Origin of the sequence: Rheinheimera pacifica, assembly GCF_024809855.1 — a bacterium.
Lineage (GTDB): Bacteria > Pseudomonadota > Gammaproteobacteria > Enterobacterales > Alteromonadaceae > Alishewanella > Alishewanella pacifica_A.
In genome coordinates, this window is the sequence record NZ_JANUEM010000013.1 from 1 (window position 1) to 115,343 (window position 115,343).

A 115,343-nucleotide genomic window follows, 5' to 3' on the forward strand; every position below is an offset into this window, starting at 1 on the left:
ACACAGTCATTTAGGGCAGTTATCACCGGCAGATTATGAGGAAAAAGCTAATCTCAACGAGGTTAATGAGTGTCTATGAAATTAGGGGAAGTCCATACAATTTTTGGATATGGTTGATGGCCCAGTCGGCTTTACCGGTTTTGCCTTTGCCCTGCGCCTTTTGCGCTTCGACGAACTTGCGCCTTGCATGCGCCCAGCAACCGGCCAAGGTCGCATCCGTTTGCTCATAACCGGCATAGCCATCCACCTGCAGATACCCGGTGTAACCGTTAAGATAGGCTTTGGGATGTTTACCACCACGCCCATCCTGATAGTCAAACAGTACCAACCTGGGGCCTGCTGAGGACTCCATGTCACAGCCATACACCCACATGTAGCAGTTACTTTTTTCCACATCCAGCACGTTGACGGTCGTTTCATCGGCCCATAGCACCGGTTGTTGCAACAGTGTGTTTTTCATTAGAGTCAGTAGCGGCTGCAGTTTATCGGCACAGGTAATGAGCCAGCGGCTCATGGTCTGGCGGCTCAACTCAATACCGGCCTGATTAAACAGCTTCTCCTGCCGGTACAGCGGCAAGCCATAGTGCATTTTACTGCTGATGATTTGCGCCAACAGGCTCGGTGTCGCCATGCTTTTAGGCATGATAGCCGGCGGTACATCGGCAATCTGTATCACTACTTGCGTACCTTGGTTTTCGCATGCCCGGCAGCTGTATTTGGGCCGGATGTTTTTAATCACCTTGATTTGGGCCGGCACAAACTCAATTTGCTCGCTGACTTCCTCGCCCATCCGGTGCAGCGCATGGCCGCAGCAGGTGCAGGTTTTAACCGTAATGTCATGGATAACGTCTACCCGTGGCAGCTCGGCGGCAATGCGTGGGCGGCGCGGTTTGGATGGTTTTTCCGCTTCGGTCTGAGCCGATTCTGGCAGGGTTTGTTCTTCCTCAGCAAGCTGCTCTGCTTCGTTCAGCACCTCGCCATCACCCTGATAGCTTTCGCTGCTGGGGCTGTATTTTTTATACTGCGCAAGGTTGTACTGCTCCAGCAGTTGCTGCAGCTTATCTTCGAGCTTTTGGTTTACCCGCTCTAATTTAGCGATACGTTTGTCTTTTTGTGCCAGTTGGCGCTCAAGTTTTTGCGTCTGCTCAAGCAGCATTTTCTTGAGCAGTTCTACATCGTCTGGCAAGGATTTCAGGGGCTTTTTCATGACTGCTATTATAACGGCCAATACGGCTAAGTACCTGTGATTATTTAGATTGTTTAAACTGAGTTCTAAAACATTTATAGCCGATCAGCATATCAGCCGACACTTTGGTACTGCAGCGGCTGATGCGGTGTCAGTTTTTGGATATCAATACCCTGTAACAACCAGTGCCACTGCTGCTCACTGATGGCGAGCACTTTACCGGGCATCAGGCGCGGCCAGCGGAATTTATCTTTTTCCAGCCGTTTGTACCACAGGCAAAAGCCTGTGCTGTCCCAGTACAGCACTTTTAAGCGGGTGCGCTGGCGGTTACAGAACACAAACAACGCACCGCTAAACGGCGACTGCTGCATCTCCTGTTCAACCAACAGCGACAAGCCATTGATGGATTTTCTAAAATCCACCGGCTGTTTATGCAGGTAAATTTGGGGTGGGTCGATAAACATCTTCATGGTTAAAGCGCCCGGAGCAACGCAGCTAACCACAAGGCATCCGTGCCGGGTGGTAAGTGCAACTCGACATCGCGCTTTTTCAGCAGCATTGGCTGGCTTAGCAGCGTGCCTTGGGTGGTCAGCTCAACAAAGCCGGTATCGTCTTCCTGTTGCCAGGCGAGAAGTTGCCGCTTACGATAGCTGAAATAGGTCGGGTCAATGCCTTGTTGTTTTGCAAATTCGGTTTGAGTTAGCCCACTAACTTTATGCTGGTCAATCAGCGCCAGCCACTGCTCTGTTGTTCGGCGGTTCATATGAAACCTCTGTCTGGTCAAAGATTCAGACAGAGTAAGAAGATTTAGCTAAAGCTGGAATGTGCGGTTGGTGTTACGCTTACATAACGAAGAATATAAATTTACTTTTAGCTACGGAACAGGTTGCGGTATTTCAATTGAAGTACCAGTTGAGTTTAAAGAACAAACATAACAAGCGACTGTGGTCGCGCCTTAGCGCTGTGCGGCTACAAGTCTGTTCCAAAACCGGGTGTTATAGCTATGGAGTTACGAATTGAGTCCAACTGATTTCTTAGGACTAATGTTTGAAATTGCCCCAGCTTTTAGAGCTGAATGGGAAAGTGATAATAATTTATTTGTGCAAGAAGATGGTAGCTACAATTTTCAAAGTGTCTGCTGCGTGTTCTCTCACTATTTTATTGATCAAGAAAAACATAAATATGTCTCAAGAAATGAAAAAAAGTGGAATCCGACAATTGCGGACTCTGAGTTGGTTTTCTTGTTTGACTTGTTCGAATCAAACATAGATGATATCGAAACAACGGACTCATTGAAAACGCCAGAAGGCCTGCTATCAAATGCTATATGCACATGTTTTTTAGAAAATATCTCTCAAACAAATGCAGGTGAATATGCAAAGGACTTTATGGGCAATAAAAGCAGAACTTATTTTGATCATTGGCATATTTACAGTAAAAGGCTATAACAAGTTGCTTAATTTCGTTCCGACAACAAACAGCATGATCTCCACTGGACTGCCTGCGCTGCGGCCCATTAGCAATGGCGTTAAGTGCAAGGGGTAGCATTGAAACCTGAGATTTCTATCGAAAAAGTATGGTTTGATGATGATTTGACTGAATTGAAAATCTCGGTCTGTAACGGGAAATCTCTATTCACTAATAAAGTTTATGTTGGTAGACATCAAATTTTAGAGCTGGTTAACTCACTTAATATCTTTAAAAACCATTATTACGGTGGTCTAAAAGACATATTACTGGGGCAGTTTGGTCGTGAATACGCCAACGGTGCTTTTTCTGCAAAGCTTCACTTTCCAAAGCCTGGAGCTTTGTACCTAGCAACTCACCAGCAATCTGAATACTTTGAATTTAAGGGGCAGGAAGAGGCTAGCGAAGCCAAAATGTACTTAAAAACGGAGCCTGCGCTTTTAGATAACTTTATTCAGGAGTTAACGGGGCTAAGCAATGGTATTAATGATATTGCCAAGCTCGTTTGTACCTAACAATCCTGTCATTCGGAGCGTTAAGCCCGCTTCACGCTCATAACTGCCGTTTTAATATACCGCGGCGATACCAAACAAATATCGCCGCTGGTATACCAAAGATTTATCGCCTGCGACGGCTAAAAATCACGTTGCGCATTGCCGTGTGTGTATCTGAGCGTATAATCGTCACAGAGCTGGAAATCGGCAGGTATTTAGCTTGTTGCATCTGCGAGGTGATGTATTTTTCAGTTGGCATAGAAAGCCCAAAACTTTGTATCGCGCTATTTAGCGCCGCAAACACTGCAAAGTGGATCTTTGTCTAAGTTAAACTGCCGCCACCCGGCTGTTAGTGCATCAAACAACTGCAATTTACCGTACAACGGCGTACCCACACCGGTTATTATTTTTACCGCTTCCAGCGCTTGCATTGCTCCGATAACCCCCACCACCGGGCTTAACACACCGGCCTCCATGCAGCTAAGCTGTTGCTCGCCAAATAGCTGGCTTAAACAGTGGTAACAGGCACTTTCACCCTGCATGCTAAAACTTGCCACCTGGCCTTCGAAGCGGATGGCAGCCCCCGATACCAACGGCACTTTAGCGGTAACACAGGCAGCGTTAATAGCGTTGCGGGTAGCTAAATTATCGCTGCAATCCAGCACCAGTGAATGCTGTGGCACCAATTGGGCTAAATGTTCAGCGGTTAAGCGCTGCAGTAAAGTGCTGATGGTGACGTCTGAGTTTAACTGGCGCAAACTTGCCGCGGCTTGTTGTACTTTGCTGTGGCCTATATCAGCCTCGCGGTACAGTATTTGCCGCTGCAGGTTGCTGCTGTCGATAGTGTCGTGATCTGCCAATGTTAACCCGCCAACACCACTGGCGACTAAATAAGGCGCGGCGGCGCAACCCAGCCCGCCCATGCCTACCACCAGCACCGAAGCGTTAAGCAGCGCTTCCTGGCCGTCAATATCCAGTTGCGGCAGCATTAAATGCCTGCTGTAGCGCATAGCTTGTACAGTAGTCAGCTCTTTAGCCAAGGCTTGCTCCTGATATTAATTTAGCAACTGCAGCTCGGCCAGTTGCTTATATAATGGGCTTGATAACAGCAACTGCTGGTGGGTGCCGCTGGCAATCAGCCGGCCGTGTTCCAGCAACAAAATGCGGTCGGCATTTAGTACTGTAGCCAGCCGGTGGGCAATAATCAGTGTGGTTTTACCCTGCATTAAATTATCCAGCGCCTGTTGCACCTGTTGCTCGCTCAGGGCATCCAGTGAGCTGGTAGCTTCATCCAGCAACAACACGGGCCTGTCGGCCAAAATAGCCCTGGCAATAGCAATACGCTGTTTTTGACCGCCGGACAACCGTACACCGCGTTCACCTAACTGGGTGGCATAACCGTCTGTAAATTGGCTAATAAAACTATCTGCGCGCGCGGCAATACAGGCGTTTATTACCTCTTGCTCTGTGGCATCTGGCCTGCCGTAACGCACATTTTCCAGCACTGAACTGGCAAAAATAACCGACTCTTGTGGCACCAAAGCAAACTGAGCCCGCAGCTGGGCTAAATCCAGTTGGCTGATATCAGTGCCATCCAGTAGTATCTGCCCGGCTGTTGGCTGGTAAAACCGCTGTAACAGCTGAAACAACGTTGTTTTACCCGCCCCACTTGGCCCTACCAGCGCAATGCGTTCGCCAGGCTGTATGTCAATATCAAGCTGCTGCAGTACGGTTTTATCTGCTACCTGCGGGTAGGCAAAACTAAGCTGGCGCAGGCTAAGCGCACCCGCAACCGGTGCCTGAAGGGCTTGCGACACTGCCGGTGAAGCTATTTCAACCGGTGCCGTTGCCAGTTCAATTAAGCGTTCTGTGGCACCTGCTGCGCGCTGAATATCACCGGTTACTTCACTGATGGTTGCCGCGCTGCCTGCCACCATTACGGCATAAAACATAAAGGCTGTCAGTTCACCGGCACTGACAAGCCCGGCCATTACGTCACGCGCGCCCACCCAACTGATCAGTACCATAGCGGTAATGCTCAGCAGCATTACCGCTGCAATCAGTAAAGCGCGGTAGAAAATACGCTGCCTGGCTGACTGCATTACCAGCTCAATTCTGTCGGCAAACAACTGTTTATCGCGTGGCTCATGGCCATAAGACTGCACGGTATGAATTTCATGCAGGCTTTCATCTACATAAGCACCCACGTCGGCCAGGCGGTCCTGGCTGGCACGCGATAACTTACGCACTTTGCGGCCAAGTACAATAATTGGCAGTAATACCAGCGGTACTGCCAGCAATACTAATGCGGTCATTTTAAAGCTGGTTAGCGCCATCATTAGCAAACCACCAATGGCTGTTACTGCTGACCGCAGCGCCATTGACAAACTGGAGCCCACCACACTTTGCAATAAGGTGGTATCGGCAGTAAAACGGGAAATAACCTCACCGGTGCGCATTTCACTGTAGAATGACGGCGACAACTTCAGCATATGCTGGTACACACGGTTGCGGATATCAGCACTTACCCGCTCACCAAGCCAGGTCATCAAATAAAAACGGCAAAACACCGCCACCGAAGACAACATGCACAGTAGCAAAATGCCCAGCGTGATTTGATTTAGCCGGGAATTGTTATTGGCAACAAAGCCGTCGTCTACTAACAGGCGCACACCCTGTCCCAGCGCCAGCCAGCTAAGTGAGCCAATCAGTAAAAACAATATCGCCAGCAATACCCGGTTACGGTAAGGCTTTAAAAAGCTGCCTACCCAAGGCAGCACTGCTACCACTGGCGCAGTCAATTAGCTGTCTGCCAAATACTATATATAATGCCGGCGGGTGCCATTTGTTGCATGTTAACTCCTGTTTTATTAATCATGTTGCGGCATTAAACACATTATCAATACGTTTAATTTCAAAATTTGCAACCCTTGTACCATAATTAGCGCACGCATATTAGCAAGGAGCACACAATGAGCCACTGGATACAGCAACTGCGCGAGAACGATAATGCAGCTTACCTGATTTACTTGCTGTTATTACTTATTTTTGCTGCTGACAGCCAGACTCAGCTTGGTTTTGCCCACGGCTTTTTGTATGCCCCTCTACTTTTGCTGGCCAGCCTTACCAACAAACTGCGCTTGCTCCATATTATTTTCTTTGCTGCCATCATACTTATTTGGCTGGGCGTATTAGTGTCGCCTGCTGCGCCTCAGGGGTTTTCGTTTATTTTTGTGCTGGCAAACCGCGTTGGTGCCTGTATTTGCCTGCTGCTTATTTTTTTGCAAATGCGTGCGGTTATTTATCTTCAGCGCCAGCAAAACAAGCAGCGTGCCGATATGGAAATGCAAAAACAACAGCTTCAGCTGGCTAACAAGCTAACCAAATTTGCCCGCTGGACGCTTGATACCCATACCAACACGATACGCCTGTCAGAAGAAGCAAAAGCTTTACTGCCGAATGCCAGTAAGTCACGCTTCACCCTAAGCCAGTTCAGCGGTTTATTCCAGCAGCCTTATCAGGCCGCAATACAGCAGCTACTGAGCGACTATCTGGAACAACAACAGCCGTTTGATATTGAATGCCCCTGCCTGTTAGAAGGTAAAGCCGAGTGCTGGGTCAGAATTATCGCTTATGCTTCTGCCCCCACTGAAACCACAATGCAGGGTATAGTGCAGGATATTAACTCTGCCCATCAAATAAGCATACGCCTTACTCAGGAGCAACAGCGTTTTAAACAGTGGGCCGACAGCCTGCCGATTGTTGTCTGGACGGCGGATCGCAATGGTAATATCAACTTTGTAAATCAAACATTAGCGGCTTTTACCGGTATAGCTACCAGCCAACTGGTAGAAAACTGGCTGGATTCGGTACACCCTGATGATCAGCAGCAACTGATGCTGCACTGGCAGCACTGTGTGCAAACCGGTGACCCTTACAACATAGAGTTTCGTATACGCCGCCATGATGGCAGCTATATCTGGCATTTAACCAAAGCCGTAGCAGAATACGATAGTGATGGCGCAATAGAAAAATGGCTTGGCTCATCAATGGCATTAACAGCAGCAAGTAAAAAACACGACACCGCCTGGCTAAATTAACTAACCGGCTCTGCAGGCTGATACCAGCTTGTCCAACTGCGGGTGAGTACAAAAACAGCATAACTGACAAACTCTGCAGTTAACTTACTGTAAAAGTCAAAGTTAGTCAGGTTTACAGTTAGCAGACAGTTCACACCACAATTTACCCGGCGAAACGTCTGGCTGGAGGTAGCTACAACCTGGCTGCTAAAACCGTGATGTATGGTTAACTGCTTTACCCGCCAGGCGTGAAAATCGCTGGTTACAATATAATCCGGCTTTAACTGTCTAAGCGCTAAGCTATTAAATTCTTTATAGGTATTATCCCCGCCATAAAAGCAGTCAACGGCCAGGTTATTGGCCACGCTCAGCAGGTAATCAACGTACGGTTTGCAGTACTGAGTGGTTATAATAACACTGCCTGTATCCGGCATCAGTTGTACCAATTGCTGCAGGCGCGATTTAGCACAGGCCGGTAAGGCAGTTTCAGAGCCACCACAACCCAGCACCACCACACTACTGTTGGCCGGTATGGTGTAACTACTGGTATGGCTGGCATACCAGTGCCTTACCTGATTTGCCACAAAACTGTTACCGGCCAGATAATAAAACGCCAGCAGCAACCACAGGCCTTTTTTGCGGTACACAATACAGGCCAGCAGCAGGCCAAACAGCATAAGGTTATGCGGAAACATAAAGGGTTCAAGAATATCTTTCATCTTTATTCCTTAGCTGATGCCGGTGCACCAGTAGCGCATTGCACAGTGCCCACGGCAGCCACAGCATACCAGACGTTAAAATATGCCCGGCAACTGACGATACCAGCAATAACAGCAGGTTTAATAACAACAGGCTGCGCCCGGCACCATGGGCCCGCAGCTGCCAGCTACGGCGGAAAAACACAGCAAAGCACAATACAAACGCCAGCAAACCCGCAACACCGTGAAATACCAGCAGATCAAACCAGTCCAGCTCGGCAAAGTATTTTTTCAGATACAGTGCTACCCCACCCTGGCCAACACCCAGCATACGTTGCCAGTCGCTGTAGTGCTCGGCACTGGTTTGCCAGATACGCCCGGCATAGTAATCGCGTGATGAAAGCAAAATGCCGCTGATACCACGCTGCTGATAAACAAAACTCAGTTTGTCGTAAATACCCAGCAGCTTTAACAGGCTTTCGCCGTTAAACAGCACAGCCAGCAGTAACAGCCCTATTGTCAGCACCAGCCAGTACAGCACTTTGCGCTGGCGCTGCCAAAAGCCAGGCGGCTGCATTAGCAACGGAATAAACAGCACCAGCAGCAGCACACCAAATAAACCGGTTTTAGTCAGCAGTAGCACGGCAATAACCAAAGCAGTAGCACTGATACCCAGGTACGCCGGTTTGTGTCTGGGCCAGCAAAGCACCAGCAAAGCACAACTTAACACCAGCAGTACAGCCGACAATTCATTGGTGGAATAAAAAAAGCCTTTAATGCCTAAAAAAGACTGGGCTACGCCGTCAAGCGGCTGATAGGCAGTAAAACCAAACCCGGCTAAACCGGCCACAGCATTTAGCAGTAGCACCAAAGCACTGATGATCAGAGTATGTTTAAACAACACTTGCGCGGTTGCGGGTAAACGTTGTTGCAAAGACACCAGGTAGGCAAAAGCCAGCAGCGGGCTTAAAGCTTTAATGGCCAGTTGGATATCTGCCAGCCACCAGCGCTGCGCTAAAACCGGCCACTGCAGTGCCGGCCCCAGCAGCATTAACAGCAGCAACAGCAACAGGCCAAGCACAAGCTTAGGTTGCTGCACCAGCAAAACCAGAGCCATTAACAGCAGCAATAACAGCTTATAAAACACCGATAAGCCATAGCTAAAGCCATGCAGTTGCAGTAAAGCGCCGTTAATGCAATCTATCAGCAAAAACAGCGGGATCAGCCAGCACAGCAATTTATCGCTGCGCTGCTGCAACGGTAACGTTAGCGTAGCAAGCGACATTATTTTTTAAATAACCCGGCCAGGCCTTTGCTAAACACCTTAATACGCCAGCGGCTAAGTGCACCTAATTTATGTTTCAGGTAATAGCGCCATTTCAGCTTTACCAGGCCATGACGGCAACTGCTGATAAGCCCAAGCAATGTTAACGGTATTTGCTCCATGCTCTGGCGGTAAAACATCTGGTTTTGCAGGTTACGCTCACTCATATGCACCCGGTGCTTGGCAACGAACTGTTTATGCGCATCCAGCCGCTTGGGTGAGTTGGTAATACGGCCCAGTTCATGGCCCACATTAACTTTGTAACTGGCATCGGCAATACGTAGTGCCGGGCCATAAGCCTGCACCACCCGCACCCACATATCATAATCCTGAAATGCTGCCAGGCCGATATCAAAGCCACCCAGTTCCAGCATGCGCTCGCGCCGCACCAGTGCCTGGTTAGACAAAGTGTGTAAATCCAGCAACTCTGGTAAAGCCACTACGTTGCGGCTGGCAAACAGCTTTTTCTGCACTGTGCCGTAATCCCAGATATACCCCGAGCAAACACAGCTGTATTGATCATCATAAGCGTTATACAGGCTGCTTAAGCGATGTGGCAAAAACTCATCGTCATCGTCAATACCGGTAACAAAATCGCCCTTCGCTTCAGATATTGCCCGGTTACGGGCCGCACAGGCGCCCTGGCCACGGCTTTGGCGAAAAAACCTTACCCGTTCATCATTAATATATTTATTAGTTAACACATGCCAGGTGTCATCGGTTGAGGCATCGTCTACCACCAGCAACTCTATATTGCTGTAGTCCTGCGCTAACACCGACTCAATGGCACGTATAGCCATATTTACCCGGTTAAAAGTGGGCATATAAACACTGATTAGCGGTAACTGCTGTTGTTTTTCCATCTTAACTCCATCCAGGACGTTAAATTTTACCTGTCCAATACCACCAGACATACCGCAGCAGCCCCAACTGGCGGCCGATACGGCTGGGCTGAGATAACAAACGGTAAGCCCATTCTAAGTTCAGCTTACACCAAAGCTCCGGTGCACGTTTTACATTACCGGTGAACACATCGTAAGTGCCACCAACGCCCATATAAAAACAGTCAGGGTGCTGCGCCCGAATACGCTGGATCAACAGTTCCTGCTTGGGCGAGCCCATAGCAATACTGACAATACGGGCACCACTTTGTTTAATTTGCTCAATAAGCACGGCTTCATCTTTAAAATAACCGTCTACGGCCCCTACCAGATTAACCTGTTGCGCGCGTAGCTTATCCGCTGTTTGCTGGTTTACCTCCGGCCTGGCGCCAACAATAAATACCGGCACTTTGTACTGTGCGGCGCGCAGCATCAGGTTTTGCCACAACTCGCAGCCGGGAATACGCTGCACGTTTTTTTTCAGCCGTTTACGCATTACCTTAACAACGCCAATGCCGTCAGCATAGCGGATATCCGCACCGCTGATCACCGCTTCAATTTGCGGGTTGCGCATGGCTGTAAGCACTTTTTCCGGGTTAATGGCTATAGCCGAACCGGCATAGACACTGCCGTCTTCACGCACGATAAACTCTAGTAACTGCTGCATATCAGCAAATGAAGACACTTGCACCGGCCCTACCTTTACCTGGGGGATCTGCTGGCCTAATACTGCTGCACTGGCTTGAGTCATAATAAAATTTCCTGATAAAGCTGTTGTAATTCATTTACCACCTGGCCCAGCAAATACTGCTCGGCAGTGGCCCGTGCTTGTTGCTGCATATGCTGATATTCTGCCGGGCTATACTGCCACATACGTTCAATCGCGTGGGTAAATGCCACCACCAACTGTTGCTCGGTTTCTTGCTGGCTGAGCAGAATACCATTGCTGCCCGGTTTTATCTGCTCGCTGGCGCCATCTGTTTGAGTGGCAATTACCGGCGTATAACATGCCATGGCTTCAGCCATCACTAAACCAAAGGCTTCATGGCGCGACAAACTGACAAAACAGCGGGCCTGGCTGTATAACTGTTTTAATGCCAGGCTGTCTTTGGGCCCTACTACAAGCACGTTCGGAAACTGTCTGGCCGCCGCTTGCAGCTTATCCAGCCAGGGGCCGGAGCCTGCTATCACCACTTTTTTGTCACTTATGGCCGGCAACAACGCCAGCAGGCGATCCATACCTTTGTTTTGATCCAGGCTGCCAACATACAATATATCTATGGTTTTTTGCTGCCAGCTTAATGGTTCAACCTGGTGGAATAACTCACTGATACCCGCCGGTAACACGGTAGCGCGCTTAGTTGGCAGTGTAAAATGCTGTGCCAGTGCCTTGCTGGCAAAAATCCACTGGTCTACCTTGCGCGCGCACCAGCGATAGGCTTTTCCGGGTGGCTGATACTTGTATATATCACTGCCATGGCAGGTTACTACAATTTTCACTTTGCGGTTTCGTACCGCTTTATACAATAACGCCAGCCAAATAGTAGGATAAAAGAAATGCACATGCACTATATCAAAACTGCGGCGGGTAAGAATAAAACGCCAGATAAAATCCAGCATAAAAACGGGATATTTCAATAATTTGTTCAGCAACGAGTCACTGTGCCAGCGCATATAATGATAAGCAGGATGACACGCAGCCAGTGCCCACACCTGATTATGCACAAACTTGCCCTGAAACGGTGATGACGGCTTAGGCCCCATGTTACTGATAATTAAAATGTTGCTGTTAGCTGCTTGCACGCTTAAATTTCATCCTGACAGTCACACTGACTGTGTACAATACTTGTTGTCTGGCCAGAAAACACTTAGTTTATAAAGCATTGCTGGCCACGCCGAAAACGGCATAGTAATAACGGATTTTAGCTGACGCCTGGCTGAATAACTATAACCCTGAGCGCAAACCGGAAAGTTAAATGCCTGAACATATTAGCCTTTATCTCACTGCCTTTATCACCTCCTGTGTGGCTATTGCCTTTTTATATCCTTTATCTGTCCGCGTTGGCCTGGTAGATATTCCGCGAGGCCGCAAACAACATCAGGGCGCGGTACCTTTAATCGGCGGCATTGCCACCTATTGTGGCTTATGTCTGGCGCTGCTGTTATTTGCCGACAGCAGTATAGAACCCATTTACTACCTGCTGTGCAGTGGCGCTATCGTGATACTGGGGGTATTTGATGATTACCTCGACTTAAGCGTAAAACTGCGTTTGGCCGTGCAAACTCTGCTGGGGCTGGCCATGACATACAGCCTGAATTTACACCTGGCCAGTTTAGGCGATTTGTTTGGTATGGGGGTAGTAGAGCTTGGTGTGCTGGGTATTCCGGTTACGCTGATTGCCGTAATCGCTGCCATTAATGCGTTTAATATGACCGACGGCATCGATGGCTTGGCCGGTATGCTTAGCATGGTGAGCTTTGTTACTATCGCTATTTTTATGTCTTTGTGGGGCCAGCAACTGCATGCCGCTATGGCACTGGTGGTAGTGCTGGCGATGCTGCCATACCTGGCATGTAACCTTAATCTGGTGCCCGGGCGGCGTATTTTTATGGGCGATGCCGGCAGTATGTTAATTGGCCTGAGCGTAATTTGGCTGTTAATTATTGGCACCCAAAGTGAGAGTGCCAGCTTTCGCCCCGTTACCGCCCTGTGGATTATTGCCATACCGCTGATGGATATGATTGCCATTATGGTGCGCCGTATTCGTAAAGGGCAGTCGCCGTTTCAGGCCGACCGTGAACACCTGCACCATATCTCGTTGCGTTTAGGCTTAAGCTCACGCGAGTCACTGGCGTTAATTACCTCGCTGGCCTGTATTTTTGCCTGTATTGGTATTATCGGCGAATACCTGCTGGTGCCGGATCTGGTTATGTTGTTGTTATTTTTAGCCGTGTTTGCAGCTTATTTGTATAGCCTGCAAAATATTTGGCGTATTATTTCGCACTTTCGCCAAAAACGGCTTCAGAGCCGCCAGCCCAGAGTCATTAAGTAGTCAATACTGAAGTTAAGAGCTGAAGTTAAGGATAGTTAAGTAGTGAACGTTATTAAAAAAATCCTGATGGCACGCGCTACCGCAATGCTGGGTGACAAGCTGGTAAAACTGGCCGCAGGCGCCATATTAACGGTGTTTGTTGCACGTATGCTGGGCGCCAGTGAACTGGGTATTTATTCTATTGTAATGGCCTGGAGTGCCTTTTTAGTGCCGTTAACCAGCATGGGGCTGAATAATATTGTTGTGCGCCAGATGGTAAAACACGACAACAGCCACGACGCCATGACCATGCTATACAGCGCCATCAGCATACGGTTAGCGCTGGGTTTACTGGGCGGCAGCCTGATGCTGCTGGCATTTTATCTGCTGTACCCCGACATGTTTGCAGGCAACACTGCTATTGCCATTCCTACTCTGTTTATGTTGCAGGCTTTTTTCGGCTTTTTACTGTTTGAGTTTTACCTGAACTATCAGGGCACTTTTCGTAGTGTCGCCTATATAAAATCGGCTATTTCACTGCTTAGTTTTGGTGCCAAACTGGCGCTGCTTTATAGCGGCTTTGGCATTGCAAGCCTGTTATTGCTTACCGGCATTGAGTTTTTTGTTGTTGGTATGGCGCAATACCTGATTTACCGGCGTAAACACCAGCCATTTAAAGAAAACGAAGCTCGCTGGCCGGGTTACCACCCGCGCTGGTTTAATATGCAACAGGCTAAACAGCTGCTAAAACGCTCGTCCTGGTTGTGGTTGTCAGGCATTGTGTCGGTGATTTATCTGAAAATTGATATCGTTATGATAGGTTCAATGGCCGGTACCGAGCAGGCCGGTATTTATGCCGCCGCCAGCCGCTTATCTGAGCTGTGGTACGTATTTCCGGCCACTTTGGCCGCACGGTATTATCCCGATATGCTAAAAGCTCATCAGCAGGGTTGGCCACAGTATTTTATTAAGCTGCGCCGTTTTGCCATTATGTTTTTTGCCGCAGCTTTTAGCATCGCGGTGGTTATGTCGCTATCGGCACCGTGGATTATCAGCCTGCTATTTGGTGAAAACTTTTCTGCTGCGATAGAAGTGCTGCGTATTCATATCTGGGCCGGCTGCTTTATTTTTGTCCGTTATCTTATCAGCCAGCATCTGGTGATTACCGAGCAAGAGCCCCTGTCGCTGTTAAGCCATGGTATTGGCGCTGTGCTGAATGTGGGCCTGAATTTATGGTTAATTCCTAAAATGGGCATAGTTGGTGCTGCCTGGGCAACACTGATTTCTTATGCCTATGCATCGTTCTTTTTCCTGTTTTTATCTTCCAGCACCCGTAAGCAACTGTGGCAATTAATTACCACACGTCGCGCTGACATTAATTAGAAGGTTTTTCTATGAGCAAACCACTTTTCGTTGAAATTAAAGGTGTGCAGTTTCGCAACAAAGGCGCTTATTTAATGTTGCTTGCCAGCCTTGAAGGCTTAAAAGGCATTGCCCGGCCGGTAGAGCTGGTATTGTCACCCGGCCCTAACCTGCCCTACCCCGAGCGCGCCCGTTTAGGTGCCTGGCAAAAACTGTCATTTCGCCGCGGCGGCCTGGATTTAACACCAATGATCGGCAAATTACCCGGTGCGGTGCAACGGCTGTTTAACCGCTACGGCATGGTAAGCGAAAAACAAATTGATTTAGTGCTCGAAGCCAGTGGCTTTGCCTATGGTGATCAGTGGCCGCTGCGCTTTTTGCAAAACACCGCCAAAGAAGTTGTGCGTTTTGCCAAAGCCGGTAAGCCCTTTGTGTTTATGCCACAAGCCTTTGGCCCGTTTAAAACCGAAGACAGCAAAGCTGCCATGCGCGATATTATTAACCATGCCCGGCTGATTTTTGTCCGCGATCCGGTATCCTTGCAACATTTACAAAGCTGCGTGCCTAACCTGCCGGACTCCGTAGTATTAACACCGGATTTCACCGTCGGTTTAACAGCACGGCCTAATGATGAAATCCCGCTGATTAATGGCCCTTATGCCGCACTAATCCCCAACAATAAGGTGGTATCTAAATTTAACCATGCCGGAGCCGAGCAACTACGCAACGACTACATTGCTGCATTTGCCGCGGCGGCCAACACGCTGGCCAGCGCCGGTATGCAATGTGTGCTGGTAAACCATGAGGGCAAGGAAGATGCCGAGCTGTGTGCAGAAATAGCCGCCAAAGCGCCATGCCAGATAGTGCAGATTGAAGATCCGCTGGCAGTAAAAGCCTTTATCGGCAAAGCCGAACTGGCAATAAGCTCGCGTTTTCACGGCGCGGTAAATGCGTTAAGCCAGGGCGTACCCTGTATTGCCACCAGTTGGAGCCACAAATACCACGCCATGATGACTGATTTTGGCATGGGTGATTACTGCGTAGCCGAACTTAGCGAGCAAAACCTGCTTGACGCACTGGAGCAACTACTGGACAACAAAACCGCTTTAGCTGCAGAGGTAAAACAAAAAGCCGCTGCGTTAAAACAGCAAAATGCCGCTATGTGGCAACGGCTGTATCAGGCAATTAGTTAATTTTTATCCCCCTTCAACAACCGGCGGCTTAACCGTCGCCGGTTGTACTACAACTCAAACTCCACAGCTACCGCCCCACTGCACGGCTGCTTTTCAGTCACTTTAGCTACGCACTATTAAACGCAAATGATAATTGATCTTATTTGTGTTCGTGGTATTATTTGCATAAATTAGTACAACATAAAAAAGAGATTCAAATAAATTATGCGTATAAATCCAGTAAATTCCCGCAGGTTTTTGTTATCAGCTTTGGCGATAGCTGCACTTTTCGGATGCGGCGGCAGTGAAAAAAACTCAGCGCCGGTATTCAGTAATGAGTCTTATAACTTTACCGGCAATGAAGATACCGTGATTAGGGGCCAGGTACAGGCAACCGACAGCGACGGTGATACACTGAACTACTCAGTAGCATCAGCAGCAAGCCATGGTAATTTTGTCATAGCTGCTAACGGTAACTTTAGCTACACACCAAACCTGAACTACTTCGGTAGCGATCAGGTTAAAATAACCGCTAGCGATGGCCAGGCGAGTGCTACCACTACTATTATTTTTAATATTATTAATGTTAATGATGTGCCAGTACTAGTTCGTACTGATGTAACATCTGGTGCAAACGGTGTGACGATTGGCCAGATTATCGTTACCGATGCAGACAATGATCCTATAACGTTCAGCATTATTACCGGCACTCAGTACGGTACTCTGGATTTGGATGCTCAGACAGGCGCATTTACCTATACGCCATACGACCTTGAATTACTAGATGACAGCTTTGTCGTCGGTTTTACTGATGGCATTATTGATGAGCCTGTACAGGCAACCATTCCGTTGATCCCACAGTTCACCACCAATGCCGACAAGCTGAATTACTACTACAGCTCTGAGTATTCTCATCTGAAAAAAGCAGAGTCTATTGTTGGCATCATTAATGATGGCGTTGCAATTAACGAGTTGAATACTGAACTGGCTAAAGGTTATCTATTGTCTGGTTTTCTGGACCGGGCAGATACCATATTGGCTGAGGGAATCGATAATCTAGATACACAATCCCGGGCATACCTGAGCGCAGCAAAACTGGCTATAACACAGAATATGCCCGAACTAGCTAATGCTTATAATAAAAAAGCTCAGCAAACATATAATCAGTTTGTTCAGGAAAGAGGTAGCGAGAATCTAACCCAGGCTGATGCCAGATATTATACAAGCATCTTACGAGTTTATATTACCCTTAATGACTCTCAATCAGCCCAAGCACTTACCGAATATCTTCTGGCAGGCGCTAATAAGATTGCAACTGATGCTGGAGGTATCTACAACAATGCTTATGGCTATTTTTTAACATCCTTTCATGAGTACACAAGCGAACTTGTTGAAACATATGTGTCTGAAAAAAATGAGGAAAATAAAAATAACGCATTAAAGGCCCTGCAAGACTATTCTGTGTTGGCTGAAAATACAGGACTTCAAGGTACAGCTGCTGCCCGCAGCTATACATTAAAGTCTCTCCGTTTTACTAATATTGCTCAGCTATATGAAAGTATGAATGAAATGGACAAAGCAAAAGAATATATTGCTAAAACCCTTTCTATTTATACAGATGTTTCATACGACAATAATTTCACATATCCGGCAGACCCATATGCTGCAAACTCATTGGCAGCCTATATAGTGCCATTGGCAACGTTGGCAGGGCTATTTGAGGTCTTATATCCGGAATTAGAAAACATACCTGAAAAAGTGTTACTAAGTTCAACCGCGTCTAGTGTTGCAGCACAAAGTTTGGTTGCTAAAAGAGAAATAGCACGGTACTCAATATTCAACAAAATAATTAACAATGAAAGCATTGAAGAAACTATATCCAGCACAAAAGAAAATTTCAATGGCACGATAACTCAGTTCTATAGCGCATTAGCTATTGATAGCGGTTCATCACAAAGCATAGCAACACGTCTGCATATTAACGGTTATGTTGAAGAAGCCAGAAGGGTACTTGATGAAGCCTTTCCGATATTGAACTCCTCTGAATATTATGCAGCTAACCGCTCAACAATGCTGGGAGGAGCAGGTTGTTATGCGCACATAAAACTTTATAACCAGTATGGTGGAGTTCTAAATACAGCTGCAGCTGTTTGCCAGGATATTGTAGATACCTACTTTCATGCAGATAGTATTCCTGCACCAACAACAATCAATATTACAACTGCCTACCGTGATCTGATTTCTGTTTATGGATTATTTAACGATAATTCTGCTGAATCCGCGCTGATAAAGGCAGTTGAGGAACTTGATACTCATATTCAGAAATTCGATGAAATCGATGACCGTATTAACCGTTATATGATTAATACGCCTGATCTTGCTTCGATCGGTACTTTTGATCTGGCACAGCAATTTATGAATAAAGGACTGGCTCTGATTGATGAACGTCTTACTGATGAAACCCTGACTGCAGCCCAGTTAAAAACCATTATGGATGCACTCAGAGTCAATATTGGCAATTTATATAGTTCAGCAGACACTACCCCTTCCCGTAATTATGTTAACTATATAAAAGCATTACGCCGTGCTCCGCTTACTGATAATTACCCTGCCCGCCTGGCAAGTGTTTATGACGAACTGAAAAAACGGGTGGTAGTGATTAATACCAAAGCCAAAACCTACGCAATTAATGACCAGCAAAGTTTTGCCGCCAGCCTGGTTAATTTAAATCTGTCTGCCGATATGATCGCCGAAGCACATGCTATTGTGGATGATCCTATTACTGCTGCCGCTGAAAAAATTACCTTCCTGAAGGCTATCGGTATCCACCACAGCTTATTGGATCATTTCCCCGGAACGGATGTCGCCAACGTTGACAGCGATAACGATGGTAAACCTAACTTCTTCTTCCTGTACAAAACTGAGGAAGAAATTGCTGCCAGTGGTTTAATCGCCGATGACGACTCTGATGGTGACGGCGTGCCGGACACTGATGATCTGTTCCCGCTTGACCCAACCAAATCTTAAAACACCGTAATTATAAAATGCCTGCATCACTATGATGCAGGCTCTCTTCGGAGACATTCATGCGTTTAACTGCTTTCCCCGTTTACCTGCTGGCGTCTTTTAACTTATTTGCCTTGCAGGCTGAAGAAACCCAATCAGAGCCATCAGCAAAATTAAATAATATTACCCAGTGCATCAGAGGTAAAACGGCTGAAGGAAAGCCCTGCACAGATGAAAATGTAGAGTATATCCATGTCAGAGGCCGCTATATCGGTCCGGAAGTACCGGAAATACAAGGTCGTTACCATTTAAACCGGGAGTTTATTGACCGGGTACCGAAAACCTCCGGTGATATTAATGAAATAATCGCCCTGATGCCTGGCGTACAGTTATCTGAAAGTGCTCTTTCTGCAGCAGAATCTCAGGAAATAAGAGCAAAAGAACTGTCAATATCTGGCGGTCAGCCATGGCAGACCGGTTTCTTTCTGGATGGTGTTAACTTTAATAACCGGATTGATCCGGGCAGTTATTCAGGTGGTTTAACTTCAGCTAACGATGTTCGTGGCGGCCCTCAGGCATTTACCATCAACAGCCAGATTGTAGAATCTATTGACGTATATGACAGCAATGTTCCTGCTGAATACGGCGATTTCTCAGGTGGAGTGGTTGCCGTTAAATCGCGCTCAGCTACTGATTTTATCGACAATACTTTTGGGTTCTCTTATCGCACAACCCGCAGTGACTGGGGTAATTACCATATTATCAACGGCGATCTGGACACTAATATAGCAAGTCGCGTACCTCTGTTTGAAAAAAACAGCTATAGCGCACAAGGTGTTTACAAAATAAATAGCCAGCATGCGATTATGGTGAATGCCAACTATCTGGAAAGCCTGATCAGCGATGTCTCTTTATCACAGCTGGTTGAAACCAAAAGAACCAGCACCAATCTGCTGGTAAAATATTCCATGCGTGACGTTCTGCTGGACCAACTGGACTTTACCGTTACCTATGCACCTTATGAAGATCATAATCTGCTTAAAAACGTTAAAGACAGCAATATGATTGTTGATGGCGGCGGTTTAAGTTCCAGTATTAACTTCCGTGAGGGGCTGTCATTTGCAGAACTCAGCGGTAAATTGGGATTTACCCGCAGCGAAAACAGCAGACAAGCTCCGGAACATTATTACATCTGGCTGCAATCTAAAGGCAAAGACTGGGGAAGTCTGGATCCATCCAATACAGGCGCAACGACCCTTGTATCAAAAGAAGGTGGCCATGGCAACCTGGAAAAAACCCAGACCAACATCTCATTCGACAGTGATCTTAACTTCGATACCGTAAAATGGCTCGGTCTGGAGCATCAATTAAAAGCCGGGATGAATCTTAATCTGGAAAGAATGCAGCGTATTCGGGATAAAGACAGCTATAATTACAATGCCGTACGCCAGCACTCCAGCAATATCAACCCGTTAAACTGTAACGGTTACACCCTTGACTGTGTTGAATTAAGTTTCTTCCGCCCGCTTTCAGAACTGGAAGCTGAATTGGGTGAACCGCTGAACTTTCTGAACCCGGTACATGTAGCACTTTACGGTGCCAATGTCGCATCAACCCCGCAATATTTTGAATCCAGAATCGTGTACCCGGAGGAAAATATTGACGAACAATTGTTCAAAGGCGCATTGTATCTGACCGACCAACTGGCTATCGGCAAACTGACGCTTAATCTGGGGCTACGGTACAATACTGATAACTTCTTTAAAAACCATAATATCGCTCCCCGTATCAGCGGTGGTTATGATGTATTTGGTGACTCAGATACTTTACTGACATTCGGCGCTAACCGTTACTATGATGCGGGTTTACTCACTTACAAAATACGTGAGGTGCAAACACCATACCGCACGGAATACCGTCCTATCCGCAGCGGTGCGCTGCAAGGGTGGCTGGAATCGTCAGCAGACAGCGATGTACGCTACCGCTATGTTAATGTTAAAACACCTTACAATGACGAAATTACACTGGGCGTAAAACAGGCAACTGACTTGTTTGGAACGTTCTCAGTCAAATGGGTAAAACGCTGGAAAAAGGATCAGCTGGCCGCAGCAGCAGATCCAATCCTTGAAGACGGCTACCGTTACTCTTATCAGGATAACTCAGGCTCAGGCTACAGCAAGCGTCTGTCTTTATCCTGGAGTATTAAGCTTGGCCAACACAGCCTGTGGGCTAATACCAGTTTTAGCAAAAACTACAGTAACAACAACGACTACGAAGATAACCCGGATAATGTTCCTGTTGATGAGCTGGTTATCTATGAAGGCATGCTGACAACCAAAGCATCCTTAAATAGAGTAAATACCAACTTTGGCCGCCCGACTATCGTTAACTTTGGCTGGACAGCCGACTGGCTGGATAATCTGGATACCAGTCTGAGCGGTACTTTTACCGAAAGTTATGAAACCGCACTGCACACAGGCAATTATGCGTCATCAGGTGAAATCTCTCGCTTATGTCCGGAATGTGAATCTTCTTCAGTGTTAGTTCCGGTATACAGAAGAGTCTCGCTGGCATCCAGAACAATGTATAACCTCGCTGTTCGTTACCATGTACAAAGTGAACTGCTGGGCAATTTTAAAATTACAGCAGATATCAGCAACCTGTTTGACAGCAGAACTTACTTAATTTCATCGGGTAGCAGTGGTATAGAAACCGGCCGGCAGTTCTGGTTAGGGATTTCTTATGACCTTAACTAAAATAGCCTGTGCGATATTACTACTCTGGCCTTTTACACCAAGTGCCACAGTACCCATTGATATGCTGCGGCAACAATACAACCAGCACCCGGCAAAATGGCCGCAGGCCTCACTGCAGCCGGGTATTACACCGGCTGAACTGCAACCATTGCCAGTGCGGCCTGAAGTAACCGAAGACAATAAACAGCTGCTTGCACTGGGTGAGCAATTGTTTAATGAACCCAAACTCTCACGTGACAACACCCTTAGCTGTGCCGGTTGCCATCAACCACAATTGATGTTCAGTGATGGTAAGCGCTCTGCTGTTGGTATTGATCAGCAACAAGGAAAACGCAATACACCGGCAATTTTCGCCCTGGAGTTGTGGCAAAGTTTCTTTTGGGATGGGCGTACCACCACAGCACTTGAACAAGCCTTGCAGCCAATTGAAAACCCGATAGAAATGGATTTGTCGTTGGCAACAGCACTGGAGCGCCTGAATGCCGATACACAATACCGGCAGCAATTTGCTGCAGTATTTGGCAAAAGCCCAATCACCAGCACACAGTTGGCACAAGCGCTGGTAGCTTTCCAATTACAGCTAACCGTGCCAGAAACAGCTTTTGACCGCTTTTTACACGCCAGTTATCAATTAGATAAACAACAAAGCACGCAAAACGTGACTGAAGAACTAAACAACCAACAACTGCTGGGCTTACATTTGTTTCGTACCAAAGCAGGTTGCCTGAACTGTCACAACGGCCCCCTGTTAAGTGATAACCAGTTTCACGTAACCGGCTTACACTATATGGGCCGGGCGTTTGAAGATCTTGGCCGTTATGATGTCACTGGTAACCCGGTCGATGTAGGGAAATTTCGTACACCGTCATTGCGGGCGGTTACCAAAACAGGTCCCTGGATGCACAACGGTTTATTTACTCAGTTTGACGGCATTATTGCTTTTTATAACGCTGGTGGTGCCAGGCCTAAGCCCCGATCAGATCTGAAACATCCGGAATTGTTCCCGCAAACTTCTGTTTTACTAAAACCACTGGGGCTGAGCAAAGAAGAACAGCAGGCCCTAATTACATTCTTACAAATACTATAACGAAAAACTCATTGTTACCTGCTGGCAATGAGTATGTGCCCGGCGTCAAAATATCTCAATAAAGATCAGGCTCACAACATGCTTTACCTGAGCCCTGTCTTTACTCTAGTATCAGCAAATGTTGTTTTAGTGATCTTGCCTGATATGGACGCCAGCTTTTTCCGTTGTAAACAAATCCTGATTATTGATGACTGCGCGCCCGTCAGAGCATCTATCAAAGCAATGGCGCAGCAAATTGGCTTTGAGTCTATTCATCTGGCACGCGATGCCAACGAAGCTATAGCCAAATGCCATGAGCTCCCGTTTGATTTTATCCTGTGCGATTTTAACCTGGGAGAAGGTAAAGACGGTTATCAGGTATTCGAAACCCTGAAAGCACAGCAGTTACTGGCACCACTAAATTGTTTTTTAATGGTCAGTGCTGAAAATCAACGGCAAATTGTGCATGGCATGATTGAACTGCAACCCGACGATTATTTGCTTAAACCGTTTTCTTACCAGCAACTGGAAGAGCGGATTATCCGGGCCATTACCAACCGTATTGCGCTGCGCAAAGTGTATGTTCACCTGTTTGAGGATGATTATAAAAACGCTATTACCGAATGCGACAACGCCACTGCCAGCAAGCCCGAGTTTGCTATTGCGGCGATGCGGATCAAAGGCGAGCTGTTGATAAAGCTGCGGCTATTTGCTCAGGCAGAGCAATTTTATCTGCAGATAATGCAACAATATAAAAAAGCCGCCTGGGCCAGGCTTGGCTATGCGCTGTCCTGCTTTTATCAGGAGCGCTGGGATGACACCGAGCTGCAACTGGCCGACCTTACCCAGTTTGATGAAACCAAGGTAGAAGCGCTCGACTGGTTGTCGCGGCTGTACGTAAAGTACCGGCGCTTTCAGATTGCACATGACACCCTGTACGAAGCCGTGTTGTTATCGCCGAAAAATATCACCCGGCAAAAAACCCTGGCTAATCTGGCTTCTATCATTGGCGATAAGCTGGCCGCCGCACGTATTAACGCCAAAATTGTCATAGCGGCGCGTCACTCGGTAAACGATATTGCCGATAACTACCTTAACCAGGCCAGAGCACTGGTAGACGCAGCATACTGCGGTAACGTTCTGGAGCGCGCTGTAACGGTAAATAACGCCGCCAGAATAGTTGATCATCTGGCAAAACGCTTTGATATTGCCAAACTTAAAGCTGAAATTACCGTACTACGTTGCCGTTTTCTGGCAGCCAAAGGTGAACTGGCCGATGCCAAGCAGTTAATTGCCGAAGTACCCGTTTCGCACAAAACCAATATGAGTATCGACAGTTGCCTGGATGCCGCCAAAGCCTACTTCGAACTGGGCGACCTCTACGCCAGCCAGAGCTATATCGACAAGTTGCAGCATATTCTGGATCGGGACGACTTTCTGACAGAGACCCAGCGTATTATGCTGGAAATGGAGCAGGCCCGGCATGAAGAGCTCAAAGCCAAACTAAAAATCATCAACGCTGAAGCCGCTGAAGCCTACCAGCGGGGAAATTTTGACGAGGCGTTCGAGCGCTTTGCCGAAACCTTCGACTACATGCCAACCAACCCCACTATAGCGTTAAACCTGATGCAAACCATGACCAAAGGCGCCAGATTAATGCCCATAACCCAGCGTTATATGCGCGCAGCAGTAAAACTGCTGGCCAAAAGCGAGCTGGACGAAGAAATGACAGCCCGCTTTAAACGCCATCTGAACCAGCTAAAAGAAATGCACCCGGAGCTTATCCCACGCCGCCGGCCAAAAGAGCGGGAAGCGCTGTAATAGCTAATAAACCACCAACTGAGCCGGCAGCAGATTTTGGTTGTGTAGCCATAGTACTGCGCTGATATTTGCCAGTGCTGCCAGATAAAATACAGTGCGAAACGCGCGTTTTTGTGACTTATGCCGTAAATAGCTTTGCGCCAGTAATGCCCCCGGCCAACCGCCAAGCAGCGCCATAAGTTGCAGCGTAGACTCTTGTATACGCCATTGCCCGGCCAGAGCTTTGCGCTTATCCCACCAATAGGTCAGGTAGCTAACTATACTCATAGCACCATAAATTATGGGTATATATAACGGCAGCTCAGCCGTTACTACTGCACCAACCAAAAGGGCTGCAAACAGCAATACCAGTATTAATGGCCAGCGAGACGCCGTTTTCGCTGCTTTAAGCTTACGTTTTTCACCGGCATAGGTTACCTGTTGTGCCTGCAGCCTGCCCTGCGCGTCTTTAGCTACCGAATATGTTACAACCTCACCGACAAGAGGCCTGCGGCTGCGGTTTTGTAACCCCGTCATATGCAAAAACACCCGCTCGCCTTTTAGCAGTGGCTGTATAAAACCAAAACCTTTAGCGTCATCCCACTGGGTAATTTTTCCCTTTACCAGCATAACTGCTCCTTATTCTCCGGACTATTGCCTATCCGTATAGTTGTAGCAAAATTGGCTACGATTGAAGCCTGTTAAGCCGCAACGATATCGATGCTGGCCAGGGTTTAACCTGCCAGCTTTTTACCAGGCAAAAAGTGCATACGGCCTACTCAGCTTTAATCGTGGCTTGCCAGTTTACAGCCTGCCATTGGCCGTTCTTGCGGATAAAAGTCCCGCTGTTTAAATAACGTTTGGTTTCGCTGGCTGATTTACCCACCAGCACAAAGGCCACTACAGCGGTATCACCGTACTGCATAATGCGCAGATCTTCGCTGCTGTATACGGTATCAATTTCATCGGGTTTTAACATACCCCGGCTACTTACGCCTTGCATCAGCTCGGCTTTGCCAAAGCGCGTGCCGCTTGAACTGGTATAAATAAGCTCATCAGCCCAGTATTTGTTATGAATAGCTGCATCATTACGGGTAGCGCCGTCTAAAAATTCGCTTAAAAGCGCAGTAAGTTCGGCTTTGTCATCAGCCAGAGCCGGCATAGAACAAAACAGCAGTGACATAACGATTAGAATTTTTTTCATCAGAAGTTCCAAGATGTTGTTTTTGCATGCTTCAGAGTAGCAATTTCAGCCACTAACGCAATATATAACGCACTTTCACCAATCAACTATTGACCTTAAGTTAAGTTGAGATTTTATAGTGTCCGCGTTTTGCAACAAACACTTAGCTTAGTCCTTCTTAATCTGCTTATTTCAGGAGTTGTTCAATGCCTTCAGCCGTGCCGCAAGCCCGCTGGTTTGATATTTGTTTAACTGCAACAGCGCCATTAATTTGGGGCAGTACTTATATGGTTACCACTGAATTTCTGCCGCCCGATGTACCACTGTTGTCTGCCACACTACGCACTCTGCCGGTTGGTTTACTCATGCTGTTGTGCCTGCGCCAGATCCCAGCCAAAGGCTGGTGGGGCAAAATTTTTCTGCTGGGCATGCTGAATATCGGCATCTTTCAAGCGTTGCTGTTTGTGGCAGCCTATCGTTTACCTGGTGGCGTAGCAGCAACGGTTGGTGCTATTCAACCGCTGGTGGTGGTGCTACTGGGCTGGGCAGTGCTGAATGCCAAAACCAGCATGCTAAGCTGGATTGCTGCCTTGTGTGGTTTAGCCGGTGTGGCCATGTTGGTGTTGGGGCCGACAGCGAAACTGGATTTTATCGGCGTAGCCGCTGCGGCTGCAGGTGCCTTTGCTATGGCCTGTGGTACTTTGCTAACCAAAAAATGGCTGCCGCCTGCCAGCGCTATGGTATTAACCAGCTGGCAGCTTACTGCAGGCGGGCTGTTTTTATTGCCACTGGCATTGATATTCGAACCAATGCCAAACCATTTTAGCGTAATGAACATCGCCGGTTATCTGTGGCTAGGCGTAGTTGGTACCGGATTAACTTATGTGTTGTGGTTGCGTGGTGTGTTAAAGATGCAAGCAGCAGCGGTTACCACACTTAGCTTACTGAGCCCGCTAAGCGCTACTGTATTGGGGGTAATGGTACTAAAGCAAAACCTGACTGTTATTCAGGCTGTTGGCATGGCCGCAGTATTACTGGGCGTTTGGCTTGGGCAACAGCCTGTGAAAAAAGGCACAGCAATAACTGTTGAAACCCCAAAACTTATAGTAAAAAAGGCGCCGTAGCGCCAATATTGGTGCGGCTTAGCTTACATGCTAATGCCGCCATCAATTTCTACTACCCGGCCGGTAAAGAAATCGTTTTCAAAAATATACTTGGCGGTGTGGGCAATTTCGCTGGCTTCACCTAAGCGCCCTACAGGCTTCATTTTCTCTAAACGGTCGCGCGCTTCAGGTTTCATCGCATCGGTCATGGCAGTGCGGATAACGCCCGGCGCGATAGCTCCCACCCGAATACCAAAACGGCCCAGTTCACGCGCCCAGGTTACTGTCATGGCTACCACGCCGGCTTTAGAGGCGGCATAGTTGGTTTGCCCCATATTGCCGCCACGGGCAACACTGGACATATTAATAATAACGCCCTTGGTGCCGCGTTTTACCATGGCTGCTGCTGCTTCGCGGCCACAGAGAAATACGCCGGTGAGGTTTACATCAATAACCGACTGGAACTGAGAGAGCGACATCTTGCTTTGCAGCTCGCCATCTTTATATTTCAGCAGCAAGCCATCACGTAAAATACCGGCGTTGTTAATCAGGCCGTCAATGCCGTTAAAATCGCTGTCGATTTGGGCAAAGGTTTCTTCTACCTGCTGCTCATTGGCAACGTTGGCAATATAGGTATGCACTGTGGTTGTAGCACCCAGCTCAGCTTTGGCGGCCGCCAGTTGGTCGGCATTCATATCAATTAACGCCAGTTTGGCGCCCTCAGCCGCGCACATGCGAGCCATTTCCAGCCCTAAGCCTTGTGCCCCGCCTGTGATAACGATGGTTTTGTTTTGCAGGTTCATTTCTTTCTCCGTAATCGCCTGCGCTGCGAACATTTTTGCTGCGACACGCCACAAGCCTTCCCTGGGGCTCGATTCTGGCCATCCATGGCCGCCAACGGTCTTACGCAAAAAGTATCTTCGCGCAGGCTTATCATTATATTGAGACGAAGTTCGCAACTCCGCTCTGGTTAAATTAACTTAAGTGTATTAGCTGGCACAGAGGCTGACACGGATGTACTTTTTTGGCAGACCGTGTTTTTCATGAATGAAAAACAGACAAATTCGTCAGGAGCGAATTTGAACAGCGCCTTTGGCTGCCCTTGGGCAAACTTCAAGGATGAAGTTTGTAACCCTACAGGGAAGTTTTACGGCGTGTCTGACAAAAAATGTACGCAGTAGCCGCGTGACTTTACTACTTAACCAATTACTTCTTTTCAAACAGTTTAAAAATACTGGAAAAATCCAGTTTGCCATTGCCTGCCCGTTGGTGCGTTACATATAGGCTACGCGCCAGTGCGCCCATCGGCGTGCTGCTGTTACTTTGCAGCGCAGCTTCCAGTGCCAGGCCTAAATCTTTTGCCATTAAATCAACCATAAAGCCGCCCTGATAACCATTGCTGGATGGCACATTTGGCATCACATCCGGGCAGGGGTTATACAGCTCCAGCGTCCAGTTGCGGCCCGAGCTTTTTAGCATAATTTCCGATAACACTTTGGGATCCAAGCCGTTATCCACGCCCATTTGCAGCGCTTCTGAAGTGCCAACCATTAAAATACTTAACAACATATTGTTACAGATTTTCGCTACCTGACCTGCGCCCACGCTACCTGCGTGAAACAGGTTTTTGCCCATATTACCAAGCACGGTTTTCGCACGCTCAAAGTGCGCTGCTTCACCGCCGACAATAAAAGTTAAAGTACCAGCCTTCGCGCCGCCCACACCGCCGGATACCGGCGCATCAATAAAAGCAATGCCTTGTGCTGCAAGCCCAGCGCCTACTTTGCGGGCACTGTCGGCATCTATGGTAGAACAATCAATTACCAGCGCATCTTTATTAATATTACCGGCAATACCTTGTTCACCTAAGTACAACCCCAGTACATGCTTACCGGCCGGTAGCATTGAAATAACAAACTCAGCACCAGCAACAGCGTCTGCTGAGGTAGCCGCCACGGCTGCACCCTCGGCTTTTACCTGTGCCAATGCTGCGGCAGATAAATCAAAAGCTGTAACCGAATGGCCAGCTTTCACCAGATTGATGGCCATAGGGCCACCCATATTACCTAAACCTATAAATGCAACCTTAGCCATGTTTGCTCCTAATCAGTTATCTGTTTGGCCTAATTCGCGCAGCGGGTGCGCATTGGCACTCCATGGTGAGCGGAATAGCTCGTCGATCACACTCTGTGGCACATCGCTCACTGTTTTGTATTGCCACTTCGGTTGTAAATCTTTATCCATTAGCAAGGCGCGCACGCCCTCGGTAAACTCGCCCAACTTGCCACACTGCACGCTTAAACCCAGCTCCAGCCGGAAGCTGTCGGCCAGAATCTTACTTTGCCCCAGCTTTAATAGCTCAAATACAATATGCGCGGTAATAGGGCTGCCATAAGCCAGTGATTCTTTGGCTTTTTGCAGCCATTTGTCTTCGCCTGTCATGGTGTTAACTGCACTGATCACCTCAGGCAACGTAGTGAATGTCGCCAGGGCTTCAATGGCACTCTGATGTGGCCGGATATTGCTCAATGGCATTTGCGTGCGACACTGATCTTCTTCAGCTCGCAGCACATCACTGAGTTTTTGATGATTTAATGCAATGGTATCGCCCCATTTAACGGCCAGTAGCTTGTCCAACAGTGCAGTTTTACGTTCATGCAGTAAGAAGTTATCTGCTAAACCAATAAATTTGGCGTCAGCAGCATTAATAGAGGCACCGGTTAACCCTAAAAACAGGCCGCAACCGGTTGGCATACGGTTTAAAAACCAACTGGCGCCCACATCCGGGTACAAACCAATTGCCATTTCCGGCATCGCAATACGGCTGCTGGCCGTAACCACCCGGTGCGAGGCGCCAGCCATCAGGCCTAAACCGCCGCCCATTACTATGCCATTACCCCACACCAGCACAGGTTTACCAAAGGTGTGAATTAAATAATCCAGCGTATATTCTTTGGTAAAAAACTCCTCTACGTACGGGGCATACTCGCCGGGCTTATCCAGCATAGCTTTGTACAAATCACGGATATCACCACCGGCACAAAAGGCTTTATCACCCGCGCCCTGCAACAACACCATGCTAATGCTGCTATCCGACTGCCAAGCTTGTAACTGTGGCAGTAACGACTCCACCATCGGCAAACTAAGCGCATTCAATGATTTTTCTGAATTAAGCGTAGCCACGCCAATTTTTTTACCATTTTGTGCTGCCAGCTCCTGATACAGCACTACCTCGTTTGCGTCGCTCATCAGCCATTCACCCAGTTGGCTTTGCGTTTGTTTAAAAACGCCTGCACACCTTCAACCTGATCTTTAGTATCGAATAAGCCAACAAACAGCTCACGCTCCAGCGGCAGTGCACTTTGCATACTGCTGCTGCGGCCTTGCTGAATAAGCTTTTTACACGCCGTAACCGAGGACGGGCTTTGCTCAGCCACTTTTTCGGCAAGTAACAAAGCGCTTTCCAACGCCATACCGGTAGCAACCACTTCTTCCACCAGCCCAATTTGCAGCGCTTTTTCAGCGCCGATACGCTCGCCGCATAAGATCATGCGCTTGGCCCAACCCTCACCTACCAGCCAGGCCAGGTTTTGTGTACCACCGGCACAAGGCAGTAAGCCTACTTTTGCCTCCGGCAGTGCCATTTGCGCTTGCTGCTCAGCAATACGGATATCACAGGCCAGTGCGACCTCTAAACCACCGCCCATGGCGTAGCCGTTGATGGCGGCAATAGACACGCCGCTAAAGGCGCTTAAGGTTTCAAAGGCTTCGCCGAAAATACGCGCCATATCGCTGGCCACAGCTTTATCGCCATCAGCAAACAGCTTTAAATCGGCACCGGCCGAGAAGAACTTATCGCCCTCACCGGTGATCACCAGTGCGTAGATATTTTTGTCTTCATCCAGGCTTTTCACTGCGTTACGCAGCTGAGTTAAGGTGTCACGCGTCCAGGTATTGGCCGGCGGGTTAGACATAGTGATAAGCGCCGTGTGGCCACGCTTTTCCAGTTTTAGTTGAGCCATTGTTGTCTCCTTTTATTGCCCGAACGTACTCAGGCAAGAAGGAGGATTAGCCTTGTTCTAAAGCGACCGTTGGAGGCCATGGATGGCCGGAATCGAGCCCCATGGACGGTTTACGGCGTGTCGCTGTGGACAAGGCGGTTCCTCCTGATGATTTTACTCATCGTTAAACTAAGTGGTTACAGAATATCGCCTGCGGCTTCATCCAGTAAACGCCGGCCAATAATCAGCCGCATAATTTCATTGGTGCCTTCCAAAATCTGGTGCACACGCACATCACGGAAATGCCGCTCCAATGGGTATTCTTTAATGTAGCCATAACCACCGTGCAGCTGCAGCGCCTGGTCGCAAACCTGGAAACCGACATCGGTAGCAAAGCGCTTGGCCATTGCACAATAGGCAGTGGCTTCGCTGTCTTTTTGGTCCAGCTTAAAAGCCGCTAAGCGCACTAACTGGCGGGCAGCTACTAACTCGGTTGCCATATCTGCCAGTTTAAACTGCAGTGCCTGAAATGCCGCCAGTGGCTTACCAAACTGCTGACGCTCCAGCATATAGTTACGTGCGGTATTCAATGCCTGCTGTGCAGTACCGATTGAGCAGGTAGCAATATTAATCCGGCCACCGTCAAGGCCTTTCATGGCAAAACCAAAGCCTTCGCCTTCATTACCTAACAGGTAATGCGCCGGAATGCGCACATCTTCAAAGGTAATCAGCCGTGTTGGCTGGGCGTTCCAACCCATTTTCTCTTCGGCTTTGCCATAAATTACGCCTTTGGCATCGGCTGGTACAATAAAGGCTGAAATGCCTTTTGGCCCGGCTTCACCGGTACGTGCCATTACCACCAATACTTCAGTCTCACCGGCGCCGGAGATAAACATCTTTGAGCCGTTTAATACGTATTCGTTACCGTCTTTTTTCGCACTGGTGCGCAGGCTGGCGGCATCTGAGCCAGAGCCTGGCTCGGTTAAGCAGTAAGATGCCAGTTTTTGGCCGGTAACTAAGTGCTCCATCCATTCTGCCTTGGCATCACTGGTGCCCCAGTTGGCGATCATCCAGGTGGCCATATTGTGAATGGTCAGCATCGCCGTCGTCGCTGTACAGCCCATCGACAACTGTTCGAAAATAATTGAGGAATCCAGGCGTGATAAGCCCATGCCGCCGTCATCTTCGGGCGTATACAGTGAGCAAAAGCCCAGCTCACCGGCTTTTTGGATCACATTTTTAGGGAAGTGATGCTCACGATCCCACTGCGCTGCGTGTGGCGCCAGCTCTTGTTCGGCAAACTGTTTGGCCACATCGACAAAGGCTTGTTGGTCTTCTGTTAAATTGAAATTCATAGTTGGTCCTGCTTATCCAATCGGCTTCGTTGCTTTCGTACTTTGCTGTATTAATCTTTTTGAACCTGAGTCCATTGCGGATTGCAACGCGGAACCGGAACAACTAAGCAGACGATCAAAAGCGAGGATGGGAGATCCGAGCGGGTCTGCGTGTTGTTACGGTGGAAGCGATTGCCTACACCGAACAGCGAGGACCACACTTTACACACTGACACGCCATAAACCGTCCCTGGGGCTCGATTCCGGCCATCCATGGCCTCCAACGGTCAGTTTAGTAAAGTCTGGCCCTCACCCGTATTATTTACCGCAAGTTAATCGACATATTAGGGCCGGAGACCGGAATATCGTCGTCAAACCAGCGCGCGGTAATGGTTTTCGTCTCGGTATAGAAACGCACTGCCTGCTTACCGTAGGCATGCTGGTCGCCATAGAACGAACCTTTCCAGCCGGTGAACGAGAAAAACGGCAGTGGTACCGGAATAGGAATATTAATACCCACCTGGCCTACTTCCACCTCATGCTGATACTTACGTGCTGCGGCACCGCTAGCGGTGAAAATAGAAGTACCGTTACCGTATGGGCTGTCATTTACCACTTTCAGCGCTTCATCTAAAGAAGCAACGTGCATGGTAGACAACACCGGGCCAAAAATTTCCTGCTTATAAATTTCCATATCGGTAGTAACGTTGCTAAACACCGTTGGGCCTACCCAGTTACCGTTCGGGTAGCCTTCAACTTTGCAGTCAGAGCCATCCAGCACGCAGGTTGCGCCTTCTTTTTTACCCTGTTCAATTAACGATAACACCCGGGCACGCGCCTGCGGGCTTATTTGCGGGCCGTAAGCAGCGTTAGGGTCGGTGTATACACCGGGGCGAACTTTGCCAATGGCAGCAGCCACTTCCGGGATCCAGTCTGCGGCAGCGCCAACAAATACCGCTACAGAAATCGCCATACAGCGCTGACCGGCAGCACCAACAGAGGCACCAACCAGCGCATTCACCACCTGCTGCTTATTAGCATCGGGCATAATAACCATATGGTTTTTCGCACCGGCAAAGGCTTGTACGCGTTTTAAATTGTCAGTACCGGTTTTGTAGATGTACTGGCCAACGTTTACTGAGCCAACAAAAGAAATAGCTTTAATATCCGGGTGATGCAAAATAGCATCTACCTGCTCTTTTGCACCGTGCACTACTTGTAATACACCTTTTGGCGCACCGGCTTTAACAAACAACTCGGCAATTTTGTTTACCGTCATCGGATCTTGCTCAGACGGCTTTAAAATAAAGGTATTACCGCAGGCAATCGCCATCGGGAACATCCACAGCGGGATCATCGCCGGGAAGTTAAACGGTGTAATACCGGCACACACGCCCAGCGGCTGAATGTAACTGTAGGTGTCGATGCTGCGCGCGACGTTTTCTACCGTTTCGCCCATCATTAATGACGGAATATTTGCCGCTTGCTCAACAACTTCGATACCACGCCATACGTCGCCCTTGGCATCTTCAACTGTTTTACCCAGTTCGCGGCAGATAATGTCGGCAATTTCACCCTGGTGTTCTTTTAGCAAATGCGCAAAGCGCATCATTAAACGGGCACGCTCAGATACCGGTACTTCTTTCCACGTTAAAAAAGCCGCTTTGGCTGACTCAATAGCGCGTTCCATTTCGGCCGGTGTGGCACATGCCACCTGAGCAATTACATCTTGTGTTGCCGGGTTGGTAACGGGTATTAGTTTGTCACCTGTTGGTGCGACAAACTCGCCGTCGATAAAATGTTTAACCTGTTGTGTCATGTTGCTTCTCCCGATTGTTTGGGTATGCCGCCGGCCTGTTATGTGTGTAATTGCGCCGGCAGCTTTAATGTTTGTTACAGTACTTCTACGGCCAGTGCCACCGCTTCACCACCGCCGATACACAGTGAGGCTACGCCTTTAGTTAAACCGCGATTACGCAGCGCATGAATAAGCGTAACCAGAATCCGCGCGCCTGAGGCACCGATAGGATGGCCCAGCGCACAGGCACCGCCGTTTACGTTCACTTTGCCCTCATCTAGCCCCAGCTCGTTAATCGCCAACATGGTTACCATGGCAAAGGCTTCGTTAATTTCCCACAGGTCTACCTGCTGTTTATCCCAGCCGGCTTTTTGCAGTACTTTTTGCATCGCGCCAACCGGGGCTACGGTAAACAGTGCCGGTTCCATTGAATTAGTGGCATGCGCCACTACACGCGCCAGTGGCTTAGCGCCCTGCGCTTTAGCGTCAGATTCACGCATTAAAATAAGTGCTGCAGCGCCGTCAGAAATAGAACTGGAATTGGCGGCAGTAATAGTGCCGTCTTTGGCAAATGCAGGGCGTAACGAGGGAATTTTGTCGATTTTGGCATTGCCCGGCTGCTCATCAACGTTAAAGGTCACTTCACCTTTACGGGTTTGGAATGTTACCGGGGTAATTTCGTTTGCAAAAGCGCCGCTGGCAATCGCCTGCTGAGCACGGGTGGTAGATTGCACAGCAAAGGCATCCATCTGCTCACGGGTAATGCCTTTTTCATCAGCTGTGCCTTGGGCAAAACAGCCCATGGCTTTACCGTCATAGGCGTTTTCCAGGCCGTCTAACATCATATGATCTTTAATTTCGCCGTGGCCCATGCGGTAACCGCTGCGGGCTTTTGGCAAAAGGTATGGTGCGTTGCTCATTGACTCCATACCACCTGCCACCACCACATCTGCGCTACCGGCTTTTAATAAGTCACTGGCTAACATTACGGCTTTTAAACCTGAACCACATACTTTATTAATAGTAGTGGCACCCGCGCTTAGCGGTAAGCCGGCTTTTAACGTAGCCTGGCGTGCCGGAGCCTGGCCTAAACCGGCTGGCAACACGTTACCCATAATTACTTCACTGACGTGATCACCGCTTAAACCGGCTTGTTCTAACGCAGCTTTAATCGCGGTGGCACCCAGCACAGTTGCATCTACGTCAGATAAGCCGCCCATAAAGCCGCCCATAGCGGTACGTGTTGCAGCAACGATCACAATATTGTCGGTAGCCATAAAGTTCTCCAAAAAAGCTGTCGGCTAAAAGTTGCACCAGAGCCTACACCAAATTTACGTTTACGCCAACGTCAACTACCTAACACTATGGTAGTGTGCGCTGCTTTTGGTTCAGCAAAGTGTACAGTCTTACCAGTACAAACTGGCATTTTTGCTTTACAAAGGCCATAAAAATGCCGGTTTGGGCAATTTAACAGCCAGCAGCCAGCTTTACCTTTACGTAAACTTCACTTATATTGACAGCGTTTTCGGGGAAGGCGTTATGACAGAAAAAGAAGAAAAAACATATAGTATCAGCGAACTGGCCAAAGAGTTTGATATTACTACCCGTAGTATCCGCTTTTATGAAGATCAGGGGCTGATCACGCCTTTACGTAACGGCCAAACCCGCATTTACAGCAAACGCGATCGGGTGCGATTAAAGCTTATTCTGCGTGGCAAACGCCTGGGCTTTAGCCTGGCCGAAACCGGCCAGCTGTTTGAACTGTACGACGCGGATAAAAGTAGCGTCACCCAATTAAATACTATGCTGAAGCTGATAGAGCTGAAAAAGGCCGAGCTGCATCAGCAACTGGACGATATCAAAGTGGTACTGATGGAGCTGGTAACAGTAGAAAAACGTTGCCGTGACACTTTAGCCGACGCCAAACAACATAAAACCGCTTAAGCGGTCAGAAGACATAGCAAACGGGGATCAACATGATTAGTAGTTATAAAGGGCTTAATTTCGATTTAGGCGAAACGGTAGATATGATCCGCGAGCAGGTTAACGCCTTCGCCCGCGAAGAAATCGCGCCACGCGCAGCCCATATTGACGAGAAAAACGAGTTCCCGAATGAGCTATGGCGAAAATTCGGTGATTTAGGCCTGCTGGGCATTACCGTAGATGAAAAATACGGCGGCTCAGGCTTAGGTTATTTAGAGCACGTAGTCGCACTGGAAGAAATCAGCCGCGCTTCTGCCTCGGTAGGTTTGTCTTACGGTGCGCACTCAAACCTGTGTGTAAACCAGATATTCCGCAATGGTACAGAAGCGCAGAAGATAAAGTATCTGCCAAAACTGTGCTCAGGCGAGCATATCGGTGCACTGGCAATGAGTGAGCCAAACGCCGGTTCTGACGTAGTCAGCATGAGGCTACGCGCCGAGAAAAAAGGCGATAACTACATTTTGAACGGCAATAAAATGTGGATCACCAACGGTCCGGATGCGCACACTTATGTGATTTACGCCAAAACCGACATTAACGCTGGTAGCAAAGGCATCACTGCTTTTATTGTTGAGCGCGGCACCAAAGGTTTTAGCACAGCACAAAAGCTGGACAAGCTGGGTATGCGCGGCTCGAACACCTGTGAGCTGGTATTTGAAGACTGCGAAGTACCGGCAGAAAACGTACTGGGCCAGGTTGGCGGTGGCGTTAAAGTATTAATGAGCGGCCTGGACTACGAGCGCGTAGTACTATCAGCTGGTCCGCTGGGTATTATGCAAGCCTGTATGGATGTGGTAGTACCGTATATTCACGACCGTAAGCAGTTTGGCCAGGCTATTGGGGAATTCCAACTGGTACAGGGCAAACTGGCCGATATGTACACCCAGATGAATGCTGCGAAATCTTATGTTTACACCGTAGCTAAAGCTTGTGACCGTGGTGAAACCACGCGTAAAGATGCCGCTGCAGTTATTCTGTATTCAGCCGAGCTGGCTACCAAGATGGCACTGGATGCCATTCAGTTGTTAGGCGGTAACGGCTACATTAACGAATACCCTACCGGGCGCTTACTGCGTGATGCCAAGCTGTACGAAATTGGTGCCGGTACCTCGGAAATCCGCCGTATGCTGATTGGCCGGGAATTGTTTACTGAATCTAACTAAGGCTTTAAGGCGAAACCCGGGTGGAAGCGGCTGCTTCCACCGCCAAAAATAGCCGTAACCAAATAGAAAGTTGAACGAGGCGAAGCGCGTAACAGATTTAACTAAACGAGCGATCAAAAGTGAGCCGGATGGTCCGACACATCGGGAGCGGCGAACGGGCGAGTGTGTTAAATGTGTGAAAGCAGCGAAGCCGTGAATCTAAGTCCGGTGCAGGCCAAAGCTTCCACCGTAACAACACGCAGACCCGCTCGGATCTCCCATCCTCGCTCTTGATCGTCTGCTTAGTTGTTCCGGTTCCGCTTTGTCTAACCAGCTCTGGTATAAGGTGACTTAAGTGACCAGAATTACCTCCAAAATAAACCCTCGCTCTGAGGACTTCCAGAAAAACGCCGCCGCCATGCAGGCCGTGGTCGATGATCTGCAAAGCAAAGTACAGCAAATTAAACTCGGTGGCGGCGAAGCGTTAATTGCCCGCCATACCGCCCGTGGCAAACTCTTTGTGCGTGACCGTATTCAAAAACTGCTTGACCCCGGCTCACCGTTTTTAGAAGTCGGCCAGTTTGCCGGTTGGGAATGCTACGACGATTACGTACCCAGCGCCGGTGTCGTCGCCGGTATCGGCCGTGTTAACGGTGTTGAATGCATGATTGTCGCCAACGATGCCACGGTAAAAGGCGGTACTTACTACCCGCTTACGGTGAAAAAACACTTACGCGCCCAGGAAATTGCCGAGCGCTGCCACCTGCCGTGTATTTACTTGGTTGACTCCGGCGGTGCTAACCTGCCGCGCCAGGATGACGTGTTCCCCGACAAACTGCACTTTGGCCGTATTTTCTTTAACCAGGCCAATATGTCGGCCAAAGGTATACCGCAAATTGCCGTAGTAATGGGCTTGTGTACCGCCGGTGGTGCTTATGTACCGGCCATGGCTGATGAAAGCATTATCGTTAAAGAGCAAGGCACTATCTTTTTAGCCGGCCCACCGCTGGTAAAAGCTGCCACCGGCGAAGAAGTATCAGCCGAAGAACTGGGTGGTGCCGATGTGCACTGCAAAATCTCCGGCGTAGCCGATCACTATGCATTAAACGACGAACACGCACTGCAACTGGCACGTAATGCAGTAAGCCGCCTTAACCGCCCTGCCCCGCAAGCTATGGATATAAAAGCGCCGCAAGAGCCATTGTATGATGCTAAAGAGCTGTACGGCATAGTCGGTACAGACCTGCGCAAGCCGTTTGATGTAAAAGAAGTTATCGCGCGTATTGTCGATGGCTCAGACTTTGATGAGTTTAAGCAATATTACGGCGCTACTTTAGTGTGCGGCTTTGCACGCATTTTCGGCTATCCGATCGGCATCGTTGCCAATAACGGCATACTGTTTTCAGAGTCAGCGCAAAAAGGCGCGCACTTTATTGAGCTTTGCGCCCAGCGCAAAATTCCGTTGCTGTTCCTGCAAAACATCACCGGCTTTATGGTCGGAAAAAAATACGAAGCTGAAGGCATAGCCAAGCACGGTGCCAAGATGGTAATGGCAGTAAGCTGTGCCAAAGTACCCAAATTTACTGTACTTATTGGCGGCAGCTACGGCGCCGGTAACTACGGTATGTGTGGCCGGGCTTACGACCCGACCATGATGTGGATGTGGCCCAATGCCCGTATTTCAGTAATGGGTGGCGAGCAAGCAGCTGGTGTTATGGCGCAGGTGACTAAAGACGGTTTAGCGCGTAAAGGCGAAACGCTTTCAGCAGATGCCGAAAAAGCGCTGAAACAGCCTATTATTGAGCAGTATGAAAAACAGGGCCACCCGTACTATGCCAGTGGCCGCTTGTGGGATGACGGTATTATCGACCCGGCGCAAACGCGGATGACAGTGGGCCTGGCCTTAGCCGCCGCGCTGAATGCACCAATTGAAGAAAGCCGCTTTGGCGTGTTTCGGATGTGATTTCACTATGATGCAGACAATCGCAATCACTCCGTACAACTTTGTCAGAACACGCCGTGAATACATCCCTGTAGGCTCGTGTTTTTCGTCCCTGAAAAACACGGTTCTGAGCAAAGTGCACTGCGCGCTTGCTGCACCGGATATCAAGCGGGTGCGGATGTGATTTTTTCGGCGACCGTTGGAGGCCATGGATGGCCGGAATCGAGCCCCATGGATGGTTTATGGCGTGTCGCAGAAAAAACTTCACGCAGCAACCGCGATTTCGAAGAAATGCAGTCTCAAGTTGCATTAATACTTTCGGAGAGAAAATGAACCAGGTTTACACAGAAGTCAGTATCGACCCACGCGGCGTAGCCACCCTAACGCTAAACCGCCCCGAGGTGCATAACGCCTTTGACGATGCGATGATAGCCGAGCTTATCGCCGTACTGCGCGATTTAGCCAATAACGACAAAGTGCGTCTGCTGGTGCTTACCGCCAACGGCAAAAACTTCTCTGCCGGTGCCGACTTAAACTGGATGCGCTCAATGGCGCAAAAAAACTATCAGCAAAATTTAAACGACGCCAGCGAACTTGCCACCCTAATGCACCGGCTGGATAAATTTCCCAAGCCGACTATTGCCCTGGTAAAAGGCGCCGCCTTTGGTGGTGCTTTAGGCTTAGTGGCTTGCTGCGATATCGCCATTGCCGAAGAAAATGCCAGCTTTTGCTTAAGCGAAGTGCGCATCGGTTTAATACCTGCCGTGATCAGCCCTTATGTTATGCGTGCCATTGGCGAGCGTGAAAGCCGGCGTTACTTTTTAACTGCCGAACGTTTTATGGCGCCCAAAGCCAAACAGCTGGGCCTGCTGCATGAAGTGGTTAGCGAAGGCGAGTTAAACGATAGCCTGGAAACTTTTATCAATAGCCTGCTACAAAACAGCCCCAAAGCAATCACAGCCGCTAAATCGCTTATTCACAACATTTATAACCGCAAGATTAGCAATAACGTAATCGCCCACACCGAGCAGGCGATTGCTGAAATCCGGGTATCACCTGAAGGTCAGGAAGGCTTAAGCGCATTCTTAGAAAAACGTAAACCAGCCTGGCTTGGCAAGGAAGACGCATAATGTTTCGTAAAATATTAATCGCCAACCGTGGCGAAATTGCCTGCCGCGTAATTGACACTGCGCATAAACTCGGCATCCGCTGCGTGGCGGTGTATTCCGAAGCCGACGCCAATGCCCGCCATGTGCGCATGGCAGACGAAGCCTATTTGTTAGGCCCGGCGCCAAGCAAAGACTCTTACTTACGCGCAGATAAAATTATCGCCATTGCCAAACAAAGCGGCGCCGAGGCCATTCACCCCGGTTACGGCTTTTTATCGGAAAACGAAAGCTTTGCCAAAGCCTGTGAGGAAGCTGGTGTGGTGTTTATCGGCCCACCTGTGGATGCTATTACCGCCATGGGTTCAAAAAGTGCCGCCAAAGAAATTATGGCCAAAGCCGGTGTACCGCTCGTCCTCGGCTATCACGGTGACGATCAAAGCGATGCGTTGCTAAGCGCTGAGTCAGAGCGTGTCGGCTACCCACAGCTGCTAAAAGCCGCTTATGGTGGCGGTGGTAAAGGTATGCGCGTGGTATGGAAACAGCAAGAGTTTGCTGATGCTTTAGCCAGCGCCCGGCGTGAAGCCAAAGCCGGTTTTGGCAATGATAAAATGCTGATCGAGCGCTATTTAACCAAACCGCGCCACATTGAAATTCAGGTATTTGCCGACAACCACGGCAATGCGGTGTACTTAGCCGAGCGCGATTGCTCTATTCAGCGCCGCCACCAAAAGGTGATTGAAGAAGCGCCGGCACCGAACTTTAGCAGCGAACAGCGTAAAGCCATGGGCGAAGCCGCAGTTAAAGCCGCCAAAGCCATTGATTATCGCGGCGCCGGTACGGTGGAGTTTTTGTTCGACGAAGACGGCTCCTTCTACTTTATGGAAATGAACACCCGGCTGCAGGTTGAGCACCCGGTTACCGAGATGATCACCGGCCAGGATTTGGTTAAATGGCAGTTGCTGGTTGCGGCCGGTGAGAAATTGCCACTGGCACAGGATGATATTCAGCTGGATGGCCATGCTATTGAAGTACGGGTATATGCAGAAGATCCCGACAACGACTTTCTGCCACAAACCGGCAAGCTGACCTATTTACGCCAGCCCGAAGCCAACCGCCATGTACGCGTTGATACCGGTGTGGTAGAAAACGATGAAGTATCGCCGTTTTATGACCCAATGATAGCCAAGCTGATTGTCTGGGATGAAAGCCGTGACCGCGCTATCGCCCGTATGTTGCGTGCACTGGATGATTACCGCATTGCCGGTGTTACCACCAACTTAGGCTTTTTAACCAGCTTAACCGAGCACCCGGCGTTCAAAGCCGCACAACTGGATACTAACTTTATTAACCAACACCAGCACACGCTGTTTGCCCCGGCGAATAAAGAAAATAACCAGGCGCTGGTGCTGGCTGCCCTTTATATCTTGCAGCAGCAAAAAGCACCGCAAACGTCATGTAACAGCTTTAGCCCCTGGCAATTCAGCCATGGCTGGCGTATCAACGAAACCCCAACAGTAGAAATTGCCCTGCAACACGGCGGGCATAAAACACTGTTAAAAGTGCAACAGCTGCAGCAACACTATGTGATTGACGTTGAAGGCCAACAGCTTTGCTGCACTGCCGAACTAAACGGTGATGAGCTTAGTGCAGTGCTGGGCGATCATCGCACCAAGGTGCGGGTAAGTCGCTATGCTGATACCTTTAATGGCGACACCATCAGTGTGTTTATTAAGCATCAGCGGTACGACTTTATCTATCAGACTGAAGTTGCTACAGAAGTAGAAGGCGCAGATCACGCCGGCAGCTTAACGGCGCCGATGAACGGCACTATAGTGGCAGTAATGGCAAAGGCCGGTAGTAACGTAAAAGCTGGTGATACCCTGGTGATTATGGAAGCGATGAAAATGGAATACAGCATTAAAGCACCGAAAAACGGTGTGGTAAATGAAGTGTTTTATGCCGCCGGAGATTTGGTAAAAGACGGTGCCGAACTGGTCGATTTTAGCCCGGAGGAAGCATGAGTTTTCCCAAACAAGTACGCATTGTTGAAGTAGGCCCGCGTGATGGCCTGCAAAACGAAGCCGCGGTTGCCTGCGCCGATAAAATCGCACTGATTGATATGCTAACAGCAGCTGGCCATAGCTACATTGAAAGCGGTGCCTTTGTTTCGCCCAAGTGGGTACCGCAAATGGCTGATTCTACACAGGTGTTTGCCGGTATCAGCCGCAAAGCCGGTGTAACCTACGCTGCGCTTACGCCCAATTTAAAAGGCTATGAAGCAGCCAAAGCGGCCGGCGCCACTGAAGTAGCAATTTTTGGTGCAGCGTCTGAAGCTTTCAGTCAAAAGAACATTAACTGCAGCATTGCAGAAAGCCTGGAACGTTTTGCGCCTGTAGTTGAAGCGGCTAAAGCCGATGGCATTAAGGTGCGCGGCTATGTGTCTTGTGTAGTGGGTTGCCCCTATCAGGGTGATGTTGCGCCAACTGAAGTAGCCCTGGTAGCTAAAGCCCTGTTAGAGATGGGCTGCTATGAAATTTCATTGGGCGATACCATAGGTGTTGGCACGCCGGATAAAGTGAATGCCATGCTCGATGCGGTGCTTTCCATGGTGTCGCCGGATAAGCTGGCGGTGCATTTTCACGACACTTACGGCCAGGCGTTAACCAATATTTACGTGGCGCTAAGCCGCGGTATTACAGTGATTGATAGCGCCGTGGCGGGCCTGGGCGGGTGCCCTTACGCTGCAGGGGCGTCAGGCAATGTTGCCACAGAAGATGTGGTGTATTTACTTAACGGTCTTGGTATTTCGCACGGTATAGATTTAACTGCGCTGGCAAAGGCCGGCTGGTTTATTACCGACAAGCTGGGGAAACAGCCTAGTTCTAAAGTAGGATTGGCGCTAAGGGCCAAGTGCACGCAAACTGGTAGTTAGTTAACAGCAACAACTAAGGTTCTTCGAACACGGTAATCACTCCGTACAACTTTGCCGGAACACGCCGTAAATACGTCCCTGTAGGCTCCTGTTTTTCATCCATGAAAAACACGGTTCCGGTCAAAGTGTACTGCGCACTTACCTTGGCGCAGATGCCAGCGGATGCGGATGTGATTTTTTCAGCGACCGTTGAAGGCCATGGATGGCCGGAATCGAGCCCCATGGATGGTTTATGGCGTGTCGCAGAAAAAACTTCACGCAGCAGCCGCGCAATCGAAGAGCAGCTCGTAACAGATAGTTCAGCAAAGAACAGAGGACAACAAATGGCAGGGTTTAATAAAGTCATACATAGCTACGAAGACGCCATGGCAGGCCTGCAGGACGGCATGACCGTTATTGCCGGTGGCTTTGGTTTATGCGGTATTCCGGAAGGCTTAATTGCCCAGATTAAAAAAATGCAAACCAAAGATCTCACCGTAGTATCGAACAACTGCGGCGTAGACGGCTTTGGCCTGGGCATTTTGCTGGAAGACCGGCAAATTAAAAAGATGGTTGCCTCTTACGTCGGCGAAAACGCCCTGTTTGAAAAGCAATTGCTGAGTGGTGAACTGGAGGTAGAGTTAACACCTCAAGGCACTCTGGCCGAGAAAATGCGTGCAGGCGGTGCTGGCATACCGGCGTTTTTCACTGCCACAGGTTACGGTACCCCGGTAGCCGAAGGTAAAGAAACCCGCGAAATTAACGGCCGCCATTATGTACTGGAACCGGCAATTACCGGTGACTTTGCCATAGTGCGCGCCTGGAAAGCCGACCGTTACGGCAACCTGGTGTTTCGCCACACCTCTATGAACTTCAACCCGATGGCAGCTACAGCAGGTAAAATTACGGTGGCTGAGGTAGAGGAAATCGTCGAGCCGGGTGAGCTGGAGCCGTCACAAATTCATACCCCGGGTATTTACGTGCAGCGCGTTATTAAAGGCAACTTTGAAAAACGCATTGAACGCCGTATGGTTCGTCAAGGTTAAGGAGGCAACAATGGCTTTATCTCGTGAACAGGTTGCCATGCGCGTGGCGCAAGAGCTGCAAGACGGTTACTACGTTAACTTAGGTATTGGTATTCCTACGCTGGTAGCCAACTATGTGCCTGCCGGCATTGAAGTGATGCTGCAATCAGAAAACGGTTTACTCGGTATGGGCCCCTACCCGACTGAAGATAAAATTGACGCCGATATGATTAACGCCGGCAAAGAAACCGTTACTGCGATTAAAGGCGCGGCTATTTTCAGCTCGGCTGAAAGCTTTGCCATGATCCGCGGCGGCCATGTCGATTTAACCGTACTGGGCGCTTTTGAAGTAGACCAAAACGGCAACATCGCCAGTTGGATGATCCCGGGCAAACTGGTAAAAGGCATGGGCGGCGCGATGGACTTAGTGGCCGGTGCGCAGAATATCGTAGTAACCATGACCCACGCCGACAAATACGGCAACAGCAAACTGCTGGAAAGCTGTACCCTGCCGCTAACCGGCGTGGGCTGTGTAAAGAAAATCGTTACTGATTTAGCCGTGCTGGAAGTACGCAACGGCGCTTTCCACCTGCTGGAGCGCGCTCCGGGTATTTCAGTTGAGGAAATTCAGCAAAAAACGGCTGGCAAGCTGGTTATCGAAGGCAACGTGCCGGAGATGGTGTTTAGCTAAACTGCCGGTTTACTCTATTAAGAGCGCCCTGATCCTGGCGCTCTTTTTTTGACCAAAGCAAAACCATATGATAAATTTTAAAAATATCAAATGATAGAGGATGTATTATGACAGCCTTAGTACGTGAATTTACCCCTACACTCTATTCTGCACCAAACCTGTGGCAGCAGTTGGGTATTGCTGAGCGCGGGCCTAAATTATATCAGGCCCTGCATGAAGGATTTAGCTATAGCGTATTTGATAAGCTGTCCCTGGTATCTATGTTAGATAAAAAGCAGTTGGCGCAGATATGTCAGTTAGCGCCAGCTACATTAGCCCGGCGGGCAAAGCTGGGTAAGTTTACTCAGGAAGAAAGCGACCGGCTATATCGTTTTGCTACCGTGCTGGTGGCAGCCAATGCCTTGTTCAATAAAGATATGGTAGCAACCAAACGCTGGCTTACCGAACCTGTGTATGGCCTTGGCGATAAAGCACCGCTGGACATGCTGGCTACCTCGGCCGAGACGCAGGCGATATTAGATTTAATTGGCCGCTTAGAACACGGTGTGTTTGCCTGATGCAGCTGTATCGCTTAGTGCACAACAAATGGGCTGCACAAGCATTTGACGGCGAAGGAGCAAAACTTTATGGCGGACGCTGGAACAGTAAAGGTCAGCTATGTGTTTATACCGCAGGCTCTGAAGCTCTGGCCATACTGGAGATTATGGTACATTTAAACAACCGCAAAACACTGAAACAGTACAAACTATTCCAATTAACTATTGCCGCCGAAGAAGTATTATCAGTTAGCCCGGCGAACCTGCCACTTAGCTGGCAACAACAACCCGCCAGCATTGACACAGCACGTATTGGGGATAGCTGGCTGGCACAGCAAGCCAGCCTCGCGTTATCTGTACCCAGTGTTATTGCACCGCGCGAAAGCAATATATTGCTTAACCCACAGCATTCGCACTTTAATGAGTGTCTGGCAACAATTACCGAACTTGAATTTATGCCAGACCCTCGCCTAACGCTTTAACCGCGCCAGCAAGCTGGAGGTATCCCAGCGGTTACCGCCCATTTGTTGTACTTCGCTGTAGAATTGATCCACCAGTGCCGTTAGCGGCAAATGGCTGCCATTCTCACGCGCTTCGCTAAGTGCTATACCCAAGTCTTTACGCATCCAGTCTACGGCAAAACCAAAGTCGTACTTGCCTTCAAGCATGGTTAGCGAGCGGTTTTGCATCTGCCAGGATGAAGCAGCACCTTGCGAAATAACCTCTACTACCGCAGTTGCGTCTAAACCGGCGTTCTGGGCAAAGTTCAGCGCTTCGGCCAGGCCCTGCACCACCCCGGCAATACAAATCTGGTTTACCATTTTCGCCAGTTGGCCACTGCCTGCAGGGCCAAGCAATTTAGCGCAACGCGAATAACTCATAATAGCGGCTTCAGCTTTAGCAAAATCGTCACTTTCGCCACCAATCATTACTGTTAATACGCCGTTTTCAGCACCAGTCTGGCCGCCGGATACCGGCGCATCTAAAAAGCCAATCCTCTGCTGTTTTGCAGCTTGTGCCAGCTCACGGGCTAAATTGGCCGAAGCAGTAGTATGATCAACCAGCACTGAACCTGCTGCCATACCGGCTAAAACGCCATGCCCGCCGTATACTACCGAGCGTACATCGTTGTCATTACCCACGCACATAAACACCAGTGCAGCGCCGTGCACAGCTTTGGCTGGGGTATCGGCATAACCACCACCATATTGCGCAGCCCATTTTTCTGCCTTAGCAACAGTGCGGTTATACACTGTTACCTGATAACCTTTTTGTTGCAGGTAACCCGCCATCGGGTAACCCATTACCCCCAGGCCGATAAACGCGACCTTATTCTCACTATTAATTGACATATTAATGACTTAAAACTGTGACATACTGTGGCACAAAGCTTACAAAGATCTCAGCACGATTGAAAGCACTTAAATAAGGAAACGGTATGGCTAATGTGCACCAATATAAGGTAAAAGACGCCAACGGTAATGACATAGATCTGAGCCAGTATCGTGGCAAGGTATTGCTGGTCGTTAACACCGCAAGCCAATGTGGCTTTACACCACAATATAAAGAGCTGGAACAGCTACACCAAAAATACAAAGATAAAGGCCTGGTTATACTGGCGTTTCCCTGTAACCAGTTTGGCGGCCAGGAACCCGGTTCCGATAATGAAATCCAGCAGTTTTGTGAACTGAATTACGGCGTCAGTTTTCCGGTTATGGCAAAACTGGCGGTAAATGGCCCGGAAGCCTCACCACTGTTTGAATACTTAAAAGACTCAGCGCGAGGCTTAATGAAAACCCGCGCTATCAAGTGGAACTTCACCAAGTTTTTGGTAAATAAAGACGGTGATGTGGTTAAACGCTATGCCCCGCGCACCAAACCCGCCAGTATTGCCCAATCAATAGAAGATTTGCTGTAACTTTGATCCAGCGCTAAATATTGCGCTGGTATTTGCGCTAAGCTTTATGGCAAATAATGGGAGAGATACCATGAAAGTTGCCGTATTCAGTGCAAAAAAATATGACAAAGACGGCTTCAGCCAATGGGCTGACCGTAGCCTGCAATTTAGCTACCACGAAACCCGGTTAAATAAAGACAGCGTAAAACTGGCTGCCGGCAGCCATGCTGTGTGTGTATTTGTTAACGACGAGCTGGATGCAGAAGTACTACAACAGCTGTCAGAGCTCGGCATCGAAATGATAGCGTTACGCTGCGCTGGTTTTAATAATGTTGATCTGGACGCTGCCAAAATCCTTGGCATTCGTGTCTCACGGGTACCGGCTTACTCACCTGAAGCAGTAGCCGAGCATACTGTAGGTATGATGTTATGCCTTAACCGCAAACTGCATAAAGCTTATAACCGGGTACGTGATGATAACTTTGCGCTGGACGGCCTGCTCGGCTTTAACCTGTTTGGCAAAACAGTAGGTTTAATTGGCACCGGCCGTATTGGCCTTGCCACAGCGCGGATACTACGCGGTTTCGGTTGCCAGCTACTGTGCCATGATATTGCACAAAACCCACATATTACCGAGCTGGGCGGTCGCTATGTGCCACTGGCCGAATTATATGCCAGAAGCGATATTATCAGCCTGCACTGCCCGCTTACACCCGATACAAAGCATCTGATTAACCACTACAGCATTGGCAGCATGAAAGATGGTGTAATGTTAATAAACACCAGCCGCGGCGCACTAATCGATAGCAAAGCGGTAATAGCCGGGCTGAAAAACCGCAAAATTGGTTATCTCGGCTTAGACGTATACGAGCAGGAAGCCGATTTATTCTTTGAAAACCTGTCAGAGCAGGTTATAGACGACGAGGTATTTAAACGCCTGCTAACTTTCCCTAATGTGCTAATCACCGGCCATCAGGCGTTTTTTACCAAAGAGGCATTGCAGGAAATTTGTCAGGTAACCAGTGATAATTTACTGGCATTTGCCAGTAGTACTGCCACCGGCAACGAATTAGTCAACTAAAACAGCAAGGGGCGCAATTAAGCGCCCCTACGGTATTTTTAACAGCACGACAACGTTAGTCTTCCTGCATTTCATTTAACAGGGTTTCTGCCAGCTCATCAGGCATTACTACCACGCCCGGGCCATCAGTGTCCGGCAGCACGGCAATTGCCAGCTCGTCGCCGTTTAAGCCTGACGTCCATTTATCCAGCCAGGTGTCCACATCAACAGCCTGAGCAGAACAATGCGCCCACTCACCCTCAATCCACTGTTCAGCAAGTTCGGCATGTGGCCATACCGGAATACAACGCTCGTCTTCAGCACTTACCAGTACAAAACCGTCTTCATCGGTTAAAATCCAGATTTTTTCCAGATCAGCAACCGCCTGAATAAAATAAGTGTAACGCTGCTCAGCGTCTAATGCAGTGATGCGTTTAAGCTCTTCAGCCGTTAATTGATAATCCATAAGTGGTTCCTGTTCAGCGGATCAATAATGCCGCTAATGATGACGGATCCAGCGGCTTTTTACCATGATTAATTACACCAGCCAGAGGTTACCAAACCAAATTAATATGGCGTACCGTGCTGCCTTACCCACCAGCACCAGCAACATAAATACTTTAAACCGCACCTTCAGCACACCGGCGACTAAAGTTAAAGGATCGCCCACCACCGGTAACCAGGCAAATAATAAACTCCAGCTGCCAAAGCGCTGAAACTGCTGCTGTGCCCGGCCAAGTGCAGCCTCAGAAACCGGGAACCAGCGCTTATGCTGAAATTTAAGTAACTTCAGCCCCAGGTACCAGTTAATACAACTACCCAGCGTATTACCCGCCGTAGCGGCCACAAACAACCATAGTGAGTTATAGCCTTGCTGTAACAAAGCCAGCAGCAATATTTCACTGGATGCTGGAAATAACGTAGCGGCTAATAAGCCGCTACAAAACAGCGAAAAATAAGCCAGCACTAATCAGGCCACCAGCACCTGCCAGGCTAAACGCAGCCAAATTAACCACAAAGCCAGGCACGCTGATAAAAACAAATTAAAGCGCAGCCGCACATTATTGCTGCCAATATGCACGACAGTATGCAGTATTCGCAACAATACAAAAGCAGCGCCTAAAAGCACATAGCCCAAATCAGCCAAACCCAGTTGCAATGTAAACAACACACTGAATAAATACAGCATCGGCATCTGAAACTGGTTATCAAAATTACGGCTGGTGGCAATAACCTGCTCATTGGCCCCCGTCAGGTTCATGGTTTTAAATGCGGCTACGGTAATTTCTTTATTTTTAGCCGCCCTGATGCGGCGTTTGCCCATCAGTACCATCACCACGCTGGTAAGCAATATCTGCACAAACACTGGCAGCAAGATCAGTTTTTCCATTTTATTCTCCAAATTTAATCCGCTCAGAGCTTAATGCAGCCAGGTTAAAGATACCAGTGTCTTAATTCTGTCATCTCATGCCTTTATATTTCAGGCAGTGATATTGCTATACTGCATCGTCTTTTTTAGTTGGATGATGCAATGGCGCAATTATATTTTTACTACTCGGCAATGAACGCCGGTAAATCAACCTCTTTACTGCAAAGTGCATATAACTATCAGGAAAGAGGTATGACAGTGGCTATTTACACCGCCGCACTGGATAACCGCTATGGCCTGGGCAAAGTAAGCTCGCGCATTGGCCTGGCAATGGATGCCCATATTTTTAATGGCAGCTTTAATTTTGTCAGCCATGTAACACAGCTAAAAGCACAGGGCCGTTTAGATTGCGTATTAATAGACGAAGCACAGTTTTTATCCAAGGCCCAGGTGCGCCAGCTAACCGATGTCGTCGACAATTTACATATACCGGTGCTGGCCTTTGGCCTGCGAACTGACTTTTTAGGCGAAACCTTTGCTGGTAGCGAAGCACTGCTGGCCTGGGCCGATAAACTGATAGAGCTGAAAACCATTTGCCATTGTGGCCGCAAAGCCAACTTTGTTGTGCGGTTAGACGAGCATGGCAAGGCGGCAACCGAAGGCTCGCAGGTACAAATTGGTGGCAATGAAAGCTACGTATCCATGTGCCGAGCTCACTTTAAAGCCCTGGTATGGCAAGGCCAAACAACGGAGTAAAACATGAAAATTCTCTATGGTGTGCAGGCAACAGGAAATGGTCATATCAGCCGTGCCCGCGCCATGGGGAAATATCTGGCGAAAGCCGGAGTGCAGGTAGACTACCTGTTTTCCGGCCGTCCTGCCGACCAACTGTTTGATATGCAGCAGTTTGGCAATTATCAGGTTAAACGCGGTTTAACCTTCGTGACTAAAGCCGGCAAAGTCAATTACTGGCAAACGCTGCAACAAGCGTCAGTAAAAACGCTGTGGCAGGATATTAAAACCCTCGATTGCAGCAGCTATGATCTGGTTCTGACGGATTTTGAGCCCATTACCGCACACGCCGCAAAGCAGCAAAATAAGCACAGCGTAGCGCTTGGCCATCAGTATGCCTTTTTGCATAAAATCCCGATGGAGCACGCCAACCTGGTTACACACCTTATGTTCCGCCATTTTGCTCCGGCACAAATACAATTGGGCCTGCACTGGCACCATTTTAACCAGCCCATCCTGCCACCTATTATCGACGAGGCTGAGCACAACACAGCCATAGAAGCCAATAAAGTGCTGGTATATTTACCATTTGAAGACCAACAGCAGGTTATTCGCCTGTTAAAACCATTAACCGGATTTCAGTTTTGCCTGTATGGCCCCGGTTTGGCTAAAGCAGCTATCGGCCACATACAAACTCACCCACCTGCGCTGCACGCTTTTAAAGCCGATTTAACCAACTCCAGCCATGTACTGAGTAATGCCGGTTTTGAACTGATAAGCGAGGCGCTGCAACTGCAAAAACACATTATGGTAAAGCCGCTGCAAGGCCAGATGGAGCAACAATCCAATGCTCTGGCGCTGCAGCAACTGCAATTAGCCAGCCGCACCGACAGCCTCAGCACCAATGTAATTGCGAAATGGTTAAACGAAAAACAGCATCACGGCACAGTAAACTACCCCAACGTTGCCAGCGCTATTTGCAACTGGCTGCTGCAAGATACGCCGGACGAAGTAAATACCCTGAGTAAAACACTATGGAGCTAAAGCGCTAAGGGGTATTGGGGGCGGCGTAACCGGTTTATTATTGCCACACAGTAAAACGGGAAGCCAGGCTTCCCGTTTTGTTTTTCTGCCAATCAAAGCCACTGGCTTAGTCGTAGAATGGTGAACGCTGCTCGGTAGCGTTAATCAAAGTATTAGGCCGGTTCAGTGGCTGGCCACCATCTCTGGCAATCGGTACCCAGGGTAAGCGCCCACGTCCTGTAGCCGGGCGTAGCGAGAACAAATCAAAGGGGATTGATAAATAGAAGCCTTTGGTAAAGCTGCCTTCGCCATATTCCGCTGACGACACATTGGTAAAGGCCGCATAAGCGCCCACTATGATGCCGCTATCAAAGCGCTTGGCAAAATCGACATTTACCCCCCTATCCTTTGCCAAAAACTGGCCAATATTAAATGTCAGCTGGGTATCCGGTAAAAACTCGGGCTTCCAGTATACATTTACGTGGCCGGTAAAGGTTTTATAGTCAAAAAAGTCCAGATCGTTCTCATAAGAGCGTTGGCGTACATAGTTAATATCAAAACCAATAGCAAAGTTAGAATCTACCGGGCGGTATAACATTTCACCACCCACACCACCAAACATCATCTCCAGATAACCACCATAAGCCTGGGCATAAATATCCGATGCTATTTGGTCCTGCCATTGCAAATACAAATTTTCCATCGACACTGTACTGCGGGTTACATATTCACGGATATAAGTACGTACCCTGGGTAGCGGCGTATTTTGCGCATCAACTTTATAATTAAATTTATCAAAGTTCTCCAGCAAGGTTACTTTAGCCGCACCGTTAACACTAAAATTACTGGTTAAATTATAACCGGCATTCGCTAACACTCCGCCCTGATACATATAAAAGTTTTCAGGGTTACCAAAGGTTTGGATCCAAAATGTTTCAACACCGGTATAAAAACCGGTCTGATCCGGCAACTCGGTCAAACCAAGCGTTCGGAGCTCCGGCTGCTGGCGCACATAAGTTGATTTTACGTCACTGTGCAACGAATCATAGCGGGCAGCACTAATAAACTGCTGAGCATCCACTACTGTTTCTACCATTGGCAGGTTGCCATTATAGTTTACTATGCGGTAGGTTTTAATATTAGCCGGTACTTCTGTGGCTAAAATCCGGCTAATCCGCTCAATAGCCTCATCATGGTCACGATAAGAGACCTGCTGGCCATACAATACAAACTCATCATCAGTCATCTGAGACGAACGCAGCACAAAACCGGCCTCCGTGAACAATGCCGTAGGCAAAGCATCACGGTCGGTAATTTGCTTAGTGCCGTCTAACTGTTCAGGAATAATACGTGGTGCAGGCTTTATTTTATGCATTACAACATTATGTAAATTCATAGAATAATGTACACCAAAACCCAGGGTATTACCGCGCTGATAATTCAAATCAAAGTTAAAATCTCTCCAGCGATATACAGCGCCAATATTCCAGCGGCTATCTTGCTCAAGCTTACCAGCGCTGTCGTTCTGGTAGTCATTACCTTCATACTCCAGTTTTAAACGCAACGGCCGCCACGGCGTTTGGTATTCAATACCGCCAAATAATGCCGCCGGGCCTTTAAAAAACTGATCATAATCTATCTTACCGCCTTGCCCGCTAAAACCGCCTGGCCGGCTGCAAAAGCTGTCTTTTATCTCACAAAACGGGTTTTTAGTGTTGCCACTGTTACCTAAATAACCCCAGCCCATACCAAGGTGAAAATCAAAATCACCCCACTTCTTGCTTAAGCTGATAAATTCACTTTCAAAAAAGCCGGTCCCGCCAAAGTCGCGAAAACCAACAGATACCTGAGGTAAATAGGTACTCTCCTGCAGTAAACGAAACTTAACATCTATACCCTTATCTTTTAACGTCTGATCGCCGCTAAAGCCAGGAAAAGGACTATATAACCGGGTACGCACATCGGTGTAGCGCACGGTAGATTCCATCCAGTCAAATAACTGAATACTTACCGACCATAAGCGATACTCTTCGTTGTCGGTGTAGTTTATCGATAAATCACCGGCCGGCGCCATACGGGCTGTTGGCGTCTGAATTAATCCCACGCCACCGTGCGCCATTTGCGACACACCTGCCGCGCTTTGCTGCCAGCTGTCGCTGCCATCAGCTTTGGCAACCAAGGGCTGCAACGCCAGACTAATTAAAGAAAGTAAAAACGGAATACGTACTGCAGTCATGGCAACACCCTGTGGCTGGCAAGCTCAAGTAAACGCTTATTTAATATATCTAACTGTGAACTAAACAGCTGGCTTTGCAGCGGAATAAAAACCTGAGCTCCGGGCATAGCTTCTATATGAGCATGGTTCCAGTAGGCTGCACCAGCAGCTTGTACTTTACCGTTTGGCTGCAGCAGTATCAGCTCAGCAACATCAGCCAATGGCGTTGGCTGCGCCGAGATAATATAGTCAGCAGCCGCTGCGGCTCCTCGATGCGTTACCGTCATCTCCGAGCTTAGCGCACCAAACAGATACACACTGGCAGGGCGCTGTTTTAGCTGTAATAAATAAGCGCCGTTATCAAAACGCGGGTTAAACTCTGGTCGTACCCGGGCCAAATCATAATCTATTGGCATCGCAATACGTTTTGCCAAACGCCAGGACGCCAGTTGGCGCTCCAGTGATTCCATAGTAGTAAAAAAATCACTGTCAGCGGCGTTTTGTTGTTTTAACTGGGCTATTTGTTGTAACAATTGCTGGCGCAGTTGCTCCGGCTGGTCTGAGTTCAGCTGATACAACGCTGCTGCGGGCCAGTACCAATTGCTTTGCAAAGCAACCGGGGCCAGCACTTCATGTAGCCGAGGGTTAGCATCAAACTGACGGCGGTTACCATTAATATCTACCGTTACTGCAGCGTAAACTGTGGGTGCAATCAGCAATGCACTAAAAACTAACTGTTTAAGCATATTTAAGTTCTTCATTGACCACCGCCGGTATTAGTTGTACTTACCGGTGGCAGCAGCCGCCCGATCCGGCTGGCATACGTCATAGTTATCGGTTGCCAGAACGGCGCCAACCTTTGCTCACTTTTAATTAAAGTGCCGGTTTTACTGTCAAACCAAAAGTAATTTTGCCAGCTGCCATCAAAGCGCAGGTAGTTGGCTTTATCTGTATAGCTAACATGTTCCACTACCAGGGTGGTGTTCAGCTGTTGCTGAAATACTGTCAACTGCTGCGCCGGCACAACTTCAAACCGCGAGCGTAGCCCATAGCCATACTCGCCGTTGCGCCAGTCAGCCAGGCGCAACCAGCTGTTGTCCGGCTGAATAGTTTTAATTCGCCGTAGCGGATCGTTAAGCGTATTAGTCAGGTGCAGTAAATCGTGTTCAAAACCTAAAGTGCGCACCAGCCGGCCCTGCTCCATTATCAGCATGGCGTTATCTGCCGACAGCCATTTATGCTGGCCAGCCTCCAAGTGCATTAGCACCATTACCGCCTGCGCCCGCTCACCATGCTTTACATAAAGTAAATCGTATCGTGATTGCTGCACCTCGGCCAGGCTAAGTTCAGCGTCCGGGGTATCGGCAAAGGCGAGTTTAAGGGTATCAATATAAGAATGATAAGTACCGGCACAAGCGGTAAGGGTTAGCAGCACCAGGCCACTAAAAACCGTTTTAATTAATGCTATCAAGGTGTATGCCCGCTGAATAAAAATGCCAAATAAAGCCACAGCAATAAAAAAGCCGCCTGCAGGCGGCTTTTTTTAAGCAATAAGCTTATATAGTTGAAGTTACTGTTACAGTAGCAGTTGTAGTATTAGTGCCTGTGCCTGTGCCAGTTACAGTTACAGTAGTACCGGTACAAACGCCATTTACCGGTGTGCTGCCATCATCACACAGCACTGGTGGCTCAACTACAGAAGTACCACGGTTATTAGAAATAACCGCAGCAGCAACAGCAACACCCACTACGCCAGCAGCGATAGTAGTAGTTGCAACACCACCAATAGTACCTTCTTTAGCATCTGCACCGCCAGCAACGTCTTGTGCATTAACACCAGCGCTTAACGCCATTACTGCAGCAGCAATAATTAATTTTTTCATAGCAATTCCCTCAATAAACAAACTTGGATTTCCAGTTAGACGAAGAGTAACGTAAAGCACAGCATTACTCAACCTCTAAATGCATATTAACAATACTTTTTGCAGCTTACTGTTAACAGTTTTACGTTAGCAGTATTTTTTTGCCGCCACCGCTGTTACAGCATGGGTATTATCGGCTACTACATTTAATGCAACAGCAGCGGGTAAGCCTAACTCAGCATCACAACCTGCCTTTACCACCAGATCGCTACTGGCACAGCTGTAGTTAAACCCGGTTGGCGCCAGGCGCATCAACTCAATTATTTGCTCTACTGCGAAACTGTCACATAAGGTATCCAGTTGTAGCAACAAACTCTCCATTTCGCTCCAGCTAAGGTACACCTCATCGGCGGCCATAATACGCGGGTGGGCAGTTTCGCGTACACTTTCACCTATTAACAGTTCTTCGTACAGTTTTTCGCCCGGGCGCAGGCCCGAGTATTTAACTTCAATATCGCCATTGGGGTGCACTTCGTCTTTTACTTCCAGCCCCATTAAATGAATCATCCGTTTGGCTAAGTCAGCAATTTTAACCGGCTCGCCCATATCCAGCACAAAAACATCACCGCCATGGCCCATAGCACCGGCCTGTATTACCAGCTGCGCGGCCTCAGGTATAGTCATAAAATAACGGATAATATCTTTATGGGTTACGGTAACAGGGCCGCCGCGGCGAATTTGCTCACGAAATAATGGCACCACAGAGCCACTGGAGCCCAGCACATTACCAAAACGCACCATACAAAAGCGGGTACTGTTTTGACGTTGCGACAATGCCTGCAACACCAGTTCAGCCAGCCGTTTCGAAGCCCCCATCACATTAGTTGGCCGCACCGCTTTATCGGTAGAAATAAGTACAAAAGTTTCCACACCAGAGGCAATAGCCGCTTCGGCTGCATACCAGGTACCAAACAGATTATTACGCACGCCTTCAACCACATTATATTCTACCAATGGCACATGCTTATAAGCAGCAGCATGGTAAACTGTTTGCACTTTAAAGGCTTTCATTACTGTTTCCAGCCGGTTGCGCCGCTGTACGGTGCCCATAACCGGAATTAGCTGAATATCTACTTTATATTGCTTAATTAAGCCGCTGAGTTCTTGTTCTATGCCGTATAAACCAAACTCTGATAGTTCAAATAACACCAGAGTTTTAGGCTCACAGGTAATAATTTGCCGGCATAGCTCAGAGCCGATAGAGCCGCCAGCACCGGTTACCATAACTACCTTGCCGTGAATATTAGCCTGCATCAGTTTAGTTTTCGGCGCTACCGGATCCCGGCCCAGCAAATCTTCAATTTTTACGTCCTGCAACTCATCAATACGCATAGAGCCATCAACTAAATCACTCATACCAGGGATAGACTGCACCGGTATTGGCAGCTCTTCCAACGCATCAAGCACTTCGCGGCGGCGTGAGCGGCTAACAGATGGCAAGGCTAATAAGATACGGCTGATATTGTGTGATTTTATCAGGCTGGTTATTTGTGCAGGCGCGCCTACTGGTACACCCAAAATAGTAGAGCGATGCAACGTAGTGTCATCATCAATAAATATCACCGGATGATACTGCTCGCCGTTAATCAGCGCCTGCGCTAACTGGCGGCCAGATGAGCCAGCACCATAAATAAGCACGCGCTCTTTATGGCCATTATTACGTTGCACTAAAAACATTCGCGCCAGCAAACGCAAGCCGCCCGAGCTAACTAATGCCAAAATAGCATAAACAAAAATCAGGCTGCCTTTATCATGTACATTAAACAGGCCAAACAACAACGCCAGCACAAAAGCACTGCTTACTATACCGGCCAGTACCGCCCCCAGTGCATGCTGGCCAATATAGCGGATAACTGCACGGTATAACCCCAGTTTGGTAAAAATAAATAGCGTTACCGGCAGCGTTACCGCAAAAGCCAGCGCAATTTCAGCAATATGAGTCTGCTCATCGTGCTGGGTTAAAAAATAGCCCGCAAACAGCGAGCTGATTAAAAAACACATATCAGCAATTACTGACACTAAACGCTTAACAGAGCGTGGCAAACTTAATAACCAAGCCAGCATTTGTTACCTCGTCCTTGCAACCATTACATTTAAAGGTTGCCAATAATTAAATCTGCTGCCGGTGTGGTTATACCACAATGGCAAGTTTCACTGAGCATTAACCTGCAGTATGCAACAATTTGCTTAACCACTGCTTAAAACCCGGTCCCAGCTGTTTGTCGCGCAGGCCATACTCAACAAAAGCCTGCATATAGCCCAGCTTATTACCACAGTCATGGCTGCGGCCACTAATATGGTAAGCGTTAACCGTTTCAGCTTCCATTAGTAAGGCAATAGCGTCTGTCAGCTGAATTTCATCACCCGCCCCTACCGGGGTGCGCTTCAACTGTTGCCAAATGTTTCGGCTAAACACATAACGCCCCACCACCGCTAAATTAGACGGTGCCTGCTCAACAGCGGGTTTTTCTATTATTGCTGTCATTCTGACAGACTCACCGGCGGTCATCTGGTGGCCACCAACATCGGCAACGCCATAGCTGCTTACCATGTTATGCGGCACCGGCTCAACCATTACCTGGCTAACACCGCTTTGCTCAAATAACTGCACCATTTTTGCCAGGTTATCACGGCGTAAATCGCTGTCGTAAGCATCTATCAACACATCGGGCAGTAACACTGCAAATGGCGAGTTACCTACCAGCGGCAAAGCACATAGCACGGCGTGGCCCAGGCCTTTGGCCTCGCCCTGACGCACATGCATAATGGTTACATCTTTCGGGCAAATTGCCTGCACTTCGTCCAATAACTGGCGCTTAACCCGCGACTCCAGCATAGATTCCAGCTCAAAACTTTTATCAAAGTGGTTTTCTATGCTATTTTTCGATGAATGCGTCACCAGTACTATTTGTTTAATACCAGCGGCAATGCATTCACTTACCACATACTGTATCAGTGGCTTATCCACCACCGGCAGCATTTCTTTCGGTATTGCTTTAGTTGCCGGCAACATTCGCGTGCCCAGTCCTGCAACAGGAATAACCGCTTTTAATACTTTCATCTAAACTCCGACACTCAACACTAACAACTAATAGCTAATAGCTAGTCGCTACCAAACAAATCCCGGGTATACACTTTATCTTCAACATCAGCTAAAGCTTCGTTGCGCCGGTTTGCCACTATCACATCAGAAATTTGCTTAAACTCGGCCAGGTCTTTAATAACGCGTGAGCGGAAAAACTCCCCCTGCTTTAGCTCAGGTTCATATACCACTACTTCAATACCTTTAGCTTTAATCCGCTTCATAATGCCCTGAATAGCAGAAGCACGGAAATTGTCTGACCCGGCCTTCATTGCCAACCGGTATACACCGACTATTTTCGGGTTACGCTTTAAAATAGATTCAGCAATAAAGTCTTTACGGGTGCGGTTGGCATCTACCACTGCCTGCATAATGTTATTAGGTACATGCTGGTAATTAGCCAGTAACTGTTTAGTATCTTTAGGTAAGCAATAACCGCCATAACCAAAGCTGGGGTTGTTGTAATGCTTGCCAATGCGCGGATCTAAGCCTACGCCTTCAATAATCTGCCGCGAATTTAAGCCATGGCTTTCGGCGTAGCTATCCAGCTCGTTAAAATACGCCACCCGCATCGCCAGGTAGGTATTAGAAAATAGCTTTATCGCTTCGGCTTCGGTGCTGTCGGTAAATAATACCGGTACATCCTGCTTAATAGCGCCTTGTTGTAACAATGCAGCAAACTGCGTCGCCCGCTCGCTTTGCTCACCAACAATAATACGCGACGGGTAAAGGTTGTCATATAGCGCCCGGCCTTCGCGTAAAAACTCCGGCGAAAAAATCAGGTTGGCAGTAGCAAACTTTTCCCGTGCGCTCTTGGTATAGCCTACCGGCACGGTAGACTTAATTACCATTACTGCATTGGGGTTTATTGCCATTACATCGGCGATAACGGCTTCAACACTTTTGGTATTAAAGTAATTAGTTTGCGGGTCGTAATCTGTTGGCGTTGAAATAATGACAAAATCGGCATCAACATAGGCCTGCTGTTTATCCAACGTGGCAGTAAAATTCAGTGCTTTGTGCAGCAGAAAATCGCTAATTTCTTTATCTTCAATAGGCGATTGTTTAGCGTTTAACAGCGCTACTTTTTCCGGCACTATATCCAGCGCCACCACGTTATTATGCTGTGCCAGTAACATAGCATTAGATAGCCCTACATAGCCGGTACCGGCAATAGCAATTTTTAAACCTGACATAACAACCTTTTTGAATTATGAGGTGTGAGTTGTGAATTTTAAGCGCGGAGTTTACCTCAAAACTCAACACTAAACACTAATAACCACTTCTTTGACATAAGCCGCCAGTGCCCTTTGCAACGTCTGCTTGGCATTGTTATCACCATGTACTATGCGCACCCGGTGTGGCTTACGTACCATACGATTTACAAAATTAATTAAACCAGCTTGGTCGGCATGTGCTGAATAGCCGCTTAACGTAATAATCTCTGCGCCAATATTAATACGTTGGCCGTCAATTTCAACATAGCCGCCCTGCGGGCCAAAACGCTGTATTGCAGCCCCCAGAGTACCCCGTGCCTGATAACCAACAAATACCACCTGATGCGCCCTATCGGCCAGTAAGGCAGTTAAGTAATTAACCACCCGGCCACCTTCACACATACCACTGGCAGCAATAACAATAGCGGGCTGTTTAGTGCGGGCTAAAAACTGCACCAAATCTAAATGCTGGCTATGACTGTCTATAGTATGTAACTGGGTAAAACTAAGCGGGTGGCGGCCCTGGCGCAAACGCTGTTTGGCCTCGCTGTCCCAGCAGCTTTTTAAATCGCTGTATGCCTGGGTAAACTTTGCCGCCAGCGGTGAATCAACAATAATCTGCAATTCATCCCAATGTAAATTCTGATGAATTTTCTGCCCACGCAAACGGTGAATAATGGCTTCAAGCTCATACAATAACTCCTGGGTGCGGCCAATACTAAAAGCCGGAAACAACACAGTGCCGTTATCCTGTAATGAGTGCAGCAGCACCTGCTCTAACCGTTTTATGCGCTGGCGCCGGTTGTCATGTAATCTATCACCATAGGTGCTTTCTATTACTACTTCATCTGCTGCATAAGGTGGCTGGGGTGCCGGTAACAACGGCGCATAGGGCGCGCCCAAATCGCCGGAAAATACCGTTTTATACGCCTTTTTGGCGGGCGTGTTATGGCTTAGCTCAATATAAGCAGAGCCCAGTATATGGCCGGCAGGCTGAAACCGCACTTTAATTGCCGCCCCCTCTAAAGCAGGTAAAGCCACCCAGCGCTTAAACTCACAAGGCACTAACTGGCGGCGCACTCTGGCTAAAAAAGCTGTTATCAGCGCCTCATCACGGGTAACACCCACTTTAAGTGCATCTTCCAGCACCAGTGGCAATAAAGTGGCAGAAGCCACAGTACAAAAAATGGGCCCGGTAAAACCGGCGGCCAGCAAATAAGGAATCCGCCCCACATGGTCAATATGCACGTGTGTGACGATAAGGGCGCGAATGTGCGCCAGCGGGAAAGTAATCTGGGGCGAACTGGCCGATCCTGAAGCAGAAACTTCAGCGCCCTGAAACAGCCCGCAGTCAATTAACAGGCCGTAGCCGTCGCTGATGCGGTATTCATGACAAGAACCGGTAACACCATCTACGGCGCCATGGTGGATAAATTGGGGTTTCTCATATAGTTGCATAAAAATCCTTTTTAAATCCAGAATCCTTCCAGCAGTAAATCCCTCCAACCTCAAATCCCCCTAAATCCCCCTTTTTCAAAGAGGGACTTTAAAGGTACCTACCCCCCTCTTTAGCAAAGAGGGGGCTGGGGGGAGACTTGAAGCTTTGCAAGTGTTGCTCAATTTCCGCTAACACAGCTGATAGCTCCGTTTCTACCTGTTGATTAGAAAATCGCAAAACAGTTAAACCGAGCGATGCCATAACATTGTCCCGGATAGCATCATACTCCTGAGCATCTGCAGCATTATGCACTCCACCATCCAGTTCAATTACCAGTTTAGCTTTTGCACAATAAAAATCAGCAATGTAGCCCACAACAGGCTTTTGCCGGTAAAACTGAGCCCCTAGCAGTTGCTTCTTCCTTATGGCTTGCCAAAGCAATTGCTCTGCATCCGTCTGATTGCTGCGTAGCTCCCGGGAAAACGTTTTCAGCACTTTGTTGTAAGGCAACATAGAATTCCCCCAAAATCTCTCCAACCTCCCTTTAGCAAAGGGAGGCTTGCAACTCACTGCTTTTTCTCCCCCTCTTTAGTAAAGAGGGGGCTGGGGGAGATTTGGCAGTTATTTTCTAACCCGATCTCCTGCTCCCTTTGCCGCTACTGTGATAAAAATAGATTTAAAATAGTCGGCTACATTCAGCTCTGTTGCAGATAGCCGGCGGTTTCTGCCTGCAATATGCGGGCAGAAACCGTTCTATTTAATTACTTGCTAGCTGTAACACCTCTTTTAATACATCACAGCTTAGCGCTATTTCGTCTGCTGTCAGAGTCGGGTGCACCAACATCATAATACTGGTTTCGCCCAGCAATCTGGCATTTGGCAAGCGTTCAACAGGTCGCCACGGGGTGTTATCAAAGGCTTTTTCCAAATACACCTCTGAGCAACTCCCCTGATAACAAGGCGCGCCCAGGGCAACAATTTCATCAACAATACGATCGCGGCTCCAGCCATCAGCTAATTTATCCGGGTTTACAAAGAAATAATGTTTGTATTCGGCATGCTGATAATCTGCCGGAACCTTAACCACGCGTAAAACCGGATATTTAGTAGCAACCTCATCTAGTTTTGCGGCATTTTGCTGCCGTGCTTTAGTCCAGTCCGTCATACGGCGTAATTGAATACGGCCAATAACAGCCTGCATTTCCATCATGCGCCAGTTGGTGCCGAAACTTTCATGCACCCAGCGAAACCCAGGCGGGTGCTCACGCTCATACACTGCTTCAAAGCTTTTGCCATGATCTTTATAAGACCACATTTTAGACCATAACTCTTTATCGTTCGTGGTAACCATACCGCCTTCGCCGCCGGTGGTCATAATTTTATCCTGACAGAAACTCCAGGCACCGATATGACCAATAGAACCAACAGAACGGCCTTTATATTTAGCGCCATGCGCCTGCGCACAATCTTCAATCACCGCAAAACCGTGCTTTTTTGCCAATGCCATAATAGGATCCATAGCGGCTGGCATGCCAGCAAGATGCACCACTATTACGGCCTTGGTGTTAGGTGTTAACACTTTTTCGATGGTTTCCGCTGTAATGTTCTGGCTGTTTAGATCCACATCGGCAAAAACAGGATTCGCACCAGCAGTAACCACTGAAGAAGCAGACGCCAAAAAGGTGCGAGGTGTAACAATAACATCATGACCTACACCCACACCTAAAGCTTTTAACGCCACATCAAGTGCCAAAGTACCATTACTTAAGGCAATAGCGTATTTAGCATCCGCCCAGGCGGCAAATTCTTTTTCAAACTCACGACATTCCTGGCCAGTCCAGTAATTCACCTTATTGGACAACACCACATCACGAACAGCATTGGCTTCTTCTTCTGTAAAGCTTGGCCATGGGGAAAATTTAGTGTTTAACATACCGCTCCATCACGACTTAATAATTCTGGCTGGCACACCCACTGCAGTTACACCATCAGGCAGATCATTAACCACTGCAGCCCCGGCGCCAACCATTACATTTTTACCAATACGCTTTAGCTGAATAGCAGAGGCGCCGATACCAACCCAACTGAACTCACCGACTGTAACTCCGCCGGCCAAACAAGCGCCGGGGCTAATATGAACAGCATCAGCCAAAATACAATCATGCTCTACCACTGCATTTGAATTCACAATACAAGCTGCACCAATCCTGGCATCAGCGTTCACAACAGCACCAGCCATCACAACAGTACCTCGTCCGACAATAGCTGAAGAGGAGACTGTCGCAGTAGAATGCACCACAGTTGCCACAGCAAAACCCTCTGCAACTAACTCACTTTGCTTAGCAAGTCGAACCATATTATTACCAATCGCAACAACAACCTCCGGCTTTTCATGCGCGCTAAAAAGGCTTTGAGTGTTACCGACAACATCTGACTGACCATTCTTCTTTTTAGCTGGCCAGGCGTCATCATAAAAAACGATTTTAGTCCATAAGCCTGAACTCAATGCAGCATCGGCAACAACCTTGCCATGCCCACTAGCACCCAATATTGCCAACGTTTTCATTTATCACTACTGCCGGTAAATTTACTCATTGTCGCTTCACCTGCGGCAGAAATACCTTCCCGGACAAATACTTTTTTTACGGTCAGAAATAAAATCTTGATGTCCAGCCACATACTACGATTTTCGACATACCAGACATCCAATTTAAACTTATCTTCCCAGCTAATGGCATTACGGCCATTCACTTGCGCCCAGCCAGTAATACCGGGCCGAACATCATGCCGTCTTGCCTGTTCCGGTGAGTACAAAGGTAAATACTCCATCAAAAGCGGTCTCGGCCCTACCAGGCTCATATCTCCCTTCAACACGTTAATCAGCCCGGGCAATTCATCTAAACTGGTTGAACGCAGAATACGGCCAAAGCGGGTTAAGCGCTGCTCATCAGGTAATGGATTGCCATCTTTATCTACCGCATCCAGCATCGAGCGAAACTTCAGCATATTAAATGGCTTACCGTATAAACCAGGGCGAACTTGCTTAAACAGCACTGGTGAACCGAGTTTAATTCTTATAAATAAAGCCACCAGAACAATTAATGGCGACAAAGCAAGCAAAGCAACCAGAGACACAATAAAACTAAAAAATCGTACCATTACTTCCTCAACATCTCTTCGACTAACTTAAAAATTTTCTTATACTCAACTTCCCTGTCAAATCGAATATCAGGTTTGAAATTTAACTCTAATCTGCGATTGTACATCGATAAAATTTTATCAGTTGCATCTTTAATGTCGCCTGAAATGTAATTCTCGTGATCCTTACCTTGTAACAACTCCAGAACTTCTTCATTACGTTGACTGTTAAGAATTGGAATGCCAACACTCATAAAATCAGAAAGTTTATTTGTCACGGACTGCTTCGCAGCAGATGAAAGACAATTGACTGCAACATCACAACCTTTCATGAACGAATAAACTTCCCGTATATTCATAAAACCGTGAAAGACGACTCCATCTTTTGCAACCCTCTTGAGGTTCGCTTCGAATCCCCCGCCGCCAAAAATATGAAATTCTATAGGATAGCCATCAGCAACCAATGCATTAACAGCCCTTACTATAGTCTCAACATCATAACTGTAACTTAAGGTACCAATGTAAACTAATAAAAACTTTGCATTATCCTTAATTTTAGGAACTGCGTTACGGATAAGCTCAAAATCGCTACCAATATATACCACTTCAGATAAAGCATGCTTATTCGCCACCCTCGCTCTATCCATATACGTTTTTGAAACAGCCACCAGACCGTCGGCAGAGGCATAAGCTTTATTCGCTTTGCTTGAAAAAGGCAAGTACTGAGGTGAGATATAATCGACCAACGGTATCGCTGAAGAAATAGACTCAGGCCATACATCTTGCACATCGACTACCAACTTAAAATTCTTTTCTTTCTTCAACTTCCCCAAAATAACATTAGTCTCAATCAGCGGATAAGCAGAATAAACGAGATCAAAATCAAAATTTTCACTTAGCCATGATTTAAAACCATTGATAAAAACCCTGTGGCTTATCAACCTCTTAAAAGAAACATTACTTTTATATCCCGGCTCATCAATAAGACAAATTCTAAATGTCGAAAAACCGACATCTACCCTATGAGCCTTGTCAAAATGCCTGAACTTACTGGTAACCAGTGTAACCTCATATAAGCCAGTCATCTGCTGAGCCAAATATAAAAACCGGTTAAAATAAGGCTCCGAAGGCAGTGAGCAGTAAGGGGCAACAATAAGTATTTTCTTCATATACACACTTCAATTATTCAAATATCAAGCTAAATACCACTAAGAGCGTCGAAAAGTTTATCTTCCACATCATCCCAGAACACGTCTGCCTCATATTTACAAAAAGGTAAATTATTAATATCTTCGCCAATAGCAATACTCAACGTAACATATATACTATCAACATCATACTCATCAACAAGCAATACGTTAGGATTTATTCCTCTTAAACTTTCAGCCATTTTAGTATTGTTAGAAAATATGGGTACACGGCAAAATAAAGAACTTTCGAAATACTTATTTGATATAGCGTAGACAGAGTTGAAATCCAAAGTCGGGTAAGCAGCCCAAACAAAATCTGTAACTTCATATATAAAAGGGAGTTCGTTATATTTATATCTTCCGAAAAAATGAACCTTATCTTCAACCCCTTCTGATAATACATAACTTTTTAAATAATCCAAGCTTGGCCCATCACCGAATACAAATAACTTAATATCTAAAGCTTTAATCGACAGGATTAAATTACATAAAACTTCTGGGTATCGTACGACTCCAATCCAAGATACCGAAGCACTGCTTTCAATTTTCAACTTTTTTGCTACGTCATACCATGAAGGCGAACTGTCTAGAGCTGGAGAAGAATATCTCGAAGGGTAATTTTCGTAAACAAGGTAACTCTGATTTAAATCATATAAATCAGGATAATATCTAGAAGCAAAAATCACAAAATCAGTACGGCTTAAACTAAAACTTTCTACCATCTTTAGCAATTTCAGTAGCAGTCTGTTACTGGAACTAGGCAAATCCAAACAGTCGTAAACAATTTTAGCTGTACTTCCTGTTATTTTTTTTGCAATAACAGCGCAAATTAAGGAATCCCAATGGCTAGCAAAAATAATTTCTGGCGAATTATTTTTAACTACACGAACATTGTGTCTAATAAATTTTGGTAGTAAAAAAAGCTTTCCAAACCTATTCCCATACTTGATATTGCTATCTAATACATCATGACCTTGCACAGAGTCATTCTTCGAAGCCCCTCGATTCCAAGCCGAGACATGCACTAAGTACTTTTTCGATAGAGACACTCTAAACCTTTCGGTTCGGCTATTAATGGGCCAAGTAGTGTCAATCATAAGCATTTTTTTCATTAAATATTTTCTAACCTAAGTAAAAACCATAAGACTGTGCGTTATAAACAATTGGAAAAATATAAAGAACATAAATTAGCGAGTAAAAATTTGACATTACTCTTATATAGCCAAGCGACATAGAAAACCTGTAATTATAATATTTGCATATAAGAGGGATAACCAAAACACATGAAATAAGATAAAAATAACTCAGACGCCAGGCGATTATAGTAACACTTGAAAACAAAACAATTAATATCATGCCAACAAAAAATAACTTAAACACATAATTATCAAACATATGAGTTATAGACTTTCTAATATTATATATTAAAAATATAGTAACAACGCCGAGGATTATTCTGGGATCGTAAAACTTCATAGGATATCCATAATCATCAGAGGAAATATAAGACACTATCATCCACGAAATAATATCCAACCCAACAAGCTTAAAAGCTTCTGCAATTAGAATTAACGGATTCATAGTAAAGCCGAGAAATATCGAAATGCAAAAAACCGACATCAGTTGCCGGTAAGTCAATTTCGTTAGAAAGACCAGAAGCAAACAAATTGCAGAGCTGTGGAATGAAATTGCCAACAACAGAAACAGCAAAGAGATAATTTTTTTTGAGTAGTAATAATTAATAATAAAAAGCAACCCAAAAGCTGCGGCCACTGACACTCTTGAAGCATGCATATTCATTGTTAAAAAATATGGCATCCAGACCAACAACGAAATAATTCGATAACAAGAATATTTATGAATCACCCACATTATTGGAAACGCAGATAACAACGCCATGGAGAAAATTATAAATTGACCATCAAAGCCTGCGGCGTTACCTAAATACGATAGAATTCTAAAACCAGCCTCTGCATGAATAGTTGGATCAACAACATTTTCCCAGCTTGCCACCTTTGAATATAGTCGTAGATATGCATCATAATCAGCAGGACCAGTTCCCCCGACACGAAACGCGGAAAAAATAAATAAAACGAAGGATAAAAATACAAAAACTAGTTTTTCAAACTTTGTTCTATCGTAAATGATTGAAGAATACAAACTAAAAAATATCAATAAGTATGGCAGCATAGAGTAACCATCATTTAGAGAAGTATTATTTCACTGATTAAAGAGTATCTAACAGCTTAGAAGACCAGTGCGATAAAGAAAATTCATTCTTAATTTTTTGATATGCTGCCTCAGACATTTTCGCATAATCATCTTCTGATAGTTTTAATGCTCTTTCCAAAGCAGAGTAAATATCAAAGTCAAATGCTACTATGCCGTTGACTCCATCCGTTATAATTTTCTCATACCCGTCGCCTGGAAAAATTATAGGCACTAAACCAAGAGACATCGCTTCCAGTAACGCGTAGTTAGCTAAAATCACTTCTGCAGGGAACAAGAAAAATTTGTGTTTTATTAACTCAACGCTGATATCTTTTATAAAACCATCTACCGAAACAACATCACCAATATCAAGTTCTTTATAAAGTTCCAAAACATCATTGGAATAAGATTCTCCTCTCACGCCGTATACAACATTGGAAATCGAGTTAAATCCAAAGATAGAAGCAGAAAACACAAAATTATTTTTCTTAAGAGATGAAAATGCCTCAACCAAAGACTTGACGTTGCGACTTTCAATAACAGCATTAGCATATATAAAATCTTTACTTAACTTTGAGCGCGAATGATAACTCTCTTCAACTGGCACACAATTATAGATGCTTACCACTTTAGCAAGTAAATCCTCCCCAATAGATTTAATTGAGTCCAAATGATGAACTTCTTTAGCAAAGATCTTATCAGAAAGCCTCAAACTCTGTCTTGTAAGCACCTTCTTCACATTAACGAATAGACTCAAGAAGAAAGACTTGCGATTGAAGTGGGTTTTGTCGCCCTTTAGCTCCCCACCTATCAGCCAGAACCTTACTTTAACACCAAGAACCTTTGCTACAGAAACATAGTATAAAGACAATATGGAATAATCATAACAATCAATAAAGTCTGGATTATAGGTCCTTATGGTTTTAGCATAATTATACATACGCGAAAACGTACCCCTTCCAGCAAAGTGCATGTCAAAATGGTTTCCATAATCAACACAATCAGAATTAATTAAAACTCTCGGGTGAATACCAATTGAGTTATACGCATTCAACATGTAATTATACTTCTCGGCAAAAAATGGTAACCCAACAATTAGTGCTTTTTCCATGGAAAACCCTAAAGAATGCTCTTGGTAAAATATGAACTAAGTTATATTAAAAGGCAAAATCGGAAAAAAAGGCCAGTTAAAATTAGTTTACTCAGAAAATAATACTGAAAATCTCATAAGAACAGCCAGTCATATAAAGACGATAATTATTTATATTTTATAAATTTAGCAGGAACTCCACCGACAACTGACATACTTTCAACATCTTTTGTTACAACGCTACCAGCAGCGATAGTTGCACCTTTACCAACCTTGATTCCTTTTAAAATTATCGCTCTGGCCCCTATCCAAACATCATCTTCGATAGTAACGGGGGCTTCAGACATTCCTTTATTGAAGTAAGTTTTATCAATTCCACACCAGTTATGATCAGACGTGAATATCATCACATCAGGCCCCATTAACACTCTATCACCAATTGAGACTTCAGCAACACAACTTAAATAAGCATTTATTCCCAGCCCAGAGTTTTCTCCAACAGATAAATTATATGGGTTAGATACATTTACACCTTTCATAACTACAGAGCCATCGCCAAAGGACTTAGCCCAAGTTCTGAAATAAAAGCATCTCAACCTACAACTAACTCCCTTCGCATTTGCCCCCGGAAGCCAGATAAGAAACAAAAAATAGAACAACAAACTAATTCTATACATACAGAAATACCTTGTAAAAAATCAAAATCATTATATAACACATAGTGGCATTAAATTTAACTCGGAAAACCTAAATGGATAGTATAATATTTACGCAAATAAGTGCAGAAAAAATAAGATTAAGATATTACATAGTCAATCTTAAATTATTAGTTTTTGGCACACGCAATTCAAACACAGCAATTTAACTTAACCGTTTGCTAATAATCCAACTTTTCGCTTCAAAAAATTCAGTTTTAAAAAAAATAAATACACTTAACAAAATTACAGACCAAAACAATGTCAAATAATTATTATACAATTCACCATATATAGTACTTACTACAGCTCCAATTACAAGCAAACTCGTATAACTGTACAAGATAAGACGAGGCATAGGTTTCCAAACGTAGATAGCAAATTCCGTTCTCAGTATAAAGAACAGCCAAAATGATATACAAGTACTCACTGCTGCACCTTTCGCTCCCAAGATTGGTATTAGCCACCAATTCCCAAGTAGATTTACGATGAAAGCCAGGAGAGCCGCAAGCATCGCGAAGCCTGAGCGGCGAGTAACACCAACACCTACTATAGTAGTTTCTGAAAGAGTATAAAATAAAGGAAGCCCTAAACACGAAATCAGAACCCACTGAACTGCACCATAATTGCTAGGTAAAACGAAGGTTATCACCCATGAAAACAACCCCCCCAAACAAAATAGTATTATTACGACCAGCAAAACATAGCGATTCACTTTGTAAATATTTTCAAGCCCTTCTCCAACTGCTGCCCATTTGTAAACAATCGGAGCCCAAACGATACTGAAAACACTCTGAAATATCGCTGCTGCAGCGGCAAAACTAACAGCAACGGAATACAAAGCAAGTTCCTCAAAATTAGATAATTTCGTTAGTAAAATTTTATCTATTGCAGTTAGCCCCCAAAAAGCTAAGCCGCCGAAAACAAGAGGCATACCGAAACTCGCAAGACTTTTCAAATATTTATAATCAATACTCTCATTTAAACTTGCTAACCACTCATCGCGAGTGCTCCATGCATAGACTATACAAACAATTAATGTTGCCGATACATTAGCTATTAGGAGATTGGTGATATTATTTCTAGCTGAGAAGGCAATATAAGCGCCTATAATTAAAATTAAAATTAACTTTGGCAACAACTGACTCATAGAGTAAGCTACGCCACGTTCATTCATCCTTAAGATTAAGGATAAAAAACGAGTAATAAAAGTAGATAAAACCACTATTGAAACAAGCAAGCTAAGTAATTGACTATCTAGCTCAAACAACATTTTTGAAATTAAATTATCAGAACTGATAAAGATACAAAGAACTATTAGCAACAATACAAACCCTGGAAAAAATGTGACTTTGAATAATTTAGGTTTGCTTTTAATCTCATTAAACTCACGAACATAAGCTTGATCTAATCCTAAACTAAAAAATAGAGTGCAAAAGCTCGTTACAACATTTAGCATAGCCAAACGACCAATATCCTCTTTAGAAAAAAACCAAGTCATTAGAGGTATAGTAATAAGCCCTAGAACCGCACCACCTAGAGGCCCCAATGCAAACGCAGCTATTTTTCTTGGATTCATATATTTTTATAATCAGTCATGCTTACCAATTTCCTTCAGTGTAATTATTAAAAATTGCATATTGAAAGAATCAACCGAATATCTTAGCTAGCTGATTATTATAATTACCCTCAGAAAAGTACGCCTTAACAACATCAATGTTACTTCTTGTATCAAGAAAATCTAAATTTGCTAAATCCCCAACGTCTCCAAATACCAATTTTTTTTCTTTAAATAGCTGCCACTGAGTTGTACCACTTCTCAAATAAACTGTTTTACCCAACCCCAATAACGTTATCGTGTTACCCATCGCCTGCTGCCTTTCATGGTTGAATATCGCAATATCAATTGTTCCTAAAAACGCGAGATAATCTTCAAGTGACATAGAATCTGTAATAGCTTTAAATTTATTACCAAACCACTCTCGTCCTTGCGCAATTACATTTTCAGCGTGCTCTGAAGAACCATAAGACAAAGGCAAATATATTAATATATTTTCTTTCTTGTACGGCAGTAGTTTTTCTAATACTTCTATATGATTGTTGCTAGGGTCCGCAGAGTTACCCACCTGAATATTAATAGTTTCACTTTTTTTGTCAGGAATCTTGTATTCTTTATACAAGTTGCTCGGATACATTAAACACTCACAATACTTACCTTTTGCTCTATACCATTTTCTAGCAAGCTCTACATCACCTTCAACATAGGTGACTAGATGTCCCATATTTTTTATTACAGGCCTACGAAAGAACTCACTCACATACCATTTCCAACTACGAACTCCAAATTGATATGCATAAAGGTCACCTCCCCACATTATCCAGTAGCACTTTTTAAGTAGCCATGGAGTAAAAAACAAAATCTGTGTCAATCTCTGATTAAATAAACTATGCAAAATTATTTTATCGGCTTGATGCATTTTAACAATGGCAGCAAAGTAATAATTCAACTTAGAACGAAGAGTCTTAAACGATGATAGCTTTACATTTTCCACATCAACCAGATCATCATCTGCCACCGAACTAATTAATAAAAAGTCATGCTCATCAAAATTAAAATGTTTTTTGATGTTATTAATAAAAGGCGGAATGAAATTAGCGCAAGTTGCAATATGCAATATTTTATTAGTCATTTTTTCTTATATTCAGTCTAATCTATATCAATAGTGTACATTTACAAGGTATCAAAAAAATCAAATATAGCGCGGATGACTTTTTCACAATCCGCTATATCCATGCCATAGTAGAGTGGTAAACGGATGAGTCTGGAACTTTCTACTGTTGTGAAGTTGTCATCACCAATAAAACTACCAAACTGCATGCCTGCGATAGCCGAATGTAAAGGTACATAGTGAAATACAGCCAGAATACCAGCCGCTTTTAAATGACTCAGTAGTTGTGTTCGTACTTCGATATCCCGCACTTTAAGGTAAAACATATGCGCATTTTGGCTGCAGTCGCCCGGAACAGCTGACAGCGTTATAAGTTCACGCTGTACAAGGGGTAATAAACCGTTGTAATAGTTACGCCAAATTTCCAGACGCTTGGCTTGGATCTTTTCCGCATTCAGCAGCTGACCATAAAGATAGGCAGCCTGAATCTCGGAGGGTAAATAGCTGCTACCTACATCAACCCAAGTATACTTATCAACCATTCCTCTGAAAAATTGACTGCGGTTGGTGCCTTTTTCCCGAATTATCTCGGCACGCTGGACAAAACGTTTGTCATTAATAATAAGCAGCCCGCCCTCACCACCGCTGGTTACATTCTTTGTTTCATGGAAACTAAACGCCGCAAGGTGCCCACGAGTTCCAACAGGCTCGTTTTTGTAATATGAGTAAAATGCCTGAGCAGCATCTTCCACAACAAAAAGCTTATACTTGTCAGCGATCCGTATAATGGTGTCCATGTCACAACTGACACCTGCATAATGCACAGGGACTATCGCTTTTGTTTTATCCGTAATAGCCGCCTCTATAAGGGTCTCGTCAATATTCATGGTATCAGGGCGGATATCAACGAAAACAACTTTGGCGCCACGTAATACAAACGGATTTGCGGTGCTTACAAAGGTATAGCTAGGCATAATGACTTCATCGCCCGGCTGTATATCAATAAGAATTGCCGCCATCTCAAGTGCATGAGTACAAGAAGGTGTGAGTAAAGTCTTAAGACATCCCAACTGATCCTCAAACCATTTTTGACATTTCAACGCGTAAGGGCCATCGCCACATAACTTTGGCCCACGCATTGCGTCTAATACTAAATGGTCTTCTTCACCAGTATATGGCGGCATATTAAATGGAATCATTTCTATTTAAACCTTGTTCTAAGCTTTTTTATATTAACCAAATTACCATCGTTATCTTCAATTTCGTCTAACTTCAGCAAACCGCTACCACACACAATGACTGGTTTTCCATTATCAAAAAATATTATTTTTCCCGGCGTTCTATTCTCTATTACAACATCTTTTACTAAACTTACTTCTTTTATTCTTACTTGATCATCGCCGATGAAAGTTGATGCTCCAAGATAAGGATATCCGACACAGTTTACTAACTGCTGGATTTCTTCAGATGCTTGCCGCCAATCTATAGAATAATCATCATTATCACGCCATAAGCTGTAAGTCGCCAATTCATTATCCTGCGGCTCTCCTATAAGCTTATTGCTTACAAACATTGCATATGCTTTTTTAGCAACGTCATAATAAGCTTCACTAACAATTTTAATCGCATCTTCGATAACAATTGGGTAGGAAACCGGAATTTTAATCTGCGATATTATATCACCACAATCATAGTCATCCGCCGCCAGTAAAGCTGTCAGGCCAATGACATCATCTTTATTTAACAAAGCAGTGACTAATGGGTTAAACCCTCTGTACCTCGGCAATAATGAGTCATGGAAAACGATCAGAGCAGATGACGGTATATCAAAAATCATCCTTTGCCAACCAGCGGCGATAGCGAGACCAAACTCTTTGCTATTACTTTTTGTGTCGTAGGTGTATTCTAGTTTATTATCTTCACATAAAGATTCAATTTCTTTCGAAAAATCATTCTTTACATTTAAATCTCTACCTATTACAACAATTACATCTTTTGTTTCTTCGCTTATCGCCTGGACTGTTTTATATCCTTTAAGCCCGGTGGCGAAAACCTTTACTGTCGTCGATGATTTAAGGTACATATATAAAAGTCTTTATAATTTCTTATTTGTTAGCTTCACTCAGAGTATTTAAGTACTCACCGTAGCTGTTCTTAGACATTATTTTTGCGGATTTTTTTAACTGCTCTTCTGATAACCACTCATTTCTCCAAGCAATTTCTTCTAAACACGCAATTTTAAAACCTTGTCTGTGTTCGACTGTTTGAACGAAAGCACTCGCTTCTATCAAACTGTCATATGTACCTGTGTCTAACCAGGCAAAGCCTCTTCGCAATAGCTCTACATTCAAGCGACCCTGTTTTAAATATTCATTATTGACACAGGTAATCTCTAACTCACCCCGAGCTGATGGCGCTATATTTTTAGCGATGTCGATAACATCGTTATCATAAAAATACAGTCCGGTAACCGCGTAATTTGATTTTGGTTTGGCTGGCTTTTCTTCTATCGAAATCGCTTTGTAGCTTTCATCAAACTCAACAACGCCAAAGCGGTGAGGATCTTTTACCTGATAGCCAAATACAGTGGCGCCAGAGTCTCTTGAGGCTGCGCTTAGCAGTTTCGGACGCAGACCATGACCGTAAAAAATATTATCGCCGAGCACCAAACATACATTATCCTTGCCGATAAATTGTTCGCCAATGATAAAGGCTTGTGCAAGGCCATCAGGGCTTGCTTGTACTGCGTAACTGAGGTTAATACCAAATTCGCTACCATCGCCCAGCAAGCGCTGAAAAGCGGCTTGGTCTTCTGGCGTGGTAATAATAAGAATGTCACGAATCCCGGCCAACATAAGTACTGATAAGGGGTAGTAAATCATCGGCTTGTCGTATACTGGCAGTAACTGCTTAGATACACCACGGGTAATGGGATACAGCCGGGTGCCGGAGCCACCGGCTAATATTATGCCTTTCATCTGTTATGCTCCCTGCCCTAAGCGTTCCAGCTTGTAACTGCCATCCAGCACAGCTTGCCACCAGTCTTTATTATTTAAATACCACTCTACGGTTTTACGTAAGCCGGTTTCGAAGGTTTCTTCTGGCTTCCAGCCCAACTCGCGCTCAATTTTGCTGGCGTCTATCGCGTAGCGCAGGTCGTGGCCGGGGCGATCAGTTACGTGAGTGATGAGACTTTCGTAGTTTTCAATGTTAAGTGTTGAGTTTTTAATAGGGGCTAATTCTTCCAAAATAGCGCAAATGGTTTTCACCACATCGATATTTTGCTTTTCGTTATGGCCACCGATGTTATAGGTTTCACCAACTACGCCCCCGGTTACCACCTTGTACAAAGCACGGGCGTGATCTTCTACGTATAGCCAGTCGCGCACCTGATTACCCTTGCCATAGACTGGCAATGGCTTACCTGCCAGGGCATTTAAGATTATCAGCGGTATCAGCTTTTCCGGAAAATGATAAGGGCCATAGTTATTAGAGCAATTAGTGACAATAACCGGCAAGCCGTAAGTACGGTGCCAGGCGCGGACTAAATGGTCAGAACTGGCTTTGCTGGCCGAATAAGGGCTACTGGGCGCATATGGCGTGGTTTCAGTAAATAAGTCATCTGTGCCATGTAAATCACCATACACCTCATCAGTTGAAATATGATGAAAGCGGAATGCCTGTTTACGCCCTTCCGGTAACGCCTTCCAGTAATTGCGTGCAGCCTCTAACAGTGTGTAAGTACCTACTATGTTAGTTTCAATAAAGTCCGCAGGGCCATCTATAGAGCGGTCAACATGGCTCTCTGCAGCCAGGTGCATAACAGCATCAGGCTGGTGCTTAGCAAACAAAGCCTGCATCACGCCTGCGTCAGTAATATCGGCTTTTTCAAATGCATATCGCTCATTTGCCGCGACTTGCTTCAATGAGTTTAAATTACCTGCATAGGTTAATTTATCAATATTGACGACAGAATCAGCCGTGTTATTGATAATATGACGTACAACTGCAGAGCCTATAAAGCCCGCACCACCGGTAACGAGTATTTTCATCCAACTACCTGTGAAGATTGATTAACGAAATCAGCAATTAGCTCAGCACTTTGCTCCGTCATATATGGATGCATCGGCAAGCTGAATACCTGTTTAGCCAAACGAGAGGCTACCGGGAAGTCTTCATCTGTGTAACCCAATGCACTAAATGCAGTCTGCTGGTGCATACAAGTGCCATAGTAAACCATTGTTGGAATACCTTTTTCTTTGCACTTAGCCATATCGGCATCTCTGTTATTGCTTACAAGCGTATACTGTGCCCATGAGCTTATATAGCTCTTCGGCAGCAGGGGTTTTATGTAGCTATCAGACAATTGCCCGGTGTAATATCTGGCCAGCTTGTTTCTCGCGACCAACTCTGTTGGAAATTCAGCCAGTTTCTCCAACAAAACAGCGGCTTGCAATGTGTCTAACCTACTGTTGATACCTATACGCACATTGTCGTATTTATCTTTACCCTTACCATGAACCCTAAATGAGCGGAACAAAGCGGCATATTCATCGCTATTGGTAAAGATTGCGCCGCCATCACCATAACAGCCTAAAGGTTTAGCTGGAAAAAAACTGGTAGTGGCAATATCGCCGAAACTACCGGCACGCTTGCCTTCTATCTCGCCACCAAATCCCTGAGCGGCATCTTCGATCAATTTAAGCTGGTATTTTGCGGCAATTTTTTCAAGTTCCGGATAGTTAGCTGGTAAACCAAATAAATCTACCGCGATGATAGCTCGGGGGATTAATTTTCCTTCGGCTATTACCTGCTGGATACGACGCTCTAAATCTTGAGGACAAATATTAAAGGTACTAACATCCGAGTCGACAAACACCGGTGTGGCACCAGCATAGGCCACAACTTCAGCCGTAGCGAAAAACGTAAAGGTTGGGCAAAATACCGCATCATCAGGCTTAATATCTAACACCATCATAGCTAGTTGCAGAGCGTCTGTACCATTTGCACAGCTGATACAATGCTTTACACCAACATATTCAGCTAGCCGTTGCTCCAGTTCTTCAACCTCTGGCCCCATAATATAATGGCCGTGGTCTAATACAGCCTGAATTCGTTTATCGATACGCTGTTTTAACTGCTGATACTGTGCTGCCAGATCAATAAACTGCATGTTAGCCAACCTTACTTAAAGAATTATTTTTTAGAACGTAACTGGCACCGGAATGTTGACATAGCTCTTCGCCCTCTCCCAACACCGGTAGGTTTAAGCGTTCGCCAAACTCGCTCATCCAACCTATCTGCTTTGCTGGTACACCAACCATTAAAGCATATGCAGGTACATTTTTATTTATCACTGCCCCGGCACCAACAAAAGCAAATTCACCTATGGTTACACCACAGACGATAGTGCAGTTGGCACCTAGCGTAGCCCCTCTTTTGACTAAAGTATCGCGATACTCGTCTTTGCGTTCAATTAACGAGCGTGGGTTATACACATTGGTAAACACCATGCTGGGGCCGCAGAACACGCCATCTTCTAAATGCACGTTGTCATACACAGACACATTATTCTGAATTTTACACTTGTCGCCAATGGTAACTTTGTTGCCAACAAAGACGTTTTGACCAAGAGACACACCTTTGCCAATTTTTGCACCGCTGCACACATGGACAAAATGCCAAACACGTGAGCCCTCACCAATGACAGCGCCATCGTCAACAATAGCGCTGGGATGTACCTGATAATTGCTCATTTTACTTGACCAGTTTAGATACGAATGGGTGGTAGTCGCCTACCAGAGGGCTGATAGAAGAATTACGAATATTGGCGACTGTTTCAATTGCTACCCGGTTTTCTTCCAAACCAAAGCCATTGCCTGCAAGGATTTCCCGATAACTAACGGTATGCAAATCAGTAAAACCGTCAGAAAACTCAATTGATTCGCCGTCTGCCGTAATAGCGCGATAAGTACGCTGACCGGCAGCACGCACATCTGCAGGAATATCATTAACATCTACAGAAAGGAACCAGCGAACTCTGGCTTTCTCATATTCCAGGTAGCCAGCAGCTTTAGTCGGCGAGTTGAAATGTACCTTATTATCTTGCAATTTTCCGAAAACAAAATGCAGCATGTCATAGAAATGCACACCAATGTTTGTTGAAATGCCGCCAGACTTTTTATCATCGCCTTTCCACGACTGTAAATACCAGTGACCACGTGACGTGATATAGGTAAGGTCAACATCAAATTTTTTATCGGCCGGGCTGGCCGCCACTTTTTGTTTGAGCGCGATAATCGCAGGGTGTAAACGCAACTGCAGAATCGTATTTACTTTGCGGCCGGTTTCTTTCTCTATTTCCTGTAAGCCATCAATATTCCAAGGATTTAACACCAGCGGTTTTTCACAAATCGCATCGGCATCGGCACGTAAAGCAAAACGCATATGAGAATCATGCAGATAATTGGGAGAACAAATACCAACATAATCTACTTGCTTACCATTGTTGGCGCGGCGTAATTTATCTATATGCCGATCAAATCGTTCAAACTCAGTAAAAAAATCCGCATCAGGAAAGTGGCTGTCTATAATACCGACCGAATCATTTTTATCTAATGCCGCAACCAGATTATTACCTGTCTCTTTAATTGCTTTCATATGACGTGGTGCTATATAGCCTGCCGCACCTATTAATGCAAAATTCTTCATAATCTCACTCTTTCAATATTAAAAACGGATATCTACCAGATTTTTATCTAATATGTATTTTAAATCGTAAATTACACTGTCAGGCCGGCAAAGCTGCCGAATCCCTATGGCCCCCATGGTCTTAAACTCGTTATGGCCAACGGCTAATATAACGGCGTCATAATTACCTTCCACGGGTTTACAAATCGGTGTTATACCGTATTCGTGCTGTGCTTCAGCAATATTTACCCAGGGGTCGAACACATCAGCCGCAACGCCGTATTCTTTCAGTTCGGCCAGGATATCCACCACTTTGGTGTTACGGATATCAGGGCAGTTTTCTTTAAAAGTTAAACCCATTACCAATACGCGCGCACCAGATACATGAATCCGACGTTTTACCATGGCTTTTACCAGCTCGCTTACTACATAACAGCCCATGCTGTCGTTAATGCGCCGGCCAGCTAAGATAACCTCAGGGTGGTAACCAACAGCCTGAGCTTTATGGGTTAAATAGTAAGGGTCTACCCCTATACAGTGGCCACCGACTAAACCCGGCCGAAACGGCAGGAAGTTCCATTTGGTGCCGGCTGCTAGCAGCACTTCTTCGGTATCGATACCGAGTTTGTTAAAGATTACCGCCAGTTCGTTTATCAGCGCGATATTTAAGTCGCGCTGGGTGTTTTCAATGACCTTGGCGGCTTCTGCCACCCGGATAGAGCTGGCTTTATAAGTACCGGCAGTAATGATGCTGCCGTACAGCTTATCAACAAATTCGGCGATATCTGGTGTAGAGCCTGAGGTAACTTTTTTAATGGTGGTAACACGGTGCTCTTTATCGCCCGGGTTTATCCGCTCGGGGCTGTAGCCAGCAAAAAAATCGGCATTATACTTTAAGCCCGACACGCGCTCGATTACCGGAATACAGTCTTCTTCGGTGGCACCGGGGTAAACGGTAGATTCGTAAATCACCACATCACCGGTTTTTATAACTTTCCCTAAGGTTTCGGAAGCTTTGATCAGCGGGCTTAAATCCGGTTGCCGATGCTCATCTATCGGTGTCGGTACGGTAACAATATACACATTGGCTCGGCGCAAGTCATCAAGCTCACAGCTGTAACTAAGCTGGTCTGCTTCTGCCAACTCGGCACCGCTTACCTCCAGCGTATGATCCACACCCTGTTGCAGCTCAGCAACACGAGTTTTGTTAATATCAAAACCCAGGGTTGGGTAGTGTTTGCCAAATTCAACTGCCAGTGGCAGGCCGACATATCCCAGACCAATAATTGCAACATTTGTGCTCGTTAAATTCAACTTCATGTCTTTTGGTTACTCTTTTTGCTCTGCAATAAATAATATCGCAATATGACTAAAATAATTGCCATGAAGCCTCCCAAGAAAGTAAAAACAATTACAATTATTGGACGTGCAGGCCTTGCTTTTTCCTCTGGAACTATTGGTTTGTCAATTACTTTAAGCGCATATTCTTCACGAACATTAGCCAACATTAAGGTTTTGGTTTGCTCTTCTATTAAAGAATATAAAGCCGCTCTTAAATCTGAAATGTTAGTTTGGCTTATTTGTTGCTGCAGATAAGCAATACTCTTTTCTGCCTCTTCAATATCACGCATTTTCATTTCAAGATTTAAATCTGCCACCAACATTTGAACCCATCTTTGCGCTATAAAAGGTGAAATATGCTCAACACTAAGTTTCACCATGCCGGTTGCAGCATCAGTACTGATATTTAGCTTATCAGAAAGGACCTTATAAGCTTCTTGTATTGAGGGTTCAGCTTGTCTAGGCGGTTTTGCTTCACGTAGCCATTGCTGGTTATTTCGATCATATACTTCTGCATCATAGTTAAGCGTATTACTGGCAAGGTCCCAGCTTTTAACTGCCATCAAATCCTGCAGCTGAATTCGTTTTTCAATAAAACGGCCTAAAAAATCGCGTGACTTTATTATTTCAATAGCCAGTGCTGTTTTATCAACACCTGCGCCACTACCCAAATTAACCCCAGCCAGCGCCGCCAAACCGCCCAGCTGCCCTGATAAACCGTTGCTTTTTTGTTCGCTGGCAGGCGCCAGTAACGCTTCGCTTTTATAAATGTTTGGCAGGCTTAACGCGTAGAACACCGACGCAACAGCAAATACTGTAGTAACGGCGATAATAATCCATTTGCCTTGCCATATAGCTGCAAATAGCTCGCGTAAGTCGATTTCGTCATCGGCAACGCGAGATTGCGATGGGTTTGTGTTTTCAGACATGTTGTTCCTTGTTAAAGCTTACTTGCACTAAGCTTCACTTATCATTAATCATTAAAACTCAACACTTAGCACTCAACAGTCATAACTTAGAACGAATTAAGCGCCGCTATCGCTACTGCAGACTGATAGAAGATCTGCGTAATTTGGGCCCATAGCGTAAGATTATCTTTATACTCTGTATCCAGCGGCACGATGATGGTATCGCCCGGCTGCAGGCGCGAGCTGGACACGGCAAACCAGTTATTTTCTGGCACCAGTACCGATCCATCGGCCCGTATTACATATACCCGCTCTTCGTCGGCGCGTTTACGCATGCCGCCGGCTAGTTTCAGATAATCGTCCAGTGATCTTTTAGGGTCAAAACGATGACTGCTGGCATGTTGTACTTCGCCCAGTATTGAAATGGTATGGTTACGCCTTGGGATAATAAGCTGATCACCATTTTGTACCTGAATATGGTGTAAAGGGTTACCACTGATAACGCCTTCAAGGTCGATAACCAGACGACCGACCGGCTTTTGTTTTTCCAGTTCGGCTATCATGGTAATTACATCGGCTGGCGCTGTCGGCGAGCCCTGAGCTGATAAAGCGCGGCCGGCGATATCAGCCCTTAGCTGTTCGATCAGTTTTTTCTGTTGTTCGGTTTCTTGTTGCTGCACACCGGTGCGGGTAAACACAGCACCTTGAATAAAGGCATGCTCGGTTAAACCACCTGCGCGTTTTATTACATCTTCTAATGATTCATGTTGCTGAATACTGTAGACACCAGGGAAGCGCACTTCACCGCGTAGGGTAATACTGCGATTGACATCCCAGTCTGGTGTTTCAAATACGTTTAAACTATCACGGCTTTGCAGCACTACATTATTAGTGCCGCTAAATACCTCGTTTAAATTAATTGCTATATGCTGCGCCTCTATGCTGAGATTGTCAGTTACCATAGCGCGGGTTAGCTCTGCCCGGCTGACAAAAGCTGATTGCGCCAGGCCACCGGCGGCAATAATAAGATCGCTTACTGTGGCTTGTTGCGTTAGCGGGTAAGTGCCAGCCACTTTTACATTACCGCTAACACTAACCAGCTTGGGTTGCTGATTATGCCGGGCCTGCTGGCTAATTTTTTGCAGTACCGGTGTTAATAATTCCCTACGGGTAAAATAGGCTGACAATGGCAATAAAGCTGCATCTTTATAGATATTACCGATTAACTGGCTAAGGTGATAGCCTATTTGCTCTTCCTGCTCGGCAGTAACATAGCCGTAGTTAGTTTTTTTAAGTAGGGCTGCCTCAGGTTTAATATTGCTGACTTCAGTCTTTTTCTTTAGCTCTGCGTATAAGGCTTCGCGGTTATAACTACTGCCACCATGCGGAAATACCAGTATGCGATCGCGCGGTTGTAATTGCAGATTGTCGCTGCTGCCAGGTTCGGTGATGGCTTTACCAATATTAAACTGCAGCACATCGATATCGCCGGCATTATTAATTTCGCGCACGATAAGGGCATAATCCAGATCGGCTACCATATGCAGGCCAGACCATAACGATGGTAGTAAATCGGTTACTTGCATGCCTTGCTGCCAGGCAAACTGGCCCGGGCGAACTACAGCACCGGCAACGGTTACTACATTTTCAATACGCGGCGAAGTGGCTGATATTTGCAGTACGTCACCATTTTGCGCGGTAATTTGCTGTGCACTGCGCTGAGTTAGATCCAGGTTACGTAAGTCGCGCAAGTTATTGCTGTTAAAACGCTCAAGTACGGCGTTTTTCGGGTAGGCACCGGCTTTGGTACCACCGGCCATTTGTAATAAGTTTTGCAGGGTGTCATCTGCGGTAAGTTCGTAAATAGCCGGGCGCTGTACTTCGCCCTTTACTTCGGCCATAGCTGTTACGGGTGCCACAAATACTACGTCGCCGTGTTGCAGATTGATGTCGTTAACGGCATTGCCTTTTAACAGCAACTGATATAAATCAAACTGAGAAATATTTTTACCGGCGCGGTTTACGCGGATATTTCGTAGGCTGCCGATATCTGACACGCCGCCGGCAACAAATAATGCCTGGGTTACCGTGGTTAAGGCTGATACAGCATAAATACCGGGCCTTTTTGCTTCACCGGCAATAACAACGTTAATAGTGCGCATTTGCCCCATACTGACTGCGGCCTCTACGCCGATTTTGGCAGAACGAACCCGTTCGGCAATTAAACTGCGGGCCTGGTTAAAACTTAACCCTGCCAGCGTAACCGGGCCTATCTCGGGGATATTCAGGCTGCCATCACGGCCAATACGCAAATCGTATTCGAGGTTTTCTTTACCATATAGCTGTAATAATAAGCTGTCGTCCGGGCCCAATATGTAAGTATCGGGCACCGGCACATTGGTTAATGCGGCAAAAGTACTGGCGTTACTATTAAACAGTTTCAGGCCGAAGCGTTTTGCTTCTTTACTGTCGTCATCATCATTTTCAGGCTCTGGCAGTTGAGGTTGTAAAAACTCCTGCTGCTGAATTTCATTGCTTGCACCGCTGCTGTTGTTATTACTGTTACTACGAGAGGATGACGGTAAGTTGTAGCCATATTGCCGGGCTAAGCGTTCTTGCTCGGCTCGGGGCAATTTTTGGAATTGTTCTATCATCGCCGGTGACGGCGTAGCAGATTGAGCGGCAACGCTACCTATGCATCCTATACTTAAACCTATGGCTAAGCAGGCAAACTGAACAAATTTAAGCACCCGTAAACTCCAGTGTTGTTATTGATCCTGACGGCTAAATTGTATGATTTCAGGCACGCTACCGCCATTAGGTTACAGCACCCTAATGCCTGATGGTAAAAGCCTTGTTATAAAACGCCACCGTTAAAGCAACAGCTATGACCACGGCATTGGCAAAAAACTGCAAAATTTTACCGTTTTTTTGCTGATTAATCGAATGTTATCGCGCTTTTCTGTCTTATCAGCGTGCGTCTGTATGCTTTTTCGCCACTATCTGTTGGTTATCTACCACCGCAGCTACCCACTGCCCCAACATACTGATCAGAATAACGCTGCGTTTATCGCCATCGGCGGTATCGAACACTGCCTGTAGCCCACTGAATGGGCCATTAACAATACTGATTGCGTCACCTTTTTTTAAGCGGCAATCTGCAGGCTGCTGTTTAAGAGTAATTTGCTGCTGTGTAAGTAACTGCACCAACGCGTTAGGTGCAGTTGCCAGCTGGCTGCCAAACCGGACAAAATCGCTGATACCACGGGTTGCACGAATGGCGCGGATATTAAGCTGCTCACTGCTGCTGATCTGCAAAAACAGATAGCGCGGAAACAGTGGTTCAGTAACCTGCTGCCATTTGTTACCGCACAGTTTTTGCAGCGATATTTGCGGTAAAAAAGAGTTATAGCCCTGATTGGCCAGATGCTGTTGCGCTCTTAGCTCCTGGCGCGGTTTGCAGTACAGCAAATACCATTGATTAACTGAGGTGTTCAAAGAAGCAATTCCATTTTAGGCTGTAATATCATTGCAGTCTCCTGAAGCGAGTTGCTGCAGCACAGCTTGCCACTGCGGTATTGCGATAGCGAATGTATCGCAAAATTTATTGCAGTCAAGTATTGAGTTGGCCGGGCGTACAGCCAGGGTTGGCCAGTTAGCGCTGCCAATTGCCTGAAGATTAACCTTAAGCTGATGCGCTGCAAAAATAGCCTGGGCAAACTGATACCAGCTAACTGCCGGGTTGCCAGCAAAATGATAAATACCATAGGCTAAACTGCCCTGCTGCTGATAGCGCTGTAACAGTTGCACTATTGCTGCGGCAAGATCACCGGCGTATGTCGGGCAACCAAATTGATCATTAACCACCTGAATTATCTGGCCGCGTTGCGCCAGCTTTAGCATAGTGCGGTAAAAGTTATGGCCAAATTCGCTAAATAACCAACTGGTTCGCAAAATAACATATTTACTGCAAGTAGCATGTATTGCCTGCTCGGCCTGTAATTTAGACTGGCCATACACGTTAAGCGGGGCGGCAGTATCTTGCTCGGTATAAGCACTGCTTTGGCCGTTAAACACATAATCGGTAGAGAACTGCAGCAATAAGCTGTTGTACTGCTGGCAAAGCTTAGCCAGTTGCCCTACAGCGGTGCCATTAACAGCAATGCAGGTGGCAGCTTGCTGCTCGGCGGGATCTACGGCGGTATAAGCGGCGCAATTTATTACTGCATCTGGCCGGTACTGTGCCATAACAGTAGTAACAGCGCTGATATCGGTAATATCCAGCTGGCTACGATTGAGCGCCAGGCATTGAAACTGCTGTTGCAACTGTCGCGGCTGTTTTAACTGTTGCAGCAGAGCCTGCCCCAGTTGGCCATTAGCGCCCAGTATTAATAGCTTCATGCCAGCGCCGCGCTAAAACCGGGGGCGGCGGCGTCTTTTGCCGACAACAACTGTGGCACTGCCGGCCAGCTAATAGCCAGCTGTGAATCATTCCAGCAGAAACTGGCTTCATCGGCGGCATTGTAATAACTGCTGGTTTTGTATATTACGTCGGCAACATCTGACAGCACTAAAAAACCATGAGCAAAGCCCGGTGGCAACCACAGTTGCTGCGCATTATCTTCAGATAACACTACACCCTGCCACTGGCCAAAAGTGGCTGAATTTTTGCGGATATCTACGGCAACGTCATAAATTTCGCCACGTAGCACGCTGATAAGCTTGCCCTGGGGCTGGTTGCGCTGAAAATGCATGCCGCGCAGTACACCTTTTACCGAGCGTGACCAGTTATCCTGTACTAAAGGCTCGGTAATACCTGCGTCATAGTAAGCAGCAGCGCGGTAATTTTCCTGGAAAAAGCCGCGTTCATCGCTAAAGCGGTTTGGCTGCAACAGTAAACAACCGGCTAAACGGCTAGGTGTAATATTCATTGGCTTGCTGTGTTAGTAGAACAGGCACCGATTATACCGTATCGGCGCCATAACTGCCGGTAAAAGCTAGCGGATAAAACTAAGCGCCAGCGATTTACAGCCGTAAATCGCTGTCTGTAGCGCTAAGTACGTATTTTAAATCGTACAATACGCCGCCGGATTTACTAAAGGCGCGGATGCCCTCAGCACCCAGATCGCGGAATTGTTTATGGCCAACGGCCAGTATCACTGCATCATAGCTGCCCGGCTCTGGTTGCTGTAACGGTGTAATACCATATTCATGCTGTGCTTCTTGCGTATCTACCCAGGGGTCGAACACATCAGCTGTAACACCATATTCTTTTAGCTCGGCTAATATATCTACCACCTTGGTGTTGCGAATGTCCGGGCAGTTTTCTTTAAAGGTTAACCCCATTATCAGCACTTTGGCACCGGCCACATGTACGCGGCGCTTTACCATGGCTTTTACCAGTTCGCTTACTACATAACGGCCCATGCTGTCGTTAATCCGCCGCCCGGCCAGGATAACCTCGGGGTGATAACCAATGGCCTGGGCTTTATGGGTTAGGTAGTAAGGGTCGACCCCGATACAGTGGCCGCCCACCAAACCGGGCCGAAACGGCAGGAAGTTCCATTTGGTGCCTGCTGCCAGCAGCACTTCCTCAGTATCAATACCGAGTTTATTAAAGATAACGGCCAGTTCGTTTATCAACGCGATATTTAAATCACGCTGGGTGTTTTCGATAACCTTGGCAGCTTCTGCCACCTGGATAGAGCTGGCTTTATAAGTACCGGCGGTAATAATGCTGCCGTACAGCTTATCAACAAATTCGGCTATATCTGGCGTAGAGCCGGAGGTAACTTTTTTAATGGTGGTGACCCGGTGCTCTTTATCACCGGGGTTGATGCGCTCGGGGCTGTAGCCGGCAAAAAAATCGACATTATATTTAAGCCCGGATATACGCTCTATTACCGGTATGCAGTCTTCTTCGGTGGCGCCAGGGTAAACGGTAGATTCGTAAATTACCACATCACCGGCTTTTATCACTTTGCCTAAGGTTTCGGAGGCTTTAATCAGAGGCGTTAAGTCGGGCTGACGGTGTTTGTCTATTGGGGTCGGTACGGTAACAATGTAAACATTCGCGCGGCGCAAATCGTCGAGGTTACTGCTGTAACTAAGCTTACTGGCTTGCTGTAACTCTTCGCTGCTTACTTCCAGCGTGTGGTCTTCGCCTTTATTCAGCTCGCTGATACGGGCCTGGTTAATATCAAAGCCCAGTGTCGGGTAGTGTTTACCAAATTCAACCGCCAGCGGCAGGCCGACATAGCCCAAACCAATAATAGCCAGCTGACTATCTGCGATATTTTTCATGTTTAACATCCTAAATCCATTTATGTTGTTTAAACCTGCTGTACGCAGGCACAGATCAATATAATACCGTTACTGCTGTTGAATATACCATGGCATAGCCAGTTTTAAGCCATCGCGGATGCGATACTCAGGGGCATAACCCAGCATGGTTTTGGCTTTGCTGATGTCGGCCTGCGAGTGGCGTACATCACCAGAGCGAAACTCACCATATTGTGCAGCCTTAGTATAGTGAATACCGTTGTCGGCCAGGCTTTGCACAAGGCCGTTAAATAACTCGTTTAACGTGGTGCGATCGCCCAATGCCACGTTAAATACCTCGCTCTGGCTGATATTGGCCAGCGCAGCGCGGATATTGGCCTGCACCGCATTGGCAACAAAACAGAAATCGCGGCTGGTTTCACCATCACCGTTAATTACTACATCGTCGTTGGCGATCATGGCCGCTGTCCATTTTGGGATCACCGCAGCGTAAGCGCCGTTAGGGTCTTGCCGTGGGCCAAACACATTAAAATAACGCAGGCCAATGCTATGAAAGCCATAAGTGCGGGAAAATACATCGGCGTATAGCTCGTTTACGTATTTGGTAATAGCATAGGGCGATAACGGCTTACCGATAACGTCTTCAACCTTGGGTAAAGCCGGATGATCGCCATAGGTAGAACTGGAAGCGGCATAAACAAAGCGCTTTACCCCGGCGCCACGCGCGGCCACCAGCATATTTAAAAAGCCGCTGATATTGGTGTCGTTGGTGGTAATGGGGTCGTTAATTGAGCGAGGTACTGAGCCCAGCGCAGCCTGATGCAGTACATAATCGACGCCGCTGCAGGCTTGCTGGCAGTGCGCCAACTGGCGGATATCGCCGTTAATAAAGCTAAAGTTAGCCCACTGTGCCGGGCTAACCAGAGTTTGTACTTCGTCAAGGTTACGCTGATGGCCGGTGGCAAAGTTGTCCAGCCCTACTACCTGCTGGTTGGCCTTTAACAGTGCCTCTACCAGATTAGAACCAATAAAACCGGCGCAACCGGTAACCAGCCAGCGTTTAGGGGCTTGCTGCAGTTGTTGCAGAATGTCCATATTCTAATTCTCCGTTTGTCAGCTTTGCATTTATCTGTTGTTGATTAACTCAGTGCGCTGACATCTTTTCTGATTGCATCAATAATACGCTGACAGGCTTTACCATCACCATAGGGGTTATGGGCAAAACTCATGCTGTCATAGTATGCCTTATCAGTAAGCAATTTGCTTACTTCAGCAATAATTTTTGCCTGATCAGTACCGACCAGTTTTACGGTACCGGCTTCTACTGCTTCAGGCCGCTCGGTGGTGTCGCGCATAACCAGCACTGGTTTACCCAGTGATGGCGCTTCTTCCTGAATACCGCCCGAGTCGGTGAGTACCAGGGTGCTGCGGCTCATCAGGTAAACAAATGGCAGATAATCTTGCGGTTCAATTAAGTGCACATTGGATGCGTTGGACAATAAACGGAATACCGGTTCACGCACATTAGGGTTTAAATGCACCGGGTACACGATATCGCAATCAGGGAACTGCTGAGCAATTTGCTTTAATGCACCGCAGATATGCTCGAAACCGGCACCAAAACTTTCACGCCGGTGGCCGGTAACCAGAATTAACCGTCTGCCATCCTGGCCATAAGGGAATTGATCAGCAAAGCCTTGGCTTAGTACGGCGTCATCTTCTATTTTAGCTACTACCTGCAGCAGCGCATCGATAACGGTATTACCGGTAACGACAATATGTGCCGGATTAACCTGCTCGTTTAGCAGATTTTGCTGTGAGGTAGCGGTAGGTGCAAAGTGAAAACGGGTAATAGCACCGGTTAGTTTGCGGTTAGCTTCTTCCGGCCATGGGCTGTATATATTGCCTGTGCGCAAGCCGGCTTCAACATGGCCTACGGCGGTTTTTTCATAATAACAGGCCAACGCTGCGGCGAACGTGGTGCTGGTATCGCCGTGTACTAATACTACATCGGGCTTAAAATCACGCAGCACCGGCTTAATGTTTAACAGTATGCTGGTGGTTACGTCGTATAAATCCTGGCCGGCTTTCATAATGGCCAGGTCATATTCAGGTTTGATATCAAATAACTGCAGCACCTGATCCAGCATTTCACGGTGTTGGCCGGTAACACATACACGGCTGTCAATATCCGTTTGCTGTTTTAACAGATTAACCAGTGGAGCCATTTTGATAGCCTCGGGGCGGGTACCAAAGACGCTGAGAACTTTAATCATCAAAGATCCTTATTGCTGTATTGGCGTAAAGCTTACCAAAAGCGCTTTTAAAGCGATAGTCAGAACCGCTAAACTAGCGCCGGTAATATGAGGAACCATTGATGTTATATCTGAATAGCCAGAAAATACCTGAATTAGCCGGTTTAACCTTTGCCCAGCGCATGGAGGTGATCCGCAAAGCGGCTGATGGCCTACCGGTACCCACCAAAATTACGCTGAATATTATTAAACTGCTGATTTTGATCCCATTATTTTTACTGATTGCCAGAGCCAGTGGCTGGGAAATTATCGCTTATATTGTATTGCTGTTGGTTGCCTATCCGGCTATTACCCGGCCGTTAATCTTTGCCGTATGCCGTAAAGATTTTGCCAGAATTCGCCAGCAGCTGTTTGGCCAGCAACCGGCCTGACCTGCATACACCGGTAATTTTACGGTTTTTATCTGTTAACACTGTGGCGGGTGATGACAAGATTGCTGCACATCTGCATAATCCGCTGAGCTTTGTGCTAAATGGCAAAAGGTAGATAATTCTAATAAAACTCTGGGGACTCCATGACTGAATCAAGCACTGTTGCGGCGGCACATGCCAACCAGCCGCAATTTCTCGGCCATCCGGTCGGGCTTTATGTGTGCTTTCTCACCGAAATGTGGGAACGCTTCTCCTTCTACGGTATGAAATACCTGCTGTTATTGTATTTAACAAAGTACCATTTATTCAGCGACGCCGGTGGCCTTGATGTATTGGGCAGCTATGCCGGCCTGGTTTACGCTATGCCGGTTATCGGCGGTATGCTGGCAGACCGCTACCTGGGTATGCGTAAAGCCGTTACCTTTGGTGCAATTTTGCTTTGTCTGGGCCACTTGGGCCTGGCCTACGAGGGTTTTCAGGCTTATGTAGAAAACGGCGTGGTAGTGCAGGATACCGGTGCCATACAGGTATTTTATTTCTCGCTGGCGCTGATCATTATGGGTGTGGGCTTTTTAAAGCCGAATATTTCTACCATAGTGGGCCAGTTGTACGGTAAGGAAGATGCCCGGCGCGACTCAGGCTTTACTATTTTTTACATGGGTATTAATACCGGCTCTTTTATTGCCACCTTGCTCGTTACCTATATAGGTGAAAGCTATGGCTGGGGCTATGGCTTTGGTTTGGCCGGTATTGGCATGGTATTGGGTTTAATTGTGTTTTTAGGCGGCCAGAAATACCTGTACGGCTATGCAGAACCTGCCAACCCTGCCCTGTTAAAAGAAAAAGTATTTGCCGGTATTAACCGTGAATGGCTGATTTATCTGGCTACCCTGCCTGCGCTGTTTGTAGTGTGGCAGTTGGTGCAGTATAACCCGGTGGTGCATAACACCTTACTGGGGTTATCTTTTGTAGTACTGGTAGGCATTATCTGGTTTATGGTAACGCAATGTACCAAAGAAGAGCGTGACCGGATGATGGTGTTAATTGTGCTGACCATTTCAACGGTGGTGTTCTGGGCATTGTTTGAGCAATCGGCATCGTCAATGACCTTATATGCCGACCGGGTAATGGACCGCAATGTATTTGGTTTTGAAACCACTGCAGGCCAGTACGGCGCATTGAACCCGATGTTTATTATTACGCTGGCACCGTTTTTTGCCTGGTTGTGGATTTTCCTGGCCAAACGCAATATGGAGCCAAGCACTCCGGTTAAATTTGCGCTGGGTATTATTCAGGCCGGTTTAGGTTTTGGTGCTCTGGTACTGGGTGCGCAGTTTCCTAACGAAGCAGGCCTGGTTGGTGCAGGCTGGATGGTACTGGCCTATATGTTACACACTATGGGCGAGCTGTGTTTATCACCGGTGGGTTTATCAGCAGTAACCAAGCTGGCAGTACATAAAGTGGTTGGTGTAATGATGGGTGCCTGGTTCCTGGCTACAGCTTACTCTGAGTTATTAGCCACCCAATTGGCAAAACTGGCGGCAATTGAAGTACCGGCCGGTGAAACCGTTGAAGTAAGTGCCGCACTGGCAGGTTACACTGAGCTATTCAGCTTTTTGCTGTATGTTGGTCTTGGTATTGGTGTGTTTATGCTGTGCATCAGCCCATGGCTGAAAAAACGCATGCACGGCGTGCATTAATGCAAAAGGGCCGGCATGCCGGCCCTTTCTATTTGCGTCGTATTAAGCTAGCTTACTGGCCTGCCACTCTTTGTATACTACTGGCCGCGCCACTGCGCATGACATAAAGATTCATGTTTTTCGCGGCTAAGCAGTATGCGCGCCAGCACCATATCTGGCTCGCCGTTTTCGCCGGTTAAGCCAATTTGTGCTTCGTAGTGCAGCTCTGGCTCCAGGTCCTGCATCATTATTTCTACCCAGTCTTCACCGGGAATAGCCAAATCGGCATAGCCGCGGCTTTCGTAGTGCTGCTGATAAAGCGCATAATCTTCTGCCGACAGGTTTTCTGACGCCAGTTCTTCAAAGATATCAAACGCATGGTCACATAGCTCGTCCAGCGTCCATAATTCCAAATCTTGCATTGGTGCTCCGGTATAAAAATCAGTTTTGTCGCAGGCCTTGCGTTACAACGCTGCTGTGCTCGCCAAAGCAACTCGCTCACGCTTGCGCGTTCGCTCAGACACTCTTTGGCTGTGCGCAGCAGGTTCTAACCGGCCAGCTTTATCGTGCTGGAGTGTTATCACCAACACAATGCTACTTAAACAATGCCGCCATTATAGCAAGGCTTTGGCGAAAACACTGCTGTGCTGCTAAACTAGCGGCCTTTTTCCCAGCCAGATGTCGCTATGTACCTGTGCCCGCTTTGCCAAACCCCGTTGATGCTTAGCAATAAGCAGTACCAATGTGCCAACCGCCACAGCTTTGATATTGCCCGGGAGGGCTATGTTAACCTGTTGCCGGTACAGCAAAAAAACTCTAAAGATCCGGGTGACAACAAAGAGATGATGCTGGCACGGCGCGCTTTTTTGCAGGCTGGCTGGTATGCGCCACTGGCACAGGCGGTAAGCCAGGCTCTGGCAGAGTTAGCACCAAAATGCGTGCTGGATTTAGGCTGCGGCGAGGGCTACTACACCACGCAGTTAAAACAGGCAGCACCCGACGCCACAGTATATGGGGTTGATATCTCCAAAAGCGCGATTAAATTTGCAGCCAAAGCTGGCGGTAGCGATATCAATTTCAGCGTAGCTAGTGCTTACCAGTTACCTTTTGCAGCAAATTTTTTTGATGCCGTAGTGCGTATTTACGCACCGTCTAAAGCTGAAGAGTTAACACGGCTGATAACAAGCGGCGGCCATTTAATTACTGTAACACCGGGGCCAGAGCATTTGCTGCAGATAAAACAAGCAGTGTACGAGCAGGTACGGTTACATAGCGACAGCATCGACAGCCTTAGTGGCTTTACTCATGTTAAACGCCAGCGTTTGCAGTACAACCTCACATTTAAGCACCCTGCCGATGTGCTGGCTCTGGTACAAATGGTACCGCTGGCATGGAAATTCAGCGTTGAGCAAAAGCAACAGTTTGCTGCCAGCCTTCCGGTAATAAGTATCGATTTTCTGCTGGATGTGTATCAAAAAGCACCAATTTGATGCAAAACACTGGTCGCACCATCTGAGCGCAGATTGCCCCGTTATGGGGTGATATTGTGCTGCTTTTTAGCGTTAAATCCTTGTTGTAATACGCCACTGTAAATTTTTTCACTCAAGCACGCCTATTCACTTGTTAACGGCTGACTTACCGGTATGCCTTCTGGCACCTGCACTCTGGTTAACTTCGTTAACATACGTCATTTTCAATCAGCCTGTTATGCCTCCCTTAACCAATCCCAAAACAGATGCGTAGAAATTTTGCGCACAATCTTTGCATTATTGCTACCGAAGCGCAAAACAATGTAGCGTTTTTGTCTTTTAACACTTTGATAATAATCATTTTTAAATAAAAAATAACTAAGGTGGGAACAAAGATGAACTATAAGAAAAATTCTGTAGCACTAGGCATTAAAATTGCGCTTTTTGGTTCAATCGCAATGACAATGCTGGTTCAGCCGCAAGCATGGGCAGAAGCAGCAGCTGAGCAAAGCGGCGAAGCAGTAGAGAAAATTGCGGTAGTAGGCTCAAGATCAGCGCCACGCTCTGTCGGAGAGTCGCCGGTACCTATCGATATTATCGGTGGTGAAGAATTTACCAACCAGGGCAACTCAGACATGCTTAACCTGTTAAGCACTATGGTGCCCAGTTTTAATATTAATGCCCAGCCAATCAGTGATGCAGCTACACTGATCCGCCCGGCTAACCTGCGTGGTTTAGGGCCGGATCAAACACTGGTATTGGTAAATGGCAAACGGCGGCACCGGGCTGCCGTTATTGCCTTTTTAGGCGGCGGCATTTCTGATGGTGCCCAAGGACCGGATATTTCGGTGATCCCGGCCATTGCTATTCGCCAGGTAGAGGTATTGCGTGATGGCGCCGCAGCACAATATGGCTCTGACGCCATTGCCGGCGTACTAAACTTTCAGCTGAAAAACGCCAGTGAAGGCGGCATGCTGGAAGCCAAATGGGGCGAGTATTATGACGGCGGCGCCAGTGATCAGTTTGCCGGTAATATTGGCCTGCCCTTTACCGATAAAGGCTCGGCTAACTTTAGTTTTGAATACCGCACCGCTGATGCGACAAGCCGCAGCGTCCAGCGCGATGATGCTGCCGGTTTAATTGCGGCGGGCAATACTGCAGTGGCCGATCCGGCGCAAATTTGGGGTTCGCCACAAATTAAAGACGACTTAAAACTGTTTGCCAACATTGAACTGGAGGTAAGTAAAGATAAACAAGCCTACGCTTTTGGTAACTATGCCAAGCGCGAAGTTGAGGGCGGCTTTTACTATCGCAACCCGACTAACCGCAGCGGTGTTTATGCCGGCTCACCGGTAACCGTAGATGGCGTAAATTATGATACGGTACTGGTTGGCGACTTAACGCCGGATGATGGTATAAGCTGCCCGGCGCTGCGCCTGGATGCTAATGGTATTCCGATTGCATCTGATCTGGCAGCTATAACCGCAGATGCCAATTGCTGGGCCTTTACCGAAATGCTGCCCGGAGGCTTTACCCCGCGCTTTGGAGGCACTGTATACGATGCCTCGATTGCCGGCGGCGTAAAGGGCGAGTGGATCAACGATATTATGTTTGATATAAGTGCCACCTATGGCCGCAGCCAGGCAGATTTCAGTATCAAAAACACCATTAACCCGTCAATGGGGCCGGACACCCCGACAGAATTTGACCCTGGCACTTATGTGCAAACTGAAATTGGCCTGAACCTGGATATGTTCCGCGAGTTTGACGCCGGACTGGCTGAGCCGTTAATACTGGCCGGTGGCGTTGAATGGCGTGAAGATATCTTTGAAGTAAAAGCGGGTGACGTTGCTTCTTTTACCGTTGGCCCACTGGCCAGCCAGGGTTTTGGTATCGGCTCTAATGGTTTTCCGGGTTTTAAACCGGAAGCTGCCGGAGTATTTACCCGCCGTAACCTGTCGTTTTATACCGATGCCTCTGCCTGGGTAATTGATGACTTAATGTTAAATGCGGCCCTGCGCTACGAAGACTTTACCGACTTTGGTAATACCACCAACTGGAAAGTGTCTGCACTTTACAACCTTACAAGCAACATTTCGCTGCGTGCTGCTGCTGGCACCGGCTTTCGTGCCCCTACCATTGGCCAGAGTAAAGTTATTAACGTAACCACCGCCTTTGGCCCAAACGGGCTGGAGGATCAGGCCACTTTACCACCGGATAACCCGATATCAATTCAAAAAGGCGGTAAACCGTTAAAGCCGGAAGAATCTGAAAACTTCTCGGTTGGTACGGTGATGAATTTCGGCACCACGCACGTGTCGCTGGATTACTACAATATTAAAGTGACTGACCGTTTAAGCCAAACCTCGCCACTAACCCTGGATGAAGACGATATTGCCGCATTGCTGGCAATGGGCGTAGCTGACGCAACCAGTTATTCCAGCATTTTATTCTTTACCAATGACTTTGACACCCGCACGCAGGGGGTTGATTTAGTGATAAGTCAGGATCTGGATTTAGGCCGTGGCCGCAGTAAGCTCAACCTGGTATTTAACTGGAATGACACCAAAGTTACCCTCGACCCGTTAACCACTAACGTAAATGACACTAAGGTACGGCAACTGGAAGATAACCTGCCAAACACCCGTGGCAGCCTGTCATTTACCCACGAAGAAAACAGCTGGCGCGGGCTGGCCCGGCTAAACTACTACGGTTCATTCTGGGAAGCACACCTGGATGATGGCGAGCTGGGGATCGACGAAGGTTCAGCCGTTACCATTGACCTGGAACTGGGTTATAAAGTACTGCCCTCGCTGGAGCTGGTACTGGGCGCGCAAAATGCCTTTAACAAATACCCGGATGAAAACCCATACGGTGGTATAGCCGGTGCTAAGTACCCAACTACCACACCTTATGGTTTTAACGGCGGTATGTACTACTTGCGGGCTGTGTATACGTTTTGATGTCATAACCAATGCAGTGTCTGATGTTTAACAGACACTGCAGCAAAGTACCGTTACTGCACTAAGCTGGTATTGGCCAACGCTTTACTGACTTAGTGCAGCTTGCCTGCAGGATAAACCAGCGATGACACACTACTTTAAAACCCCACTTACACGGCGCCAGTGTCTGGGCTTGCTGGCAAAGGCTGGCAGCAGTTCGGCAATACTGGGGGCCGCCGGTATTTTTGGCCTGACTAATATACCGGTAAATGCAAGCCCGGTAGCGTTAAAACCGCTGCAGGGTAAAAACCGTAAAGTGCTGATCCTCGGTGCAGGCATCAGCGGCCTTACCGCAGCCTATGAGCTGGAACGGGCTGGCTATAGTTGTAAAATTCTGGAAGCATCGCACCGGGTTGGTGGCAGAGTACTGACACTGCGCCACGGCGATTTTATCAACGAGTTGGGTACTCCACAAATTTGCCCGTTTGACGATGCGCCAAACCTGTATTTTAACGCCGGAGCAGCGCGTATTCCTGCGCACCATACCGGTATTTTGCATTACTGCCGCACGCTTGGCGTAGAGTTACAGTTGTTTAGTAACCACAACAAAAACTGTTATACCCAGGATGATGCAGCGTTTAACGGCCAGCCGGTGCGAATACGTGAATATGAAGCAGATATGCGCGGCTTTGTCGGTGAGTTACTGGCTAAATCGGCCACTGCTGACAGCACTCTGGACCAACCCTTTAATGAGCAAGACTTAGATAAGTTTATTCAGTTTGCCCGGGCTTATGGTGATCTGGATGCAGATTTAACTTATCGCGGTACTGACCGCGCCGGTTATGCTGCCGGTGGGGTTACCAGCCCGGCGATACTAAAACAACCAAGATCACTGCCAGATCTGCTGCGTAGCGACTTTTGCACCGGCGCTATGCATTTTGCTGAAATTGCCGATCAGGCTCCTGCCCTGATGACACCAAACGGAGGCATGGATAGCATTGTAAAAGCCTTTTTACGCCAGCTAACCACGCCGGTGCAACTGCATTGCCAGGTCAGCAATATTCAGCTGTTACCACAAGGCGTTGCTGTAACCTACCTGAAGCAGGGAGAAAGCTATACCGAACGGGCCGATTATTGTCTTAACTGCATACCGGCACAATTGGTTAGCGGCATAGAAAACAATTTACCGGCTGATTATGTAGCCATAATGCGTCAGTTGGGCCGCGGCAAACTGACTAAAATTGGCCTGCAAGCCAAACAACGTTTTTGGGAGCAGGAAGATATTTACAGCGGCATTAGCTGGACTAAGCAAGATATTACCCAGATATGGTATCCGCACCATGATGCTTTTAAAGCCAAGGGTATTTTACTGGGCGCGTACAGCTGGGAGCCGCAGATTTCAGATCGCTTTGCTGCGATGACGCATCAGCAACGCCTTGCCACTGCTATTGCCCAGGGTACTAAAGTGCACGCCAATTACGGCCAATATATTGAAAACGGCGTCAGTGTTTGCTGGCAACGGATGAACCATATGCTCGGTTGTGGTGCGGTGTGGACAGAAGAGTTACAAAAAACCGGCTTTGAATTGCTGCAGGCTCCGGCCGGAAACCACTATCTGATTGGCGATCAACTCAGTATGCACCCTGGCTGGCAGGAAGGTGCAGTGCGCTCGGCCTGGCATGTGCTGGCCGATATTGAGCGGCGTGAGACACTACGCACAGGAGCCCGGGCATGAATAAAATATGGCTGGTGTTTATATTGCTTAGCAGCGCCGTTCAGGCAGATTCAAAACAACCCGATGCACAGTACTGCCTGGTATGCCATGGCTCAGCGGCGCAGGGTAACGCCGCCATTAAAGCCCCTAACCTGACTATGTTACCCGACTGGTATCTGCGCCAGCAGTTTATTGCTTTTCGTAACAACTGGCGTGGCAGCGACGCAAATGACAGCCACGGTAAAGAAATGCAAGCCGTTGCAAACAGCATGAATGATGCTGAAATTGACCAGGCTATAGCTTTTATCCGCCACCGGGCGCCGGTGCATGTATCTATCAGTGTTAATACTACAGCAGATATACAACACGGCCGGCAGTTATATCAGCAATGTCAGGCTTGCCATGGCGCTAACGGTGAAGGCAACGCACAACTGCATGCACCGCCGCTGGCAGGCCAGCATAACTGGTATCTGGTACAGCAACTCCGTGCCTTTAAAAATGGCTGGCGTGGTAACCAAGGCGACGATAACTACGGCCAGATAATGCGCCAGTTTGCCCAAAGTTTAGCAAATGATCAGGCCATAGCTGATGTGGTGGCCTATATTGACAGTTTACCCCCTACCCAACCGTTAGTAAGGACAACCCGATGAAACTAAGTTTTTGTTTTGCTGCTGCATTATTAGCCATTAGCCACAGTAGCGTTGCTGCCGACATTAAACGTTACCCTCTGCCAAATAACAGCACTTTTCCTATTGCCGCGGCAGTAGAAGTGCCGGCAGGTAAAACCGTGGTGTATGAAAGCGGTAAAGTACCGGCACCGCTTAATCCTAAAGCAGAAAAAAACAGTGCGGCTTACTGGGGCAATACTGAACAGCAAACCGTTAGCGTATTAAGCCAGATTGAGGCCAGCCTGAAAGATAAAGGCCTTGGGATGGGCGATGTGGTAAAAATGACAGTGTTTCTGGTAGGCGATCCGGCGCTTGACGGCAAAATGGATTTTAGCGGCTTTATGCAAGGTTACACCCGGTTCTTTGGTACTGAGCAACAACCTAACCTGCCAGCCCGCTCTGCGTTGCAAATTGCCGGTTTAGTGGCTGACGGTATGCTGGTAGAAATTGAAGTGATTGCCACACGGCCTTAAGCACTTACCGCCAGATCACAGTTTGCTGATCTGGCTTTACTAAGGCTTACAGCTCTGTTTGCGCCGCCGCTTGCTGTGCTTCACGTTCTTGCTGATGAATAGCCGTTAACATACCAGACCAAAAATAAGTGCCCATTTCATTCATTACATTAGATTCAGCATTAATCAGCATAACCAACCCCAACTGATGCTCACGCGAATAGGCAATTTCAGCGCGATAACCTTTTACCCAGCCACCGTGATAAATAAGTTCGTCCTGGCCAAACTGATACACGCGCCAGCCCAGTGCATAATGGGCATCGGTCAGGTAGCGCCGCCATTCTTTGCGCCTTAAATCACGCCGAGTTTTTACCCGCTTGGCAGTAATTTTCTCCAGCAGGCTGTCTGACAATACCGCAGGGTTATGCCCCAGTTGGGCAATTAACCAGTAGCCTAAGTCTACCGCACTGGCATTAACGCCAGCAGCAGGGCCAAAACGGTAATAGCTTTCTGCTACTTTGGTGCTGTGCCAGCTACCTCTGGCGCGCACATGCGGCATAGCACGGTTTTCTGTGCTGAAAAAACCGTCCAGCCCGACAGAGGCTGTTGGCAGTTGCAGCGGGGTAAAAATATGCTCCTGCATTAGCTCAGCATAGGTTTTACCGGTGGTTTGCTGCATGATCGGCTCAATCAAGCTAAACAGCACATTTTGGTAGCCATAGCACTGGCCGGGAGGGCAAAGAGGATCAATTTTACTGAACTGCGGCAGGATACGCTCAGGCAACAAATCGGCTTCAATCAGGTTGTCATAGGCGTTAGCCATAACACCGGTGCTTTGTGACAATAAATGTTCAACTTTTAACTGCTTATTGTAACGTGGGCTTTTAAAACTAAACTCCGGCAAATAACGGGTAACGTTGTCGTCCCAGCTGAAATGGCCTTGTGATGCCACTATGCTGGCCAGACCAGCAGCAAAGGTTTTTGACACTGAGGCAATACGAAACACCGTGTACGGATCTACCGGTTCTTTGCTGCCAAGCTGGCGTACACCAAAACCGGCCGTGGCAATAATTTTATTACCGTGCACTATGGCATAAGCGCCACCGGGAATTTTTTGTTCGTTAAGGTTAGCGGCAAAGTACTCGTCAAAGTCTGCTACCAGAGGCCCAAACTCAAGCTCTGCCATAACAGAGCTGCTAAACAAACAAGCTATTGCCAGAAAATACTGCCGCACTGTAACCCCTTTTCTGCTTTCCATTAAGCCCGCCTGTTAAATGCTGGCGGGCATTGTAGGAGCTTTATTCTGCCTTGCCAAGCCGATAACGGTAGATCATTGCCAGTAGTAGCAACCAAACAACACCAAAGCTTCCGCCACCTGAGCCACCGCCGTTATCGGTGCCACCACCTGAACTTGCCGGGTTCACGGTAATAATGACTTCAGCACTGCTGCTAACAGTGCCATCATTGGCGGTAAAACGAAACAGTAAATGCGTTTGCGTTGTTACCGTTGGCGCAGTAAAGCTGGTATTTAATGCGGTAGCGTTACTCAGGCTTACCTGTGGCCCGCCAAGTTGCTGCCACTGGTAAGTTAGGTTGTCAGCATCACTATCTGTGGCGGTAGCCCGTAATTGTACTGTAGCACCACTGCTTACCTGCTGCCCCGTACCTGCGGACACTACCGGGGCAGTATTGCTGGTGCCACAATCAGTATTGACAACCACTGTGTCTATTTGCTGCAACCAGCTTGTAAATTGCGGATCAGTTGGCGGGCACAGATCAGTATTTTCAAAGCGGAAATCCTGCATCTGCGTCAGTGCTGTAAAGCTCTGAGGCAAGGTACCGCTCAGGGTGTTATCGCTTAACCACAGCGCTCTTAGCTGGCTAAGTTGCCCCAGTGCAGAAGGCACACTACCGCTTAACAAATTACTGTCCAGGTACAATGCCTGTAGCGTTGTAAGGTTGCCCAAGGCCGCAGGAATACTGCCGGTAAAGCGGTTTTCTGACAGATCCAGGATCTGCAATGCAGGCAAAGTACTCAACTGGGCAGGTATAGCGCCTTCAATGGCGTTGCGCCATAAAATCAGCTTTTGCAGCTTGCTAAGTTGAGTCAGTGCTAACTGCAGGTTGCCTTGCAGAGTATTAAAACTCAGATCCAGTTGTTGTAGCTCAGTTAAACCGGCAATGCTGGACGGGATTAAGCCCATCAGACGGTTATCGTCTAGTGTTACAGAAACAACATGCCCGGCACTGCAACTTACCCCGAACCAGTTACATGGCGTGTTATTTTGCAGCCAGTTTGTTTGGTTATTCCAGTTTTGCCCTGCGGTATCGTAATATAAATCAGTCAGCGCAGTGCATTCAGCTAACGGAATTTCACTAACATTATTTATGCTGCAGTAGTCGTTATTACGCAACCGCACCTCGACAGTGCCATCAGGAAATACCAGGCTGGTATTGTTACCATCAAATGTCCAGCGTGCGCTATATACGCCATCACCACTATTAATGTCGGGTGCTAAGCCATTATCTGCCAGAGTTATGCTGTTGCCGCCCTGCGTGACGCTAACAGGCACACCATTGCCATCGCAGTTAATACTCAGCACTTTTAAATCAATGGCAGTATTTGCAGCAAGGTATACCACATCTGTTACCGGCAACATACGCCGCTGACGCTGAGCATTAACACAACCCAATACACCATTCTGGCTGTTGCCGCTGGCCAGCAATAAATTACCGTTAATGGTTTGTTCTGCCAGCAGCGGATCGGTTGCCGCCTGGCCGGACACCAGCAAGCGGCCGCGCAATTGCTGCATTGTTAGTGCCGGTTCGGCAGCTTTTGCCAATGCTGCTACGCCCGCAACCATAGGTGCCGCCATAGAGGTACCTGACGCACTGGCATAACCGTTATTCAGATTAGTAGAAACAATCTCGACACCGGGGGCGGATAAACTTACCCAGTCACGGCCATAATTAGCGAAGTCGGCTTTATTACCTTGTTCGTCATGGGCCGTAACACTGATAATATTGGGTAAATCAAAGGCTGCCGGATAAAACTTCGCCTGGCTGTTTTCATTGCCGGCACTGGCAACAAACAAAATACCGGCATCATTGTGTGCTGCTATGGCATTGTATAGCGCCGGAGAGTTAATAGCCGCCCCCCAGGAATTGTTGCTGGCCACAATATTAATGTTGTGGTTCAGCTTTAAATCCAGCACGTAATCCAGGCACTCTATAGCATCACTGATAAAACCATCACCATTTACATCCATAAAACGGCACGGCAGAATTTTTACGTTCCAGTTAATACCTGCTACACCGGTATTGTTATTGGTAGTGGCTGCAATAATACCGGCAATAACGGTACCATGGCCGTCTTCATCCATGGGGTCAACATTGCCATCAGCCGGGTTTATACCGCGAATATCATCGATATAGCCGTTATTGTCGTTATCTATACCATCGCCAGCAGTTTCGCCGGGGTTTTGCCAGATATTCGCGGCTAAATCGGGGTGCAGGTAATCCACTCCGGTATCGATAACGGCAACCACCAGCTCATCGTCACCGGTAGTTTGATCCCAGGCAGCAATGGCATTAATGCCTTTACCCGCGCCAAGATGCCACTGCTGAGCAAACCGTGGGTCGTTAGGAATAGCAGCTTTACTGACTTTATGATCCAGCTCTGCCGCTTTAACACCGGGCATATTCTGGTATTGTGCTAAGGCTTTATCAACGTCAGCACCGCTGGCTAAAGTGGCAACCGCCAGTTGCGGCAGATGTTGATAATGGCGCAATGGCTGCGATTTGCTTTTTGTTACGCCTTGTACCGACAGCAATTGCGGTTCAAAACTACTGGCGCTCAGCTCTGGTTCTAATGTCAGAATAATTCTTGCCTGCTGCGGTGCCGCTTCGGCCCAGGCACACAACAAGCCACAACCCGCTATAGCCAACAAACTATTTCTGAACATATTTCACCTCAAGCTGTAACAGAACGTTATCAGCTAATACTACGGGATCTTTGTATAAACAGTGTAATTCTTTTTGTATTGAAAATTGCTTCTTCAGCTGTCAGAACAATACAAGCCACTGCTAACCGGTTTAATGGCAACCAACCTACCGGCACTATTGCTGACAAACTCAACCCACTGCTGCTGAGCAAAGTCGCTAAGTTTATGCTGTTGCAGGTTTAATTGGCTTAATAACTGTCGATCTATAGTCAGTAGCAGATCGTCACATACGGTGATTTGCCACTGTTCTTCTTGTTGACGTAATAAGCCGGTATGATAATGAAAGGCCGTGCTACGCTGTTGGGCTGCAGTGTATTGTTGATAAACCACAGATGGATCGACCTGCTGCGAAAGTGCCATATACTCAGTTTGCGGTGATAACAGGTGTTGCTGTACCTCTTTATAATGCTCGCCCTGCGTTACCACTACCTGATAATACAATGGCTCTTTTTTATCTGCCGGTTGCAATAAGTATCCCATCAACAGCAACAAGGCACAGCTCATTGCCAACTGAGTATTACGCCACAACCCCATACCGTTATGGCGTTTTACTGACCTGGCGCGACGAACTATTTCACGACCAACCCGCTGCGGCAGCACATGGCAGGCTTTATCATGCTGGTACTGCTGTTGCAGCTTTTGTTCAAAATGTTCAGGCGTTGTCATCTGAGCCTCCGGCCAGTTGCTGTAAAAACTGTCTGGCATAACGTAAACGACTTTTTATGGTTTCAGCTGGCTGCCGGGTAATATCGCTGATCTGCTGTAATGAAAAACCTTCCAGTTGCAGCATTAACGCTTCTCGCTGTAAAAACGGCAGTAATTGTAATTGCTCACTAAACAATAATTGCCGCCTGTTGGCATCTAACTGCTGTGCCAGGCAGGTACTGGCAGCAAGCCCGGTTTCAGGCATATCTGTCTGCCAGCGCTTACGGCGGCGTAACTCATCAATCAGGCAATTACGTCCCACACTAAACAACCAGGTTTTAAAGCTGCTTGTGCCAGCAAAGCTGTAAGGTTGCTCAATAAGTTTAAGCCAGCATTGCTGGCTAATATCTTCTGCCAGCGCTTTGTCCGATTGCTGCGCCAAAAAGTGGTATAACTCATTGCCATGCAACGCAATCAGTTTCTCCAGATACGCAGGGCTGCCTGTGTCACGGTACAACGCGAACAGTTGCTCTGCACTGCTATCACTGCCAAACCAGCCACTAACAAAGAAGGATAATGCCATTGAACTGCTCCTTGTGCTTACCCTGTAATTTCAGCCTAGTCGTTCTGTAAACTGAAATCGAGCTGAACCTGCATATTCTGTTGTTTTACCGCTTTACCATCAACCAGTTGCGGCTGATACTTCCAGCGCCGCAGTGCCCTTACCGCTTCGCGGTTAAATAGGGTTGCCGGCTCAGCTGCAAGCACAGCTACGTCAGTAACGGCACCGGTTTCATCTATGGTAAAACTCAGCCGTACCCAGCCTGAAATACCATCGCGCGCCGCTTCTGTCGGATAACGTGGTTCAACCCTGACCAATGGCGTAGCAGAGCGCTCACCACTTTGCATCATGGTATCCGGGCCACTGCTACGGGGAATATTTATTCTGTCTATTGGATCAAAGCCAGGGGTAAGGTTTGTTAACGTGTCCACCGTCGGCTCTACTTTAGGTAAATCACGTGGCTTTAGCTCTGGCATCGGTGGTAATACTTTATTTTTTATTACATCAGACTCTGGCGGCGGGTTAAAAAGCTCAATCGGCAGGTACACAGGTGATACCTGTGGTTTTATGCCGTCCGTTTTGATCAGTTGCTGCATAGCAGCAAACAGTAAAAAAGTAATCGTTAGTGCCGATAAGCCGGCAGAAGCGATTTTTACGGTGTGTTGAGAAAGCAAAGTTTGCATATCAGCTCCTTATTAGCGGTATTAACGATTAGACGTTTGAGCCAATAAAACGGGGTTAAACTTTTTGCCTTTACACAACCTTTACCCTGCCCTGACATTGCTTAGCAGTGGAGGCTGATATAGTAAACGCATACAGTTTTATGGAGTAAAAGCAGTGCGTTATTGGATTTCAGCTTTCGTGGTAGCATTAGTCGCTGCCGGTTTTTGGCTTAACACCGGCCCCCAGCAGCAACAGATACAATATCAAACCCAAAGCCCTGCCCGTGGTGATGTTGAAAGCGTGGTAAACACCGCCGGTACCACCAAGGCAGTTGTTACAGTGGAAGTGGGTACTGAAGTGTCAGGGCTTATTACCGAGTTATATGTCGACTTTAACGACGATGTCACCCAGGGCCAGGCTATTGCTAAACTGGACGACAGAACTTATGTGGCCAAATTGCGCCAGGCAGAGGCCGATGTAGTAATGGCACAGGCCAGCCTGGCACAGCAAAAAGCCACGCTGACCAAATCTAACACCGAGCTGGCCCGTACCGAACGGGCTTATACCCGCCAGCAACAGCTGATGCAACAAAAGCTGAGCAACCAAAGTGAGCTGGATGATGCCAGAGCCGCGTTTGAAACAGCACAAGCGCAAATAGTGCTGGCACAGGCGCAAATTCAAAGCGCTGAGGCACAGCTGCTGCAACGTAATGCCCAATTAGAACAAGCCCAGCTTGATTTAGACCGCACAACTATCCGCTCGCCGGTTAACGGCACAGTAATAGACCGTCAGGTAGATACCGGCCAGACAGTGGCAGCCAGTTTGTCGGCCCCTACGCTGTTTACCATAGCGCAGGATTTATCCCGTATGCAGATTGAAGCCGACGTAGATGAGGCCGACATAGGCAAAGTGCAGCATGGCCAGTTGGTGCGCTTTCAGGTTGATGCCTATCCGGAGCGGCGTTTTTCCGGTGAAGTCGCCCAGGTACGTAAAGCAGCTATCAATACCAACAACGTGGTGACATACAAAGTTATTATTAATGCCCCGAACCAGCAGCAGTTATTGCTGCCGGGTATGACAGCCAATATGAATATTGTACGTGGCGCAAAGCAGGATGTACTGCGCATACCAAATGCGGCTTTACGTTTTAAACCCGTTGGTGTAACAGCCGAAACGCAAAGCCAGCCAGATATGGCCACTAATTTAATTAAGCAGCTAAACCTTAATGCCGACACGGCTGCTAAGGTAAAACAAGTGTATGCCGAATTTGGTAAAGCCATGCAGCAAAGCCGCAGCCAGAATGCCGACAACCCAATGGCAGACCCGCGCCAGGCAATGACGCAACAGCGGCAAAAACTGCAAAATGCACTGCAACTGGTGCTGACAGAGCAACAGTACCAGCAATATATGCAGTTAAACGAGCAGCGCCGCAACAGGGCGCCAAATGCAGAAGCCGGCACCCGAGCCCAGGTATGGCGCTTAAACACAGCTGGTCAGCCAGAACCGGTGAATATACGTATTGGTTTAGCTAATGATGAATACTCAGAACTGCTGGGCGGCGACATTAGCGAAAACGACAAGATAATTGTACGTGCAGTAAGGGCCGACTGATATGAGCCACACTGTTGTTGAAACCAAAGCGCTGGAAAAACATTACCAGATGGGGGGCCAGCATTTACGGGCGTTAAAAGATATCAGCATCCGTATTGCCGAAGGTGACTTTGTTGCCGTGATGGGCCCTTCCGGTTCGGGCAAATCAACCTTTATGAATATGATTGGTTGCCTCGATGCTCCCAGCCGGGGCCAGATCCTATTGCAGGGCGAAGCCTTAACCCAACTTTCAGCCGCCGCGCTGGCAAAAGTGCGTAATAAGTATATTGGCTTTGTATTTCAGCAGTTTAATTTGCTGCCACGTACCAGTGCGCTGGACAATGTGCTACTGCCATTGCTGTACAACAACACACCACGTGATGAAGCAAGGGCTCGGGCACAAGCTTGCCTGCAACTGGTTGGGTTGGGCGACCGGCTGGATCATCAGCCCTCGCAATTGTCCGGCGGCCAACAACAACGGGTTGCTATTGCCAGGGCACTGGTAAATGATCCGGCGCTGATTTTAGCCGACGAACCCACCGGCGCGCTGGATACAGAAACCGGGTTAGAAGTAATGCAGCTATTACAACAACTACACCAGCAAGGCAAAACTATAGTGCTGGTAACCCACGAAAGTGATATTGCCGCTTTTGCCAACCGCCAGCTGTTATTTAAAGACGGCAACCTGATATCTGATCGCAGCTCAATACCGCACAGCGCAGCAGCTGAACTGGCAATACTGCGCCAGCAACGGATAAAGGAGGTTGCGGTATGAACAGCCTGACCTTACTGCAGGTAGCCTGGGTGGCGCTACGGGTAAACCTGCTGCGCAGCATTCTTACCATGCTGGGGATAATTATCGGCGTAGCCGCAGTCATTATTATGCTGGCATTAGGGGCTGGCGCCCGCTATGACGTTGACCAACAAATAAAAAGCCTGGGCGGCAATGTATTTGTGGTATTTGCCCGCGGCCGATTTATGGGCGGTGCACGCGAAGCCAGCGGCAGCAGCCAGGGCCTGACAGAAATGGATGCACAGGCCATAGAACAGCAAATTCCGGAAGTTAATGTTGCCACTCCTACCCTGCGAGCCAGTGGCCAGCTGATTTATGGCAACCTGAACTGGGCACCGGAAATTCACGGTGTCGACAATAAAATTTATACCGCCCAAAGCTGGGAACTGGCCGAAGGGCGCAGCTTTAGTGATACCGAACTGGCCAGTGCCGGGCGGGTGGCGGTAATAGGGCAAACGGTAAAACGTGAGCTGTTTGGCGCCGCAGATGCACTTGGCCAAACGGTGCGGGTAAATAAAATGCCGGTTACGGTTATTGGTGTGCTTAAAGGCAAAGGACAAAATACTCAGGGTAATGATCAGGACGACCTGATTTTTATGCCGCTGGATACCGTACGCAAACGCATCGCCGGCATGACACTCTCCAGCCCCAAAGCCGTGCGGTCTATTATTGTGCAGGTAACAGATGAGCGCGATATGAGCATAGTTGAGCAGCAACTTGACAGCCTGCTGCGCCAGCGTTTGCGCATTAGCGACAACCAGAGCGGTTTTAGCATTCGTAACCTGGCTGAAATGGTAGAAACCCGCTCGCAAACGATGCAGATATTTAATGGCCTGCTGGCTGCAGTAGCGTCAGTATCACTGCTGGTAGGAGGTATTGGCATTATGAATATTATGTTGGTGTCGGTTACCGAGCGCACCCGTGAAATTGGCCTGCGTATGGCTGTGGGAGCCGAGCCGAGGATTATTTTAAAGCAGTTTCTGGTAGAGGCAGTGTTGCTCTGTGCCATGGGCGGGTTAATTGGCTTAACTCTGGCGGTTGCTGTCAGTTTGGGGTTAGAGCATTTTGCCGGTTTTACCGCCATAATTCAGCCGCAGGTTGTAGTAATGAGCCTGGGGTTTTCCTGCCTTATCGGGGTGTTTTTTGGCTATTATCCGGCGACTAAAGCGGCCCGTATGCAACCAATTGAAGCGCTGCGCTTTGAGTAACGCAGAATATACCAAAATCATTGAAAATGCAGGTAGGCGGCAAGTAAGCGAATCCCCATGAGCATAGGAATACCATATGATTGGGGTGAGCGAGCGCAGCTAACACCGCTGCAGCTTCAAGGATGACGGGTATAGACTTTAGTCTTGGTGCCACAGCAGCTGATTGACAGTACGGCAGAATTTCCGAACACTCAGAAAATAACCTATAGTTTTATTTTTTGTTGTGCCACGGGATACTTATGCAACTTAAAAGTGCCAAACCTGCTTTGCTGGTGTTTGCGGTTCTGCTGGTGCAGGCAATAAGTTTTGCCGCTACCTCCTCTGCCATACTGGCATTAACGCTGGCTGCTATCATGCTGTTACTGTTTTTCTACTGGCCGGTAGCTGCAGTACAACCGGCTAGTGACAATAATAATGAAGCACTGGCAAAAACCGCAGATAATATTACCGAAGCCACGTCAAAAATGGCCATTGGTGCAGCTGAAGTGTCGTTTTATATTGATAGCCTGATTAAAGATATTCAGCACAGCGGTGATGACAGCAGCAAAATTGCTGACGTGAGTAACCGCCTGGCCAGCACCGGCAACGAACTTACCCGCTCGCTGCAAAGTATTGGTAGTGCGCTGCAGCAAACGGCAGCCGCATCGCAACAGGCCGATAACCTGCTGGGATCCGGCGTCAACAATATTAAAGCGCTGGTTAGTGCTGTCAGCGACGCTGCAGTGCAACTGGCCCAGCTACGCAGCAGCAGCGACAATATTCAACGTATTACTGACGTCATTAACTCCGTAGCCGAACAAACCAACTTGCTGGCGCTAAACGCAGCCATTGAAGCAGCCCGTGCCGGTGAGCAGGGCCGTGGTTTTGCCGTGGTAGCCGATGAAGTAAGAACGCTGGCAGGCAAAACAGCTACCGCTACTAAAGATATTGCCGCTATGCTCAGTGATATCCGCGACCAAAGCCAGCATACTGCCAGCCAGATGAGCCAGCTACAACAAGCCGGTGAGCAGGTGCAGCAAGAACTGTTGCAGGTTGCTGCTGGTTTTAATGATATAAACCAGCAAATAAGCACTTCTTCGCAAACATTAGGCCAGATTGAACAGGTAAGTACTGATCTGGAACATACCAGTGAACAACTGGCCCACTCCATCGGAAATATCAGCCAGGCGCTGAAAACGATTGGCCAGAAAGGTAACTCGGTAGCACAGCAGGCGATAGAACTGTCGGTAGAAACTGAAAGTGTTTACCGCGAACTGAGCACGCTAAGTGAACACAGTTTTTTCAGCCCTATACTGGCCGAGGCCAGGCAAGCGGCAGATGCGATTGGCCGGTTGTTCAGCCAGGCAGTTGCCGATGGCCGCCTGAGTATGGAAGCGCTGTTTGCCGAGAAATACCAGCCGATAACCGGCAGCAATCCGCCAAAGTTTCATACCGGTTATGACAGCTTTACTGATCAGTTTTTACCGGCAATACAAGAGCCGGTATTAAGCCGGCATAGCAATGTGCTTTATGCCGGAGCGGTGGATCGCAAGGGGTATTTTCCTACCCATAACAAAAAATTCAGCCAGCCATTAACCGGCAATTACGACAAAGATTTACTGCAAAACCGTACTAAACGCATTTTTAGTGACCGCACCGGCAGCCGCTGTGGCAACCATACCGAAACCATGCTACTGCAAACCTATAAACGCGATACCGGCGAGATCCTGCATGATTTATCAGTGCCCATCATGATAAACGGCAAGCACTGGGGTGGTTTTCGTATTGGCTTTAAACGCTAAACCGGGCCTCAGCCCGGTTTATGTACTTACAGATCGTCGAGTAAATCATCAAAGATGCTTTCATCCACTTCAGGCTCTTCCTGCTTTGGCGGATTACCATCATATATTTTAAACAATTGGTGCTGATAATAAGATTCTTTGACAAACGCATAAGGATCAAGTGACTCGTCCAGCATCTTCTCCATCGACATCAGCTGCTCACGGCTATCTAATGCATTGATAGCCGCTCTGGTAAGGGTAAGCGGCGTATTTAGCAGCCCCAGCGGAAAATACAGGTTATCAACCAAACCACCTGCCGTACCCCGCACAGTGGTAGGGCCAAGCGCCGGTAACATCAGGAAAGGGCCGTCACCCACACCCCATACAGCTAGTGTCTGGCTAAAGTCTTCATCCTGCTCTACCAGGCCAATTCGGGTTGCAACATCAAATAAACCAAACAGACCAAGTGTGCTGTTTACCAGAAAACGCCCTGCGCTGATAGCCGCGCGGTCTGGTTTTGCCTGCAGGGCTCCATTTACAAAACTGGCTGGCTCACTGAGGTTACTGGCCACATTCACTAAGCCTTTTCGCGCAGGCTTGGGAACTACTGTCATATAACCTACCGTTGCCGGACGCAGCAAATACGTGTCCAGAATGTCGTAGTTAAAGTCCCACAGCGGCCGGTTAATAGTTTCTAACGGATCACGGCTATCCCGGTAATTATTGTGCTGCTGGGTTTGTGCATTATCAGGTTTACTTGCACAGCCGGTAACCAGCAGCATTAACGGCAATAACACGGCCAAACACGACGATTTACGCATATTAAGGTTCCAGTTTTAACGAAACAGAAAGCAAGGGATCATCAGAAAACGATAAAACATCTGAAGCCGTTTGAATATCACCAGGGCGCTGTTCTACAGTACCAGACAACGACATACGGGCAACAACCTGCACCTTATCAGCATTAGCCAGACTCCAGCCAGGCTGCATTGCCATTTGTTCAGTAAGCATCAGTTGCTGCTCACCGGAAGGTAAAGGAATACGTTGTACTGCCAGAGGCAATGCCGCCCCCTCCACCGCTTTAGCAAACAAAAACAGGCTGGCATTCGGATTAGCCTGTTTTAATGCCGGGTCAACATACAATGTAACGCTAATCTGGCGCCCTTGCGGCATTTCATCAATATTAAGCTCGTCTAAACGCTGCTGCACCACAGCATAGCGCGGGTCATTTGTTGGTAATTGTCTTAATAAAATCTGCCAGGCGCTGGCGGCTTCGGTAACATCGCCTTTTTCATAGGCAATCAGCGCCATCAGTGATAAGGCATCAGTATTTTCTGTATCACGGCTTAATACTCTGGCTACTGCGCGCCCGGCTCTGGCCAGGCTGTCGTCATCACCCAGCAGAATTAATGCCTGCGCATAACTAAGTAACAACGGTGCGCGCTCCGGCGTTAGCTTAAGTGCTTTTTCAAAAGCAGCAACAGCCTGCTCCAGCACACCCTGCGACATGCGGATACGGCCCAGCAACATCCAGGCTACGGCATCATCGCCTTCGTTAGCTAAGCGGGTGCGCAGTGCTAATGCAAACAGCTCCACTTCCTGATCTGATAACGGTTCGCCCTGGTTCAGCAAGGCCCGCTCACCATATTGAGATAAATTTTGCTGGGCCTGCTGCCATTGCTGCAACTGGCGATAATGCCCGGTACTGGCATAGACACCGGCCACTATCAGCAAAGTAAGCACTAACAGCACTAACGGCAAACGCCAGTTCGTGCGGCTGTTATCTGTTTGCGCTAACTGCTGCTGTTGCAGCAAAAACTGGCTTTTCAGTTCCTGCGCCGCACTGTCAAAGTCCTGCTCGGCCAGCTCACCGGCATCACGTGCCAGTGCCAGCAACTGCAGGCGTTCTTCAAATAGCTGGGCCGGAGTTTGCAATGGTAATTCTGTACTACGCCGGGGCCAGAACAACACTGTTGCGCTTAACAATAACATCAATACAGCAGCAGATAACAACGGCCACATCATGGCTTTTTACTCCGGTAACGTTTAATCAGCTGATCCAGCTCAGTATTTAACTCGCTTTTAGTATCAGCATTATGTTGTGGCTGCCGGCTACGGCGGTAAATTGCCGTACCGAGCAACAATGCCAGCATCAGCACCGGGGCTAACCACAACCACAGCGTATAGCGGTTCAGTGGCGGCTGATAATGCACAAAATCGCCGTAGCGGTTAATCATGTAATCTAATACCTGCTGCCGCTCCTGGCCCTGACGTACCAGCTCGTAAGTTTTTTGCCGCATATCTACTGCCACTATGGCATTAGAATCAGCAATATTCTGGTTCTGACACTGCGGGCAGCGTAGCTCTGCCGTTAAGCTGCGGTATAAATCACGCTGGCTGTCGTTATCAAACTGCAATAACTCCTGCGCATTCAGTGCACCGCTTAACAGCAATATTACTGTCGCAATCAGGTATTTCATGGCTGGCTCCACTGCTGATACAGCGGTGCCAGTTTGGCGCGCCATATTCGCGGGTTAATATCACCAATATGATGTGCCCGTACGATGCCGTCAGCGTCTACCAAAAAGGTTTCGGGTGCGCCGCTAACGCCTAAATCCAGCGATAAACTGCGCTCTAAATCAAGAATATTAAACTGGTAAGGATCGCCGTTTTGCTGCAGTTTTTGCGCTACGTCCTGCTGCAATGTTTTAAGATTAAAAGGTGTATCAAAGGTAGGATCGCGCGGCAGCTCATAGTACAGGCCAACAATTTTAACCCCTTGTTTGCGCAGCTCGGTAAGATAACCCAGCTCAGCATTACAGGTTGGGCACCAGGTTCCCCAGACATTAAGCAAAAAAGTTTCGCCGTGCAGTTGCTGTGGCGTCCAGATCTGTTGCGGCTGCATCAGATCTGCCAGCGCAAATTCAGGCAGCGCTTTATTCAGGCTGGCTGATTCACGTTCACGCGGATCAGAAAACAAGCCACTGAGCAAAAATACCGTCAGCAGCAAAAACAGAGCCAGCGGGACATAAAAAAACAGCTTACGCATTAGCTACCTCCTGCTTGATTGCCGGTGGCGTTTTCCGCCGGTAACGTTTATCTGCCAAGGCCAGTAAAGCGCCTAATGACATCAGCAAGCCTCCGAGCCAAATCCAGCGCACGAAGGGTTTAACCTGAATACGCAGCGCCCAGGCATTGCCGGGTAATTCTTCCCCCAACGACACATACAAGTCACGGCTTAAACGGGCATGTACCGCAGCTTCAGTCATAATGGTGCGCTGAATACGGTAAAAACGTTTCTCAGCATGCAAATGCGTTATATAGCGGCCATCTTTGCGCACATCAAGCTCTGCAGCCTGGCCACCATAGTTAGGCCCGTCCAGATCATACACGTCTACCAGCGTAAACTGATAACCGGCCAGTGTGGCAGTATCGCCTTCCTCCATCCGTACATCGCGCTCTTCGGTGTAGGTTTTGGTCATAGCAACACCAATCACCAGCACAGCAAAGCCAATATGTGCCAATGTCATGCCATAGTGGCTGGCATTAAGTTTGGTCATACCCTGTGTTACTGAACCGAACTGGCGCATGCGTAACATTACCTCTGCCAGTGCCGATACGCCCACCCAGGCTCCCAGTAACATGCCAAGTAACGCCAGGTTAGCCTGCACACTTTGCATACTGGCCAGCACACCAAGCGCCAGCACCAAAGACGCTACAGCTACCAGGCCAAGCGGTTTAACCAAAGGCGTAAACTGTTGCTGCTTCCAGCGTACCCATGGGCCTAAGCCCAGCATCAGTGCAAACGGGATGGTTAAATAGTAAAACATCTGATTGAAAAACGGCTCGCCGATAGAAATAGAGCCTAAACCCAGTTCTTTATGGAATAACGGAAATAACGTTCCGAGAAACACAATTAAGCAAGCCGTCAGCAGAAATATATTATTGCCCCACAGCACCATCTCGCGCGAAAACAGCTGATAGCGCGCCTGCGAGCGGACAGAATTCATCCGCATGCCGTACAACAACAGCGAACCGCCTACTACCAGCAGCAAAAATACCAACAGGTACATGCCCCGGCCCGGATCAGTAGCAAATGAATGCACTGACACCAATACGCCAGAGCGGACTAAAAAGGCTCCTACCAGGCTAAGCGCAAACGCAGCCAGTGCCAGTAGCACTGTCCAGCTTTTAAAGGTGCCGCGTTTTTCAGTTACCGCCAAACTGTGAATTAATGCTGTACCTGCCAGCCAGGGCATAAAAGAAGCGTTTTCTACCGGGTCCCAGAACCACCAGCCGCCCCAGCCCAGTTCGTTATATGCCCACCAGCTACCGAGCATGATACCCAGCGTAAGAAATAACCAGGCCGCTAATGCCCAGGGCCGTACCCAACGCGCCCATACACTATCAAAGCGGCCGCCCATCAGTGCAGCTATAGCAAAGGCAAAGGCCACAGCAAAGCCAACATAGCCCATATACAATGTAGGCGGGTGCATGATCATGCCAAAATCCTGCAACAGCGGATTCAGATCGCGCCCCTCAACCGGGAAAAACGGCAGGCTGCGCTCAAACGGATTGGACATAAACAACGAAAAAGCGATAAAGCCGACGCAAATAATACCTAAAATGCCCAGAATACGGCCCAGCAGCAATAAAGGTAAGGCTTTGGAAAACTGGGCAACTAAGGCTGTCCAGCCTGCCAGCATCAGTACCCATAACAGCATAGAGCCTTCGTGCGAGCCAAAGCTGGCAGTGATCTGGTAATACCAGGGCAAGGTGGTGCTGGAGTTTTGCGCGACGTTAACTACAGTAAAATCGTTAGTACGAAAGGCATAAATCAGTGCCAGCATTGCCAGCAAACAAAACAAAAACTGGCCTAAAGCCAGCGGTTTGGCCAGCAACAACATACGCTGGTTAGCGACAAAGCTGCCATACAAGGGCAAAATTGCCAGTAACAGCGAAAGTGCAAAGGCAAATGTCAGCGCCAGCTGACCGGCTTCAACAATCATTAATAGCTCCCGCTGGCAGGTTGCTGCTGTGACGGCGGCACATGCCGGATACCTTTTAAGGCTTCGGCAACTTCCGGCGGCATGTATTCTTCATCGTGCTTGGCAAGCACCTCAGATGCTTTAATGGTTGTGGCATCCTGCAACACGCCTTGTGCCACTATGCCCTGCCCCTCACGAAACAAATCCGGCAGAATACCTTCGTAGATCACAGTAACCAATGGGCCGGTATCAACCAGATCAAAACTGACT

Annotated in this window: 106 protein-coding genes and 1 pseudogene (1 of these 107 running past the window's edge); 36 read left to right on the forward strand and 71 right to left on the reverse strand. The window is 47.3% G+C overall.

Annotated elements, in window-relative coordinates; all coding sequences use genetic code 11:
* Positions 1–88 precede the first annotated feature (88 nt).
* The 3 genes and pseudogenes from tnpC to tnpA form a co-directional block, all read right to left on the reverse strand.
* Positions 89–1,207: pseudogene (tnpC, locus tag M2404_RS15370) on the reverse strand (IS66 family transposase); the annotation flags it as partial.
* A gap of 92 nt (positions 1,208–1,299) precedes the next feature.
* Positions 1,300–1,656, reverse strand: coding sequence for an IS66 family insertion sequence element accessory protein TnpB (gene tnpB / locus M2404_RS15375; RefSeq protein WP_259240648.1), 357 nt, complete (start codon positions 1,654–1,656; stop codon positions 1,300–1,302).
* Between the two features lie 2 nt (positions 1,657–1,658).
* Positions 1,659–1,949, reverse strand: a complete 291-nt coding sequence (tnpA, locus tag M2404_RS15380; protein ID WP_259240649.1) for an IS66 family insertion sequence element accessory protein TnpA — start codon at positions 1,947–1,949, stop codon at positions 1,659–1,661.
* Between the two features lie 253 nt (positions 1,950–2,202).
* Here tnpA and M2404_RS15385 point away from each other — a divergent pair, with 253 nt between their 5' ends.
* Positions 2,203–2,634 (forward strand): hypothetical protein, encoded by a 432-nt coding sequence (locus M2404_RS15385; protein WP_259240650.1) that lies wholly within the window; start codon positions 2,203–2,205, stop codon positions 2,632–2,634.
* 99 nt (positions 2,635–2,733) lie between these two features.
* Positions 2,734–3,168 (forward strand): hypothetical protein, encoded by a 435-nt coding sequence (locus M2404_RS15390; protein ID WP_259240651.1) that lies wholly within the window; start codon positions 2,734–2,736, stop codon positions 3,166–3,168.
* 263 nt (positions 3,169–3,431) lie between these two features.
* On the opposite strand, the gene M2404_RS15395 is transcribed toward M2404_RS15390, so the two are convergent.
* Together M2404_RS15395 and M2404_RS15400 are read right to left on the reverse strand one after the other, a co-directional pair.
* Positions 3,432–4,187, reverse strand: a complete 756-nt coding sequence (locus M2404_RS15395; RefSeq protein WP_259240652.1) for a HesA/MoeB/ThiF family protein — start codon at positions 4,185–4,187, stop codon at positions 3,432–3,434.
* A 15-nt stretch (positions 4,188–4,202) separates the two neighbouring features.
* A complete protein-coding gene (locus tag M2404_RS15400) occupies positions 4,203–5,927 on the reverse strand; it encodes an ABC transporter transmembrane domain-containing protein (RefSeq protein WP_259240653.1) in 1,725 nt (574 codons plus the stop codon).
* 192 nt (positions 5,928–6,119) lie between these two features.
* On the opposite strand from M2404_RS15400, the gene M2404_RS15405 reads away from it, so the two are divergent.
* Positions 6,120–7,247, forward strand: a complete 1,128-nt coding sequence (locus tag M2404_RS15405) for a PAS domain-containing protein (protein WP_259240654.1) — start codon at positions 6,120–6,122, stop codon at positions 7,245–7,247.
* Here the strand turns inward: M2404_RS15405 and M2404_RS15410 are convergent.
* From M2404_RS15410 to M2404_RS15430, 5 genes are read right to left on the reverse strand one after another with little or no spacing between them, the layout of a single operon-like run.
* Positions 7,244–7,945 (reverse strand): hypothetical protein, encoded by a 702-nt coding sequence (locus M2404_RS15410; RefSeq protein ID WP_259240655.1) that lies wholly within the window; start codon positions 7,943–7,945, stop codon positions 7,244–7,246. The genes M2404_RS15405 and M2404_RS15410 overlap by 4 nt on opposite strands.
* Entirely contained in the window at positions 7,929–9,209 is a 1,281-nt protein-coding gene (locus M2404_RS15415; protein ID WP_259240656.1) for an O-antigen ligase family protein, read from the reverse strand. The genes M2404_RS15410 and M2404_RS15415 overlap by 17 nt, the downstream gene beginning before the upstream one ends.
* Positions 9,209–10,111, reverse strand: coding sequence for a glycosyltransferase (locus M2404_RS15420; protein ID WP_259240657.1), 903 nt, complete (start codon positions 10,109–10,111; stop codon positions 9,209–9,211). The genes M2404_RS15415 and M2404_RS15420 overlap by 1 nt, the downstream gene beginning before the upstream one ends.
* A gap of 19 nt (positions 10,112–10,130) precedes the next feature.
* Positions 10,131–10,880, reverse strand: coding sequence for a WecB/TagA/CpsF family glycosyltransferase (locus tag M2404_RS15425; protein WP_259240658.1), 750 nt, complete (start codon positions 10,878–10,880; stop codon positions 10,131–10,133).
* Complete coding sequence (locus M2404_RS15430; RefSeq protein ID WP_259240659.1) at positions 10,877–11,932, reverse strand: glycosyltransferase family 4 protein; 1,056 nt, start codon at positions 11,930–11,932, stop codon at positions 10,877–10,879. Before M2404_RS15430 ends, M2404_RS15425 begins: the two co-directional genes overlap by 4 nt.
* A 173-nt stretch (positions 11,933–12,105) precedes the next feature.
* Here M2404_RS15430 and wecA point away from each other — a divergent pair, with 173 nt between their 5' ends.
* The 7 genes from wecA to M2404_RS15465 all read left to right on the forward strand — a co-directional run bounded on the left by wecA (position 12,106) and on the right by M2404_RS15465 (position 24,344).
* Positions 12,106–13,182 carry a UDP-N-acetylglucosamine--undecaprenyl-phosphate N-acetylglucosaminephosphotransferase gene (gene wecA / locus M2404_RS15435; RefSeq protein ID WP_259240660.1) on the forward strand — a complete coding sequence of 359 codons (1,077 nt, stop codon included), beginning with the start codon at positions 12,106–12,108 and terminating at the stop codon, positions 13,180–13,182.
* Between the two features lie 42 nt (positions 13,183–13,224).
* Positions 13,225–14,544, forward strand: coding sequence for a flippase (locus tag M2404_RS15440; protein WP_259240661.1), 1,320 nt, complete (start codon positions 13,225–13,227; stop codon positions 14,542–14,544).
* An 11-nt stretch (positions 14,545–14,555) separates the two neighbouring features.
* On the forward strand, positions 14,556–15,716 hold the full coding sequence (locus tag M2404_RS15445; RefSeq protein WP_259240662.1) for a polysaccharide pyruvyl transferase family protein: 1,161 nt from the start codon (positions 14,556–14,558) through the stop codon (positions 15,714–15,716).
* Between the two features lie 204 nt (positions 15,717–15,920).
* Positions 15,921–18,722, forward strand: coding sequence for a cadherin-like domain-containing protein (locus tag M2404_RS15450; RefSeq protein WP_259240663.1), 2,802 nt, complete (start codon positions 15,921–15,923; stop codon positions 18,720–18,722).
* Between the two features lie 59 nt (positions 18,723–18,781).
* Positions 18,782–21,457 (forward strand): TonB-dependent receptor plug domain-containing protein, encoded by a 2,676-nt coding sequence (locus tag M2404_RS15455; RefSeq protein ID WP_259240664.1) that lies wholly within the window; start codon positions 18,782–18,784, stop codon positions 21,455–21,457.
* Positions 21,444–22,544 (forward strand): cytochrome-c peroxidase, encoded by a 1,101-nt coding sequence (locus M2404_RS15460; protein ID WP_259240665.1) that lies wholly within the window; start codon positions 21,444–21,446, stop codon positions 22,542–22,544. The genes M2404_RS15455 and M2404_RS15460 overlap by 14 nt, the downstream gene beginning before the upstream one ends.
* A 129-nt stretch (positions 22,545–22,673) precedes the next feature.
* On the forward strand, positions 22,674–24,344 hold the full coding sequence (locus M2404_RS15465) for a response regulator (protein ID WP_259240666.1): 1,671 nt from the start codon (positions 22,674–22,676) through the stop codon (positions 24,342–24,344).
* Positions 24,345–24,347: 3 nt separating this feature from the next.
* Here M2404_RS15465 and M2404_RS15470 read toward each other — a convergent pair whose 3' ends face one another.
* The gene (locus tag M2404_RS15470; RefSeq protein ID WP_259240667.1) at positions 24,348–24,953 is read right to left on the reverse strand and encodes a DUF1294 domain-containing protein; all 606 of its coding nucleotides are present in this window, start codon (positions 24,951–24,953) and stop codon (positions 24,348–24,350) included.
* Positions 24,954–25,098: 145 nt separating this feature from the next.
* Positions 25,099–25,527, reverse strand: a complete 429-nt coding sequence (locus tag M2404_RS15475; RefSeq protein WP_259240668.1) for a nuclear transport factor 2 family protein — start codon at positions 25,525–25,527, stop codon at positions 25,099–25,101.
* Positions 25,528–25,712: 185 nt separating this feature from the next.
* Between M2404_RS15475 and M2404_RS15480 the strand changes: the two genes are divergently transcribed.
* Positions 25,713–26,630 carry a DMT family transporter gene (locus tag M2404_RS15480; protein ID WP_259240669.1) on the forward strand — a complete coding sequence of 306 codons (918 nt, stop codon included), beginning with the start codon at positions 25,713–25,715 and terminating at the stop codon, positions 26,628–26,630.
* Positions 26,631–26,653: 23 nt separating this feature from the next.
* On the opposite strand, the gene M2404_RS15485 is transcribed toward M2404_RS15480, so the two are convergent.
* The 7 genes from M2404_RS15485 to M2404_RS15515 form a co-directional block, all read right to left on the reverse strand.
* Positions 26,654–27,412 (reverse strand): SDR family oxidoreductase, encoded by a 759-nt coding sequence (locus M2404_RS15485; protein ID WP_259240670.1) that lies wholly within the window; start codon positions 27,410–27,412, stop codon positions 26,654–26,656.
* Positions 27,413–27,815: 403 nt separating this feature from the next.
* Positions 27,816–28,703 carry a 3-hydroxyisobutyrate dehydrogenase gene (gene mmsB / locus M2404_RS15490; protein ID WP_259240671.1) on the reverse strand — a complete coding sequence of 296 codons (888 nt, stop codon included), beginning with the start codon at positions 28,701–28,703 and terminating at the stop codon, positions 27,816–27,818.
* 12 nt (positions 28,704–28,715) lie between these two features.
* On the reverse strand, positions 28,716–29,858 hold the full coding sequence (locus tag M2404_RS15495; RefSeq protein WP_259240672.1) for an enoyl-CoA hydratase/isomerase family protein: 1,143 nt from the start codon (positions 29,856–29,858) through the stop codon (positions 28,716–28,718).
* Positions 29,858–30,631 (reverse strand): enoyl-CoA hydratase, encoded by a 774-nt coding sequence (locus tag M2404_RS15500; RefSeq protein WP_259240673.1) that lies wholly within the window; start codon positions 30,629–30,631, stop codon positions 29,858–29,860. The genes M2404_RS15495 and M2404_RS15500 overlap by 1 nt, the downstream gene beginning before the upstream one ends.
* Positions 30,632–30,807: 176 nt before the next feature.
* Positions 30,808–31,965, reverse strand: coding sequence for an acyl-CoA dehydrogenase family protein (locus tag M2404_RS15505; RefSeq protein WP_259240674.1), 1,158 nt, complete (start codon positions 31,963–31,965; stop codon positions 30,808–30,810).
* 301 nt (positions 31,966–32,266) lie between these two features.
* Positions 32,267–33,763, reverse strand: coding sequence for a CoA-acylating methylmalonate-semialdehyde dehydrogenase (locus tag M2404_RS15510; protein WP_259240675.1), 1,497 nt, complete (start codon positions 33,761–33,763; stop codon positions 32,267–32,269).
* Between the two features lie 74 nt (positions 33,764–33,837).
* Positions 33,838–35,019, reverse strand: a complete 1,182-nt coding sequence (locus tag M2404_RS15515; RefSeq protein WP_259240676.1) for a thiolase family protein — start codon at positions 35,017–35,019, stop codon at positions 33,838–33,840.
* Between the two features lie 262 nt (positions 35,020–35,281).
* Between M2404_RS15515 and M2404_RS15520 the strand changes: the two genes are divergently transcribed.
* From M2404_RS15520 to M2404_RS15545, 6 genes are all read left to right on the forward strand, one after another.
* Positions 35,282–35,686 carry a MerR family transcriptional regulator gene (locus M2404_RS15520; protein ID WP_259240677.1) on the forward strand — a complete coding sequence of 135 codons (405 nt, stop codon included), beginning with the start codon at positions 35,282–35,284 and terminating at the stop codon, positions 35,684–35,686.
* A gap of 32 nt (positions 35,687–35,718) precedes the next feature.
* On the forward strand, positions 35,719–36,888 hold the full coding sequence (locus M2404_RS15525; protein WP_259240678.1) for an isovaleryl-CoA dehydrogenase: 1,170 nt from the start codon (positions 35,719–35,721) through the stop codon (positions 36,886–36,888).
* A gap of 334 nt (positions 36,889–37,222) precedes the next feature.
* Entirely contained in the window at positions 37,223–38,830 is a 1,608-nt protein-coding gene (locus M2404_RS15530) for a carboxyl transferase domain-containing protein (RefSeq protein WP_259240679.1), read from the forward strand.
* A 308-nt stretch (positions 38,831–39,138) separates the two neighbouring features.
* A complete protein-coding gene (locus M2404_RS15535) occupies positions 39,139–39,939 on the forward strand; it encodes an enoyl-CoA hydratase/isomerase family protein (RefSeq protein WP_259240680.1) in 801 nt (266 codons plus the stop codon).
* The gene (locus tag M2404_RS15540) at positions 39,939–41,939 is read left to right on the forward strand and encodes an acetyl/propionyl/methylcrotonyl-CoA carboxylase subunit alpha (RefSeq protein WP_259240681.1); all 2,001 of its coding nucleotides are present in this window, start codon (positions 39,939–39,941) and stop codon (positions 41,937–41,939) included. Before M2404_RS15535 ends, M2404_RS15540 begins: the two co-directional genes overlap by 1 nt.
* Positions 41,936–42,850 (forward strand): hydroxymethylglutaryl-CoA lyase, encoded by a 915-nt coding sequence (locus tag M2404_RS15545; protein WP_259240682.1) that lies wholly within the window; start codon positions 41,936–41,938, stop codon positions 42,848–42,850. The genes M2404_RS15540 and M2404_RS15545 overlap by 4 nt, the downstream gene beginning before the upstream one ends.
* A gap of 13 nt (positions 42,851–42,863) precedes the next feature.
* Here the strand turns inward: M2404_RS15545 and M2404_RS15550 are convergent, their stop codons facing one another.
* Entirely contained in the window at positions 42,864–43,196 is a 333-nt protein-coding gene (locus M2404_RS15550; RefSeq protein WP_259240683.1) for a hypothetical protein, read from the reverse strand.
* On the opposite strand from M2404_RS15550, the gene M2404_RS15555 reads away from it, so the two are divergent.
* The 4 genes from M2404_RS15555 (at position 43,174) to M2404_RS15570 (ending at position 45,563) form a co-directional block, all read left to right on the forward strand.
* Positions 43,174–43,875 carry a CoA transferase subunit A gene (locus tag M2404_RS15555; protein ID WP_259240684.1) on the forward strand — a complete coding sequence of 234 codons (702 nt, stop codon included), beginning with the start codon at positions 43,174–43,176 and terminating at the stop codon, positions 43,873–43,875. The genes M2404_RS15550 and M2404_RS15555 overlap by 23 nt on opposite strands.
* 10 nt (positions 43,876–43,885) lie before the next feature.
* Entirely contained in the window at positions 43,886–44,545 is a 660-nt protein-coding gene (locus M2404_RS15560; protein WP_259240685.1) for a CoA transferase subunit B, read from the forward strand.
* A 107-nt stretch (positions 44,546–44,652) separates the two neighbouring features.
* Complete coding sequence (gene parS, locus M2404_RS15565; protein WP_259240686.1) at positions 44,653–45,102, forward strand: type II RES/Xre toxin-antitoxin system antitoxin; 450 nt, start codon at positions 44,653–44,655, stop codon at positions 45,100–45,102.
* A complete protein-coding gene (locus M2404_RS15570) occupies positions 45,102–45,563 on the forward strand; it encodes an RES family NAD+ phosphorylase (protein ID WP_259240687.1) in 462 nt (153 codons plus the stop codon). Before parS ends, M2404_RS15570 begins: the two co-directional genes overlap by 1 nt.
* Here M2404_RS15570 and M2404_RS15575 read toward each other — a convergent pair.
* Positions 45,552–46,433 carry an NAD(P)-dependent oxidoreductase gene (locus M2404_RS15575; protein WP_259240688.1) on the reverse strand — a complete coding sequence of 294 codons (882 nt, stop codon included), beginning with the start codon at positions 46,431–46,433 and terminating at the stop codon, positions 45,552–45,554. The two genes, M2404_RS15570 and M2404_RS15575, sit on opposite strands and share 12 nt — an antisense overlap.
* Positions 46,434–46,519: 86 nt before the next feature.
* Between M2404_RS15575 and M2404_RS15580 the strand changes: the two genes are divergently transcribed.
* Both M2404_RS15580 and M2404_RS15585 read left to right on the forward strand, forming a co-directional pair.
* The gene (locus tag M2404_RS15580; protein ID WP_259240689.1) at positions 46,520–46,999 is read left to right on the forward strand and encodes a glutathione peroxidase; all 480 of its coding nucleotides are present in this window, start codon (positions 46,520–46,522) and stop codon (positions 46,997–46,999) included.
* A gap of 70 nt (positions 47,000–47,069) precedes the next feature.
* A complete protein-coding gene (locus M2404_RS15585; RefSeq protein ID WP_259240690.1) occupies positions 47,070–48,059 on the forward strand; it encodes a 2-hydroxyacid dehydrogenase in 990 nt (329 codons plus the stop codon).
* A gap of 55 nt (positions 48,060–48,114) precedes the next feature.
* Here M2404_RS15585 and M2404_RS15590 read toward each other — a convergent pair whose 3' ends face one another.
* The 3 genes from M2404_RS15590 to M2404_RS15600 all read right to left on the reverse strand — a co-directional run bounded on the left by M2404_RS15590 (position 48,115) and on the right by M2404_RS15600 (position 49,428).
* Positions 48,115–48,504, reverse strand: coding sequence for a DUF2750 domain-containing protein (locus M2404_RS15590; RefSeq protein ID WP_215398025.1), 390 nt, complete (start codon positions 48,502–48,504; stop codon positions 48,115–48,117).
* Between the two features lie 72 nt (positions 48,505–48,576).
* Complete coding sequence (locus M2404_RS15595) at positions 48,577–49,005, reverse strand: YqaA family protein (RefSeq protein WP_310503097.1); 429 nt, start codon at positions 49,003–49,005, stop codon at positions 48,577–48,579.
* Between the two features lie 3 nt (positions 49,006–49,008).
* Positions 49,009–49,428 carry an MAPEG family protein gene (locus tag M2404_RS15600; protein ID WP_215398022.1) on the reverse strand — a complete coding sequence of 140 codons (420 nt, stop codon included), beginning with the start codon at positions 49,426–49,428 and terminating at the stop codon, positions 49,009–49,011.
* A 141-nt stretch (positions 49,429–49,569) separates the two neighbouring features.
* Here M2404_RS15600 and M2404_RS15605 point away from each other — a divergent pair, with 141 nt between their 5' ends.
* Together M2404_RS15605 and M2404_RS15610 are read left to right on the forward strand one after the other, a co-directional pair.
* The gene (locus M2404_RS15605; protein WP_259240691.1) at positions 49,570–50,163 is read left to right on the forward strand and encodes a thymidine kinase; all 594 of its coding nucleotides are present in this window, start codon (positions 49,570–49,572) and stop codon (positions 50,161–50,163) included.
* A gap of 3 nt (positions 50,164–50,166) precedes the next feature.
* On the forward strand, positions 50,167–51,183 hold the full coding sequence (locus tag M2404_RS15610; protein ID WP_259240692.1) for an MJ1255/VC2487 family glycosyltransferase: 1,017 nt from the start codon (positions 50,167–50,169) through the stop codon (positions 51,181–51,183).
* A 106-nt stretch (positions 51,184–51,289) separates the two neighbouring features.
* Here M2404_RS15610 and M2404_RS15615 read toward each other — a convergent pair whose 3' ends face one another.
* The 35 genes from M2404_RS15615 to wecB all read right to left on the reverse strand — a co-directional run bounded on the left by M2404_RS15615 (position 51,290) and on the right by wecB (position 89,526).
* Complete coding sequence (locus M2404_RS15615; protein WP_259240693.1) at positions 51,290–53,398, reverse strand: YjbH domain-containing protein; 2,109 nt, start codon at positions 53,396–53,398, stop codon at positions 51,290–51,292.
* On the reverse strand, positions 53,395–54,138 hold the full coding sequence (locus M2404_RS15620; RefSeq protein ID WP_259240694.1) for a capsule biosynthesis GfcC family protein: 744 nt from the start codon (positions 54,136–54,138) through the stop codon (positions 53,395–53,397). The genes M2404_RS15615 and M2404_RS15620 overlap by 4 nt, the downstream gene beginning before the upstream one ends.
* Positions 54,135–54,848, reverse strand: coding sequence for a YjbF family lipoprotein (locus M2404_RS15625; protein WP_259240695.1), 714 nt, complete (start codon positions 54,846–54,848; stop codon positions 54,135–54,137). Before M2404_RS15625 ends, M2404_RS15620 begins: the two co-directional genes overlap by 4 nt.
* Positions 54,849–54,933: 85 nt before the next feature.
* The gene (locus M2404_RS15630; protein WP_259240696.1) at positions 54,934–55,260 is read right to left on the reverse strand and encodes a hypothetical protein; all 327 of its coding nucleotides are present in this window, start codon (positions 55,258–55,260) and stop codon (positions 54,934–54,936) included.
* Positions 55,261–55,386: 126 nt separating this feature from the next.
* Entirely contained in the window at positions 55,387–57,363 is a 1,977-nt protein-coding gene (locus M2404_RS15635) for a nucleoside-diphosphate sugar epimerase/dehydratase (protein ID WP_259240697.1), read from the reverse strand.
* A 97-nt stretch (positions 57,364–57,460) separates the two neighbouring features.
* Entirely contained in the window at positions 57,461–58,360 is a 900-nt protein-coding gene (galU, locus tag M2404_RS15640) for a UTP--glucose-1-phosphate uridylyltransferase GalU (RefSeq protein WP_259240698.1), read from the reverse strand.
* 41 nt (positions 58,361–58,401) lie between these two features.
* Positions 58,402–59,577, reverse strand: coding sequence for a nucleotide sugar dehydrogenase (locus M2404_RS15645; RefSeq protein WP_259240699.1), 1,176 nt, complete (start codon positions 59,575–59,577; stop codon positions 58,402–58,404).
* Positions 59,578–59,646: 69 nt separating this feature from the next.
* Positions 59,647–61,056: an MBL fold metallo-hydrolase gene (locus tag M2404_RS15650; RefSeq protein ID WP_259240700.1), complete on the reverse strand. Its 1,410-nt coding sequence runs from the start codon at positions 61,054–61,056 to the stop codon at positions 59,647–59,649.
* Between the two features lie 88 nt (positions 61,057–61,144).
* Positions 61,145–61,549 carry an endonuclease domain-containing protein gene (locus M2404_RS15655; RefSeq protein WP_259240701.1) on the reverse strand — a complete coding sequence of 135 codons (405 nt, stop codon included), beginning with the start codon at positions 61,547–61,549 and terminating at the stop codon, positions 61,145–61,147.
* Positions 61,550–61,793: 244 nt separating this feature from the next.
* The gene (locus M2404_RS15660; RefSeq protein WP_259240702.1) at positions 61,794–62,969 is read right to left on the reverse strand and encodes a DegT/DnrJ/EryC1/StrS family aminotransferase; all 1,176 of its coding nucleotides are present in this window, start codon (positions 62,967–62,969) and stop codon (positions 61,794–61,796) included.
* 9 nt (positions 62,970–62,978) lie between these two features.
* Positions 62,979–63,602, reverse strand: coding sequence for an acetyltransferase (locus tag M2404_RS15665; protein ID WP_259240703.1), 624 nt, complete (start codon positions 63,600–63,602; stop codon positions 62,979–62,981).
* A complete protein-coding gene (locus M2404_RS15670; RefSeq protein ID WP_259240704.1) occupies positions 63,599–64,195 on the reverse strand; it encodes a sugar transferase in 597 nt (198 codons plus the stop codon). The genes M2404_RS15665 and M2404_RS15670 overlap by 4 nt, the downstream gene beginning before the upstream one ends.
* Positions 64,195–65,343, reverse strand: a complete 1,149-nt coding sequence (locus M2404_RS15675; RefSeq protein ID WP_259240705.1) for a glycosyltransferase — start codon at positions 65,341–65,343, stop codon at positions 64,195–64,197. The genes M2404_RS15670 and M2404_RS15675 overlap by 1 nt, the downstream gene beginning before the upstream one ends.
* Positions 65,344–65,372: 29 nt before the next feature.
* A complete protein-coding gene (locus M2404_RS15680) occupies positions 65,373–66,344 on the reverse strand; it encodes a glycosyltransferase family protein (RefSeq protein WP_259240706.1) in 972 nt (323 codons plus the stop codon).
* A 142-nt stretch (positions 66,345–66,486) separates the two neighbouring features.
* On the reverse strand, positions 66,487–67,554 hold the full coding sequence (locus M2404_RS15685) for an EpsG family protein (protein ID WP_259240707.1): 1,068 nt from the start codon (positions 67,552–67,554) through the stop codon (positions 66,487–66,489).
* A 37-nt stretch (positions 67,555–67,591) separates the two neighbouring features.
* On the reverse strand, positions 67,592–68,686 hold the full coding sequence (locus M2404_RS15690; protein ID WP_259240708.1) for a glycosyltransferase: 1,095 nt from the start codon (positions 68,684–68,686) through the stop codon (positions 67,592–67,594).
* 146 nt (positions 68,687–68,832) lie between these two features.
* A complete protein-coding gene (locus tag M2404_RS15695; protein ID WP_259240709.1) occupies positions 68,833–69,204 on the reverse strand; it encodes an acyltransferase in 372 nt (123 codons plus the stop codon).
* 322 nt (positions 69,205–69,526) lie between these two features.
* Positions 69,527–70,939 (reverse strand): lipopolysaccharide biosynthesis protein, encoded by a 1,413-nt coding sequence (locus M2404_RS15700; RefSeq protein ID WP_259240710.1) that lies wholly within the window; start codon positions 70,937–70,939, stop codon positions 69,527–69,529.
* Between the two features lie 70 nt (positions 70,940–71,009).
* Entirely contained in the window at positions 71,010–72,050 is a 1,041-nt protein-coding gene (locus tag M2404_RS15705; protein ID WP_259240711.1) for a TDP-N-acetylfucosamine:lipid II N-acetylfucosaminyltransferase family protein, read from the reverse strand.
* Between the two features lie 41 nt (positions 72,051–72,091).
* The gene (gene rffA / locus M2404_RS15710; RefSeq protein ID WP_259240712.1) at positions 72,092–73,228 is read right to left on the reverse strand and encodes a dTDP-4-amino-4,6-dideoxygalactose transaminase; all 1,137 of its coding nucleotides are present in this window, start codon (positions 73,226–73,228) and stop codon (positions 72,092–72,094) included.
* 2 nt (positions 73,229–73,230) lie between these two features.
* Positions 73,231–74,112, reverse strand: a complete 882-nt coding sequence (locus tag M2404_RS15715) for a methionyl-tRNA formyltransferase (protein ID WP_259240713.1) — start codon at positions 74,110–74,112, stop codon at positions 73,231–73,233.
* Between the two features lie 22 nt (positions 74,113–74,134).
* The gene (gene rfbA / locus M2404_RS15720; RefSeq protein ID WP_259240714.1) at positions 74,135–75,007 is read right to left on the reverse strand and encodes a glucose-1-phosphate thymidylyltransferase RfbA; all 873 of its coding nucleotides are present in this window, start codon (positions 75,005–75,007) and stop codon (positions 74,135–74,137) included.
* A 3-nt stretch (positions 75,008–75,010) separates the two neighbouring features.
* A complete protein-coding gene (rfbB, locus tag M2404_RS15725; protein ID WP_259240715.1) occupies positions 75,011–76,081 on the reverse strand; it encodes a dTDP-glucose 4,6-dehydratase in 1,071 nt (356 codons plus the stop codon).
* Positions 76,078–77,202, reverse strand: a complete 1,125-nt coding sequence (locus tag M2404_RS15730) for a DegT/DnrJ/EryC1/StrS family aminotransferase (protein ID WP_259240716.1) — start codon at positions 77,200–77,202, stop codon at positions 76,078–76,080. Before M2404_RS15730 ends, rfbB begins: the two co-directional genes overlap by 4 nt.
* A gap of 1 nt (position 77,203) precedes the next feature.
* Positions 77,204–77,785 carry a UDP-2-acetamido-3-amino-2,3-dideoxy-D-glucuronate N-acetyltransferase gene (gene wbpD, locus M2404_RS15735; RefSeq protein ID WP_259240717.1) on the reverse strand — a complete coding sequence of 194 codons (582 nt, stop codon included), beginning with the start codon at positions 77,783–77,785 and terminating at the stop codon, positions 77,204–77,206.
* 1 nt (position 77,786) lies between these two features.
* Complete coding sequence (locus M2404_RS15740; protein ID WP_259240718.1) at positions 77,787–78,740, reverse strand: Gfo/Idh/MocA family oxidoreductase; 954 nt, start codon at positions 78,738–78,740, stop codon at positions 77,787–77,789.
* A gap of 18 nt (positions 78,741–78,758) precedes the next feature.
* A complete protein-coding gene (gene tviB / locus M2404_RS15745; protein ID WP_259240719.1) occupies positions 78,759–80,039 on the reverse strand; it encodes a Vi polysaccharide biosynthesis UDP-N-acetylglucosamine C-6 dehydrogenase TviB in 1,281 nt (426 codons plus the stop codon).
* Entirely contained in the window at positions 80,036–80,989 is a 954-nt protein-coding gene (locus M2404_RS15750) for a Wzz/FepE/Etk N-terminal domain-containing protein (protein WP_259240720.1), read from the reverse strand. Before M2404_RS15750 ends, tviB (M2404_RS15745) begins: the two co-directional genes overlap by 4 nt.
* 86 nt (positions 80,990–81,075) lie before the next feature.
* The gene (locus tag M2404_RS15755; protein WP_259240721.1) at positions 81,076–83,718 is read right to left on the reverse strand and encodes an SLBB domain-containing protein; all 2,643 of its coding nucleotides are present in this window, start codon (positions 83,716–83,718) and stop codon (positions 81,076–81,078) included.
* Between the two features lie 220 nt (positions 83,719–83,938).
* Positions 83,939–84,466 carry a transcription/translation regulatory transformer protein RfaH gene (gene rfaH / locus M2404_RS15760; protein ID WP_259240722.1) on the reverse strand — a complete coding sequence of 176 codons (528 nt, stop codon included), beginning with the start codon at positions 84,464–84,466 and terminating at the stop codon, positions 83,939–83,941.
* A gap of 15 nt (positions 84,467–84,481) precedes the next feature.
* Positions 84,482–85,369 carry a dTDP-4-dehydrorhamnose reductase gene (rfbD, locus tag M2404_RS15765; RefSeq protein WP_259240723.1) on the reverse strand — a complete coding sequence of 296 codons (888 nt, stop codon included), beginning with the start codon at positions 85,367–85,369 and terminating at the stop codon, positions 84,482–84,484.
* The gene (rfbC, locus tag M2404_RS15770; RefSeq protein ID WP_259240724.1) at positions 85,366–85,899 is read right to left on the reverse strand and encodes a dTDP-4-dehydrorhamnose 3,5-epimerase; all 534 of its coding nucleotides are present in this window, start codon (positions 85,897–85,899) and stop codon (positions 85,366–85,368) included. The genes rfbD and rfbC overlap by 4 nt, the downstream gene beginning before the upstream one ends.
* 94 nt (positions 85,900–85,993) lie before the next feature.
* The gene (gene tviB / locus M2404_RS15775) at positions 85,994–87,271 is read right to left on the reverse strand and encodes a Vi polysaccharide biosynthesis UDP-N-acetylglucosamine C-6 dehydrogenase TviB (RefSeq protein ID WP_259240725.1); all 1,278 of its coding nucleotides are present in this window, start codon (positions 87,269–87,271) and stop codon (positions 85,994–85,996) included.
* 69 nt (positions 87,272–87,340) lie between these two features.
* Positions 87,341–88,345, reverse strand: a complete 1,005-nt coding sequence (locus M2404_RS15780; protein ID WP_259240726.1) for an SDR family oxidoreductase — start codon at positions 88,343–88,345, stop codon at positions 87,341–87,343.
* 44 nt (positions 88,346–88,389) lie between these two features.
* Positions 88,390–89,526 (reverse strand): non-hydrolyzing UDP-N-acetylglucosamine 2-epimerase, encoded by a 1,137-nt coding sequence (gene wecB / locus M2404_RS15785; RefSeq protein WP_259240727.1) that lies wholly within the window; start codon positions 89,524–89,526, stop codon positions 88,390–88,392.
* A gap of 101 nt (positions 89,527–89,627) precedes the next feature.
* On the opposite strand from wecB, the gene M2404_RS15790 reads away from it, so the two are divergent.
* Together M2404_RS15790 and M2404_RS15795 are read left to right on the forward strand one after the other, a co-directional pair.
* Positions 89,628–89,936, forward strand: a complete 309-nt coding sequence (locus M2404_RS15790; protein ID WP_259240728.1) for a DUF6170 family protein — start codon at positions 89,628–89,630, stop codon at positions 89,934–89,936.
* Between the two features lie 143 nt (positions 89,937–90,079).
* Complete coding sequence (locus tag M2404_RS15795) at positions 90,080–91,636, forward strand: peptide MFS transporter (protein ID WP_259240729.1); 1,557 nt, start codon at positions 90,080–90,082, stop codon at positions 91,634–91,636.
* A 77-nt stretch (positions 91,637–91,713) separates the two neighbouring features.
* Here M2404_RS15795 and M2404_RS15800 read toward each other — a convergent pair whose 3' ends face one another.
* Positions 91,714–92,037, reverse strand: coding sequence for a DUF440 family protein (locus tag M2404_RS15800; RefSeq protein ID WP_215397949.1), 324 nt, complete (start codon positions 92,035–92,037; stop codon positions 91,714–91,716).
* Positions 92,038–92,301: 264 nt separating this feature from the next.
* Between M2404_RS15800 and rlmA the strand changes: the two genes are divergently transcribed.
* The 5 genes from rlmA (at position 92,302) to M2404_RS15825 (ending at position 98,881) form a co-directional block, all read left to right on the forward strand.
* Entirely contained in the window at positions 92,302–93,105 is an 804-nt protein-coding gene (rlmA, locus tag M2404_RS15805) for a 23S rRNA (guanine(745)-N(1))-methyltransferase (protein WP_259240731.1), read from the forward strand.
* Between the two features lie 374 nt (positions 93,106–93,479).
* Complete coding sequence (locus M2404_RS15810; RefSeq protein WP_259240732.1) at positions 93,480–96,047, forward strand: TonB-dependent receptor plug domain-containing protein; 2,568 nt, start codon at positions 93,480–93,482, stop codon at positions 96,045–96,047.
* A gap of 124 nt (positions 96,048–96,171) precedes the next feature.
* A complete protein-coding gene (locus M2404_RS15815) occupies positions 96,172–97,761 on the forward strand; it encodes a flavin monoamine oxidase family protein (protein WP_259240733.1) in 1,590 nt (529 codons plus the stop codon).
* On the forward strand, positions 97,758–98,390 hold the full coding sequence (locus M2404_RS15820) for a c-type cytochrome (RefSeq protein ID WP_259240734.1): 633 nt from the start codon (positions 97,758–97,760) through the stop codon (positions 98,388–98,390). Before M2404_RS15815 ends, M2404_RS15820 begins: the two co-directional genes overlap by 4 nt.
* Positions 98,387–98,881: a RidA family protein gene (locus tag M2404_RS15825; protein ID WP_259240735.1), complete on the forward strand. Its 495-nt coding sequence runs from the start codon at positions 98,387–98,389 to the stop codon at positions 98,879–98,881. Before M2404_RS15820 ends, M2404_RS15825 begins: the two co-directional genes overlap by 4 nt.
* Before the next feature lie 46 nt (positions 98,882–98,927).
* On the opposite strand, the gene M2404_RS15830 is transcribed toward M2404_RS15825, so the two are convergent.
* The 5 genes from M2404_RS15830 to M2404_RS15850 all read right to left on the reverse strand — a co-directional run bounded on the left by M2404_RS15830 (position 98,928) and on the right by M2404_RS15850 (position 104,754).
* Positions 98,928–100,118, reverse strand: coding sequence for a serine hydrolase domain-containing protein (locus M2404_RS15830; protein WP_259240736.1), 1,191 nt, complete (start codon positions 100,116–100,118; stop codon positions 98,928–98,930).
* 40 nt (positions 100,119–100,158) lie between these two features.
* Positions 100,159–102,825: a S8 family serine peptidase gene (locus M2404_RS15835; protein WP_259240737.1), complete on the reverse strand. Its 2,667-nt coding sequence runs from the start codon at positions 102,823–102,825 to the stop codon at positions 100,159–100,161.
* Positions 102,826–102,918: 93 nt separating this feature from the next.
* Positions 102,919–103,530, reverse strand: a complete 612-nt coding sequence (locus tag M2404_RS15840; protein ID WP_259240738.1) for a hypothetical protein — start codon at positions 103,528–103,530, stop codon at positions 102,919–102,921.
* Positions 103,517–104,092, reverse strand: a complete 576-nt coding sequence (locus tag M2404_RS15845) for an RNA polymerase sigma factor (protein ID WP_259240739.1) — start codon at positions 104,090–104,092, stop codon at positions 103,517–103,519. Before M2404_RS15845 ends, M2404_RS15840 begins: the two co-directional genes overlap by 14 nt.
* A gap of 35 nt (positions 104,093–104,127) precedes the next feature.
* A complete protein-coding gene (locus M2404_RS15850) occupies positions 104,128–104,754 on the reverse strand; it encodes an energy transducer TonB (RefSeq protein WP_259240740.1) in 627 nt (208 codons plus the stop codon).
* 154 nt (positions 104,755–104,908) lie between these two features.
* On the opposite strand from M2404_RS15850, the gene M2404_RS15855 reads away from it, so the two are divergent.
* The 4 genes from M2404_RS15855 to M2404_RS15870 all read left to right on the forward strand — a co-directional run bounded on the left by M2404_RS15855 (position 104,909) and on the right by M2404_RS15870 (position 110,106).
* Positions 104,909–106,345, forward strand: a complete 1,437-nt coding sequence (locus M2404_RS15855) for an efflux RND transporter periplasmic adaptor subunit (RefSeq protein ID WP_259240741.1) — start codon at positions 104,909–104,911, stop codon at positions 106,343–106,345.
* Between the two features lies 1 nt (position 106,346).
* The gene (locus M2404_RS15860; protein ID WP_259240742.1) at positions 106,347–107,099 is read left to right on the forward strand and encodes an ABC transporter ATP-binding protein; all 753 of its coding nucleotides are present in this window, start codon (positions 106,347–106,349) and stop codon (positions 107,097–107,099) included.
* Positions 107,096–108,325 (forward strand): ABC transporter permease, encoded by a 1,230-nt coding sequence (locus M2404_RS15865; protein WP_259240743.1) that lies wholly within the window; start codon positions 107,096–107,098, stop codon positions 108,323–108,325. Before M2404_RS15860 ends, M2404_RS15865 begins: the two co-directional genes overlap by 4 nt.
* Before the next feature lie 239 nt (positions 108,326–108,564).
* Positions 108,565–110,106: a methyl-accepting chemotaxis protein gene (locus tag M2404_RS15870; RefSeq protein ID WP_259240744.1), complete on the forward strand. Its 1,542-nt coding sequence runs from the start codon at positions 108,565–108,567 to the stop codon at positions 110,104–110,106.
* Between the two features lie 26 nt (positions 110,107–110,132).
* Here the strand turns inward: M2404_RS15870 and M2404_RS15875 are convergent, their stop codons facing one another.
* The 6 genes in view from M2404_RS15875 to ccmE are tightly spaced (at most 1 nt apart) and all read right to left on the reverse strand, a layout consistent with a single transcriptional unit that may run on beyond the window.
* Positions 110,133–110,906, reverse strand: a complete 774-nt coding sequence (locus M2404_RS15875) for an MlaA family lipoprotein (RefSeq protein WP_259240745.1) — start codon at positions 110,904–110,906, stop codon at positions 110,133–110,135.
* A 1-nt stretch (position 110,907) separates the two neighbouring features.
* A complete protein-coding gene (gene ccmI, locus M2404_RS15880; RefSeq protein ID WP_259240746.1) occupies positions 110,908–112,110 on the reverse strand; it encodes a c-type cytochrome biogenesis protein CcmI in 1,203 nt (400 codons plus the stop codon).
* A complete protein-coding gene (locus M2404_RS15885; protein WP_259240747.1) occupies positions 112,107–112,565 on the reverse strand; it encodes a cytochrome c-type biogenesis protein in 459 nt (152 codons plus the stop codon). The genes ccmI and M2404_RS15885 overlap by 4 nt, the downstream gene beginning before the upstream one ends.
* Positions 112,562–113,134 (reverse strand): DsbE family thiol:disulfide interchange protein, encoded by a 573-nt coding sequence (locus M2404_RS15890; RefSeq protein WP_259240748.1) that lies wholly within the window; start codon positions 113,132–113,134, stop codon positions 112,562–112,564. The genes M2404_RS15885 and M2404_RS15890 overlap by 4 nt, the downstream gene beginning before the upstream one ends.
* The gene (locus tag M2404_RS15895; RefSeq protein ID WP_259240749.1) at positions 113,127–115,094 is read right to left on the reverse strand and encodes a heme lyase CcmF/NrfE family subunit; all 1,968 of its coding nucleotides are present in this window, start codon (positions 115,092–115,094) and stop codon (positions 113,127–113,129) included. Before M2404_RS15895 ends, M2404_RS15890 begins: the two co-directional genes overlap by 8 nt.
* Positions 115,094–115,343, reverse strand: the 3' portion of a protein-coding gene (gene ccmE / locus M2404_RS15900) for a cytochrome c maturation protein CcmE (protein ID WP_259240750.1). 236 nt of this gene lie beyond the right edge of the window; only the last 250 of its 486 coding nucleotides appear in the window; the start codon falls outside the window, past its right edge; its stop codon occupies positions 115,094–115,096. Before ccmE ends, M2404_RS15895 begins: the two co-directional genes overlap by 1 nt.

Bases quoted from the DNA above. Each gene is read 5' to 3' on its own strand.
- M2404_RS15570 (WP_259240687.1), top strand. From the start codon at position 45,102: ATGCAGCTGTATCGCTTAGTGCACAACAAATGGGCTGCACAAGCATTT.
- M2404_RS15795 (WP_259240729.1), top strand. From the start codon at position 90,080: ATGACTGAATCAAGCACTGTTGCGGCGGCACATGCCAACCAGCCGCAA.
- M2404_RS15550 (WP_259240683.1), bottom strand. From the start codon at position 43,196: ATGACTTTATTAAACCCTGCCATTTGTTGTCCTCTGTTCTTTGCTGAA.
- tviB (WP_259240719.1), bottom strand. From the start codon at position 80,039: ATGAAGTTGAATTTAACGAGCACAAATGTTGCAATTATTGGTCTGGGA.
- M2404_RS15415 (WP_259240656.1), bottom strand. From the start codon at position 9,209: ATGTCGCTTGCTACGCTAACGTTACCGTTGCAGCAGCGCAGCGATAAA.
- M2404_RS15815 (WP_259240733.1), top strand. From the start codon at position 96,172: ATGACACACTACTTTAAAACCCCACTTACACGGCGCCAGTGTCTGGGC.
- M2404_RS15820 (WP_259240734.1), top strand. From the start codon at position 97,758: ATGAATAAAATATGGCTGGTGTTTATATTGCTTAGCAGCGCCGTTCAG.
- rlmA (WP_259240731.1), top strand. From the start codon at position 92,302: ATGTACCTGTGCCCGCTTTGCCAAACCCCGTTGATGCTTAGCAATAAG.
- M2404_RS15715 (WP_259240713.1), bottom strand. From the start codon at position 74,112: ATGTACCTTAAATCATCGACGACAGTAAAGGTTTTCGCCACCGGGCTT.
- M2404_RS15845 (WP_259240739.1), bottom strand. From the start codon at position 104,092: ATGGCATTATCCTTCTTTGTTAGTGGCTGGTTTGGCAGTGATAGCAGT.
- M2404_RS15405 (WP_259240654.1), top strand. From the start codon at position 6,120: ATGAGCCACTGGATACAGCAACTGCGCGAGAACGATAATGCAGCTTAC.
- M2404_RS15800 (WP_215397949.1), bottom strand. From the start codon at position 92,037: ATGCAAGATTTGGAATTATGGACGCTGGACGAGCTATGTGACCATGCG.
- M2404_RS15655 (WP_259240701.1), bottom strand. From the start codon at position 61,549: ATGTTGCCTTACAACAAAGTGCTGAAAACGTTTTCCCGGGAGCTACGC.
- M2404_RS15695 (WP_259240709.1), bottom strand. From the start codon at position 69,204: ATGAAAGGTGTAAATGTATCTAACCCATATAATTTATCTGTTGGAGAA.
- M2404_RS15665 (WP_259240703.1), bottom strand. From the start codon at position 63,602: ATGAAAACGTTGGCAATATTGGGTGCTAGTGGGCATGGCAAGGTTGTT.
- parS (WP_259240686.1), top strand. From the start codon at position 44,653: ATGACAGCCTTAGTACGTGAATTTACCCCTACACTCTATTCTGCACCA.
- M2404_RS15555 (WP_259240684.1), top strand. From the start codon at position 43,174: ATGGCAGGGTTTAATAAAGTCATACATAGCTACGAAGACGCCATGGCA.
- wecA (WP_259240660.1), top strand. From the start codon at position 12,106: ATGCCTGAACATATTAGCCTTTATCTCACTGCCTTTATCACCTCCTGT.
- M2404_RS15675 (WP_259240705.1), bottom strand. From the start codon at position 65,343: ATGAAGAAAATACTTATTGTTGCCCCTTACTGCTCACTGCCTTCGGAG.
- rfbA (WP_259240714.1), bottom strand. From the start codon at position 75,007: ATGAAAGGCATAATATTAGCCGGTGGCTCCGGCACCCGGCTGTATCCC.
- M2404_RS15700 (WP_259240710.1), bottom strand. From the start codon at position 70,939: ATGAATCCAAGAAAAATAGCTGCGTTTGCATTGGGGCCTCTAGGTGGT.
- M2404_RS15650 (WP_259240700.1), bottom strand. From the start codon at position 61,056: ATGCAACTATATGAGAAACCCCAATTTATCCACCATGGCGCCGTAGAT.
- M2404_RS15535 (WP_259240680.1), top strand. From the start codon at position 39,139: ATGAACCAGGTTTACACAGAAGTCAGTATCGACCCACGCGGCGTAGCC.
- M2404_RS15685 (WP_259240707.1), bottom strand. From the start codon at position 67,554: ATGCTGCCATACTTATTGATATTTTTTAGTTTGTATTCTTCAATCATT.
- M2404_RS15750 (WP_259240720.1), bottom strand. From the start codon at position 80,989: ATGTCTGAAAACACAAACCCATCGCAATCTCGCGTTGCCGATGACGAA.
- M2404_RS15585 (WP_259240690.1), top strand. From the start codon at position 47,070: ATGAAAGTTGCCGTATTCAGTGCAAAAAAATATGACAAAGACGGCTTC.
- wbpD (WP_259240717.1), bottom strand. From the start codon at position 77,785: ATGAGCAATTATCAGGTACATCCCAGCGCTATTGTTGACGATGGCGCT.
- M2404_RS15885 (WP_259240747.1), bottom strand. From the start codon at position 112,565: ATGAAATACCTGATTGCGACAGTAATATTGCTGTTAAGCGGTGCACTG.
- M2404_RS15620 (WP_259240694.1), bottom strand. From the start codon at position 54,138: ATGAAGAACTTAAATATGCTTAAACAGTTAGTTTTTAGTGCATTGCTG.
- M2404_RS15450 (WP_259240663.1), top strand. From the start codon at position 15,921: ATGCGTATAAATCCAGTAAATTCCCGCAGGTTTTTGTTATCAGCTTTG.
- M2404_RS15420 (WP_259240657.1), bottom strand. From the start codon at position 10,111: ATGGAAAAACAACAGCAGTTACCGCTAATCAGTGTTTATATGCCCACT.
- M2404_RS15875 (WP_259240745.1), bottom strand. From the start codon at position 110,906: ATGCGTAAATCGTCGTGTTTGGCCGTGTTATTGCCGTTAATGCTGCTG.
- M2404_RS15630 (WP_259240696.1), bottom strand. From the start codon at position 55,260: ATGAAAAAATTAATTATTGCTGCTGCAGTAATGGCGTTAAGCGCTGGT.
- M2404_RS15690 (WP_259240708.1), bottom strand. From the start codon at position 68,686: ATGGAAAAAGCACTAATTGTTGGGTTACCATTTTTTGCCGAGAAGTAT.
- M2404_RS15635 (WP_259240697.1), bottom strand. From the start codon at position 57,363: ATGCTGGCTTGGTTATTAAGTTTGCCACGCTCTGTTAAGCGTTTAGTG.
- M2404_RS15460 (WP_259240665.1), top strand. From the start codon at position 21,444: ATGACCTTAACTAAAATAGCCTGTGCGATATTACTACTCTGGCCTTTT.
- M2404_RS15425 (WP_259240658.1), bottom strand. From the start codon at position 10,880: ATGACTCAAGCCAGTGCAGCAGTATTAGGCCAGCAGATCCCCCAGGTA.
- M2404_RS15810 (WP_259240732.1), top strand. From the start codon at position 93,480: ATGAACTATAAGAAAAATTCTGTAGCACTAGGCATTAAAATTGCGCTT.
- rfbB (WP_259240715.1), bottom strand. From the start codon at position 76,081: ATGAAAATACTCGTTACCGGTGGTGCGGGCTTTATAGGCTCTGCAGTT.
- M2404_RS15575 (WP_259240688.1), bottom strand. From the start codon at position 46,433: ATGTCAATTAATAGTGAGAATAAGGTCGCGTTTATCGGCCTGGGGGTA.
- M2404_RS15455 (WP_259240664.1), top strand. From the start codon at position 18,782: ATGCGTTTAACTGCTTTCCCCGTTTACCTGCTGGCGTCTTTTAACTTA.
- M2404_RS15610 (WP_259240692.1), top strand. From the start codon at position 50,167: ATGAAAATTCTCTATGGTGTGCAGGCAACAGGAAATGGTCATATCAGC.
- M2404_RS15740 (WP_259240718.1), bottom strand. From the start codon at position 78,740: ATGAAGAATTTTGCATTAATAGGTGCGGCAGGCTATATAGCACCACGT.
- M2404_RS15670 (WP_259240704.1), bottom strand. From the start codon at position 64,195: ATGGTACGATTTTTTAGTTTTATTGTGTCTCTGGTTGCTTTGCTTGCT.
- rfbC (WP_259240724.1), bottom strand. From the start codon at position 85,899: ATGAATATTACACCTAGCCGTTTAGCCGGTTGTTTACTGTTGCAGCCA.
- M2404_RS15605 (WP_259240691.1), top strand. From the start codon at position 49,570: ATGGCGCAATTATATTTTTACTACTCGGCAATGAACGCCGGTAAATCA.
- rfbD (WP_259240723.1), bottom strand. From the start codon at position 85,369: ATGAAGCTATTAATACTGGGCGCTAATGGCCAACTGGGGCAGGCTCTG.
- mmsB (WP_259240671.1), bottom strand. From the start codon at position 28,703: ATGGCTAAGGTTGCATTTATAGGTTTAGGTAATATGGGTGGCCCTATG.
- M2404_RS15825 (WP_259240735.1), top strand. From the start codon at position 98,387: ATGAAACTAAGTTTTTGTTTTGCTGCTGCATTATTAGCCATTAGCCAC.
- M2404_RS15840 (WP_259240738.1), bottom strand. From the start codon at position 103,530: ATGACAACGCCTGAACATTTTGAACAAAAGCTGCAACAGCAGTACCAG.
- wecB (WP_259240727.1), bottom strand. From the start codon at position 89,526: ATGATTAAAGTTCTCAGCGTCTTTGGTACCCGCCCCGAGGCTATCAAA.
- M2404_RS15780 (WP_259240726.1), bottom strand. From the start codon at position 88,345: ATGGACATTCTGCAACAACTGCAGCAAGCCCCTAAACGCTGGCTGGTT.
- M2404_RS15510 (WP_259240675.1), bottom strand. From the start codon at position 33,763: ATGACACAACAGGTTAAACATTTTATCGACGGCGAGTTTGTCGCACCA.
- M2404_RS15520 (WP_259240677.1), top strand. From the start codon at position 35,282: ATGACAGAAAAAGAAGAAAAAACATATAGTATCAGCGAACTGGCCAAA.
- M2404_RS15835 (WP_259240737.1), bottom strand. From the start codon at position 102,825: ATGTTCAGAAATAGTTTGTTGGCTATAGCGGGTTGTGGCTTGTTGTGT.
- M2404_RS15495 (WP_259240672.1), bottom strand. From the start codon at position 29,858: ATGAGCGACGCAAACGAGGTAGTGCTGTATCAGGAGCTGGCAGCACAA.
- M2404_RS15870 (WP_259240744.1), top strand. From the start codon at position 108,565: ATGCAACTTAAAAGTGCCAAACCTGCTTTGCTGGTGTTTGCGGTTCTG.
- M2404_RS15590 (WP_215398025.1), bottom strand. From the start codon at position 48,504: ATGGATTATCAATTAACGGCTGAAGAGCTTAAACGCATCACTGCATTA.
- M2404_RS15480 (WP_259240669.1), top strand. From the start codon at position 25,713: ATGCCTTCAGCCGTGCCGCAAGCCCGCTGGTTTGATATTTGTTTAACT.
- M2404_RS15475 (WP_259240668.1), bottom strand. From the start codon at position 25,527: ATGAAAAAAATTCTAATCGTTATGTCACTGCTGTTTTGTTCTATGCCG.
- M2404_RS15890 (WP_259240748.1), bottom strand. From the start codon at position 113,134: ATGCGTAAGCTGTTTTTTTATGTCCCGCTGGCTCTGTTTTTGCTGCTG.
- galU (WP_259240698.1), bottom strand. From the start codon at position 58,360: ATGAAAGTATTAAAAGCGGTTATTCCTGTTGCAGGACTGGGCACGCGA.
- ccmI (WP_259240746.1), bottom strand. From the start codon at position 112,110: ATGATGTGGCCGTTGTTATCTGCTGCTGTATTGATGTTATTGTTAAGC.
- M2404_RS15515 (WP_259240676.1), bottom strand. From the start codon at position 35,019: ATGGCTACCGACAATATTGTGATCGTTGCTGCAACACGTACCGCTATG.
- tnpB (WP_259240648.1), bottom strand. From the start codon at position 1,656: ATGAAGATGTTTATCGACCCACCCCAAATTTACCTGCATAAACAGCCG.
- M2404_RS15790 (WP_259240728.1), top strand. From the start codon at position 89,628: ATGTTATATCTGAATAGCCAGAAAATACCTGAATTAGCCGGTTTAACC.
- M2404_RS15705 (WP_259240711.1), bottom strand. From the start codon at position 72,050: ATGACTAATAAAATATTGCATATTGCAACTTGCGCTAATTTCATTCCG.
- tviB (WP_259240725.1), bottom strand. From the start codon at position 87,271: ATGAAAAATATCGCAGATAGTCAGCTGGCTATTATTGGTTTGGGCTAT.
- M2404_RS15410 (WP_259240655.1), bottom strand. From the start codon at position 7,945: ATGAAAGATATTCTTGAACCCTTTATGTTTCCGCATAACCTTATGCTG.
- M2404_RS15865 (WP_259240743.1), top strand. From the start codon at position 107,096: ATGAACAGCCTGACCTTACTGCAGGTAGCCTGGGTGGCGCTACGGGTA.
- M2404_RS15730 (WP_259240716.1), bottom strand. From the start codon at position 77,202: ATGCAGTTTATTGATCTGGCAGCACAGTATCAGCAGTTAAAACAGCGT.
- M2404_RS15560 (WP_259240685.1), top strand. From the start codon at position 43,886: ATGGCTTTATCTCGTGAACAGGTTGCCATGCGCGTGGCGCAAGAGCTG.
- M2404_RS15860 (WP_259240742.1), top strand. From the start codon at position 106,347: ATGAGCCACACTGTTGTTGAAACCAAAGCGCTGGAAAAACATTACCAG.
- M2404_RS15600 (WP_215398022.1), bottom strand. From the start codon at position 49,428: ATGGAAAAACTGATCTTGCTGCCAGTGTTTGTGCAGATATTGCTTACC.
- M2404_RS15830 (WP_259240736.1), bottom strand. From the start codon at position 100,118: ATGGAAAGCAGAAAAGGGGTTACAGTGCGGCAGTATTTTCTGGCAATA.
- M2404_RS15615 (WP_259240693.1), bottom strand. From the start codon at position 53,398: ATGACTGCAGTACGTATTCCGTTTTTACTTTCTTTAATTAGTCTGGCG.
- M2404_RS15545 (WP_259240682.1), top strand. From the start codon at position 41,936: ATGAGTTTTCCCAAACAAGTACGCATTGTTGAAGTAGGCCCGCGTGAT.
- M2404_RS15525 (WP_259240678.1), top strand. From the start codon at position 35,719: ATGATTAGTAGTTATAAAGGGCTTAATTTCGATTTAGGCGAAACGGTA.
- M2404_RS15500 (WP_259240673.1), bottom strand. From the start codon at position 30,631: ATGGCTCAACTAAAACTGGAAAAGCGTGGCCACACGGCGCTTATCACT.
- M2404_RS15850 (WP_259240740.1), bottom strand. From the start codon at position 104,754: ATGCAAACTTTGCTTTCTCAACACACCGTAAAAATCGCTTCTGCCGGC.
- M2404_RS15540 (WP_259240681.1), top strand. From the start codon at position 39,939: ATGTTTCGTAAAATATTAATCGCCAACCGTGGCGAAATTGCCTGCCGC.
- M2404_RS15660 (WP_259240702.1), bottom strand. From the start codon at position 62,969: ATGTTAAACACTAAATTTTCCCCATGGCCAAGCTTTACAGAAGAAGAA.
- M2404_RS15505 (WP_259240674.1), bottom strand. From the start codon at position 31,965: ATGAATTTCAATTTAACAGAAGACCAACAAGCCTTTGTCGATGTGGCC.
- M2404_RS15895 (WP_259240749.1), bottom strand. From the start codon at position 115,094: ATGATTGTTGAAGCCGGTCAGCTGGCGCTGACATTTGCCTTTGCACTT.
- M2404_RS15580 (WP_259240689.1), top strand. From the start codon at position 46,520: ATGGCTAATGTGCACCAATATAAGGTAAAAGACGCCAACGGTAATGAC.
- M2404_RS15645 (WP_259240699.1), bottom strand. From the start codon at position 59,577: ATGTCAGGTTTAAAAATTGCTATTGCCGGTACCGGCTATGTAGGGCTA.
- tnpA (WP_259240649.1), bottom strand. From the start codon at position 1,949: ATGAACCGCCGAACAACAGAGCAGTGGCTGGCGCTGATTGACCAGCAT.
- M2404_RS15445 (WP_259240662.1), top strand. From the start codon at position 14,556: ATGAGCAAACCACTTTTCGTTGAAATTAAAGGTGTGCAGTTTCGCAAC.
- M2404_RS15470 (WP_259240667.1), bottom strand. From the start codon at position 24,953: ATGCTGGTAAAGGGAAAAATTACCCAGTGGGATGACGCTAAAGGTTTT.
- rffA (WP_259240712.1), bottom strand. From the start codon at position 73,228: ATGATTCCATTTAATATGCCGCCATATACTGGTGAAGAAGACCATTTA.
- M2404_RS15485 (WP_259240670.1), bottom strand. From the start codon at position 27,412: ATGAACCTGCAAAACAAAACCATCGTTATCACAGGCGGGGCACAAGGC.